Genomic DNA, 115343 nt, shown 5'->3' on the forward strand with positions numbered 1-115343 from the left:
AACCAAGACCGAAAAGACGTTTAAGAAAAGACATTCTATCCCCTAGAACATTTAACGCCCGCGACAATGCGGCAGTTAAAAGAATTTAGAGCGAGCCCAGCGGCTAATATTAAACACAACACGCTCTAACAAAATGCCGCCACCACAGGGATGACGGCATTTTTTTGTGCTTTTAGCTATCCAAGAACGAACGCAGCTTGCGTGAGCGGCTCGGATGCTTGAGCTTACGCAGTGCTTTCGCCTCGATCTGACGGATACGCTCACGGGTAACCGAGAACTGCTGACCAACTTCTTCCAGCGTGTGGTCGGTGTTCATACCGATACCAAAACGCATACGCAGAACACGTTCTTCACGCGGGGTCAACGATGCCAGAACACGGGTTGTGGTATCACGCAGGTTTGCCTGAATGGCTGCATCAATCGGCAGCAGCGCATTCTTATCTTCAATGAAGTCGCCCAGATGTGAATCTTCTTCATCACCCACCGGCGTTTCAAGGGAGATAGGCTCCTTGGCGATTTTCAGAACCTTGCGCACTTTTTCAAGAGGCATAGCCAGCTTTTCAGCCAGTTCTTCCGGTGTCGGTTCACGGCCGATTTCATGCAGCATCTGGCGCGATGTGCGAACGATCTTGTTGATCGTTTCGATCATATGCACCGGAATACGGATGGTACGTGCCTGATCCGCGATAGAACGGGTAATCGCCTGTCGGATCCACCATGTCGCATAGGTCGAGAACTTATAACCACGGCGATATTCGAACTTATCAACCGCCTTCATCAGGCCGATATTGCCTTCCTGAATAAGATCAAGGAACTGCAGACCACGGTTGGTATATTTCTTGGCGATAGAAATCACGAGACGCAGGTTTGCTTCAACCATTTCTTTCTTGGCAATGGTTGCTTCGCGCTCGCCCTTCTGCACCTGATTAACGATGCGGCGGAATTCACCAATCGAAATCGCGGTTTCAGTAGCCAGGTTCTGGATTTCCGAACGCAGATTTTCAATGCCGCGTTTTTCCTTGGCAACAAAGTCCTTCCAGCCACGGGCTGTCAGGGTTGCAAGACGGTCAGTCCAGTTCGGGTCAAGTTCATTGCCCTGATATTCTTTGAGGAACTCTTCGCGGCGCACGCCGAAAGATTCCGCCAGACGCAGGAGCTTACCTTCGTTCTGAACAAGACGCTTGTTAATGTCGTAGAGCTGCTCAACCAGCGATTCAATACGATTCTGGTTCAGCGACAGAGACTTAACAGCCTTAATCAGCTGATCTTTCAGTTCCTTGTAGCGGCGCTCCTGAGAGGTCGACAATTCACCGGCAGCGGCCAGACGGCCTTCAACCTGCTGATCCTGCAATTTACGCAGTTTCTTATAGGTATCAGCGATCAGATCGAGGGTTTCCATGACCTGAGGACGCAATTCAGCTTCCATCGCAGCAAGCGACAGATTGGCTTCATCGTCTTCATCCTCGTCATATTCTTCCTGAATTTCACCACCGACATTGGTGATATCATCGTCATCGCGTGAGCGACGGCCGCCCTTGTCATCACGTACAGGCTGCTCTTCCACACGCTCGATCACCGGCGCCTGCTTGGCTTCCGGTCCGGCATATGTGGTTTCAAGATCAATGATTTCGCGCAGCAAAATCTGCTGGTCATTCAGCGCTTCACGCCAGATGATCAAAGCCTGAAATGTCAGCGGGCTTTCGCAAAGCCCGGCGATCATGGTTTCGCGGCCAGCTTCGATACGCTTGGCAATCGCGATTTCGCCTTCACGCGACAGGAGTTCAACCGAACCCATTTCACGCAAATACATACGCACCGGATCATCGGTACGGTCTGTCGGCTCTTTTTTGGTTGTTGTTGTCGCCAGAGCGGTGCCACCGGCTTCTACCAGATCACCGCCGCTTTCTTCGCTGTCATCGTCGCGCTCTTCAGCGTCAGCATCCTGCTCGTCGTCTTCAACAACATTGATGCCCATATCGGACAGCATCGACATCGTATCTTCGATTTGCTCGGATGTTACTTCTTCCGAAGGCAGCACGGCATTCAGCTCGTCCATCGTGACATAGCCACGCTTCTTGGCGAGCTTGATCATTTTCTTGACAGCGTCGTCCGAAAGGTCGAGAAGCGGCCCATCGGTCGCGCCTTCGCGCTCGACTTCAGCTTCTTCGTTTTCCTTTGCCTTCGTTGCCATATTATTTATCTCCAGACGATCAGTTCGTTTTGTCCATCGGGCAGAATGAACAACAAAACGAGCGATTCGCGTTATGCCCCGTGACTATCGATAATACCGGCAATAGCGCTTTCACGTTAAAACCGGATTAACCGTGTTCACTGCCAGCTGCGGCAAATAAAACAGCGGTTTTCAAATTTCATGTTTACAGCGCCTGAACAGCCCCGTATTTATCTTGTACCGGCAATGAATTGCCTTGAAGTCATGTCTGTGGTCGCCTTTTCAGCGGCCGACAATCTTGCACTGATACAATTAAAGAATGCGACTCATATGATTCGCCTGAAAAAAGCGAATCATTTATGCGGATTCGCGACAGTGTGACGCCGGTTAAGCACTAAAGAGTGCAATTTCTGACATATATCGGGTTAAATCACCCTTGTTTTGAGATTTTAGCGGTCATCTGCTCAGTTTCAGAAACCGCCCGGAGGACGACCTGAAGACTGGCCGAAACCTTCAATAAGCGCTTCGGTTGCATCGGCCTTGCGAATTTCACTTTGAATATCAATCAAACGTGCAAAAACTTCGTCGGATGCCTCAGCAGAAAGAGCCTCCTCTACTGCTCTTAGTTCCTTATGTAGTGTCCGCGCGCGCAGTTGCAAGTGCATCGCCTGTTTGAGTGCAGCACGGGCATCATCTTCTGCTGCCAGCAATGTAGCAGGCCACAGACGTGCACGACGCACAACAAGCTCCAGCTCCTCAAGCAGCTCTGAAAAACCGTTTTCATTGAGCATCTTGCGCATGGTCTTGCCATCGTCTGCAAGATGACTGGCCATCACATCAAGCACAGCAGCATGAAGCGCCGTCAGCCCCGAATGGGAAAGCTCCAGCGTTGCCACCGTTTCAAAATTCTCATCAATCAGCGGCGGGTGATTAATCAGCGTCAGAACAATCGTAGCCTCGCGCAGACTTGGTGCTGATGCACCGCCCTTCACAATTGCAGAACGGGTAAGACTCTCCGAGGCTTTTGTTGAAACAGCATTACCAAACCCACCGCCCCCGAAGCCACCACCTTTACCGCGCTGCGGCTGGAAATTGCCTTTACCGCCAAAGCCGCCAGCCCGCTTATCAGCATTTTGCCGTCCCCATTTAGGACCGAAAAAGCTCTGCGATTTTTCACGCATATGCTGGCTATAATAATGTTTAACGCTCTCATCTTTGATGCGCGCCACATGTGTGCGAAGCCGCGCATCAAGCTCTGCGCGGCGTTCCGGCGTTTCAAAATTGCCACCGGCGGTCTCACGCATCCAAAGCATTTCCGCCAGCGGCTTGGCATCCTGCAACACGACACGAAACGCGGAAGCGCCCTGCTCTTTGACCAGATCGTCGGGGTCTTTACCCTCAGGCAGCAAAGCAAAAGCCAGCGATTTTCCGGGTTGCAAATTCGGCAGGCCTGTATCTACCGCACGATGTGCAGCGCGCAATCCCGCCTGATCGCCGTCAAAACACAAAACCGGCTCAGGGCTGATACGCCAGAGCAGTGCCATCTGCTCCTCGGTCAATGCCGTACCGAGTGGCGCCACAACCTCGTTGAAACCAGCCTGCGCCAGCGCAATCACGTCCATATAGCCTTCAACGGCAATGACCGGCTTGGCTTCTTCACCATGTTGTGCCTGACAGGCACGGCGCGCGCGCACCATATTGTAAAGCACGCGCCCTTTATGAAACAGCTCCGTTTCAGGCGAGTTAAGATATTTGGCAGGCGCATCGGGCGACATTGCACGACCGCCAAAGGCGATCACACGATTACGGCTGTCTGTAATCGGGAACATGATGCGGTCGCGGAAACGATCATAGGACACCGCAATACCCTCGCCATGCACCACCATACCGCAGGCTTCAATCTGATCACGGGTAGCGCCTTTGGACGCCAGATATTCTTTGAGAATATTGCGCCCTTCCGGCGCATAGCCGATACGGAATTCCGCTTGCGTCTGCGCATTCAGGCCACGGTCGCGCAAATAAGACCGTGCTTTTGCGCCGACCGACGCCTGCAACTGATCTTCAAAAAATCCGGCAGCCAGTTCCATCACATCATAGAGCGTGCCGCGCTTTTCTTCGCGCTTTTGCTGCTCGGCATCCATAACCGGCATTGGCACACCGGCCATATCGGCGATGCGCGTTACTGCCTCAGGAAAACTCAGGCCTTCCAGCTCGGTGAGAAAACGAAAATGATCACCGGTCACACCACAACCGAAACAGTGATAACGGCCTTTGCGATCCTCGCAGTGAAAGCTCGGACTTTTTTCACCATGAAAAGGGCAGCAGGCCCAGAAATCCCCCTTGGACGCATTGGTTTTTTTGCGATCAAAACTCACGCGTGTCCCGATCACAGACGATATCGGAACGCGGTCGCGGATTTCATCAAGGAAGGATGGGGGAAAACGCATACGTCTCTAAATTCTCTCTCAACTGTCTTGCTATTGCCGCTCTCCAAAATGAGAGCTGACAGATTTAGCCTGCTTACCTCATAACATGTAATTCTGAAAAGCGCGCCTGCAACCCGCATCTATCCCCGCTAACCACACAGAGTTTCATCTTTACCTATAAGCGGACAGAACTGTTGTCATAATCAGGGCTTATCATCCTATCTGATAGTACCGCAATAATATCTTACAGCACCTGAAAACGCGGAACTTTGTATTAGTCGGCTAATTGTCATAAATTTGTCATAAAAACTTTAAATACCGTCTATTAGGGGTAAAATTCCTCTTCCAAATTAAGCATAATGTGCCTAGATTGATTAGCCAGTGCATGATTTTCGCACTGCACTTTATCCGTCCCGATCATTCCATCACATCACCGCAGCAATGCGTTGCAGGCACGAGCAGGAACGGACTATCCGGAGAACAATCCGGGGAATAACCAAGGATGAATTAATCATCCGGAAATAAAAAGGAATACGCATTTGAATGGTTCAGTCGTCCTCCTGCATCTTGCAGGGGCAGTCGCGCTGCTGTTATGGGCAACACGGATGGTACGGTCAGGCGTTGAGAGCGCTTATGGTGACCGCTTACGCCGACGACTGCGCAAATATATGCAAAAACCTGTTCTCGCAGTCAGCTTTGGCATTTTACTGGCTGTATCCCTTCAAAGCTCCACCGCTGTTACCCTGCTTGTCGGCTCCTTTGTCGGCGCGGGCTTTGTCAGCGGCGTAGCAGGCCTTATGGCCGTGCGCGGCGGCGAGCTCGGCTCTGCCCTTGTCGTTAAAATCCTGAGCTATGACCTGACTTTGCTGGTGCCTTTGGCGCTCGTTGCAGGCACTTTCATTTCTATGTCCTCCGAGCGGTTGTTCTGGCGGCAAAATGGTAAAATTCTGGTCGGTATCGGCCTGCTTATTCTTTCGCTTGAACTTACAGGCGAAGCGACGACACCTTTGCGCGACAGTCAACTGCTGCCGGTGATCGTCAATTATCTGGCGAGTGATCCGGTTACCACCTATCTGCTTGCAGCGCTGATGACATGGCTATTCCATTCCTCGATTGCTGCAATCATCCTGCTCACATCTTTCGCGTCACGCGGCCTCATTCAGCCTGATCTGGCTGTGGTGATGGTGCTTGGCGTTAATCTTGGTTCATCCATCATTGCGCCGCTGCTCACACGCAATGCTCCGCCGGAAACCCGCGTTGTGCCATTGGGCAATCTGATGATGCGCGGCGCAGGCTCGCTGGTCATTCTGATCCTGTTCCTGACGTTTAAACCACCTGTAGCGTTTCTCGGATCAGACCCTGTCAGTCAGGTTGTGAATGCGCATATCCTGTTCAACACGATCATTCTGGTGGCGGGTATTCCGCTTTCAAGTCTGATCCTGCGTGCCACAGAAGCACTGGTCAACCTCAAGGCCAAACCGGAAGCCCCTGCCGAGACAGTCTTCACGCAGGAAATCAGCGCGCTGGATATAAGTGTGATCAACTCCCCGCCTCTGGCGCTCGGTAACGCAACGCGCGAAGTTGTGCGCACCTGCGAAACCGTTGATGTGATGCTGCGCCGGATTATGGATCTTTATGAAAAACCGGATCAGGTCGGCATCAACGAACTGGCAAAGCTGGATGATCGTCTGGATGCACGCCACGCCGCTATCAAGCTTTATCTGGCAAAGCTCGCAACTAAGAGCCTTACCGAAGACGAGGCTCTGCGCACGCAGGAGCTTCTCGGTGCCTGCGTGAAGCTTGAACAGGTCGGCGATATTATTGTGCGCAATATGCTCGCCCATGTGCAGAAGAAAATGGATCGCAAACTGGAGTTCACCGAAGAAGGCTGGGATGAGCTGACCGAATTCCACGCAATGGTCGTTTCCAACGCACATCTGGCCTTTAACGTGCTGGTATCGCGCGACAGCTATACGGCGCGCCAGCTTGTGCATGAAAAAGATCATCTGCGTGATATGGAAAAGCGCACAAGCGAAATGCATTTCCAGCGCCTGCGTGAAGGCACTGTGCGCAGTGTTGAAACCAGCTCGATCCATCTGGATACGATCCGCGACCTCAAGCAGATCAACTCATTGCTGGCTTCTATGGCCTATCCGGTACTGGAAGAAAAAGGCATGCTCGGCGGCACACGCCTGAAAGCAGTGACAGAAAGCTAAACCAGCGCTCAAACAAAAAAAGCCCGCGAATATCGCGGGCTTTTTCATTTCTTCAATTAAGCATATCAAACACCAAGCAGCTCTTTCAACACAGCGCTGGCTTTGGCAAAATCCATCTGGCCGGTATAGCGCTCTTTGAGTACAGCCATAACCTTACCCATATCGCGCAGACCTTCCGCACCGATTTCAGCAATCGCGGCAGCGCTGTTCGCACGGATTTCATCATCGCTGAGCTGCTGCGGCAGAAACTCTTTAATGATTTCGATTTCAGCACGCTCAGTCTCAGCCAGTTCAATACGATTGCCTTCTTCGTACATTCTCGCGGATTCTTCACGCTGCTTGATCATCTTGGCAAGGATTGCCAGCAATTCATCGTCGGTTACAGGATCTTTGCCTGCACCGCGATTAGCAATGTCACGATCCTTCAGAGCAGCCATAATCAGGCGCAGCGTTGAGGAACGCATTTTATCATGGGCTTTCATAGCCGTTGTCAGAGCTTGCGAAATTTCCTGACGCAGCATTTTTATCTCCTTGAACAGGATAGCAATATGCTTTTCGTTATCCGGTTTGTTAAATTTATAAAATCCGGCAATATATGCAACAAGGCTGGCCGGAATAAGCAAATCAAAGGCCTTATAGCGCAATTTAGCGTTCTGGCAAAAGCAGGCACACCGTTTTTTCCGCCTCAAACTGCAAGATTGCCTGAATACATATCTGAATCCGGTTAAAAACAGTACGGTCAGCAATTGACCAGCCCATAAGATTTCTTTACATTGTTAATCTTAGCAGAAGATTTTTTTCGTTCTCGCGACGGGGCTCATTGTATCCGGCGCGTTTTCGCACGACCTGTCTCAACTTATAGGACGGGCCCCTCTGCATAACAGCACAGCGCGCAATTTTGATCAGGAGTGCCTCAATGACCGAAACCACACCGAAAACCGCACCCTGGACGATTTCCAAACCTACAGCTGTCCTCGTTCTTGCAGATGGCACAGTCATTGAAGGCAAAGGCGTTGGCGCAGTCGGTGCAATTGAAGCCGAGGTTTGCTTCAACACCTCGCTCACCGGTTATCAGGAAGTTCTGACCGATCCGTCCTATGCAGGTCAGATCGTAACTTTCACATTTCCTCATATCGGCAATGCCGGCACAAATGAAGAAGACAGCGAGCGCCTTAATGCGGGCAGCCGTTCCGGTGCTGTCGGCACAATTATCAAAGCGGATATCACTGCGCCGTCGAATTATCGCTCAACGCAGGATTTCGACAAATGGCTGAAGCATCATGGCATCATCGGTCTCAGCAATATTAATACACGCGCACTGACCGCGCTGATTCGCGAAAAAGGCGCAGCCAATGCCGTGATCGCACATGATCCGAGCGGCAATTTTGATATTCCGGCGCTGAAAAAGCGGGCAGCGGCATGGGCTGGCCTCGTAGACCTCGATCTCGCGAAGAATGTAACCTCCGGCCAATCCTCCGTCTGGACAGAGAAATCATGGGTCTGGAATGAAGGCTACGGCCAGCAGGGTGAAGAACAGTTCCACGTTGTAGCCATTGACTACGGTATCAAGCGCAACATTTTGCGCCTGTTTGCTGATCTTGGCGGCAAGGTCACCATTGTACCGGCAACAGCAACAGCTGAAGATATTCTGGCGCATAATCCGGATGGTATCTTCCTCTCCAATGGTCCTGGCGATCCTGCGGCGACCGGCGAATATGCAGTACCGACCATTCAGAAACTGATTGCAACGGATATTCCGCTGTTCGGCATTTGCCTCGGCCACCAGATGCTGGCGCTGGCAACAGGCGGCAAGACAGTGAAGATGCATCAGGGTCATCACGGCGGCAACCATCCGGTCAAAGATCATACAACCGGCAAGGTTGAGATCGTTTCGATGAACCACGGCTTTGCGGTGGATGCGGACAGCCTGCCGGAAGGCGTGGAAGAAACCCATATCTCGCTGTTTGACGGCACGAATTGCGGCCTGCGGATTATCGGCAAGCCGGTATTCTCGGTACAGCACCATCCGGAAGCGTCTCCGGGTCCTGAAGACTCGTTCTACCTGTTCCGTCGCTTTATCAATCTGATCCGCACACGCAAGGGTCAGGAACCACTGCCGGAACGCGAAGCGGCCTGAAATAAATACTGATAAACAAAATAAAAAGGCCGGTGAAATTCACCGGCCTTTTTGTATTTCTTACTATCAAGCGCTACGTCATATTCGGGATGATGGCGTGGTGAAAATGGTGATTTTCGAGAACCGGAGCGCAGTGCACTTTAATGTGCATGAGCACCGGAAGTCGAGGAAAGCGCCATTTGCAAACCGTCAGCACCCGAATATATCAAATAGGGTTGTTGAAGGTATCGCAGGCTTCCACTTTCCCTGTGTCGAAGCCACGCTTGAACCATGTGGAGCGCTGAGCAGCGGTACCGTGGTTAAAGCTTTCTGGAACGACATAGCCTTGGGCGCGCTTTTGCAACGTATCGTCACCGATCTGATGGGCGGCATTCAATGCTTCTTCCAGATCACCCTGCTCGAGCAGACCTTTTTGAGCAGTGAATTTACCCCAGACACCGGCAAAGCAATCGGCCTGCAATTCCACGCGCACGGACATGGCATTCGATTGTGCTTCACTCATGCTTTGGCGCATCTGGTTAAACTTAGGCAGAATGCCGAGCAGGTTCTGAACATGGTGCCCGACTTCATGCGACAATACATAAGCATGAGCAAAGTCACCGGAAGCGCCAAAACGCTTATCCAGCTCATTGTAAAAGCTCAGATCAATATAAACCTTCTGATCTCCGGGGCAATAAAACGGCCCAGAAGCAGCAGAGGCAAAACCGCAAGCTGACTTAACCTGTCCATCAAAGAGAACAAGCGTCGGCTTTTTATAGGTCTGTCCGGCAGCCTGAAAAATACCGCTCCAGACTTCTTCTGTTTCTTTCAAAACAACACGGGAGAAGCTTGCAGCCTCATCATCCGCACGCGGCGCAGTTGCGCCCCCTCCGGCGGAGGTTCTGCTTGCCGAAGGTGCCTGCGTGGTTTGCACAGAGCCATCGCCAAACAATAGCGGCAACGGATTGATCCCGACCATCCACAATACCAGAGCGATTGCACCGAGCATTATGATGCCGGAAAGCCCGCCGCCACGCACAACACGAAAGCCCGGACCACCAAGCCCGCCGCCCCTGCCGAACCCTCCGGGCGCACCACCGCCACTGCCGCGGCGATCCTCAACATTGTCACTCTCTTCGCGACCTTGCCAGCGCATCGGCGCTCTCCTTATTTTATACAATTCCGTGATAACTATAATAAAGCGGAAAAGCGTTGCCCGCTACTCTGTCACTGCGTTATTTAGCGAAGATAAAACGAGGACTATTTGAAAAGCACCTGTCAGCCGGTCAAATTTAAATAAGATTTGTTATAAACTCCGTTTTTCTCCCAAATATCGTATTTAAGGGGTTACTTTCCGCGAACTGATTACCTATAAGACACGCTTAGCCCAGACGCATCACACAGCCTCTGAACCCGACGGTCATCCGTTCGGGCTTTTGCCGCAGAGCCATATAAGCGCTAAACACAGGATAGAGCCATGCCAAAACGCACAGACATCAAATCGATTCTGATTATCGGAGCGGGACCAATTGTTATCGGTCAGGCATGCGAATTTGACTATTCAGGCACTCAGGCCTGTAAGGCCCTGAAAGAAGAGGGCTACCGGATCATTCTGGTGAACTCCAATCCGGCAACGATCATGACTGATCCTGATCTGGCGGATGCCACTTATATCGAACCGATCACACCGGAAGTTGTTGCCAAAATCATCGCCAAAGAGCGTCCGGATGCACTGCTGCCAACAATGGGCGGCCAGACTGCGCTGAACACAGCGCTGTCGCTGAAGCGCATGGGCGTTCTCGACCGCTACAATGTGGAAATGATCGGCGCTGATGCCAAGGCAATCGACAAAGCCGAAGACCGCGCGCTTTTCCGCGAGGCAATGGCTAAAATCGGCCTCGAAACACCAAAATCCATGCTGTCCAATGCGACCGATGTAAAAGACGAAGATCGCAAAGCCCATAAGATCAAACGCGAAGAGCTAAAAGCCAAGCTTTCCGGCGATGATCTCGATAAGGCGCTCGACAAGCTGGAAACCGAATGGCAGCTCGGCGAAACCGACCGCAAGCAGCGCTATATGACCCATGCTATGGCACTGGCAGCGCAGGCGCTTGACCATGTTGGCCTGCCGGCGATCATCCGCCCGAGCTTTACTCTTGGCGGCACCGGCGGCGGCATTGCCTATAACCGCTCGGAATTCTTTGAAATCGTAGAAGGCGGCCTTGATGCATCGCCAACCACCGAAGTGCTGATTGAAGAATCCGTGCTCGGCTGGAAAGAATATGAGATGGAAGTTGTGCGCGACAAAGCGGACAACTGCATCATCATCTGCTCGATCGAAAATATCGACCCGATGGGCGTGCATACCGGCGACAGTATTACTGTTGCCCCTGCCCTGACGCTGACTGATAAAGAATATCAGATCATGCGCGATGCTTCGATTGCAGTGCTGCGTGAAATCGGTGTGGAAACCGGTGGCTCCAACGTACAGTTTGCGGTTAATCCTGAAAATGGTCGCCTGATCGTTATCGAAATGAACCCGCGCGTATCCCGCTCATCCGCTCTGGCTTCCAAAGCAACCGGTTTCCCGATTGCTAAAGTTGCTGCCAAGCTTGCTGTTGGCTACACGATGGATGAACTGGAAAACGATATTACCGGCGGCGCTACTCCGGCTTCGTTTGAACCAAGCATTGACTATGTTGTCACCAAGATCCCGCGCTTTGCCTTTGAGAAATTCCCAGGTGCAAATAATGTTCTGACCACCGCAATGAAGTCCGTTGGTGAAGTTATGGCTATCGGCCGTACTTTTCAGGAATCTTTGCAGAAAGCCCTGCGCGGCCTTGAAACCGGCCTGACCGGTCTTGATGAAATCGCCATTCCGAATATCGAAGACGGCGATGAGAAAAGCGCAATCCGCGCGGCCATCGGCACACCAACACAGGATCGCCTGCGCATGGTTGCACAGGCCATGCGTCTTGGAATGCCGCTTGATGAAATTCATGCAGCCTGCAAAATCGATCCTTGGTTCCTTGAGCAGATGGCTGAAATTGTGGCTATGGAAGAGCGTGTTCGTGAACATGGTCTGCCGCAGGATGCCGAAAATATGCGCAATCTGAAAGCGATGGGCTTCTCGGACAGCCGCCTAGCCGGTTTGATCCGCAAAGATGCCAAGGACGTTGCCAAACATCGCGCAGAACTGAAAGTGCATCCGATTTTCAAGCGCATTGATACCTGCGCTGCGGAATTCGCATCACCAACCGCCTATATGTACTCAACCTATGAGGCACCTTTTGCCAATATCGACGCCTGTGAAGCTGATGTTTCCGAGCGCAAAAAGGTTGTTATTCTCGGTGGCGGCCCTAACCGTATCGGTCAGGGTATCGAGTTCGATTATTGCTGCTGCCATGCGGCCTTCGCGCTCAGCGATGCCGGTTATGAAGCAATCATGATCAACTGTAACCCGGAAACGGTTTCGACGGACTATGACACTTCAGACCGTCTTTATTTTGAATCACTGACCGATGAAGATGTGATTGAAATCCTGCGCAAAGAGCAGGAAAAAGGCACTCTGCATGGCGTGATCGTGCAGTTCGGCGGTCAGACCCCGCTGAAACTGGCGAATGCACTGGAAAAAGCCAATATTCCGATCCTTGGCACTTCGCCGGATGCAATAGATCTGGCAGAAGACCGTGATCGCTTCCAGAAACTGCTGATCAAGCTTGGCCTTAACCAGCCAAAGAACGGCATTGCTTATTCTGTTGAACAGGCACGCCTCATTGCCAGCGACCTCGGCTTCCCGCTGGTGGTTCGCCCGTCTTATGTTCTGGGTGGCCGCGCCATGCAGATCATTCATGATGAGCGCATGCTGCAGAAATATCTGCTGGAAACTGTTCCTGAGCTGGTGACCGAAGATATTAAAGCCAAATATCCGAACGATAAAACCGGCCAGATCAACACGCTGCTGGGCAAAAACCCGCTGCTGTTCGATACCTACCTGACGGATGCAATCGAAGTGGATGTTGACTGCCTGTGCGACGGTAAAGACGCCTATGTTGCCGGTATCATGGAACATATTGAAGAAGCCGGTATTCACTCCGGTGACTCAGCCTGCTCCCTGCCGGTTCACACACTGAGCGATGAAATCGTTGCTGAACTGGAACGCCAGACCATTGCTATGGCCAAGGCGCTCAATGTCGGTGGTCTGATGAATGTGCAATATGCGATCAAAGACAATGTGATCTACGTGCTTGAGGTTAACCCACGTGCATCGCGTACCGTGCCTTTCGTGGCTAAAACCAACGGCACACCGATTGCCAAGGTTGCAGCCCGCATCATGGCCGGTGAAAGCCTTGAACAGGCACTCGCAGCCTATGGCGGCAAGCCTGATGTCAAAGCACAGCGCCACATCGCCGTGAAGGAAGCCGTGTTCCCGTTTGCGCGCTTCCCGGGCGTTGATACCCTGCTCGGCCCTGAAATGCGTTCGACCGGTGAAGTCATGGGTCTTGATTATGACTACGCACTGGCTTTCGCAAAAGCACAGCTGGGTGCAGGTGTTGACCTGCCACGCGACGGCACGCTCTTTGTGTCCGTTCGCGATCAGGACAAAGCACGTATCGTATCAGCAGTTAAACGTCTGGCCGATCTCGGCTTCAAAATTCTGGCAACCGGCGGCACACAACGCTATCTGGCGGAACAGGGCATTGAAGCTGCCAAGATCAACAAGGTGCAGGAAGGTCGTCCGCATATTGAAGACGCCATCCGCAACCGTCAGGTGCACATTGTCTTCAATACCACAGACAGCGTCAGCGCGGTTTCCGACAGCAAGTCGATCCGCCGCGCGGCTTTGATGCACAAGCTGCCATATTATACCACTATGGCCGGTGCAGAAGCGGTATCGGAAGCTATTGCAGCACTGAAAGCCGGCTCGCTCGAAGTTCGTCCGCTTCAGGACTACTTCAAGAAGGACTGAGCCCGGTTATAGACCCTGATTTAAAGGCAGCCTTCATGGCTGCCTTTTTATTTATGCTCTATAAATGTCAGATATTTATTCTTCGCGGATGTGCAAAATCCTGTTCGCCCGCCTTGTATTGGTCAATAATGTCGCATATGTTACCCTCATCGAATTTTCGGTCGAGTGATTTTGCGGCCCGCACGGCACTGCCTTGCTTCTCATGATCTTCCATCAACAACTTCGATCCACCGGGAACGCTCGAAAGGCGAACCTGAATTTACTATGAACTTGAAGGAATTTCCCATGGCTACGGGAACAGTTAAGTGGTTTAACACGACCAAGGGTTTCGGTTTTATTCAGCCTGATCAGGGCGGCACAGACGTGTTCGTTCACATCTCCGCTGTACAGCGCGCTGGCCTGGCTCAGCTCGATGAAGGCCAGAAAGTCACCTACGAAATCGTGCAGGACCGCCGCTCTGGTCGTTCATCTGCCGACAACCTCGTTGCAAATTAATTTGCAAACAGGCAGAGCCGCGTAAAAGCAGGCTCCGGGCTGAAGATACAGGGCGTTCCGGTCACACTGACTGACAATCTGGGATCGAATAAAAGGCGGGTTTTCCCGCCTTTTCTTTTTTGTGTTTTTTTAAGTAAAGCACTGTAATCACGCGCTGCTATAAAAGCTTTCCTTGCACTTTGATAATGTTTGCGACATAAAGCTGTAGCCTCAGACTGAACAGTCCGGCTCTATATCAGCGTTGCTCCCCACCGGCATTATACAGCCTTAAAAGCTGCACCTTCTCCGGATAACACATGCGACCAGATTGATCTGCGCTCGCGACGGGCTCAACAACGCCGCTATAGCGGCTGCGCAGCTGCTGGCAGCAACGCTTATACACACGCGGTTGAGGAGATTGCGCTGTGTTTTAAGTTTTCTTTTATCCTCCGGCATCCCAGCCGGATCGCCAGTTCCATTCAGGAGTAATGATCATGGCATTCCTCGCCGACGCACTGTCCCGCGTAAAACCATCTGCCACTATCGCTGTCAGCCAAAAAGCCCGTGAGCTGAAAGCCAAAGGCAAAGATGTTATCAGCCTTGGCGCAGGCGAGCCGGATTTTGATACCCCTGAAAATATTAAGCAGGCAGCGATTGATGCCATCAACCGCGGCGAAACCAAATACACCCCTGTTTCCGGCATTCCTGAACTGCGCAAAGCTATTGCTGCGAAGTTCAAGCGTGAAAACGATCTGGATTACACACCGGAACAGACCATTGTTGGTACCGGCGGCAAGCAGATTCTGTTCAACGCCCTGATGGCTACCCTCAATCCGGGCGATGAAGTTATCATCCCTGCGCCTTATTGGGTGAGCTATCCGGAAATCGTTGCCCTGTGCGGCGCAACACCGGTGACCGTTGAAACAACAATGGACAACCAGTTCAAGCTGCAGGCCGCGGATCTGGAAGCTGCGATCACACCAAAAACCAAATGGCTGATCCTCAACATGCCATCCAACCCGACCGGCGCCGCTTACACTGAAAACGAAATCAGAGCACTGACCGATGTGCTGCTGCGTCATCCGCAGGTTTGGATTCTGACCGATGATATGTATGAGCATCTGGTCTATGGTGAGTTCAAATTCATGACACCGGCGCAGGTTGAGCCAAAGCTCTATGACCGCACACTGACCATGAACGGCGTCTCCAAAGCCTATGCCATGACCGGCTGGCGCATTGGTTATGCGGCAGGCCCTCTGCAACTGATCAAAGCTATGGACATGGTGCAGGGTCAGCAGACCTCCGGCGCGTCTTCCATTTCTCAGTGGGCTGCTGTTGAAGCTCTCAACGGCCCGCAGGATTTCATTGATAAGAACAAGGCAATCTTTCAGGGGCGCCGCGATCTGGTTGTCTCCATGCTCAATCAGGCCAGTGGCATCACCTGCCCTACACCGGAAGGCGCTTTCTATGTCTATCCTTCCTGTGCAGGCCTGATCGGCAAGACCGCTCCTTCAGGCAAAGTCATTGAAACCGATGAAGACTTTGTTTCCGAATTGCTGGAAGCAGAAGGCGTGGCTGTTGTTCACGGCTCAGCCTTTGGTCTCGGACCAAACTTCCGCATTTCCTATGCAACATCTGAAGCACTGCTCGAAGAAGCCTGCATCCGCATTCAGCGTTTCTGCTCTTCCCTGCGCTAAGCTGCAAACATAAAGCGTTTAAAGCCCCGGACGATCTCACCGTCCGGGGCTTTTTTATTGTGCTCACGCCCGCGCATGGAGAATGCTGCGCCCACAGGCAGGCCAGCATAACGCGCTAAGAAACAGGATTGAGTTTTGCCCCTCAGGAATCCGGACAAAAAAAAGCCGGACAAAAGCCCGGCTTGGAATTTTGAAGGCGTCATATGGACAAGCCTTCAGAGGGGAACACTCAGCGATGCGCAATGGGAGGAGGAGACGCATCACTAAGATGACCTGTATATGCTCCTTTAAGCCTGATTTCACAACGCCCGATATTGCACAGCAGCCATGCATTTTCAGATAGCTCAGCGTCTTGAACGGGATTTCTTTGCACAGGTCGTCATTCAAAATAAAAAAAGCCGGTAAAAACCGGCTTTTCCAATGCAACTGGCTTTATTCAGTAAGACCAGTTCCTGGCCTTTGAGAAAATAAAATCGCGGAAAACATGCAGCTTCGCCGCATTTTTCAATGCTTCCGGATAGCAGAAAAATGTATCGAATGTAGGAATCTCACCCAATGCAGGCAGCAATCGCACCAGACCCGATGTTTTATCGGCCATATAATCAGGCAACACGCCGATCCCCACCCCACCGAGTACAGCACGGCGGATTGAAAGCAGATTATTGACCTGCAAGGTCGGAATACGTGCACCGCCATCTGTGCGGCCAGCCGTTTCCAGCCAGTTCAGCCCCATCAGATAAGAAGGAGCGGATTCACCAAATGTCACAATGCGATGCTCATCCAGCTCTTCTATTGCATTCAGCTTGCCATATTTGGCAATATAACCCTCAGACGCATAGACATGCATATGCACGGTAAACATGCGTCGCTGAATCAGATCAGGCTGCTGCGGCTGGCGCAAACGCAAAGCGCAATCCGCATGACGCATCGTCAGATCCAGTTCCTCGTCATCAAGGATCAGCTGAACCTGAACATCAGGATAGAGATCGGCGAATTCTTCCATCCGCTCAATCAGCCAGCCGGAACCAAGTCCTACTGTCGTTGTGACGCGAAGACGACCTGAAGGTTTTTCACGGTTTTCATTGAGTTTGGAGCGGACATTTTCCAGCTTCATCAGCACATCATGTGCCGTACGATACAGGATTTCGCCCTGCTCAGTCAGAATAAGGCCACGCGCATGACGATAGAACAGCGCCACACCGACATCCTGCTCAAGCGCACTTACCTGACGTGAAATTGCAGATTGTGACAAATGCAATGTCTGCGCCGCATGGGTAAACGAGCCGGCTTCAGCAGCGGCATGAAAAATGCGTAGCTTATCCCAGTCAAGTGGTGCCACCACACTATCCCCTTTTCATGCAATGCCCGCATGCATATCAACGGACATTGCTTTTCATCCTCCGGCGCATAGCAGAGAGTCTGCCCTGCACGTCCCACTTCAATTGCAGCCAGCAAATCAGAATCAGCTGATAATGGCTACGTGTCAAAGAACTAAATTTTGTGGCAACTTTAAAGAGCTGGCGCACGAAATATCCGGCACCAGCCATTAAAATGCACGAACTCAGCAAATTCCCTGACTAAGCAACGGGTTGAGCTGCCAGCCAGCGCTCAGCTTCAAGCGCCGCCATACATCCCATACCCGCTGCAGTAACAGCCTGCCGGAAGGTTTCATCTGTCACGTCACCGGCAGCAAAAACCCCTTCAATACTGGTAGCCGTTGAATCCGGAGCAGTCCACAAATAGCCGCTATCCTTCATCTTCAGCTGTTCTTTGAACAATGATACCGCCGGCGCATGGCCGATTGCCACAAACACACCATCCGTCTTCATATCTGAAACAGCACCGGTCACAGTGTCTTTAAGACGCGCACCGGTCACAATCGGTCCCATAGGCGGGTTGGCAGGATTTCCGGTGATTTCCTCAACCGCATGGTTCCAGATAACCTTAACATTTTCACGCTTGAGCAGACGTTCCTGCAAAATCTTTTCCGCACGAAAAGTATCGCGACGATGAACAACGGTCACAGATTTCGCAATGTGCGAAAGATACAGTGCTTCTTCAACAGCTGTATTACCACCGCCGACAACAATCACATCCTTGCCGCGATAGAAGAAACCATCACAGGTGGCACAGGCCGAAACGCCGCCACCCATAAAATGCTGTTCGCTTTCAATACCAAGCCATTTGGCCTGCGCACCGGTCGCAATAATCACAACATCACTGGTAAACACTGTGCCGCTGTCGGTCTTTGCCGTAAACGGGCGCTTGGAGAGATCAACTTCCGACACCAAATCATAGACGATTTCAGCGCCGACATTTTCAGCCTGCTTGGCCATCTGCTCCATCATCCACGGCCCCTGCACGGTTTCCGCATAGCCAGGATAGTTTTCAACATCGGTGGTAATCATCAACTGACCACCCTGCTCCAATCCAGTAACAATCACCGGCTTCAACATAGCGCGGGCAGCATAAATGGCGGCCGTATAACCGGCAGGACCCGAACCGATGATGAGGACTGGAACATGGCGCTGTGTCATTGAATATTCTCTTTTCCGCGTGATTTCATTGCTGCGCTATGTATTGCTGAAACACATTTGCGCAGTGGTAACCTGAAACTAGGTTTCACGGTCTCTGATTACAAGCTGAAGCAGGACTTAAGACACGCTTAATCACAAGCAAGTTTGTACCCGCAGCTGAAAACTACCCAAGTGTTTCTGAGAAGTCACAAACCTGCTTTTGTGTTGGCGCCCCATAGGAAATACATAAATATTTTGCTAGATTCCTATAGTTTTCCTATAAAGCCACTCAACCCGTGCTGCTGTTATATAGGCTGAGAAAGTCCTGCTTACGGGAAAGCATTGTTTAAGCCGAAAGGGCAGGATCATATTTCGCTTTGTAAGTAATATCTGTGCGCGTTTAGGGATGATGATGGCTGTAGCCATGTTGTTTCCTGCCATGTTTGATTTGCGCGACGGCACACCGGACTGGTTGATTTTCATCCGCTCATCCCTGTTTACCGCCGGTGTTTCTTCTCTGGTGTTTCTTTCAACCCAAAACAGTCATGTCCGCTTTTCCCCGCGCCTTGGTTTCTTACTAACCGTTTCGCTCTGGGTTACGGCCGCATTGCTCGGCTCCATACCGTTTTATTTCTCGCATCTGCCAATCAGTTTTGCCACGGCACTGTTTGAATCCACCTCCGGTATTACAGCCACCGGCTCCACCGCTCTTACCGGCCTTGACCAGATGCCCCGCGGTATTCTGATCTGGCGCTCGCTGTTGTGCTGGATCGGCGGTATCGGGTTTATCGGTTTGGCGCTGTTGCTGCTGCCATCCTTGCGCATCGGCGGTGTACAGCTGTTCCATATGGAATCCTCTGATAAGTCAGAGAAAATTCTGCCGCGCGTCAACCAACTGGCGATCGGCATTATTATCGCCTATTGCGGTTTGACCATCCTGTGCATCATTTCCTTCTTTGCAGCAGGAATGGGCATGTTCGATGCCATCAATCACGGGCTGACAACGATTTCCACGGCTGGTTATTCAACCCACGACAGCTCTTTCGGCTTTTTCAACGGCAATAATGCTATTCTGATTGTTGCAATGGTATTCATGACACTCGGCTCACTGCCGTTTATTCTCTACATCAAAGCCGTCATACCGCAGCAAATGCCCAATCTGCTCGACCCGCAGGTTAAGCTGTTTCTGACATTGATTGTGCTATTTACTTTCGCCTTGGCTGTTTTGCTGCGGGTCAGTTCAGACATGCCTTTCGGTAAAGCTCTGATTACCGCAGGTTTTCATTTCATATCTGTACTCACAACGACAGGCTTTGCCACAGAGGACTACACGCTCTGGGGGCCTGCGGCTGTCGGCGTGTTCTTTCTGGCATCATTTGTCGGCGGTTGTGCGGGTTCCACATCGGGCGGCATGAAAATCAACCGCATCATCATTCTCTGGCGCACAACACAGGCCAGCCTGACACGTCTGGTTATGCCCCATGCGGTTGTGAAAGCGCGTTACGGCTCAACGGAAATTACCTCCGATATTGCGCAAAGCGCGCTGCTTTATCTGTTCTTATATTTCTCATCGCTGGTGCTCGGCACAATGGCGCTTGCAGTCTTCGGGCTGGATTTCATCTCAGCCTTTACCGGCGCGCTCACCGCCCTCTCCAATGTCGGCCCCGGCCTTGGTGAAACCATCGGCCCTGCAGGCAACTTCTCCACCATCAATGATAATGCACTATGGGTGCTGAGCTATCTGATGCTGGCCGGTCGTCTGGAACTGATCACCGTGGTTATTCTGTTCACCCGTGCCTTTTGGGTACGCTGATCAGAGCAGTTCACGAAAAACTGATCCGCTGACATAAAAGAAAATGATGCAGAATGGTTGATAATTTCAATTAACCATTCTCATTGTTTCATTCATGCTATAATGCAGTGACTCTAAAGCAATTCTTGGAAAAGCTGCAAACGGCAATCAGCCTTGCATTGTTGTTATATAATTGCTTTATGCATTCACACGATATCCATACTGCCGTCCGGCAGTTAACCGCTTTCTATTGCACCCTCTTACGGAGTTCCTATGCCGATTAAGGTTGATCTTGACGATATTGACTGGAAAATTCTGCGGGAACTGCAAAATGACGGGCGGATGACAAATGTCGAACTGGCAGAGCGGGTTGGCATTTCAGCGCCGCCATGCCTGCGACGCGTTCGCAAGCTCGAAGAGAGCGGCATTATTCAGGGCTATCAGGCGATCATCAAAGGTGAAGCCGTTGGTCAGGATCTCGTAGCCTTCTGTTCCATCGGCCTGAAACATCAGTCCGACAGCGAATTGAAAGCCTTTGCCGAAAAAACCAAGTCCTGGTCGCTGGTGCGCCGCGCATGGATGGTTTCAGGTGAATCCGATTTTCTGCTGCATTGCGTAGCGCCAAATCTCAATGCATTCCAAACATTTGTCATTGAAGAGCTGACAGCCACACCAAATGTGGATTCCGTGCGTACAGCGCTGACGATCCGACCGGTCAAAGATGAAGTGCTGATTGCGATTTAAATTCGCTCAACCCAATAATGAACATTAAAAAAGCCGGTTAAAACCGGCTTTTTTTATTTCTGTGCGAAAATATGGTCGTAAAACTCGCCAATCGTTTTCGCTTCGCGTTCAAGCGGGAAAAACTCTCTCACCCGCTGCAAACCTTTTTCCGCATGCTGCGCAGCCAGCGCAGGGTCGCGCAGATAATTCTCAATCGCAGGCGCCATTGTTGCACCGGAAGGCACCACATATCCGGTCTCGCCTTCAATCACGATTTCAGGATAGGCACCGGCATCACTGGTAACAACAGCCGTTTTGGAAGCCATAGCCTCAAGCGGCGTCAGGCCAAAACCTTCGGTACGGGACGGCGCCACATAAACATCAAGGCGACGATACCATGCACTGATACTGTCGCCCGCAGGATCAGCACTGACAAACGGGACTTCGCCTAAAAAGATAATCCGCTCTGCAAGACCCGCTTTTGCAACTTTATCCTGCAGCTCTTTCTCAAAGCCCTGATGCTCAGCTGTTGCACGCCCTGCCACCACTGCAGTCCATTCAGGATAGCGCGGCAACAGTTCAATCATCGCATCAACAAAAAGGTCGGTGCCTTTTTGGTGGCGTACACGTCCGAAACAGCCGATGGCATATTTGCCGGGCAAACCGGTTGCAGAAAAATGATCCTGCGGCACGCGTGGCGGATGAAACTGCTCCAGATCAATGCCATGCATACTAACAATATGCGGCACTTCCAGATAGCTGGCAGTGCGCCCGCTTGTTGCCAGAACACCGTCCATACGGCGGATCAGCCATTTGGTGAATTTCTTATGGTGGCGCTGTGAAGCTGAGGTGAAAATCACCTTCAGCTTCATTCGCAGCACATCGCGCATCAAAATCCCTGCCAGCATTTCGACATTTCGTCGGGCATGCCAGATACGGAATTTTTTGCCGGAAGCAGGCTTGCGCCACAGTCCTCTAAGATCCCGCAAGTTCACATGCGGCAGGTCATCCGGCAGTCCCCGTCCGACGGCAGCAATTCTTATTCCCATTTTACGCTGCACCGGCACCAGCTGGACAATCGTCGAGGTGACGCCGGAGAGACGTTTTTTAAAATTCGGAGCAAGAACATCCGTGTCGATAAGGGGAACACGCACTGGTCAAATATATCTCATACCAAGAATTTCATAGGAACGGGCACCGCCCGGCGCATTGAATTCCACAGTATCGCCTGCGCTTTTGCCGATCAAGGCACGCGCAATCGGTGAAGAGATAGAAATGCGGCCTTTTTTAACATCCGCTTCCTGATCGCCCACGATCTGATAAATGCGCTCTTCTTCGCTGTCTTCATCAATCAGCGTAACAGTCGCACCGAATTTAATGGTCGTGCCAGTGAGCTTAGAAATATCAATCACTTCAGCGCGGGCGATATAATCTTCCACTTCGCCAATGCGGCCTTCATTCAGGCTCTGCGCTTCTTTCGCTGCATGATATTCGGCATTTTCAGAAAGATCGCCATGTGCGCGCGCTTCCGAAATCGCTTCGATAATGCGCGGACGCTCTTCCTGCTGACGCCAGCGCAGTTCCTCTTTAAGCTGATCAAAGCCAGCCTGTGTCATAGGGAACTTTTCCATGCCCTGTCCTTTCTCATGCCTGTGCGCGGTCTTCAATCGCGCTAAAACACTTCGCAGCCTGCGGTTACGAAAATGTATAAACAAAAAAATGAGAGTATTCTGCCTCCCGTTCCGGACACAAAACACTCCGAGACTCAAAAATAAAACGGCCACCGAAGCAGTGCCTCGGAACCGTTCATCATTCATCATCTGTTTCAGTTATCGTGCCAGCTTTGCAAACAAAAAGAAAGAGCAAAAAGCATCGGCAAAAAACTTGTGAAAAACTTCGGCTCCGTCAATCATACGCCAAGTTTTTCTGAAACAAAATTTTAAAAAAACTGTTCTTTTTTACTAAAAACAGTCAAGATTTTTTACATGAGTTAAGCGAAATAAAAACGCTCAGGCAATACATAAGACTTCAGTATAAAGTATTATATGCCTGATGATTTCAGAAAATCTCAATTTAATGCGCTCAGAATCATTTCAGCTATACGTTGCGGTGACATAGCACCGATGAAATCCGGCTTGCTTTCCTGCAATAATACAGCATAGTGGCCGCTGTTTTGCACTCTGTCCTGCCCTGCTCCTGTCCGGATCAGCTTTTAAATCTGTCCTGTTTGAAACAGATAACAGCCGCCCGGGAAACATGGAAAGCAGCGCCCTGCAAAAGACCGCAGGGATTGGTGCTGAATAACTATCAGCGACTTCTTATATTCCGCAGGCTTCCAATGACCCAGTCACGCGCTAACTTACTGCTTCTTTTCGCCGGCCTGATCTGGGGGCTTGGATTCGTCGCCCAGTCGACAGCGATGGAAAACATCGGGCCGCTCACTTTTATCGGCCTGCGATTTATCGTGGCGACTGCAACAGTTGCGCCTTTCGCATTTATGGAAACCAAACGCGCTTCCAAACCGCTCACACTGTCAGATTTTAAAGCCTTTATCATCCTTGGCAGCATGTTGTTCTCTGGCATGGTTTTGCAGCAAACCGGCCTGCTCACGACATCCGTTACCAATGCGGGCTTTCTGACCGGACTTTACGTGGTTCTGGTGCCTATTCTGGGTGTGATTTTATTTTCGCAATGGCCGCATCCGGTTGTCTGGATCTGCGCAGTACTCAGCCTTACCGGCATATTCATGTTGTCCGGCGGTTCTCTTGACGGTTTCAGTCAGGGCGACTGGCTGATGATGGCGGGTGCTTTCTTCTGGGCTCTTCAGGGGCTGTTCATTGCCCGCTATGCTCTGCGTATCGGCAAACCTGTCACTATGGCCTGCATTCAGTTTGCCGTTGTGGCCGTTGCCGGCCTTATTTGCGCAGTCATTTTTGAAAAAATTGAGTGGCAGACAATTCAGGCTGCGGCACCGGAAGTGCTGTTTACCGGTATCTTCTCGTCCGGCGTGGCCTTTACGTTGCAGGCTATCGGCACGCGTTATACCAGTGCTCCGCAAGCCGCAATCTTCCTTTCATCCGAGGCTTTATTTGCCGCACTGTTCGGCGCGATACTCCTGAGCGAGCGCCTGCCAGCCATTGGCCTTGCCGGTTGCGCCCTGATTTTCCTCTCCATGCTGATGGTGGAAATTATTCCCCGTCTCCGCTTTAGAAAAACAAGACGACCACAACCTGTTCTTGCAGAAAGCACCGAGTGATACACATCTGCATTCAAAACAGCACGAATATGATTTAAAAGTCACGCAGGCACTTCAAACCATATGAATTGCCTGCGTCTTGTATTTTAACAGATTGCCAGAGCAGCCAATTACTGCTTTTAAAAATACACAGAACATCATCCTGCTTTCGCAGGAAGTGTTCAAATTGATTATGGTCGTGATTTCAGGTCTCAGCTACCGGCAAGGATAAGACAGCGAATGACTCGTATTCTGTTTCTGGCATTCGTTTCCATTATACTCAGCGGCTGCACCGGATCGCGCGCTGTGCTCTGGCATGGCCCCAATTCCAGCCCTGCTGCTGTTGCAGCCGGAAATGCCGCGTTTGTCAAACCGGCCAAACCGGCAGCAGTTGTTCCGGTTTATATTGCGACAAGCCGCCAGCGCAGCGATGACTTTTCTATGCCATATAATGCCAAGCGCTCAGACCAGCTCAACTTCTCGCGCGTTGATGTCGGCATTCCGAAAGCCCACGTAAAGGGTGTTGTGGAAAAAACCGGTTATAAACCTGATCCGGCCAAGCATTTTGCGGCAGTCAGTTTCCAGCCGTATGATAGCGCCCAAACTTTTGTCAATCAGCTCAATCAGGCCTTGGACAAGCAAGCTCCAAAAGATCAGGAACTGCTGGTTTTTGTGCATGGCTATAATAATAACTTTGCTGACAGTACCTTCCGCGCCGCGCAATTTACACATGATTACGGGCTGAAATCCGTCACAATTCATTATGCATGGCCGTCTGCCGCTTCCCTCGGCCTCTATGTTTATGATCGTGACAGCGCCAATTTCGCCCGCGACGGTCTGGCAGACCTGCTGAAACTGGCAGCAAAAACTAAGGCAAAGCGTATCCTGCTCGTCGGGCACTCTATGGGCAGCTTTGTGACAATGGAAGCATTGCGCACCCTCTCGCTCAATGAAGAGCAGGCCACACTGAAGCGTCTGACCAATGTGCTTCTTGCAGCACCTGACATTGATCTGGATGTGTTTGAAAAGCAGATCAAAGACGTAGCACCGTTACCACCGATGGCTGTTCTTGTTTCACGTAACGACAGCGCGCTGAATATCTCTGGCCGGATTACCGGCGGCCATTCCCGCGTAGGCGACGGCAGCAGCATTGAAACGCTGCAAAAATACGGCATTGCCGTGCTGGATGCCAGCAGTGTTGATGGCGGAGCGCACAGTGTGTTTGCCTCATCCCCGACGCTTATGGCACTGGTGAGTGACGGCAGCCTGTCTCTCAATACGCTGAAAGGCGAAGGGCAGACCTCCGGTCAGGCAATTCTGGCAGACGGGTCCAATGTGATTACCGGTGCAGCCTCTATGGTCATTTATCTGCCCGGTCGCATTCTGACTGCCGCAGCCACAGGTTTCCAGCAATAGACAACATAGTTACACAGCCCCGCAGGTGTTTTCTCTGCGGGGCTGTGATTTTTCATAATAACCACGTTTAACAATATTCATATCAATTGCGAAAATAAGATATTATATTGCAACAATATGCATTCAGGTTGCATTCACATACCCCCGTATAAGTTCAGGAAAATATCGCAAGACGTGCTTTGAAGCATGTTGCGGAAGCCCGGAGGCCAACATCTTTAAGGATGACGGCATCTGTTCGGAACATGCGCTTGTGGTGAAAAGACGGAACCGCCATGCAGGGTCATTCGTTTAGAATATATAAGCGCCCTTTTGACGCTCCGATCACGAACAAGCCGCGATAAAGAGCAGAGACGGCTCTCTGCATCAAAATCAAAACCGGATAATTCATCACGGGGAGAACGACAATGAAACGGGTTATAAAATCAGCACTGATTGCTTTTGCCCTGCTTTCTGCAACCGCAGCACAGGCGGCAAATGCGATTGTAACAACCAATCTTAACCTGCGTACCGGACCAGGCACCAATTACCGCACACTCGGCTCCATCCCGAACGGAGCGCGCGTGGATGTGCGCGGCTGCACAAGCGGCTATGGCTGGTGTCAGGTGAGCTATGCAGGGCGCTCCGGCTGGGCCTCCTCCCGCTATCTCGCAGTACGGGAAGGCTCGTCCGGCGGCTACAGCAACAATAATTTCGGCAATACAGCCGCTGCTATCGGTATTCCGCTGATTGCCGGTGTGGTTATCGGCTCCGCACTTAACAATGACCGATACGATCGGTATGACCGCTGGGATCGTCCGTATTATCGTCCGCACCGCCCGCATTATCGTCCGGGCTGGAACGGTCACCGCCCGAACCGTCCGGGTTGGGAAAACGGCCACCGTCCGAACCGCCCGAACTGGAACCGTCCGCGCCGTATGGGCGAAGGTCCGCACGGCCAGTAAGCCGGTATAATCTCTACAGGCATAATCTGAACGCCGCAGTATCGTCTGCGGCGTTTTTATTTCAGAACAAATAGCAGCCGAAATCAAAAACGTACTCTTTTCGTTCTATACTTACTTGCCTATATTCGGTATAGCTATTTGAAGTCCATATCCGTCCGCTGAGAGAGTTCTGGCATGTCGAAAAAAGATAAATCTCCGGATTACACTGAAGCCACCGGCTTCGGCGAACAGCCACAATCTGCCGGCTTCGGCGAACAGCCTCAGGCAGAATTCTCCGGCGCTCCGCTCTCATCATCGGTCGGAGACTGGTCACGCATGATCAGTGATATGGCAGAACAGCCGGAAGCTATAGCGCCGAAAAATCCGGCGGCCAAACCGGTCACTCCTAAAAAACCGGCAGCAAAAAAAACAGAATCTTCCAAAGCACCAACGTCCAGAAACAAAGCAGCCACGCTGAAAGAACGCGTTGCTGCGGGTCTCAATCCGGTGTCCGGTATGGACATCACAATGGAAGATGCTGCCAATATGCCTTCAAGCGGAGCAACAGCAACCGTTGAAGCCTTATCCGCACTGATTGAATCCGGTAATCCGCTGTTCAAAAACGGCAAGCTCTGGGCTCCGCACCGTCCTGAACGCCCTGCCAAGTCCGAAGGCGGCATCCAGATCAAAATGGAAACCGAATATACCCCTTCCGGTGACCAGCCGACGGCGATTGCCGAACTGGTGGAAGGACTCGAGAATAACGATCAGACACAGGTTCTGCTTGGTGTAACCGGCTCGGGCAAGACCTTTACCGTCGCGAATATCATTGAGCGTACACAACGCCCTGCTCTGATTTTGGCTCCAAATAAGACGCTCGCTGCACAGCTTTACGGTGAGTTCAAAAGCTTTTTCCCGAACAATGCGGTTGAATATTTTGTCTCCTATTATGACTATTATCAGCCTGAAGCCTATGTGGCGCGCTCCGATACATTCATTGAGAAAGAATCCTCTATCAATGAAGAGATCGACCGGATGCGCCACTCGGCCACCCGCTCACTGCTGGAACGTGATGATGTGATTATCGTCGCCTCCGTCTCCTGTATTTACGGTATCGGTTCGGTTGAAACCTATACTGCAATGACTTTCGAGATGAAGATCGGCGACCGCCTCGACCAGCGTCAACTGCTGGCAGATCTCGTTGCGCAGCAATATAAACGGCAAGACATCAATTTCGTGCGTGGTTCCTTCCGCGTTCGCGGTGATACGATTGAGCTCTTCCCTGCCCACTTGGAAGATCGTGCATGGCGCATCTCGCTATTTGGCGATGAGATTGAAACCATTACAGAATTTGATCCGCTGACCGGTCAGAAGACCGGTGATCTCAAATCTGTTAAAATCTATGCGAATTCGCACTATGTAACCCCGCGCCCGACACTCAATCAGGCAATCAAATCCATCAAAGAAGAGCTGAAACACCGGCTGGTGGAACTCAACAATGCCGGACGTCTGCTCGAAGCGCAGCGCCTTGAACAGCGCACCACATTTGATATTGAAATGCTGGAAGCAACCGGCTCCTGTGCCGGCATTGAAAACTATTCGCGCTATCTCACCGGTCGCCAGCCGGGGGAGCCGCCACCGACATTGTTTGAATATATTCCTGATAATGCTCTGGTTTTCATTGATGAAAGCCATGTTACCGTGCCGCAGATCGGCGGTATGTATCGGGGCGACTTTAAGCGCAAAGCAACGCTGGCGGAATATGGCTTCCGCCTGCCATCCTGTATGGATAACCGTCCGCTACGCTTTGAAGAGTGGGATGCTATGCGTCCGCAAACCGTTGCCGTTTCCGCAACGCCGGGCAAATGGGAAATGGAGCAAGCCGATGGTGTGTTTGCCGAGCAGCTGATCCGCCCGACCGGACTGATTGATCCGCCGGTGGAAGTGCGCCCTGCCCGCTCGCAGGTCGATGATGTGCTGGGAGAAATCCGCGAAACAGCGAAAAACGGCTATCGTTCACTGGTCACAGTGCTGACCAAGCGCATGGCCGAAGACCTGACCGAATATCTGCATGAACAGGGTGTACGCGTCCGCTATATGCACTCGGATATCGACACGCTGGAGCGTATCGAAATTATCCGTGACTTACGGCTTGGGACATTTGATGTTCTCATCGGCATCAACTTGCTACGCGAAGGCTTGGATATTCCGGAATGCGGCTTTGTTGCCATTCTCGATGCTGACAAAGAAGGGTTTCTGCGTTCAGAAACCTCGCTGGTGCAGACAATCGGCCGTGCAGCGCGAAATGTTGACGGTCGCGTCATCCTTTATGCCGACACGATTACCGGCTCGATGAGCCGCGCTATGGAAGAAACCAGCCGCCGTCGCGAAAAGCAGGTGGCCTACAATACCGAACACGGCATTACACCAGCCTCTATTCGCAAAAACATCTCGGATATTCTGAATTCCGTCTATGAGCGCGACCATGTGCGGGCAGATATCAGCGGCTTTGCAGAGCAAGGTGGCATGGTCGGCAACAATCTCGGCGCCCATCTCGAGCATCTTGAGAAGAAAATGCGTGATGCTGCTGCTGATCTCGACTTCGAAACAGCTGCAAGATTGCGCGACGAGATCAAACGTCTGCGGGAAAAAGAACTCGCTATTGCGGATGATCCCTTGGCTCGCGAGGCAGAAATGTCGCTCGAACAACCATCCAGAGGTGGCCGCAGAACATCGCCGTCACCATCACTGTTCAAAAAGCCGTCCCTTGATAATATGGGGCCTGGCACAGACATGGCAAAACCGCTTGGCATACAGAACGATGACAGTGCAGCGCCGGTCAGAAGACATCGCACCGGTGCTGGTTCCTATGAAGATCCTGTCGATGTAAAGCGCAAAACCCGCCGTTCAGGCAAAACCGGTCGGCCGGGCAAATAATCCGGCTGGCAGTATCAACTGACCTGTTTATTGTCTGTATTGACACCGCAAAACAGAGCACGCATGAAAGATAAGTGCGTTCTCTGTTATTTGCTTTAATGGACACTCTGAAAAGCATTAGCTTTTTTGGGATATGTCCTGACAGGATTAGCCTATGCGCCTTCCGGCCGGTTTTCTAGCTGCAATCATGCTGACTTTTCCGGCGTTTGATCCGCCTGTGGCCTTTGCTCAGCTTGCGGAAAAGAACAATCCTGCAGAGCCTGAGAAAAATCTGGTAGCCAAGCCTCAGCCTGATAAAACCATAGCACTCGATACTGCGCGGATTTGTCAGCTCATTGCCAGCTTGGCTGAAAAACACGGCATTCCGGAAAACTTCTTTGCACGGCTGATCTGGAAAGAGAGCCGTTTTGATCACCTCGCCGTCAGTCCGGTCGGCGCGCAAGGTATTGCTCAGTTCATGCCTTACACAGCCAAAGAGCGCGGCCTTACCGATGCTTTCAATATTGATCTCGCATTACCCGCTTCGGCAGCTTTCCTGAAAGATTTGCACGGCAGTTTTGGCAATTGGGGACTGGCAGCGGCCGCATATAATGCAGGGCCGACACGCTTATCGAACTGGTTGAAAAACGGCGGTTTTCTGCCTTTGGAAACAGAAAACTACGTGTTGTCGATTACCGGAAAGACCGTAGATCACTTCTCTGCGGGACAAGAGCTGACAGATATCCCTCTGGAAGAAAAACTATCATTTCAGCAGGCATGCCAGCGATTACCCATTATCAAATCCCGATCCATATCTATGGCACAGATAAACCCGTTTCCTTGGGCGGTTCAGGTCGCGGGCAATTTCAGACAAAGTGCTGTCAGTGCACAATGGAATCGCCTGCGCAAACAAAACCCGCAACTCTTTGCAGGGCGTGAAATTTATATATCAAGAGTACGCAGCCCTATTGGCAGGCGAGGCATTTATGTTGCCCGCCTCGGTGCAGGCAACCGGCAATCCGCCGATATGCTCTGTGCAAAAATCAGAATCGGTGGCGGCTCCTGCATTATCCGGCGAAACCGCTGACGCAATAAATACAAAGGCTTATTTCCGCTCAGGAACTGCTAACCATTTCGGATTGCGCATCACTTTCCCTAATACCTGCCCTGATTTTCCTGACGGTTCTCAATCAACAAATTGTCGTTTACAGCAGTGAAAACGATCAAAACTACAGTTAGCATCGGGCTTTTTGTGTGTTTTATTTCAAAAAAACGCCAATTCTCAAGTGACCGTACTCTTAATTAGTGCTTTAAACTACATACATCTGCTGTTTTCACAAACCATTTAAAGCTAAACAACACTTAAATCATCTTAACTTGTTATTTCGTGAAGTATCTTTGTCTTTATGACTATTACTTTTTTATTAGAACCGAACTTGGCAAAGAAAAAACAGCGTCATGACAAAAATTTGCTTGCCAAATATCTTTCTATAGATCAGTCTTCGAATGTTCGGGCATTTGGCGAACAATGGAAGACTGGAAGAACGGCGCGCCGGAACCGCTACAAGCTCCGGGTCGGGGTAACCTGACAATGATCGGCTCCTTTCCTGATTTCGATAACTGCCTGCATACCCCTACCGCTGGGCGTGTGGTGCGCATAGCGGTTCGAAAAATTCCGTTTTGGTTTAAAAGCCAGAACGGCGCCAAGGAAAAGGAACGTATCCCATGGCACAGACCGGCATAGTCAAATTCTTTAATGGTGAAAAAGGCTTTGGCTTTATTAAACCGGATAATGGCGGACCAGATATTTTTGTACATATCTCTGCTGTTCAGGCTTCGGGCCTGACAAATCTCGCCGACAACCAGAAAGTTTCTTTTGAAACTGAACCGGATCGTCGCGGTAAAGGCCCTAAGGCAGTCGACATCAGCATTGCTGAATAAAGAATGCACTGAACAATTCTTAAAGCGCTATCATCGACAATGTCTTTGAAAGTGACTTTATGAAATGATGTTTATGCTCAGGAACCCCGGTTTTTACCGGGGTTTTTGTTATTCAGGGGATCGCTATTTTTCCTGCCCCTACCCCTCATTGCACTGCAGAGCACATTGATGCCTGTGAGCACACAAAGCACTAAAGAACTCTAAGTGAGCGCACTGAAGCATATCACGCGCTGCCTCTCCTCTGACGGCAGCGACAGCATTGCTATGCCTGACCAGAGAACAATCTCTCCGCGCTTTGCCACAACCCCATCCCTGCTTCATTTTCGAGTGTCATTATTTGTGAAATATCCCCTCTTTGAAAAGCTGAATATTCTCCCTATTTTGTGTTCAGCAAGCATTCATGTGCCCTGCTTTATTGATAGGTCATCATCTTATCGCAGACCATAAAACTGCCGATCAGATAAGACCTAAAACCGGCATAGCCGAATGCATCAGCTTCGTAAGGAGGCACAGACTATGATGAATATGTTGACCAAAACCGCTCTGATCGCAGGTCTCTCACTTGCTACAGTTGCAGGCAATCTTTCAGCTGCTTCCGCCGATGATTGGGGTCGCCGTCATGGTGGTTGGAACAATGGCGGCTGGAATCAGGATAATGGCTGGCGCAACCGTGACAGAGACTGGGATCGTCGTGATCGCCGTCGCAACCGTAACGACGCGATAGCCGCTGGTGTACTCGGCCTTGCAGCCGGTGCAATCATTGCAGGAGCCATGTCGCAGCCGCAGGCACAGCCGGTTTATCGTGAACCGATTTACAATGCACCACCGCCGCCACAGGTCTTTTATCCTGCCCAGCAGACACGCGGAAATTACGGCCGCAATTACAGTGGCTCTTACCAGCCCTGGACACGCGAATGGTACAACTGGTGCTCTCAGAAATACCGCTCCTTCAATGCACAATCCGGTACATTCCGTGGCTATGACGGTCAGGATCACTTCTGCGTCGCCAACTAAAACGCGACAACAAATAAAAAAAGCCGCCGGTCATCCGGCGGCTTTTTTATTCGCTCAATTCTTGTACTTACCAAACTCTACACCAAGAACGGATTACTGCGACGTTCATCGCCAAAACGGCTGCCGGCACCATGTCCGCAGATGAAAGTAAATTCATCGCCCAAAGGCAGCAGCTTTTCTTTAATTGAACGGATCAGCGTATCATGATCGCCACCCGGTAAATCTGTACGACCGACAGAACCGTTAAACAGCACATCCCCGACTATGGCAAAATGCATGGCTTTATTGATAAAAACCACATGCCCCGGCGAATGTCCCGGACAATGCAAAACTTCAAAATCCTCACCGGCAACCTGCAAAACATCGCCTTCGTTCAGCCAGCGATCCGGTGTAAAATTACGATAGCCGCTGCCCAGTCCAAATTTTGCAGCAGAGCTCTCCACATTATCATAGAGAAATGCATCTTCTTCCTGCGAGCCAATAATCGGCACCTGCAAAGCATCCCGCAAATCCGCAGCCGCACCAATATGATCCACATGCCCATGCGTGATCCAGATGGCCTCGATCTTCAGCTGGTTGTTCTCGATAACCTCTTTGATGGCATCAACATCGCCACCCGGATCCACGACAACGCCAACTTTCGTATCCTTGTCAAAAAGAAGAGTACAATTCTGCCGGAAAGGCGTTACCGCAATTATAATTGCCTGAAGCTGGCTCATTTATCACCCGATGATCTTTTATACGAGGCAGCACTCTTTACCTTGCCAAAACAAAAAAAAGGATAGCCGCAGCTATCCTTTATATAAACTGTAAAAATAAAATTACAGCCTCAGGCAGGCGAATACATCATGTCAGTCATCAGCTTTCAGCACGATGAAATGCTCAGGCTTTCGACATGTTGTTTTTGATCAAGCCAATCACAGCAGTCAAAATCGCACCACCGGCACCACCGCCGATTAACTGTCCGACAATGCCGCTCATGGCAGAATCAACACCGCCACCTGTCAGCATCGGCAAGATTTGGCTCAGGATCAGACCGCCAATACCACCGGCAACGGTGTTACCTGTTGTTCCAAGGCTGAGATTTTTAACTGCGCCGGCAAGATTACCACCGACAGCACCGGCGACTAACTGCACAAGAATAGGAATAATTGCGTCCATGACTGTCACCCCGAATATTGTTTCACGTCAAAGTAGAACGCCTTGACATAGTGATGATGACAAGAAAAAGGCGACTGTCAATTCTTATAATAACTTCCTGATAAATTATGCATGTTTTTCTCCGGTGAAAAACCGCACTCCCTCTGCAAAACAATAAAATGCTGTAAGTTTTGGCTCAGGATGTTGCCACAGATGATTTGAAAGCAGATAATTGAGGGTAAGATGCAGATATCCTATCCGCAGGGCACTCAGGCTGATAGAGAGTAATATAAACTGCAATACTGAATGAACCGGAGTCCGACCGTGCGTTTTAATCACGATGATAGTACTATTCGTTCAGCCTTATCAGAAGATGAGGTCAACGATCTGGGTATCATTGAGCTTTTGTTCTTCTCATATCGTGACTTTACAGCCGATCCGGACAAGCAGCTGGAAACGATGGGCTTCGGGCGCGCGCATCACCGCGTTTTGTATTTCGTGAACCGCAAACCCGGCATGAGTGTTGCCGAGCTTCTGGATGTTTTGAAAATCACCAAGCAAAGCCTTTCACGCGTCTTGAAACAGCTGGTGGATAATGGCCATATTATTCAATTAACAGGTGAAACTGACCGTCGTCAGAGAGAACTTTACCCGACACCATCCGGCCGTGAACTCATTCTTTCTCTGACAAAACCGCAATCCAACCGCATTGCTGCAGCCCTTGCAGAGAGCAATGTTACGGAAAAGCAGATTATTCAGAATTTCTTGAAAGCAATGGTCAACAGCGATCAGCGTACTCAGATCGACAGCCTGCCTCTGAACCGGTAAATATAAACACGCTTCGTTCATATAGTGTGTATATCCGCAGGCCACACACACAGGTAAACAGCTGCCAGAGCAGCGCCAGAAAAGCAGGAGCCGCCTAAGGAAAATCAATTGCCGGATTGGCTCTGCTCTTACTTCGGTTCGCCGCAAACTGCATAAAGCAAAAACATAAGCGCTCTCAAAGCGTAACCCGATAAACAGACTAAAGCATTCCCTGTACTGTCAGGATGAAGAAAGCTCCGGAATGAAAGGTTGGAAACAATGACCAGCGAAGACACAATTCTGTCCGATGATGCACCGCACCTGCTGGTGGTTGATGATGATACCCGCATCCGCAGCCTTCTTTCACAATATCTGAGCACGACCGGCTATCGTGTAACAATGGCTGCCAATGCGCAGGAAGCCCGTCGCAAGTTGGAAGGCATTGATTTCGATCTGATCATTCTTGATGTGATGATGCCGGGTGAAAGCGGCGTAGAGCTTACCCGCTCGCTGCGCGAACAAAAAAATGTACCGATTCTGATGCTGACCGCACTGTCTGAGACAGACAGTCGTATTAACGGGCTTGAAGCCGGTGCCGATGACTATCTCTCCAAGCCGTTTGATCCGCGCGAACTGACGCTGCGGATCAATAATATTTTGCGCCGCGGTGCCCAGCCAACGCAGCACATTATTGAGCAGATTGTTTTTGGCCCCTACACATTTTCCATCCCTCGTAAGGAACTCAAACAGGGTGGTGAAGTTATTAAGCTGACGGATCGTGAACAGGACATCATGACGATCTTCGCAGAACGCGCCGGTGAAACCGTGCCGCGCCACGAACTGACAGGTCAGGATGGTGAAGTCGGCGAGAGAACGATTGACGTGCAGATCAACCGTCTGCGCCGCAAGATTGAAGTGGATCCTGCCAATCCGATCTGGCTGCAAACAGTGCGCGGTATCGGCTACAAGCTGAGCATAGAGCAATAAGAGCTGTAACCGCAAACACCACAATCCTGACGACAGGCCTGACGAACAGGAGAGAATAGCAGTTGCTCTGGAAAAGGTTTTCCGACTGGCTGGCATTGCGAATGCCCAAGCGGCTTTATGCGCGCTCGCTCATCATCATCATCGCTCCGATGGTGCTGTTGCAGTCGGTTATTGCTTTTGTATTCATGGAGCGCCATTGGCAGATGGTCACCGAGCGACTATCCACTGCTGTGGTGCGGGATATTTCAGCAATTATTGATATTCTGGAGACCTATCCGCAGGAGCCGGACTACGCCAATATTATCCGTATTGCCCAGCAGCGGCTGGATCTCAATGTTTCTGTACTGCCCTCCGCCCCACTGCCGCCACCGGGCCCGAAACCGTTTTTCTCTATTCTCGATTACTTTCTGAATGAAGAAATTACCCGTCAGATTAACCGCCCGTTCTGGATCGATACCGTCGGCGATTCCGATCTGGTGGAAATCCGTATTCAGCTGGAAGACAAGGTTTTGCGTGTTTTTGCCAAGCGCAGTCAGGCCTATGCCTCCAACACATTGATCTTCCTTACATGGATGATCGGCACAGCTCTGGTACTCCTGATTATCGCCATTGCGTTCCTGCGCAATCAGATCAAGCCGATCCAGCAATTGGCGGAAGCAGCAGAAAGCTTTGGTAAAGGGCAGCCTATGCCTGCCGGCTTCCACCCTCATGGTGCGGAGGAAGTGCGCAAGGCAGGTTTCGCTTTTATGCAGATGCGTGAGCGTATTGAGCGACAGATTGAACAGCGTACAGCCATGCTCAGCGGCGTGAGCCACGATCTGCGCACAATTCTCACCCGCTTTAAACTGCAACTGGCGATTGCAGGCAACAAAATTGATACGGTACCGCTTAATCAGGATATCACCGACATGCAGAATATGCTGGAAGGGTATCTGGCTTTTGCCCGCGGTGAAGGCAGCGAAGAACAAGGAACCCTTGACCTGCACATTCTCTTCCGTAAGCTGGAAGAAGAAGCACGCCTGCGTGATCGCGGTTTTTCAACGGAAATACATGGCAGCAGCCATATTCACGTTCGCCCGAATGCCTTTACGCGACTGGTCAGCAATCTCGTCGGCAATGCCTTCCGCTATGCACAATCGGTACATTTAACCGCAATGCATAAAGACAACTGGCTCACCATTACTGTGGACGATAACGGCGCAGGCATACCGGAAGATAAACGCGAAGAAGTCTTCAAACCCTTTGTCCGGCTGGATGAGGCACGCAATCAGGATGCAGGTGGTACCGGACTGGGCTTAGCGATTGCCCGCGATATTGCCCGCAATCATGGCGGCGATATCACGCTCGACAGCAGCCCTGATGGTGGTTTGCGGGCAATTGTCAGCATTCCGGCCTGACATATTCACGACCTCTGCCAACACTTCAAAAGTACAGCTGTATAAATTTAAACGCCGGACACAGATGCATCCGGCGCCTGAATACAGATTATCTGATGCGTACAGCAGACATTATTTACAAACCGGCAAAAATTTCACGGCCTGCGCGCTGTAAACGCTGTCATCAGGCGATGAGAAGCTGACAAAACCTTTCAGATTTTCGCCGTTTTTTAACGTGCCTCTCATCAGAACTTTCTCAATCGTATCAACCGGAAGTTCGGTCTTGTCAGGCATCACAGCCTTGAAGCATCCGGCCTTAAGATTAAGCGGTGTCTCACCACCATTCATAACAGTGACATCAAATGTCTTGGAAAACTGAAGCTTGTCGCCGATAGCCATAACCGACTGATGACGCAGTTTGGAATTCACAATAACTGCATCGGCTTCGTTGAATGGCTTGGAAGCCGCATAAGCTCCGCCTGCAGCAGAAATAAACAAAACTGAAAACAAAACTAATTTCTTATCAATCATAAAATAACTCCATAAATAAACACCGGAGTTATCTTAAAGATTCATGTCATATTTTAGATTTCTGATTAAAAGCGGTAGTTTCAAAAATATATAATTACAAACAACACTTATATTCTTTGAAAAAGAAAAATCACATCAGTTTCTGACCATTTGGCACATTGCGCTCCGTTGCGGCCAACACAATATCACCATTTTCATCAGCAAATCCGAGTGTCAGAACTTCCGACATAAACGGACCGATCTGGCGTGGCGGAAAATTGACCACCGCCAAAACCTGCCGTCCGACCAGTGTTTCCGGTGTATAATGCACTGTAATCTGCGCTGATGATTTTTTGATGCCGATCACTTCACCAAAATCAATTTTCAGCTTGTAGGCAGGCTTGCGGGCTTTTGCGAAAACTTCCGCTTCAATAATCGTACCAGTACGGATGTCTAATTTTTCAAAATCCGCAAAACTGATTTCCTGATGCTCTGACACTTCGTCCCCCGCAGCCTGCACACAGATACATGCAGGCAATTCCTAAAGCATAGCGACCGGCATTATTCTGTTATCTTAAGCACGGCCAACGGTTTCAAAAAGCACGCCCTGCAAGGCTTCTTTTGCCGGAACCCCAGACCAGACAACAAACTGAAACGCCTGATAATAGCATTCGCAGGCTTCAAGTGCGCTGGCCAGCAGCACCTCAACCTGACGGCTGGTCGGCTTCGCACCGCCTGCCAGCAACAGAGACTGACGATACATGATCGCCCCTTCCTGCCGCCACAGATCAAAATGCCCCATGAGCAGCTGCTCATTAATCAGCGAGAGAAGACGCATGACTTCATTCACGCGCGGCTCACTCACTTTCACGTCAAAAGCGCAGGCCAGATGCAGCGCTTCAAACTCTTCCATCCAGGAAAAAGAAAGATGATAATCTGTCCAGTTACCAACAACAGAGACTGCAATCTCATCATCACCGGTACGGTCAAAGGCCCAGTCATTGGCGTGCGCAACCTGTTCAATGACATCCACCGGATGTGCATCGCGAGCGATATCGAGCTCAAGAAGGTTCATGTTCGTTCCCTGTTTTTGGATTTGCCAGTTAAAGCAAAATCCGGATTCCGGCTGTCACAACACGCAGCCGGAGTGCAGCCTGCGCGGCAAATGCCACACAAAAGACACACTGGTTAATAGGCCGAGACAAACGTTGCGTACCCCTGCAACCCTGCCTCCAACACACGCGCAAACACATGACTGTTACACTCACGCATCAACCGGATCACTGAGACTGAACCTTTCGTTCCGCCACTCCCCGCTTCTGCCATGCCTCACGATTCAATTACGAATCATGCAGTGTTTTCAGTCTATTGATGCTGAGTCAGAGTGCCAGCCCTTTTTGTGAAAAGCTTAAGAAACCATGTGGAAAGAACAAACGGCGCCCGAGAGGGCGCCGCTGTAACCGATTCTGGAATAAGGGCTTTTAGGCATTCGCCCCTGTGAATAAAAAGTTAAAAAATCTTTTAGATTTTAGATCTTAAGCGCCTTTTTTCGCTGGTTTTTCTGCCAGTGCCGCTTCGATTTTAGCAATGCGCTCTTCGAGCTCGGCAATTTTAACAGTCAGGGCACTGTTTTCCGTGCGGGTTTTCACGGCCATTTCACGCATGGCTTCAAAATCTTCACGCTGAACAACATCCAGAGTGTTGAGCAGTTTTTCACCCTGAGAGCGCATTGCCGTTTCTACTTCACGGCGCACACCCTGCGCGGCACCCGCAGCATCAGTGACGAGTTTTGCGAGTTCATCGAGAACTTTACCGGTTGCATTACTCATTGGATCACCTCTTTTTAGCCGCCACAGGCGGAAATAAATCTCTCATCCTGAGATAAGCCCGCAATATAAATGATGCAAGACTGCGAAGCTTTAAAAACAACCTTACATTACCGGCGATTTAAGACCGGCTTAAGGCTAAAACCGGAATAAAGCCATAAAAGCAACGGACTTTTATCCTGAACAAAAATTCGCTATGCCTCATTAAGATAGCACGAACTGATGCTGATCTTAATGCGCATAACCTGTACCGGCTCTCAAGCGCAGCCATAACGGAGAGAAGAATGACCGAACCGCAGATCATCATGGCTGCACTGCCCTTCCCGAATATTGACCCCGTGTTATTTTCAATCGGACCGCTCTCCGTTCATTGGTATGGCATCGGCTATGTCATCGGTATCCTTTTCGCCTGGTGGTACGGCAAAAAACTGGTCAACAATGCACGGCTTTGGCCGAACAATAATGCGCCGATGGATCCGCTGGCGCTGGATGATTTTGTGCTCTGGGCAGCGCTCGGTGTCGTAATCGGCGGTCGTCTTGGTTATGTACTGTTTTATAATTTCGGATTTTACATCAGCAACCCGCTGGAAATACCAGCCGTCTGGGACGGCGGCATGTCCTTCCACGGCGGCATTCTCGGCACCACCGTTGCGATGATCCTGTTTGCCCGCAAGCGCGGCATACCTGTCTGGAGCATGTTCGATACTATCGCCGCCGGTGTACCTATTGGTCTTGGTGTCGTGCGTATTGCTAATTTCATCAATTCCGAGCTCTGGGGTCGCGTCAGCGACGTTTCATGGGCGGTTTACTTTCCAAATGGCGGCCCGCTGCCACGCCACCCGAGCCAGCTTTATGAAGCAGCGCTAGAAGGGTTCGTGCTATTCTTCGTGCTGGCTCTCCTGATCTGGAAGGGCAATAAGCTGAAAGCGCCGGGCTTCATCGCCGGTGCCTTTGTCGCCGGTTACGGCTTGTCGCGCATTCTGGTGGAGTTCTTCCGCGAGCCGGATGCACAGCTCGGCTATCTCGTCGGCGGCTGGATGACGATGGGCATGGTTCTCTCCGTTCCTATGGTACTGCTCGGCGTTTGGGCGATGTGGCGCGCAAACCGCGCTGCGGCTAAGGCATAAACAATGGCAGAAACAACAATCCCCGCCGCAGACAAGCTGAAACAGCGTCTGATCCGCCTGATTACCAATGGCGGGCCGATCAGCGTGGCAGATTATATGGCGTTCTGCCTCGCCGATCACGACGGCGGTTACTACATGACCCGCGAACCTTTCGGCACCAAAGGTGACTTCATCACAGCACCGGAAGTCAGCCAGATGTTTGGCGAGCTGATTGGCGTCTGGGTGGTCAGCCAGTGGCAGGCTCTGGGCAAACCGCAAAACTGCACCATCTGCGAAATCGGCGGCGGTCGCGGCACATTGATGAGCGACCTGTTACGTGCAGCCGGCAAACTCGCACCGGAGATGCTGCGTACAGCCCGCATTGCACTGGTGGAAACCAGCGCCCGCCTGACAGCTGTGCAGCAAAAGAAACTCACCAATGCTGCCCCCAATATGGCTTGGTATAAGACCCTTGAGGACGTGCCAGAAAGCACAATGATCCTTGTCGCCAATGAATTGTTCGACGCGTTGCCAGACCATCAATATATCAAGCATCAAGGACGTTTTGTTGAGCGCATGGTTGCCACATGCAATGAGGTCGAGCCGCAGCTCTGCTTCAGTATTGGCACCGGCGGGATTGACCCCGCACTGCTGCCAAAAGCCCATGAAACCGCACCGGAAGGCACAATTTTTGAAGCAGCACCGGCGCGCTCGGCACTGATGCAGCAAATCTGTGAGCGTATCGGCAAACATCACGGCGCAGCGCTGCTGATCGATTACGGCTCGCATAAAGCAGGATTTGGCGACACGCTGCAGGCGCTCTATCAGCATGCCTATCAGGATGTGTTTACTGCCCCCGGCCAGGCCGATATCACCACCCATGTGGATTTCGCCTCTCTTGCTCAAATTGCCACCAGCCTTGGTTGCTCAACACGTGCGGAGGAACAGGGCGACTTTCTGCTGCGAATGGGACTACTCAGCCGCGCCGGTCAGTTGGGTGCAGGCAAATCCGCAGCTGTGCAGGAGCAAATCCGCGATGATGTGGAGCGGCTGGCGGCGCCAGACCAAATGGGCAGCCTTTTTAAAACCCTCAGCGTCACCTACCCTGACCTGAAAACAATCTGACATTTTATTCCCTCAGAGAGACAATCATGACCAATATGCCTGATCCGATCCGCTCTCCTTTGCTTGAAAACAATGACCGCATTGCGCACGGCTTTTTCACCCGTGCAGGCGGTGTTTCCTCCGGTATTTATGAAGGCCTCAATGTCGGCAGCGGCTCAAAGGATGATCCGAAGGCTGTGGAAGAAAACCGCCGCCGTGTTGCCGCCTATTTTGATCTGCCGCTGACAAGCCTGCAAACCCTCTATCAGGTGCATTCACCAACAGTTCTCACCATTACCGAACCACTGCCCTCACCGCGCCCTCAGGCCGACGCTATGGTCACCAATGTACCGGGGCTGATTCTAGGCGCTTTGAGCGCTGATTGCGGACCAATACTGTTTTGTGAGCCGGATGCGGGCATTATCGGCTCCGCTCATGCGGGCTGGCGCGGTGCCCTTTCTGGCGTGCTGGAAAACACCGTGGAAGCTATGGTGAAACTGGGCGGCGAAAGATCAAAAATCCGCGCAGTTCTGGGACCGTGCATCGGTCCGGACAATTATGAAGTCGGTGGTGAATTCGTTGCGGAATTCACTGCACGCGACCAGACTTATGAACAATATTTCCGCCCTTCGACCGATCCTGCGCGTAAAATGTTTGATCTTTGGAGCTTTATCGTTGATCGTCTGTCGGCCAGCGGCGTGCAGACCGCGTCCCTTAATCTGTGTACCTATGCCGATGAAGCGCGGTTCTTCTCTTATCGCCGCACAACGCATCGCAAGGAACCGGACTACGGACGTCTGATCGCCGCTATTGCCATCCGGAAGTAAGCGCTTCCGGTTCTGAAAACATGCATGATCCTGCCGGCTGCCCACAGAATGGCAACCGGTGTGGTCGTTTGTTCAATGCGGAGACGATCATGGCGCTTCATTTTGCACCCGAGGAATTTGCGGCTCGTCGCGACCGGCTTATGCTCTGCATGGCTGAAAACAAACTGGATGCAATGCTGCTGTTCTCGCAGGAGAGCATGTATTGGCTGACTGGCTATGACACTTTCGGCTTCTGCTTTTTCCAGTGTCTCGTGGTCAAAAAAGACGGCAGCATGGTGCTGATGACGCGTTCAGCGGACTTGCGTCAGGCACGCCACACCTCCACTATTGAACATATCGTGCAATGGACAGACCGCGAAAATGCCAATCCTGCAGTTGATTTGCGCAATCTGCTCAATGACATGGATTTGCTTGGTGCACGCATCGGTGTTGAATATCAGACTCATGGTCTGACTGCCGCCAATGGTCGTAAACTCGACGAACAGCTCAACAGCTTTGCCAAAGTGATTGATGCCTCAGGCATGGTTGACCGCCTGCGTTTGCTGAAAAGCCCTGCCGAAGTGGAATATGCCCGTAAAGCGGCCGCTTTGAGTGATGCCATTTATGATGCAGCGCTGGAGCAGGTACGCAGCAATGCCAATGAGGCGAATATTCTCGCTGCGATGATGGAAGCCAATTTTCTCGGCGACGGCGATTTTCCGGCCAATGAATTTATTATCGGCTCCGGCCCTGATGCCCTGCTCTGCCGTTATAAATCCGGTCGCAGGCAGATGCATAAAAACGACCAGTTAACGCTGGAATGGTCGGGCGTCTATCGTCACTACCACGCGCCGATGATGCGCACAGTGCTGACAGGCAAGGCCACCAAACGCCATGAAGAGCTGTATCTGGCAGCCAATGAGGCATTGATGGCCGTTGAAGCCGCGATGACACCGGCATCCACCTTCGGCGATGTTTTTGAAGCCCATGCCAAAGTGCTGGAAGCCCATTCCCTGACACGGCATCGTCTCAATGCCTGCGGTTATTCTGTCGGTGCACGCTTTACACCCTCATGGATGGATCCGCAGATGTTCTATGCAGGCAATGCCGAGCGCATCGAACCGGATATGACCCTTTTTGCCCATATGATTATCATGGATTCTGAAACCAATACCGCAATGACTTTAGGGCAAACCTATCTGACCACAAACGGCCCCGCAGAGTGCCTGTCAAAAAGCAGTCTTGATCTGATTATCGTATAAAACGGGACACACCAATGTCGGTCAAATTATCAGCCGCTGTTCATGGCCGTTACAAACCGGTCTTAAAAGGATCGGTTTTGATTCTCGCCATAATCCTCGCCGGTTGCACGTCGCAATCCTCCGGCGGAAACAGTGCTGCACTGGCACCGCTGACGGCAGATTTTGGCCAGCCCGCATCGCAGGCCAAAGAAGCACCCGTCAACATGGATAAGGTACGTAAGTACCAGCTTTACATTGCTCCCATTATCGGCGCCCCGCTGGAAGTTGTGACCCCGCTTTCCTTTCGCTTTGATACAATCATCCAAACGCAATCGATCCCGCTGGTAAAAAGCGCTGACACTGTGGCGGACTACACCCTCAAAGGCTATTTCTCCAACATCGTGGAAAGCAATCAGACGACTGTGCTTTATGTCTGGGATGTTATGGATAAACAGGGCAACCGTGTGCATCGCCTGCAAGGGCAGCAAAAGGCAGCAGGCAAAAGCGGCTGGGCATCCATAACCGCACCAATCATGAACAAGATTGCAGATGACACAATGGCGGAATATTTCCGCTGGGTTTCAGCCAATGCGCAATAGTCTTTAAAGCACCAGAACATAGATATGAGCTCTGAGACTCAGCCCGGCTGATCTCACCTGACCTCGTTAAGCCTGATGTTAAAAAATTCACACAGGCGTGTCTTTTTGGCCTATAGAGAGCAGGAAAGTGCAGGTTTTAAGAAATATCGGGGCATTAATACCGCCCTGCGGCTTTTGTACCCTTGCAATACTGGCCAAGCTTTGTAAAAGGCCGCTCAATCAGCCAGCATCGTAAATTTAAAATATGCGTAGCTGCTGAAATTAAAATGATGTGAGATTGACGGATCTCAGGAACCGGAAATCTCAATAACAAACCCGGATACAGGGAATCCGCGCATGACCGGTGCAATTTGCATTAAAGGGCCATGCGCTAGGCAAACCAGCGCCAGAGGCAAAAAAGCATGAAACTTTTCGCGGGCAACTCCAATCGTGTCCTAGCAGAATCCGTCGCAAAACATCTGAATATTCCGCTCGGCAAAGCCGTAGTGAAGCGTTTTGCCGATCAGGAAATTTTCGTAGAAATTCAGGAAAATGTACGTGGTGAGGACGTTTTCGTTCTGCAGTCCACCTCATATCCGACCAATGATCACCTGATGGAACTGCTGATCATGATTGATGCATTCCGCCGCTCTTCAGCGCGCCGCATCACAGCAGTGATCCCTTATTACGGCTATGCCCGCCAGGATCGCAAACCTGGCCCGCGCACACCGATCTCCGCCAAGCTGGTTGCCAATCTCATTACTGAAGCCGGTGCAAACCGCGTTCTGACCCTTGACCTTCATGCTGGTCAAATTCAGGGCTTCTTCGATATCCCGACTGACAATCTCTATGCGGTTCCGGTTATCGCCCGTGACGTTAAAGCCAATTACGCAACCGCTAACTGCATGGTTGTCTCGCCAGACGTTGGCGGTGTGGTACGCGCCCGCTCACTGGCCAAACGCATTGATGCGCAGCTGGCGATCGTTGACAAGCGCCGCGACCGTCCGGGTGAATCGGAAGTTATGAACGTGATCGGTGATGTTACCGGCAAAGATTGCCTGCTGTTCGATGATATCGTTGATTCCGGCGGCACACTCTGCAACGCGGCTGAAGCCTTGCTGGCAAAAGGCGCAACCAGCGTCACTGCTTATATCACCCACGGCGTTCTCTCCGGCGGTGCGATTGCCCGCATTACCAGCTCCAAGCTGAAAGAACTGGTTATCACAGATTCCATCCAGCCAACGGCTGCTATCGATCAGGCGCACAATATCCGTGTTCTGTCGATCTCCAGCCTGATCGGTGAAGCAATTGCCCGCACCGCCTCGGAAGAATCCGTATCCAGCCTGTTCGACTAATAAGCCGAGCATCAGACTGAATTGAAAAAGCCGGATTTCGATCCGGCTTTTTTGTTTTCTTCTTCACAAAGACAGTGCATTCTTTTCCCCTAACACCGGAAAAGGAGTTCAGCATGGCCGACCTTATCCTCTATACAAATCCGATGTCGCGCGGACGCATTGCCCGCTGGATGCTGGAAGAAACCGGCGTTGCCTACACAACGCAGATCATCCCCTTTGGTCAGGCTATGAAAGGCGCGGATTACACGTCGGTCAATCCGATGGGCAAAGTTCCGGCACTTCAGCATAATGGTCATATCATCACTGAAACGGCCGCCATCTGCGCCTATCTCGCTGATGTTTTTCCGGAGGCAAAACTCGCACCAACTGCCGATGAGCGGGCAAAATATTACCGTTGGTTGTTTTTCGGTGCAGGCCCTGTCGAAGCCGCAGTCAGCAATCATGCCAGCGGGTTTAATCCGACAGAAGAGCAAGGCCGGTTTATCGGCTATGGCTCCTATGAAACTGTTATGGATGTGCTGGATCAGACATTGTCAGCAACGCCCTATATCGCCGGTGACCGTTTTACCGCAGCCGATGTGTATGTCGGCGCGCAAGTCAATTTCGGACTGGGTTTCAATACGATAGAAAAACGCCCGAGCTTTATCGCTTACAGCCAGAGACTGACGGAGCGTCCGGCTTTGCAACGCGCAACAGCGCTCGATGATGCAGACATGGCGAAAATGAAAGCCTGATTATTCCGCGGCCTCGGCACTGTCTGCACTTTCATCCGGCCCGTTCGGATCACCGGCGGCGGTTTCGCAGCCCATATCAGGGAAGGCAACAACGCGCATGCCTTTAAAGTCATTGCGCACAACCAGCAGACCGCGCTCTTCGAAATAGGTCAGCAAGCGACGGGCGCGGCTGGTCGAGTGACTGCCATAGGCGCGCGCCAGCGTGGCATCAGACGGGCACGGCGCGCCTTTAACCGCGGCCTGTGCCACGATCAGGAATACGCCCTGCACATCATCCGTCAGGCTCTCTGACAGCTGCAAGGCAGTCTGCCATTTTTCATCGTCAATCAGCTCATCTCCGCCGCTGGCCTGCGCCACAGCAAGACGGCGACGGAAGGCAGGCAGAGCCAATGGCTCACCCGGCACACGGTGAATACGGCAACGCACCAGAAAATCCTGATACAGCACAGCAACTGTGCGATAAGCCGCCTCCGGATCTTCAATGATCTCGGTCATCACCTTATCCAGCATTTCTTCACGCTCGGCTTCCACCAGCCCCGGAAACAATGGCTCATCCGGCACTTCCGCTTCCGGCTTAGCTCTCACCACCTGTTCCAGAATTTCAGCAATCGGGCGTGGCGGCGGTGGCGGTGGTGGTGGGCGACGCACAATCATCTTTGCTTCTTGCGCACTCGGCGTAAAAATCAGATCGGCTGCATCAACAGGTGAATCCGGCAATGGCATTAGTTTCGGGCTGGATGAACGGGCAGAGGTTTCCACCTTGCCGATTTTCACAGACAAAGGGCGGCGCGACAATGCCGGCCCCAGAGCAACAAAATGGCCGCGCTGCAAATCACGGAATTGCTCGGCCTGACGACGATCCATACCAAGCAGATCAGCGGCACGCGCCATATCAATATCAAGAAATGTGCGCCCCATCAGGAAGTTGGAAGCCTCAGCCGCGACATTTTTGGCAAGCTTTGCCAGACGCTGCGTGGCAATCACACCGGCCAGTCCGCGCTTACGGCCACGGCACATCAGGTTGGTCATGGCGCTGAGCGAGATTTTACGCGCTTCATCAGAAACTTCACCACCGACTGAAGGTGCAAAAAGCTGTGCTTCATCGACAACCACCAGCATCGGATACCAGTAATCACGATCAGCATCGAACATACCATTGAGGAAAGCCGCTGCGGCTTTCATCTGCTGGTCGATATCCAGACCTTCGAGATTAACCACCACAGACACGCGGTGCTGACGGATACGCTGGGCAATACGGGTCAGTTCGGCCTCTGTACGCGCAGCATCAACCACCACATGGCCGTAAACATCGGCAAGCGTAACGAAATCACCTTCAGGATCGATGATACATTGCTGCACCCAAGGTGCGCTCTGCTCCAGCAGGCGGCGCAACAGATAGGATTTTCCGGAACCGGAATTGCCCTGCACAAGCAGACGTGTTGCCAGAAGCTCTTCAAGGTCGAGCATAGCAGCGGTGCCGTTTGTCGTGGCTCCCATGTCGATGCCGACCTTCATATTGCCTCCTGAAATAAACGTGAAAAAACGCCCGTTTGATTAGGGGCGCATAAAATAAGATTCGGAATGTGGTTCTGTTTAACAGGTATGGACTATATCACCAAGTGCGGGAAAGCTACGGCTTGTATTATACAACCACCCCTGAACACAAAAACTTGCATCAGCGGCATTAATCGCTTATGAGAGCGCATCCGCGTAGACACCCTTGGAGGCAACGCGGAATGATGTGTCTGTATCATCGCTGTTTTGACTGCGTATTTCACGGACATATCATGTTCCGGAATTTCATCTGATATTGCGGAACACTCCAAATACACTCGAAAGGAAAAGCCATGAGTGAAGTTAAAGTACTCAAGGCCGTAAAACGCGAACGGGCTGGTAAGGGGTCCTCCCGTGCACTTCGCGACAACGGTCAGATTCCAGCAGTCATCTATGGTGACAAACAGCCTGCTATTTCAGTCGCAGTAGACTATAAAACAGTCTATTACCTGATCTATGGCGGCGGCTTCAAGTCTACCGTTTTCAACATTGAAGTTGACGGCCAGACCATCAAAGTTCAGCCTAAAGACTACCAGATGGATCGCGTTAAAGACACGCCGATCCACGTGGATTTCATCCGCGTTGCATAATATCGTGGATTTCATCCGCGTAGCATAAGTTTTCAAGCCTTTTGGCTTATGACTTGTCAAACATCTCCGGTGAAAACCGGAGATGTTTTTGTTTGTGATACAGATATTGCCTGTTAAAAGCGGAATAGTATTTATTCTCGGAGACGACCATGCTGCTCATAGCCGGCCTCGGCAATCCCGGTGCGCAATATGCGCGAAACCGTCATAATATCGGTTTTATGACCGTGGATGAAATTCATGCCCGTCATCGTTTTTCCCCGTGGACAAAGAAGTTTCAGGCATTGATTTCCGAAGGCATGATCGACGGTGAAAAAGTGCTGCTGTTGAAACCGCAGACTTTTATGAACCTGTCCGGCCAGTCCGTGGGCGAAGCCATGCGCTTCTACAAACTGGCGATCAGCGATCTCGTTGTCGTTTATGACGAACTTGATTTACCGCCTGCAAAACTGCGGATCAAAGCCGGTGGCAGTGCCAATGGTCACAATGGCATCAAATCCATCGACTCGCATATGCACGGCCTGCTGAATTCAAAAGACTATCGTCGTCTGCGCCTCGGCATCGGCCATCCGGGTGCAAAAGAACTGGTACATAATTATGTACTGGGGGATTTTGCCAAAGTCGACAGCGAATGGCTGGATCTGCTGTTTGCTGCTATTTCTGACAATCTGTCCTATCTCGTCAAAAAAGACGATAATGGCTTCATGAATAAAATCACGCTGGCAATGGGTGGCAAGCAGACTGAAACCAAAACGGAAGCACCAGTAAAAGCTGTACCAAAAGCCCAAAGCCATATCCGGCAGGCACGTCAGACGAATGCAATTGCACCCAAAGTCCCGACGACCGGTCCTATGGCCGACATGCTGGCCAAACTCTTTGGCAAAAAGGGTGACTAAACACAAAACGCGCCGTAAGCTGCAATTTTCAGCGGCTTTTATACGCAATATGTCCCGTTCCTCTTGACCTGTGCTTGCCCCATAGCGCATAGGCAATGGCAATATTCATTACGTTTCATGCTTAACTCTGAGTGCAAGGCCATATTCTCTGGCGGCAGATTTTCAGGATAAGCTCCAGACCGGATAAGGTTCTATTATGGGTTTTAAATGCGGTATCGTAGGTCTGCCAAATGTCGGCAAGTCCACTCTCTTCAACGCACTGACCAAAACAGCGGCTGCACAGGCTGCAAACTACCCTTTCTGCACCATCGAGCCGAACACCGGTGAAGTCGCCGTGCCGGACAGCCGTATGCGCCAGATCGCAGATATTGCCGGTTCCAAAGAGCTGATCCCGACCCGTATCAACTTTGTTGATATTGCCGGTCTGGTACGTGGCGCTTCCAAGGGTGAAGGTCTGGGCAACCAGTTCCTCGCTAATATCCGCGAAGTCGATGCGATTGTGCATGTTCTGCGCTGCTTCGAAGATGACGACATCACCCATGTCGAAGGCCGTATTGATCCGGTATCTGATGCACAGACTGTTGAAACAGAACTGATGCTTTCTGACCTTGAAAGCCTTGAGCGCCGTATTGTGCAGATCCGCAAACGCGCGACAGGCAAAGACAAGGAAGCGACAACCGTTCTGCCAATGATGGAAGAATCCCTGAAGCTGCTTCAGAATGGTGAACCTGTCCGCATGCTGCTGAAAGGCATTGCGCCGGATGATCTGCTGATCCTCAAAGGCCTGAACCTTTTGACCTCCAAGCCTGTTCTCTATGTCTGCAATGTCGCTGAAAGCGATGCGGCCAAAGGCAATGAGCACACGGAAGCTGTCGCGAAAATGGCACAGGAACAGGGTGCGCAGTCCGTGATTATTTCTGCGGCGATTGAAGCAGAAGTTTCGCAGCTGCCTGATGAAGATGCGCAGCTCTTCCTCGGCGAAATGGGTCTTGAAGAGCCGGGTCTGGATCGTCTGATCCGCGCTGGCTACAGCCTGCTCGACCTGATCACTTATTTCACCGCCGGACCAAAAGAAACCCGTGCATGGACTGTGCATCGCGGCGCGAAAGCTCCGCAGGCTGCCGGTGTGATCCACACGGATTTTGAACGCGGCTTCATTCGCGCACAGACCATCGCTTTCAACGACTACATTACCTACAAAGGTGAAGTTGCGGCGAAAGAAGCAGGCAAAGCCCGCGATGAAGGTAAAGAATATGTGGTGCAAGACGGCGATGTAATGCTGTTCAAATTCAACACCTGATTTTTATATATCGCCGAATTAAAAGCCCTGCTCTGCAGGGCTTTTTTGTATCTGTGCAATTTAACAAAACACTATTTGACGTTTACGTAAAAGATCATAGGATACAGCACCGAAATAAAGCAGCCGCCTATTTTAGTGTATGGCAGCTTGTCACCGAAACGGAGGAGACCGCCGTTGAACCAATCCCGTCAGCATTTCAGCTATAATGATTTTATCGTCGGTGACAGCATGTCGCTTGGCTCTAAAAATATGACAGCTGAAGAAGTCATCGCTTTTGCCAGCGAGTTTGATCCACAGCCGTTTCACCTCAGTGAAGAAGCAGGCAAAGCCACTGTTCTCGGTGGTCTCGCGGCCTCTGGCTGGCACACTTGCGCTATGCTGATGCGTATGATGGCAGACACATTCATTCGCAACTCCGACAGTCAGGGCTCTCCCGGTCTTGAATATGTCAAATGGCTGAAGCCCATTTTGGCCGGAGATACGATTTCCGCGACCACAACCATTTTAGAGAAGCGTGTCTCCCGTTCTCATCCGACCCTTGGCATCATCCGCATGAATCACAAGATCATCAATCAAAGTGGTGTTTTGGTTTGCGAAGCACAGGGCTCAATTTTCATGCGCGTGGATGCTCAGGAGGCATGATGATGGAAAAGACCAGCAAACCATCGATCCTTGAAGAGAATATCGGCAAAACCGTCACGATTGGCTCCTACGAGTTTACAGAGGCCAAGATCATCCGCTTTGCCGAAAAATACGATCCGCAACCTTTTCACCTTGATCCGGTTGCCGCCAAGTCCAGCCTGTTCGGTGGTCTGTGCGCCTCTGGCTGGCACACGACCGCTGTCTGGATGAGACTGAACGTGCAGTCTATGGGCGGGATCATCAAAGCCTGTATGGAGCGCGGAGAAACACCGCCGGTCTTTGGCCCCTCTCCCGGTTTTGAAAATCTGCGCTGGGAACATCCGGTCTATGCAGGTGACGTGATTGCCTATACGGCACAGATTACCGGCATACGCCCGCTGGCTTCCAAACCGGGCTGGTCAATGCTCAGTCACCACTCAACAGCCAGCAATCAGCATGGCGAACGTGTGATGGAGTTTGATGGCGCCGCTCTGGTTATGCTGCCGCAAAAATAAATATGCTGCAAAAACTAAAAAGCCTGCCTGATCACTCAGGCAGGCTTTTTATAAATCCCGCTGAACTGGCAAGAGGTGAGTTTAGTCGCCTTCAAATTCCAGCAGCGTGCGAACCTGCACGCCCATTTCTTCCAGCTTTTTACGTCCACCCAGATCAGGCAGGTCGATAATGAAACAGGCAGCAACAATTTCAGCCTTCATCTGGCGCAGCAGGTTTACAGCCGCAACAGCCGTGCCGCCGGTCGCAATCAAATCATCAACAAGGATGACGCGCTCACCAGGATGAATTGCATCACTGTGCATCTCCATCTCATCAAGGCCGTATTCCAGACTATAGGCAATCCGCACAGTCTCATAAGGCAGCTTGCCCTTTTTGCGAATCGGCACAAAACCCGCCGACAGCTGATGCGCCATTGCGCCGCCAAGAATGAAACCGCGTGCTTCCACACCCGCAATCTTATCCGCCTTGCCACCGGCAAAAGGAAAAACCAGCTCATCAATAGCACGACGAAATGCCTGAGGATTGCCCATCAGTGTGGTCACATCGCGAAACATTACACCCGGACGCGGATAGTCCGGAATTGTACGCAACGAAGCCTTCAGAAATTCTTGGGTCTCGTTATTCATAGCAAATCCTCATCTGCAAGTATCTGGCCTGCGATTATCCGCTCAATTTTTTATTGAAGCACAGAATAGCCGTCCGGCGTTACATTGTTCTGTCCGCTGGCAATAGCACAGCAACACAGAATAACTTCTCAAATTTCACATAAAAAAGGGCGCCTAAAGCGCCCTTTGTTTATTTATATGATCACGCAATCCGTGTGAAGTGCCGATTAGTGTTTAACTCCGGCAAAAACACGGCGCTTCGCTGCGTAAACCAGTGCACCCAGCAAAAGCAGGAACACAATAACGCGGAAACCGGTTTTCTTACGGTCTTCCATATGCGGTTCTGCAGCCCACATCAGGAATGCAGAAATATCGCGTGAATACTGCTCAACCGTTTCCGGTGAACCGTCATCATAAGTTACCTGACCATCGCTGAGCGGTTTGGCCATAGCCAAAGACTTACCAGCGATAAAGGCAGGGTTATAATGTGTGCCTTCAGGAATTTGCATTCCTGCCGGAGCGGTCTCATCATAGCTGGTCAGCAAAGCGTGAATATAGTCAGGACCGGCTTCCGCATATTGTGTGAAAATATCAAACACAAAAGTCGGGAAACCGCGTTCCACACCACGCGCCTTGGCGATCAGAGAGAAGTCCGGCGGAACTGCATTATTATTCGCTGCCGCCGCTGCTTCCGCATTTGCGAAAGGTGACGGGAAATAATCGCCCGGACGTGCTGCACGGGTGAACATTTCACCATCAGCATTCGGACCATCCTGCACTTCATATTCCGCAGCAAAAGCTTTGATCTGGTCATCATTATAACCAAGATCACTCAGCGTGCGAAACGGTACCAGTTTCATGGAATGGCAGGCAGAACAAACTTCTTTATAGATCTTCAGACCACGCTGAAGCTGCGCCTTGTCATAGGTACCGAAAGGTCCTGCAAACGACCACTTTTCCTGTGTCGGATGCTTGATCGGGAAATGTGCCGGTTCTGCCTCACTGGCTGCGGTCTCGGCCTGAACAGCGCCCAATGTGAGCGCTGTGGCCAGACCGAAAGCAGCAAGACCGGTAAAGAACATTTTCATAACTGTACTCTTCCTATCTGGTGCTGCAATCAGGCTTTGGCATCTGCTTTTGCAACTTCATCATCCGAACCGAGAACCGCTTCAGTGATGGAGTTTGGTATACGCTTCGGCTTTTCAACCAAACCGAGTACCGGCAGAATAATGATAAAGAATGCGAAATAATACAGCGTGCCGATCTGCGCCATCAAAGTATAGGTGCCTTCGGCAGGACGTGAACCAAGCCAGCCCAGGAAAATCGCATTGATCACAAATACCCAGAAGAACATTTTGAACCAAGGACGATAGACCGCTGAACGCACTTTCGAAGTATCAAGCCACGGCAGCACAAACAGAATTGCAATCGAACCAAACATCACCAGAACGCCGCCGAGCTTGGAGTCGATCGGGCCGATATTGAAGGTAATCGCACGCAGCATCGCGTAGAAAGGCAAGAAATACCATTCAGGAACAATGTGCGCAGGCGTAACCATTGCGTTTGCTTCAATATAGTTATCCGGATGGCCGAGATAGTTTGGCATATAGAAGACGAAATAGGCAAAGAAGATAAAGAACACGACCGAGCCGAATGCATCTTTAATCGTCGCATAAGGTGTAAACGGCAGCGTATCTGTCTTCGACTTCACTTCAATACCGGTCGGATTGGTCTGGCCGGTCACATGCAGTGCCCATACGTGCAGAACAACTACACCGGCAATCATGAATGGCAGCAGATAATGCAACGAGAAGAAGCGGTTCAGCGTCGGATTATCAACCGCGAAGCCACCCAACAGCAATTGCTGGATCGGTTCGCCGATAATCGGGAACGCTGTGAAGAAACCGGTAATAACAGTCGCACCCCAGAAGGACATCTGTCCCCACGGCAGTACATAACCCATAAACGCGGTTGCCATCATCAAAAGGAAGATCACAACGCCGAGGATCCACAACAACTCGCGCGGCGCCTTGTAGGAGCCGTAATACATGCCGCGTGCAATATGCAGATAAACCGCGATGAAGAAGAAGGATGCACCATTGGAGTGCATATAACGCAGCAACCAGCCGGAATTAACATCGCGCATGATCTTTTCAACCGAGCCGAATGCCAGCTGGGTTGATGCTGCGTAATGCATAGCCAGCACAATACCGGTCAACAGCTGAGCGATCAGCATGAAGGCCAGAATGCCGCCGAATGTATACATATAGTTCAGGTTACGCGGAACCGGATAAGCGATAAATGAATCATAGACGAGGCGCGGCAAAGGCAGCCGTGCGTCGACCCATTTTTCGATACCGGTCTTTGGCGTATATGAAGAGTGTCCGCCGCTCATAAAATTTCTCCTCAGACCACTCAACCGACTTTAATGACGGTATCGGAAATGAATGCAAATTCCGGAATGTGCATGTTTTCCGGTGCCGGACCGCTGCGGATACGGCCAGCCGTATCATAAGTCGAGCCGTGGCACGGGCAGAACCATCCGCCGAATTCACCGGACTCACCAAGCGGTACGCAACCCAGATGGGTGCAGACGCCGATCATAACGATCCAGTTTTCTTTGCCTTCACCCGCGGTACGTTCCAGATCCGAAGCCGGTGCGTCTGCTGCCAGATTGGCATTACGCGCCAGAGGATCCTTCAACGCCGCCATTGGCGTGTTTTTGGCATCTTCAATTTCTTTAGCCGTACGGTTACGGATAAATACCGGCTTACCGCGCCATTTTACTGTCAGCGATGCACCTTCTGTGAGGGACGAAACGTCCACCTCAATGGATGCCGCCGCTAGGGTCGAAGCATCCGGCCGCATCTGGTCGATAAATGGCCATGCCAAGCCGGCAGCACCAACAACGCCGGCCATTCCCGTCGCTATGTACAGAAAATCACGCCGTGTCGGCTCAGCTGTGTCGTGTGCGCTCACGTACCACTTCCTTTTTGACTTGCATGTTGAACTGTCCTCTGTTGTCCGTGAGCACATTCGCCTGTTGTTTTATGACGTTCTGTGCCGAGAGCCGTAAGACCTGCAATGCAGATACAAACCGGACGTAACTCCCCCCACCTAGTTCAAGGTTTAGGCAGGATAAAAAAGCTTGTCCAGTCATCAGAAGCACTTACGGCACCATGTCGCAGGCAATGAAACCGGCAAAACAAGCGCCTGCAGCTCTTGGAAATTTCATTCTGCTACAGCCTGACAGCCATTTGTCCGGTCATGTTTTCGGGCAAAACATTCACACGGCAACACCGCTTCACCAGCATCCTTAAAACATGCAAGAGCGCTAACAAACAGAGGAAGTCCGCATTCCCCTTTCACAGAGATTGAAACAGGCGCCAAATGTCTGCGCCTGTTCTTATATTTCAGGCGGAGCCAAAGAACACCTGATCTACGCCTGCATAAATCTTTAAAAAACCTTCATAAAACAGTGTTTTCCGGCCTTAAGCACATATCATCTCAACAATTTTGCGATGAAAACATAAAGATGCGTACCGGCATAATGACTGCGCCAAAGTGTAAATATACACGATGACTTACCCCTCAATATCGGCCTCACCGAGAAATCCGCCGGATTGCCGCGCCCATAAACCGGCATAAATACCACCCAAAGCAATCAGCTCATTATGCGTACCGCTTTCAGCAATCCGGCCATGATCCAGCACGACCAGACGATCCAGCTGCGCGATAGTTGAAAGCCTGTGCGCAATGGCAATCACGGTTTTACCTGCCATCAGCCGTGTCAGATTGTCCTGAATGGCGGCTTCGACTTCTGAATCGAGCGCTGAAGTCGCTTCATCAAGAATAAGAATCGGCGCATTTTTCAAAACAGCACGGGCAATACTGATTCTCTGCCGCTGCCCGCCGGAAAGTTTAACACCCCGCTCACCAACATAAGCATCATAGGCTTTGCGCCCTTTATAGTCTTCCAAAGCCCCGATAAACTCTTCAGCCTCGGCCTGACTTGCCGCAAAGCGCAATTCCTCCTCAGAGGCATCGGCCTTAGCCAGCATAATATTATCGCGCAAAGAGCGATGCAGCAGCGCTGTCTCCTGACTGACAACAGCAAAAGCTGCACGCAGCGAGCTTTGCGTCACGTCGCGCACATCCTGCCCGTCAATGCGCACCGCACCTTCGTCAACATCGTAGAGCCGCAGCATCAGATTAATCAGCGTAGTTTTTCCGGCACCGGAATGACCGATCAGCCCAACACGCTCTCCGCCGCGAATGGCAAGACTGATATCACTCAGCACACCGGCCTTCACCTTGTTTTCATTCTCAGATCCGTAGCGGAAAGTGACGTGATCAACCTCAATCGCACCGGCTGTCACTTGCAGCGGCTTGGCATCACGCTTGTCTTCCATGCCAAGCGGCGCGGAAATCAGCCGCATGGAATTTTCAATCACTCCATAAGAACGCAGCATGCCGTTCATCTGCATCATCAGGCGGCCAAGCAGCATGTTCAAACGCAGCACCAGACCGAGCGTAAAAGCCACCTCACCCACTGTGGCCTGCCCTTTGGTCCACAGATCAATCGAAAATGCTGCTACCAGCACAATCATCAGGCTGGAAAGCGCAGTCATGGAAACACGCATACCGGTCAGCGTGCGCATGAAAGGCAGCATAGTCTTGATATAGCTGGCAAAGCCTGAACGTAAATAAGCCTGATCCATATCCGGCGTATTCAGCTTGATCGTCTGGATATTGGTATAGCTGTCGACAATGCGACCGTTGATCAGCGATCCGGCCTCAGCACTGGCCTCGGCCTGTTTACGCATAGTCGGCAGATAGAGACGTGCAATCCATGCAAACAGCGCCATCCACACCACAACCAGCACGGCAAGACGCCAGTCGAGCTGCCCGAACAGCAAGAGCGTGGTGATACTATAGATGATCATAAACCAGACCACCTGAATGAAACTGGTAATCAGATCGCCTGCCGCCTGCCCTGCCTGCCAGACTTTAGTGGCGATGCGGCCTGAAAAATCATTCTGGAAAAAAGCATAGGACTGGCGCAACACATAGGAGTTGGCCTGCCAGCGGATCATATTATAGAATCCGGGGGTGATTGTCTGATCATCCAGCAATGAGCTGAGCGCCGTCATCAGCACCCGCACCACCAGCACGATGAAACCCATCGCCAGCAATTCAACACCGGCACTGACATAAAGACCATGCCAGCTGCGTTCAATTGCACTCTGATCAAGAATATCAACAATGCGTCCGGTAAAATAAAAAAGACCTGCTTCCAGCAGCGGCAGAATACCGCCGACAATCAGCGCCAGCAGCAAAGGCCAGCGTGCCTGATAAATATAATGCCAGAGAAAACGCACCGTTGTTTGCGGCGGGCGTTTACCGTCGAAATCCTGTAACGGATCAATCCAGTTTTCAAACAGGCGGTAAATCATATTCATCGGGAAGGCCTTTCCGCAACATCCCGCAATAATTACAGGCAGGAAGGCGCATGCAAAACAGAATCGGCAAGCAAGTTGCTGATGAGATTAATATATAAAGTAAAAAATTATCCGTCCGCGATTTACATCGGACGTTATATTGAAATGAAGAATGTTGTGGCAGCCGCTGCACGAAAGCAGCGGCTGATATTTTGTCTTTGCTGAACAGAGATTATTCAGCAGGCTCGGACAATGCCGGTTTTTGCTCATCATCAAAGCCGAGGAACCCGCCGGACTGGCGCGCCCAAAGCGAAGCATAAATGCCGCCCCGTGCAATCAGTTCCTCATGCGTGCCATCTTCAATGACGCGCCCCTGATCCATCACGATCAAACGGTCAAGCGCAGCAATGGTCGACAGACGGTGAGCAATCGCAATCACAGTCTTACCTTCCATCAAGCGGTAGAGGCTGTCCTGAATTGCCGCTTCCACTTCTGAATCGAGCGCAGAGGTTGCTTCGTCCAGAATAAGGATCGGTGCATCTTTCAGGATCACACGGGCAATCGCCACACGCTGACGCTGTCCACCAGACAGTTTCACACCACGTTCGCCAACATGAGCGTCAAAGCCCTGACGGCCTTTGAGGTCAGAAAGATGCGGCAGGAACTGGTCGGCCTGTGCCTGTGCAACCGCTTCCATCATCATCTCATCAGTCGCATCAGGACGGCCATAGCCGACATTATCCCTGACAGAACGATGAAGCAGCGATGTATCCTGTGTCACCATACCGATATTGGCACGCAGACTGTCCTGTGTGACCTTGGCAATATCCTGACCATCGATCAGGATTTTACCCTGTTCCAGATCGTAGAAGCGCAGCAACAGATTGACCAGCGTTGACTTGCCCGCACCGGAACGGCCGACAAGACCGATCTTTTCACCCGGACGGATATTCAGCGACAGATCATTGATGATGCCTTTGCCTTTGCCATAGTGGAAGCCGATGCGATCAAATGTGATCTCGCCGGAACGCACATGCAGCGGTTTTGCCCCTTCATGATCAACCACTTTACGCGGCTGAGCAATTGAACGCATGCCGTCCTGCACCGTACCGATATTCTCGAACAGCGCAGACATTTCCCACATGATCCACTGCGACATACCATTCAGACGCAGACACAGGGCAATACCGATGGCCACCGCACCAACGGATGCAATATTTTCCATCCACAGCTTGATACCCAGTGCACCCACCGAAAACAGCAACAGCGAGTTCATGAAATACAGCGAGCCGAAAAACTGCGTTACCATACGCATCTGACGGTTTACCGTTCCCTGAAACTGCTCCAGACTGTCCCGCACATAGCCCTCTTCACGCTGTGTGTGTGAGAATAGTTTGACCGTAGCAATATTCGTATAGCTGTCGACAATACGGCCGGTCATCTCGGAACGCGCATCGGCCTGTGCCTCCGAAATCACCTGCAAGCGCGGAATGAAATAACGAAGCAGGCCGACATAGGCCAGCAGCCAGACAATGAACGGGATCATCAGACGCCAGTCCGCCGTGGCTGCGATGAAAATTGTACCGGTAAAATAAACCGCTACATAGACCATCACATCCGCAAGCTTGATCACCGTTTCACGCACAGCCAGTGCAGTTTGCATCAGCTTGGTGGAGATACGTCCGGCAAATTCATCCTGAAAGAATGTCATCGACTGACGGATCAGATAACGATGCATCAACCAGCGTACCCGCATCGGGAAATTCCCGATCAGGGTCTGGTGCAATACCAGAGATTGCAACAGAACAATCACTGGCAAAACCACCAGAACAATACCGCCGATCAGCGCCAGCTTCCAGCCTTCCTGCTGCAGGAAGGTTTCACGGTTATGCTCACTCAGCCAGTCCACCACATTGCCGAGAAAGGCAAAGAGCGACACTTCGAAAATAGCGATCAGCGCAGTCAGCAGTGCCATAACAACAATCCAGCCCCAGGCACCGCGGCTGTAATACATACAGAATTTGAACAAGCCTTTTGGCGGTTGTTCAAGCGGAACATCCGGATAGGCGTTCAGCTTCTTTTCGAACCAACGAAACATTTTCGACCTCAGATACGGGGAATCCCGTGCGAAAACCAATCCCCGCATCATTTCCGTAAAACGGATAAGGCAAGGATCGGTTTTGATTCATTTGCGGTTCTGCCATTCATCTCAAAAACTGAGTATGAAGCAGAATTTTAGCATTTTTAAAGCATCAAAACATCAGCAGGCACACAGCCCGAAAGTCTCAGATGCGGTTTGAGGATTAAATGCGTGAGCACACTTAATCGGAAGATTGATTGAAGAACCGTATTTGACCAGTAAATCCGACGGCACAACTCAACGTCGCTTTCAGGCTATCAGGTGGTTTGCTAGAGCAATCTGATATATACGCTCATTTTAACAGTCCCGTTCAGCGCAACGCCCGCAAGAACAATTCGGGAAAAGATACCGCAGCATCGATTGGTGCGGCACCCACCATGCAGGTAACCGGAGCGGGGTTAATCACGCCGGATACAGGAGCGGCTGCAACTGGGGAAAGATTCAAAGAAATCTTAATGCTCATCACAGCCTCCTTCATGGTCAATCTGATAAAATGGAAGACCCGTATACCACCATGTTTTTTGAGCGGCTAGTCTCAGACTATTATTTTTTCTTCACTTTACCGAGAACACATTAAACTGTGACAGATTGCACACAATTCTTATTGTTTGAAATTATATGCTATAGGCCGCTTATCTGATGTCACCCGAAACAGAAGCAACAGCCTGATGACAATACATATTGCTCTTTTCCAACCTGATATTCCCGGCAATACCGGCACCATCCTGCGCATGGCGGCCTGTCTGGGGCTGGCAGTTCATGTGATTGAACCAGCCGGTTTCGACCTCTCCGATCGCGGGCTGAAACGTGCGGGCATGGATTATCTGGAACAGGCGGCGCTCACCCGCCACCTCGACTGGGAGCACTTCAACAACTGGCGCTTGTCGGAAAATCGCAGGCTGGTACTGCTCTCAACCAAGGCAGCACAACCCTATACAGATTTCAGCTACCAGCCGGATGACATTCTATTGTTTGGCCGTGAATCTGCGGGTGTACCGGACTATGTGCATGAGACCTGTGAGGAGCGGATTATCATCCCGATGGTTGAAGGTGCACGCTCACTCAATCTCGCGCTTTCGGTAGCAATGGCTACTGGAGAATTTATTCGACAAGGTAAAAACTAGAAGCCATTCGACAATGTAAAAGCTAGAAAACACTCAACAAATAAATCTTTAAATATCAGTCAATTAAAAAGAAAAACGGAATCATATTCTGATCTTCTTGAATCAGAACATCAGAAAACAGCGGTAACTTGCTTAGTCCGAGCTTGGCAGCCGTCTGATCGTGAATTCAATCACGTCATTCGGCCGCACATACCAGCTTTCAATCTCTGTCCAGTAAGCGGCCTTCGGATAGGCGTCAAACCACTCCCGCGCCTTCACTCTGGCAATGCTGCGTGGTAGTGAAAATGTCTCACGGATATAGCCGTCACTGATATTTGGCCTCACGCCGGATGCAGCTTTGCGCATCTGTCTGCGCAGACCTTCCAGTGGTGGCTTAGGCGGTATCGATGTCATAAGCGATTTCCTTTACAGCGCCGCAACGGGGCAAAAGACAAAGCAGAATAAGCATCACGCTCAACACTCAAATATGTTCACACATATTACAAGCAGAAGCTGCACAGGGACTTACAACTCTATAGTGCATTTTACAGCAGAATCTCATCCGAAACGAGTCATTTCCACGTCTCTTATCGCTGCAAAGCGTGAACAAAATCTGTTTCTTTCCAAAAAACAGAAAGCTTTCATAAACATAATCCGGTTTATGAAGACTATATAACCTGTTGACAGCTGCTGATATGCTGGCGCTGCGGCTTTATCCGTGGCACCCAAAACATAACAAGGAACCAAGCATGCAACGTCCGGATCTTCCAGCTCATCTTCCTGATAATCTCGACGAGAAAAAACAACTGGCGCAAAACTGGTTCGAAGAACTGCGTGACCGTATCTGCTCCCTGTTTGAAACCCTTGAAGATGAAGTAGCGGGCCCGCTCAGCGACCGTGAAGCGGGACGCTTTGTGCGCACCCCTTGGGCGAAAGACGAAGGCCGTGGCGGCGGCGGTGTTATGTCGATGATGCATGGCCGCGTTTTTGAAAAAGTCGGCGTGCATGTCTCTACAGTCTATGGCGAGTTTTCGCCGGAGTTTCGCGCCCAGATTCCGGGTGCCGATGAAGATCCGCGCTATTGGGCAAGCGGCATTTCTCTGATTGCGCATCCGCAAAATCCGAATGTACCGGCAGTGCATATGAATACGCGTATGGTTGTGACAACGCGCCAGTGGTTTGGCGGCGGTGCCGACCTGACCCCTGTGCTTGACCGTCGTCGCACACAGGAAGATGCCGACAGTCAGGCCTTCCATAAAGCGCTGAATTTCGTCTGCAACAAACATGCAGGCATTGCCGATTACGACCGCATGAAACAATGGTGCGATGAATATTTCTATCTGCCGCATCGTCAGGAACCACGCGGTATTGGCGGCATTTTCTATGACTGGCTGCACTCAAGGGATGAACAGGGCGGCTGGGATGCCGATTTTGCATTCACCCGCGATGTCGGCCGCTGCTTTGCCGTGGTCTATCCGCATATTGTGCGCCAGAACTTTAATCAGCCCTGGACAGAGGCTGACCGCGAGGAGCAGCTGATCCGTCGCGGGCGGTATGTGGAGTTCAACCTGCTGCATGACCGCGGCACCATCTTCGGCCTCAAGACCGGTGGCAATATTGCCTCGATCCTGTCTTCCATGCCGCCAGTGGTAAAATGGCCTTAAATACAAGATCAGAACGGGGGCATTAGCCCCCGTTTTTTATTGGTCGAAGCTTTGCAGAAATTGCCCGCGGATCAATAGTCCCGGACTGGTCTTCAATGCTTTGTCGAAAACCTGCATATTGGCAAACACCAGTTTACGGCCATCCTTTTCCGCCCAGCCGACAAACCAGCCTAAGCGCTGATTGCCCGCAAAATTACCTTTTGCATCGCGCAACCGCGCAGCGCCGGTTTTGCCGGTAACCTTCCAGCCTTTCTCAGATGTAAAAACTGTCATGGCCGCTTTGGTTTTCTGCTGCGCCTGTTTGGAAACCGGCAATGTCTCATTCACCAGTTTGCTCAGAAACTGCACCTGCTCATCAGGTGAGATCTCCAGCGAAGAGCCGATCCATGAGCCTGTCAGCCCGTCCTGTTTTCCGGCTCTGCCCGAAACATCCTTATTGCCGTAATCAAGTGCTGCGACAGCTTCTGAAAATTGCTTCTGTCCCAACTGCTTTGTAATCACACGCGAATACCAGACAACCGATTGCTCCAGCCACCGCGCCGGATCAACAGCAATCCTGTCGCGCTCCGGTGCTTCCATTTCAGGCTTCCACTGCCAGACCGGATCATGTTCCGAGTGGAGGATATTCTTGTCATACCCGATCACGGCAAGCGGCACTTTAAACGTCGATGCCGGTGTAAAGCGTTTGTCGCAAACGCCTTTACGGGAAAGGATTTTCTGCGTTGCGGCATCCATAACCACCGCGCACTCGGCCACAATCCCCTTCTCACTAGCCTGAGCCTGAGCTTGTGCCTGAAAAGTTATTCCGGCGGTCAGCCCAACAGCGAGCAATGCCGCTGATCGCAATTTTTTATCCATAATACGCAACTCCGGAATTCTGAAAACATTGAAATCATCTCAGATGAATCACGACATGCAAAAATCGTACTAATCACCTGAACCGGCAGCTAAAAACAAAAACGGGGCGGAATTTCCGCCCCGATATGTCAGGATAATGTTGCTAACAAATTTTCTTTACTCAGCTCAAATCCGGAAGCCAGCCATGCCGCCTCCAGCGCTTTGAGCTGCTTGCCAAGCTCAGGGCCTTTTTCAAAGCCCAGCTTCATCAGATCAGCACCACTTATAGGAAACACCGGTATTTCAGCCCGTTCCGCAACACCCAGCAAACGGTTGTAATTGCCTGCCCGCATCATCGCCTGATTGTCATTTTCGGCCTCTGCGCGCGCAGACACCAGCGCCAGTTTAATCCGGTCAATCAAGGCCAGCCGTGAGCCGCCATAGATCAACTTAATCAATCCTGCATCCGACAATTCAGGCTTTGGCAAATCGGCCAGCGCCCAATTTTCCAAGCGTGCCTTATCGACATTGGACAGGCGCAGTCTTTTGCCAAGCACAGTCATACGCGCCGCATCCGGTGGCACAATTGCCTGCAACCGCAACAATGCATCCGGCTTCCAGCCCAGATCGCGTTCACTGCGCACCAGTGCATGAATAGCGTCAATGCCCCATTTTTCACTCTCCGGCAAAATCTGTGTCAGCACACCAGACTGGCGCATCCATAGCAATGCCCGTGACGGATCAGGCGCAGAGAGCAGCTTTTTCAGTTCCGACCATACCCGCTCGGCCGACAAGGTTTGTAAATGACTTTTCAGCTTGGCACAGGCTTTCAGCCCTGCCGCATCCGGCCGCCCCGATCCGTACCATGCGAAAAAGCGGAAGAACCGCAGAATGCGAAGATAGTCTTCCGTAATACGCTGCTCGGCATCGCCGATAAAACGCAACTCGCGCTTTTCAATATCTGCAAGCCCGCCGACATGATCCACCACATCGCCATTGGCACGCACATAAAGCGCGTTGACGGTAAAATCCCGCCGCTCGGCATCAACCTGCCAGTCGCGACCAAAGGCAACTGTGGCCTGTCGTCCATGCGTTTCCACATCTGCACGCAGCGTTGTAACCTCGTAAGGAACACCCTTGGCGACAACGGTCACAGTGCCATGCTCAATCCCCGTGGGTACCACTTTGAAGCCACAGCTTTCCGCCCGCGCTTTTGTTTCTGCCGGCAGGGTTGTTGAGGCAATATCAATATCGCCCACAGGCTCATTCAACAGCGTATTGCGCACGGCACCGCCGACAACGCGTGCCTCTTCGCCGCCCTCAGAAAGAGCTGCCAGCAATTGCTGCAAGGATGGCACAGCAAGCCAGTCTGCGCGGTCTGCAATATTCAAGGCACTCATTACTTTCTCACTCACGCATAAAGCCTTTCATAGAGGCTGCGGATAATACCCGCTGTTGCGCCCCAGATATTCCGATTCTGATAATGGATGGCATAGAAAAACCGCTCATGCCCCGCAAACATCCGGCTCTCACGCTGATGCTGATGCGGATCCATCAGAAAATGCAGCGGCACTTCAAAAATATCTGCAACCTCATCGGGATTGGCATGGAGTTCAAACGGAGTTCGCACCACGGCCAGCACGGGCGTAATCGTATAGCCGCTGCCGGTCATATATTGCGGCAGACGTCCCAGTGTCTGAGCCTGCCGTGCATCCAATCCGATTTCTTCATGCGCCTCGCGCAGTGCTGCATGTTCAGGACTTAAATCCTCCGCATCAATCTTGCCACCGGGAAAAGCCACCTGACCGGAGTGGCTGCGCATCTGCGCATTGCGCGTGGTCAAAAGCACACTGGCATAATCACCATGATCCACCACGGGGATCAGCACGGCCGCCGGTTTGAGCTTAATTTTCAACCGCGGATCAGCGCCTGTCATCACATGAGAGGCCCTCCATTGCGGATTGAGCGCGTGATCGCCGGACAAAGGCAGCCCGCCTGAATCAAATTCAGCAGAACTTTCCGCAAAACCTTGTTTTTGCTCAATTCTCCGCATCAGATCCTGTGCGGTAAAACCTGTATCAGCCATCAAGTTTTTCATTGTATCACTGCAATTGTTCAACCGGCATCACCGGAAATATCTGACCGTTGGAGCGCAGGGCAAACATCAGTTGCCCGTCGATCATCAACTCCTCACCGAGCGCTGCCAGATCATACATGACTGCACGGCTGACCAGCGCCTCCAGCCGCCCTCTCACCATTATATAGGGCTTGAACCCGCCGGTTTCACTATCACTCACAAAGCGCAGCGGATGCTGTTCTCCGGCCTCGACCACATCACCAACATTGGTGCGGAAGGTAAGAACCTGCGCTTCCCCCTCGCCGGAAACATGCATCTCCACAGCATTGAAATGTGCATCTTCCACACGGATTGCGATTTTCTCAACCGGTGTCACCAGATAGTTTTTGCCGTCAGCATCTTTGCGCAGCACTGTTGAAAACAGGCGTACCAATGCAGGGCGACCGATCGGCGTGCCCATATAGAACCATGTGCCGTCGGCCTTGATTTCCATATCCAGCTCGCCGCAGAAATCCGGCTCCCAGCGTTCCACCGGCGGCAGGCCTTTGCCTTCTTTACCCTCACCGAGCTGGCTTGCAGCACGGCGCATCAGCGCATCAAGTCCACTGCCAGAACCGGTATCAGAACCAATATCAACATCGGCATTTTCGTTGTTTTTCGCTATATTGCCGCTGTTCATTTCAGTTTCCTGTTAAGACCTGTGCCTGATCGTCCGGTGCATTCCGGTTAATGCGAACTGCACCATTTACGCACCCATCAGCATGACATAGTCTTGCCCGATGATTCAAGTAAGCTGGATAAAGCATCAGATCAGGAATTAAGAGGACACTATGAATTTTAACACTGCGCCGAAGCTTGATCCCGATACCCTGATTCAGACAGCCGATCAGGCAGCCTCAGATATTGCCAAAATCCGTCAGCAGATCGGACAGGTTATTTACGGTCAGGAGCAGGCTGTTGAAAACACGCTGGTTGCCCTGCTTGCCGGTGGCCATGCCCTGCTCGTCGGTGTGCCGGGTCTTGCCAAAACCCGTTTGGTAGAAACGCTGGGCACTGTCCTCGGCCTTGATGAAAAACGTATCCAGTTTACGCCTGATCTGATGCCGTCCGATATTATCGGCTCGGAAGTCATGGATCAGGACAGCGATGGTCGCCGTTCTTTCCGCTATATTAAAGGACCGGTTTTCGCCCAGCTGCTGATGGCAGATGAAATCAACCGTGCCTCCCCGCGCACGCAGTCTGCGCTGTTGCAGGCGATGCAGGAATATCATGTCAGCGTTGCCGGTCAGCGCCATGATCTGCCAAGCCCGTTCCATGTGCTCGCGACCCAGAACCCGCTGGAACAGGAAGGCACCTATCCGCTGCCGGAAGCCCAGCTCGACCGTTTTCTGATGCAGATTGATCTCGATTATCCGGACATCGATGCAGAACGTGCGGTGTTGCTCAACACCACCGGCACAATGCAGGCGCGTGCAACCAAGGTTCTTGATGCCACACGCCTGCAGGAAATCCAGCAGCTGATCCGCCAGATGCCGGTACCGGAAACCGTGCTGGAGGCCATTCTGAAACTGGTGCGTTCTGCTCGGCCTGATGCCGATAATGACCATGCAAAGAACCATATCAGCTGGGGTCCGGGGCCTCGCGCCGGACAGGCGCTGATGCTCTGCACCCGCGCCCGTGCCCTTTATGAAGGGCGTCTCGCACCATCGGTTGATGATGTGAAAGCACTGGCAGAACCGGTTCTCCAGCACCGTATGGCGCTCAATTTTGCTGCGCGTGCCGATGGCGTGAGCGTGCGCAATGTGATTGCCAAACTAACACAGGCACTCGGTTAAGGGTTGGGCTGATGGTTGCAACCGGCGCCATAACCACAACAGAACAGGCAGTTGATCTGCTGGCACCCTCACGCCGGCAGGCAGCATTAATGCCTGACCTGATTACGCAGGCGCGCCATATTGCAGGCTCTGTGATTAATGGCTGGCATGGCAGACGCAAACGCGGCACTGGCGATAATTTCTGGCAGTTCCGCCCTTACACGCAGGGCGATATGCTCTCGCGCATTGACTGGCGGCGTTCTGCCCGTGACGACCATACCTATATGCGTGACCGTGAATGGGAAACTGCGCATACGATCTGGCTGTGGTGTGATCCGTCACCGTCTATGCTGTATCAATCCCGTTTCAGCCCTATTTCCAAACAGCATCGCGCACTGGTGCTGACACTGGCACTGGCCGAACTGTTCAGCCGCTCCGGCGAGCGCATTGCCTATCCTGATGTACTGCCACCGCTGCTGGCACGCAACGGCGTTGAGCGTCTGGCAACGGCACTCACGCAAAGCGGCACTTTGGCGGCGCAGCCGGAGTTACAGTCCTTGCAGCGGTTTAATGAGTTAGTTCTTATCAGTGACTTTCTGCAACCTGCCGATGTGCTTAATGCTCAGCTCGATCAGATTGCCCGACGCGGTCTCCGCGCGCATCTGATTGTGGTGGCCGACCCTGCTGAAGCCGACTTTCCGTTTCAGGGGCATACGGAATTCAAAGATCCGGTGAGCGGTCAAATTCTGGTCGCCGGTCGTGCACAAAATTATGCGGAAGATTATCGCAGACTCTATCAGGCGCAGCGCGACTTTCTGCGCGAGACCTGCACACGCTTTGGCTGGAGCTTCATCATCAGCCAAACAGACAAACCGGCAGCACAGGCTCTGACCACATTACATGGCTTTCTCGGACATAATGTTTCTGTCGGCGGAGGCGCCGTATAAATGCCGCTGATTTTTACCGCCCCCTGGCTGCTTGCCGGTCTTGCTACTCTGCCCGTTATCTGGTGGCTGCTGCGTGCAACGCCGCCTAAACCGGCTCAGGAACCATTTCCGCCGCTGGCCATTCTGGCAAAGATTGCCCGCCACGATCAGGAAGCCAGTAAAAGCCCGTGGTGGCTGACACTGCTGCGGCTGATCCTTGCAGCGCTGGTGATCTTCGCCGTGGCAGGGCCGGTATGGAAACCACAACCAATCACTTTCACCGGTGCGCAGCCGGTTGTCATCATGATCGACAATGGCTGGGCTTCTGCCCCACAATGGGCAGCCATTGAAAATCAGGCACAATGGCTGATCGGCAATGCCGAGAAAAATGATGCGCCGGTCTTTCTGATTGCCACCGCCGATCCGCAAAACAGTGAGAGCGGGCCTTTCAATGCCGCGCAAGCAAAAGAACGTTTGCAGGCACTGGAGCCACGCCCCGTGCCTGTTGACCGGCTTGCTGCGGCACAAAGACTGAATACAGCGCTCGTCAATCATCCTGAAAGCCGTATTTTTTATCTCAATGACGGGCTGGAAAGTGCACAGGACAAGCAGGCCTTTGCCGCCCTCGACAAAGTTAATGCCACTTCCGTTCAGCTTATTCTGCCGGAGGCACAGGAGCTTTATGTGCTTCAGGGCGCAGCCAACCGGCAGAATGCGCTGGTGGTCAATCTGCTACGCCCTTCAAGCGATGTGCAACCGGCAACGGTGCAGCTCAGCGCTTATGACAATCAGGGGCGCGTATTAGCACAAACTCAGGCTGACTTTGCGCAAGGCGCATCGCAGACAACCGCAGAAATCGCGGTGCCGGTTGAGCTGCGCAATGACACAGCAATCGTGCGTGTGGATGTGATGCGCCATGCGGCCGCCACATGGTTGCTGGATGAGAACAACCGCCGCCGCCGTGTTGGTCTGCTGGATGCAAGCAATGCCGACAAGGCACATTCGCTCTTGTCCCCGTTGCATTATATTTCCTCGGCGATGGCACCTTTTGCAGATCTCATCAACGTCAATGACCGTGATCTGAGCCTGTCTGTTGATCGTCTTCTGGAACAAAAGCCATCCATCATTGTGTTGTCCGATATCGGAAACTTGCCGGAAAGCGTAGCAGCGAAACTGACACAATGGGTTGAAAACGGCGGCACATTGCTGCGCTTTGCAGGCCCTCGTCTGGCCGCAGCGCAAGGTGATGCAGGTAACAAACGTGATCCGCTTCTGCCCGTGCAATTGCGCAGCGGTCAGCGCAGTTTTGGCGGCACTCTGTCATGGTCAACACCGCAATCCATCGCACCGGCACCGGAAAACAGCCCGTTCCGCAATATTCAACTGCCGGATGATGTAACCGTATTGCGCCAAGTTCTGGCAGAACCGTCACCCGACCTGATGCAGAAAAGCTGGCTCAATCTTGCGGACGGCACCCCCTTGATCACTGGTGAAAACCGTGGTGCAGGCCGTTTGATCCTGTTTCATATCGCACCGGATATCGGCTGGTCTAATCTGCCATTATCGGGCGGTTTCGTCGATTTGTTGCGCCGCATTACCGAAAGCGCCGGTGCGCAGGCTGCAGACAGCGCAGGGGATCAGACTGTGACCCTACCGGCCTACCGCCTGCTGGATGCTGCCGGAAATCTGACCGGTCAACCCAAAACCGCGCAACCGCTGGTGATTGAAAAAGGCAAAGTACCGGAAGCTTCAATTCTCAATCCACCGGGACTTTACGGTACAGAACAAGCCCACAAAGCTCTCAACCTGATGAATGGTGAAACCAGACTGACCCCGCTCGCCAAACCGGAAATGACCACCAATATCGCAATGGTGCCTGCCACCAAAGCGCAGACCATCGACCTTCAAGGCGCGCTCTTTGCTCTGGCCGCGCTGCTTCTGGCGCTTGATGGTTTATTGATGTTGTGGATCGGCGGTGTGTTTTCACGCAGTGCTCTGCGCAATTTTGGCAGGCAAAGTTCAGGCACAGTGAAATCATTGCTCGTGCTGTTCGTCTTGTCCGCAAGTCTAACAGCCATGCCGTTCACGTCTCAGCCGGTTCTGGCACAGGAACAGGCGAGCGCCCCGAAAGATGACAGCAGACCCGACGATCAGTCGAAAATTGATGTGCTTGATGTCACGCATCTGGCCTATGTCATTACCGGCAACAAGGCGGTTGATGATGTGAGCCGCATTGGTCTCTCCGGTCTTAATCAGTTTGTTGCCGATAAAACTTCGCTGGAACCGGGAACGCCGGTTGGTGTTGATCCGGAAAAAGACGAACTGGCTTTTTATCCGATGCTCTACTGGCCGGTTGATGAGACCGCGCCCTTCCCCAGCGAAAAAGCATTACAGCGCATTGATGCCTATATGCAGCAGGGCGGCACGGTGATTTTTGACACCCGCGATCAGCTTTCCGGCGGTGCTGCCGGTCTGAACAGCACCAGCCCCGCCACACAGCGTCTGCGCAATATGCTGGATAGTATGAATATCCCGCCACTTGCCCCTATTGCCGACAATCATGTGTTGAGCAAAACCTTCTATCTGATGCCGGATTTTCCGGGGCGCTATCGCGGCAGCCCGCTTTGGGGCGAAGCACCGGCTGATACGCAAAATACTGATGATCAGCCTGCCGACAGGCCTGTGCGCAATGGCGATGGTGTGAGTCCTATCCTGATTACCGCCAATGATCTGGCGGGCGCTTGGGCGATGGATGAAAACTGGCAGCCGCTTTATCCCACAGTGCCGAATGATCCGATGCAGCGCATCTATGCCCTTCGCGGTGGCGTTAACATGGTCATGTATGTGCTGACCGGCAACTACAAGGCCGATCAGGTGCATGTCCCTGCCCTGTTAGAACGGTTGGGGAACTGATGATGAGCCTGTTCTCCTTACATTTTTCACCACTGCTCAGCCCTCTCTGGCTCAGCCTTTGTCTTGTGCCGCTGGCATTGGTTGTCCTTGCCGGCCTTGCCCTGCGCAAGCGTGGCAGCCTGCTGCGCTTAGGCGGTTTTGCAGCACTTGCTTTGGCACTGTTCAATCCTGAGATTACGCGTGAACAGCGGGAGCCTCTAAAAACCATTGTCGGCGTTGTGGTTGACCGCAGCGCCAGTCAGTCTCAGGGCAACCGCACGCAAGACACAGATGCCGCCCTTGACGCGCTGAAAAAGAAACTCAGTTCCCAGCCGGATATTGAAACACGCATTATTGAAAGCGCCACAGGTGCTGATGACCGCGACAATACGCGGCTGTTTACAGCCCTGAATGAAGGTCTGCGCGATGTGCCACCATCGCGTATCGGCGGCGCGGTTATGATTACTGATGGTCAGGTGCATGATGCTCCGGCCAGCGCAGATGAGCTGAATTTCAAAGCCCCGCTCCATGCACTGATTACCGGCACGGGCGATGAGTTCGACCGCAGTATCCGCTTCGTCCGCGTGCCGCGTTTCGGCCTCAGCGGCAAGCCGCAGGAACTGGTCTTCCGCGTGGAAGATGCCGGAAAAGTACCGGCCGATGCACCGCAGGCCAATGTTACCATCCGCATCAATGGTGAGCCGGTTGCCACGCTTCCGGCAACAAGCGGTCAGGATATCAAAACCGAAATCACCCTGCCCCATGCCGGTCGCAACATTGTAGAGATTGTGACCGAGCCACTGGATGATGAGGTTACTGCCGCCAATAATCAGGCCGTTGCGCTGATTGATGCCATTCGTGAAAACCTGCGGGTATTGCTGGTGTCCGGTGAGCCGAATAATGGCGAGCGCACATGGCGCAACCTGCTGAAATCCGACACCTCTGTCGATCTCGTACATTTCACCATTCTGCGCCCGCCGGAGAAGCAGGACGATACACCGATCAATGAATTATCGCTGATCGTGTTTCCGACGCGCGAACTGTTCGTCGATAAGGTCGAAGATTTTGATCTTATTATTTTTGACCGCTACCAGCACCGGAATGTGCTGCCGCTGCTCTATTATGATTATATCGCACAATATGTGCAAAATGGCGGTGCGCTGCTGATCGCCGCAGGCCCTGAATATGCAGGCAGCATGTCCATTGCCCGTACACCGCTGCTCGGCGTATTGCCTGCATTGCCGACCGGTAGCATGACAGAAAAAGGGTTTTATCCACGCCTGACTGATGCCGGAAAGCGCCATCCGGTCACACGCGGACTGGAAGGCAGTGCACAGGAGCCACCGCAATGGGGGCGCTGGTTCCGCTCTATTGATATTGCCACACCGCAGGGCGAAACCGTGATGCAAGGCCCCGATAATAAGCCATTGATGGTGCTTGGCCATCAGGGCAAAGGCCGCGTCGGTATGTTGCTGTCTGATCAGGGCTGGCTCTGGGCGCGTGATTTTGAGGGCGGTGGGCCTTATGCATCGCTCTATCGCCGTATGGCGCATTGGCTAATGCAGGAACCGGAACTGGAAGAAGAAGCCCTGACCGCCAAAGGCACTGCAGACCGATTGCAGATTACCCGTCAGACCATGAGTGATAAGGTCAATCCGGCCAAAGTCACCACCCCGTCCGGCAAGGTCATCGAAGTACCGCTGGCGCAATCTCTTGCAGGGCAATTCACCGCTGAACTACCGGTGAGCGAACAAGGGCTTTATAAGGTTGAGAACGGTGATTATTCCGTGCTTACACATGTCGGCAATGTGGAGACGCCGGAACTGCGCGACAGTATTTCCACCACGCAAAAATTACTACCGATGGCGCAGGCCAGTGGTGGCAATGTTCTGCGCCTGAAAGAAACCAAAGCTGAAAACAATGTGACTGTGCCGGATATTGCTCTGCTGAGCGCATCACAAAAGCAAAGCCCTGCGAATGTTTTGGGGCTACGGCCAACACAGGATACCAGTCTGGTTGCAGTGCATCGCATTCCGCTTTTCACCAGTCTGCTGGCTTTGGCGGCACTGCTGCTTATTCTCGGCGGCACATGGTATCGCGAAGGGCGTTAAACAAAAAACAAGCGGTTTCAGATCACTGAAACCGCTTTTTATATCAAAGCTGATTGAGATGTTTGACCCGTCCTGCCAGCTGATTGAGCGCAGGCCCTGACAGGCCTTCAGCCCCCGGCAGAATACAGGCTAACAGCCGTTCAGGATTGACTGGCGCAGGCATAATCACCTGACTGGCATCCACCTTCACAAAGCCGAACGCATTATAATATGGCGCATCGCCGACCAGCAGGCTCAGCCTGTGCCCTGCTTTTGCTGAAGCTTCTATGGATTGGTTCATCAAAATCCGGCCAATGCCGCGGCTTTTCCAGCCATCCCGCACAACCAGCGGCCCCAACAGCAGAGCCGGTGTGGTACCGATTGCAATCGGTGTCATTCTGATAGAGCCGATCACCCGCCCGCCATGCAGCGAGACAAAGGACAAATCACGATCATGCGCGCCGCCCTCACGGATACGCGCCGCCGCACGGACAAATCTGCCGGGACCAAAAGCAAGTGCATTAATTTCTTCGATTTCCGCATCGTGGTCGCAGGTTTCCTGCGTGTAGTTCAGCTCAGACTGCAACATGGCACATCACTATTTCAGAGATTTAGACTTCAGAATTTTCGCGTGATTGTCGCCGCTATCAGGCATAAAAACGCAAACAGGTGTCCACCGGTGCCGCGCACCGTTTACAATCTCATCGTCGGATGAACTGCAGACCTGTCAATTCCGTTCTCCTGAAAGGTGAATAGCCGCAAACTGATGCGGTATGTTTGCTTAGCATCATTCTTTTTAGTCGTAAAGTGCTGTCATGAAAAACACGTTTCTCCAGAGCCTTTCCAGTATATTTTGAATCACAGAAAATGCTCTATCTATTTGTTTTTACGCGTATCTTATCCGAAAATCGGTTCCCACTTTTCGCGATACGCTCCAGGTAACGTCCTGTTTTCAGGACAGCGTGTTTCGTAAAAACAGTCAGATCACACGAGACTTTCCGGCATTATGTATTACATTAAGGATCAGAATTCTCTGCCGCTGCCGTTGAGTTATCCGGATTTACGCGGCCAATATAAGGAATACTTCATGGGCCTTTTAGTTGACGGAAAATGGCAAGACCAGTGGTATGATACCAAAGCCACCGATGGTCGTTTTGTGCGCTCTGCCTCGCAGTTTCGCAACTGGATCACCGCAGATGGCAGCGCAGGCCCGAGCGGCACCGGCGGTTTTAAAGCCGAAGCCGGACGTTATCATCTCTATGTATCATTGGCCTGTCCGTGGGCGCATCGCACATTGATCTTCCGTGCACTGAAAAAGCTTGAAGGCATTATCAGTGTTTCTGTTGTCGACTATCTGATGGCGGAAGAAGGCTGGACATTAACCGGCAAAGACGGTGCCACTGAGGATCACCTTTATGGCGCAAAGCGTCTCTATGAAATCTATACCCGCGCCGATCCGAACTATTCCGGCCGCGTGACTGTGCCGGTTCTCTGGGATAAGCAACAGCAGACAATCGTCTCCAATGAATCTGCTGAAATTATCCGCATGCTCAATACCGCTTTTAATGAATTCGGCGATGCATCACTGGATTTCTACCCTGAAAGTCTGCGCAGTGAAATTGATGCGCTGAATGATTTCATCTATCCGAATATCAATAACGGCGTTTATCGTGCAGGCTTCGCCACCTCTCAGGCAGCCTATGAAGAAGCCTATAAGAGTGTGTTTGACGCGCTGGATAAAGTTGAGGCCATCCTCGCAAAACAGCGCTATCTCACCGGCGCCCGCCTGACTGAAGCAGACTGGCGTCTGTTCACTACGCTGATCCGTTTTGATCCGGTCTATGTCGGGCACTTCAAATGTAACAAAGCACGCATTGCCGACTATCCGAACATTTCCAACTATGTCCGCGAGCTTTATCAGGTACCGGGCGTATCAGGCACAGTGAATTTCGCTCATATCAAGAACCACTATTATATGAGTCACAAAACCATCAACCCGACCGGCGTCGTGCCGCTTGGCCCGCAGCTTGATTACAACGCACCGCATGATCGTGCGCGTTTCAGATAAGACGCCCTGTTAAGTGACAGTTTTATCACACTGCATTACGAACCTCCCGTGATGCAGTGTTTTATTAACCGAGATTGATTTCGATCAATGGAAAGCCCCCTGCCCGCTGTCAGTTTGTCTGCATTCTCAGACTTTAAGGAAAACAGACATGGCTATCCTCCCGGCAAATCGTCATACATGTGCTCTTCTGGCTGCAACAGCTTTCACCGCTCTCGCTGCACAGCCTGTACTGGCCGCAGATGCGGTCATCGCACCGGTTGAACCGCAGATCACAGAAGCATTTCCGGTTGCTCTCAGCCCGTGGCAGGTTCGTGTTCGTGCGCTCGGCGTCATCACAGAAAACAAAGGCCATGTGAATGAAGTTCCGGGCTCCGGCCTGAAATATTCCAACACAGTGGTGCCGGAACTCGATATTTCCTACTACTTCACCAATAATATTGCTGCGGAGCTGATCCTTGGCACAACCTACGCCAATGTCGACGGCAAAGGCGCGATTGATGGTCTGGATGTTGGTAAAGTCTGGCTGCTGCCTCCAACACTGACCATGCAGTATCATTTCACCAATTTCGGTGCTTTCAAGCCATATGTCGGTGCCGGTGTAAACTACAGCATCTTCTACAACCAGAAATCCCATGACGCCAATTATCTGAAAGTGAAAAATACTTTCGGCGGCGCGCTGCAGGTTGGTTTCGACTACATGATCGACGACCATTGGGGTTTCAACTTCGACGTGAAGAAACTCTATCTGCGTCCTGATTTTGATGTCAATGTTGGCGGCACTCAGATGAGTGGCAAGGCCAAGCTTGATCCTTGGCTGATCGGTACCGGTATCACTTACCGCTTCTGATCTTCCTGTGAACAAAAAAGCCCCGCGCAGAAAACTGCCGCGGGGCTTTTTTATTGCCAGCAATTACTCTGCGATGAGCAGATCTCCCCAGTCGACACGACGCGCCTGCGCAAACAAGGCTTTGTCACGCTTGGTAATCAGATGCTCCACAACGCTCCCGTCAGTACTGCATAATTTTGCAAGCACTTTACCACCACCGCTTTTCGGCTGCATCAGCACCCGTTGCCCTGAAAGAGCAACCGGCTGACGCGACACGGCCAGATAGCTGAATTTTTCATCTTCCCAAGGTACATCAGCCTCTTTGGTCAGACGGTGGATTTTGGAACGCGTCACGCGGCGGGAGAAATGACACCAATCCGGTGCCTGCACGCCGCAAGCCTGACTATGGGTGCAAGGTGCCGCAATATGCGCACCCAGAGCCTGCAATTGCGCTCTGGCATCGAGAATGCGCTGCCAGCCGGCCGGTGTTCCCGGTTCCACAATCACAAACATGCCCTCGGTCAGGTTCCATAATTGTGCAATCAGCTTTTGCCGCGCTGTTTCACTCAACTCGTCCAGCACATAGGCCAGCGTCACCAGCTCAGATGCTTGCGCATCTTTTAAGCCGCTTGTCACGTCGGCCGCTCGCCACTCGACATCCGTAACCGGCGCATGGGCTGAAAGCTTTTCACCCACGGTGCGGATGGCATTGCTCCCCTCCAGCAACAGGGCTTTTTCAAGGTCTGTCCACACAGTTGAAGCCGCCCAAAGAGCAGTACCGGGTCCTGCACCAACATCCAGCTGGCTGCGTGGTGAAAAATCAGGGCATATATTTGCAGTTTCCTGCAAGGCCGAAGTCACAGCGGCAAAAGTCGCAGGAAGGCGCGCAGCAAGATAGGCCTGTGCCGCCAGTTCATCAGACAAATGCCATTTACCATCGCGTGTTTCCGCGCGGTATCGTCGGCTGAGAATACCGGAAGCCCGCTGCAAATCCGCCAGTGCGACGCCCTGCAACTGCGCATCCACAGCCTGTCTCAATGCCGCAGGTAATTCCATAATTCTATCTCACATAAAAAAACTCTGCCGCGCTTTAACACGCGGCAGAGTGATTTAAAACATAGCTGCTCTGATAATCAGCGTTCCAGAACCTGACGGATATCCACCAGATTGGAGCGCACACGCAGAATATGGAAACCCATTGTGGTCAGATGAGACGGTGTGAACCACGCATCCTGACGGCCATTGGAAACGATAGTTGGCTGCATATCCAGTGCCGAGCGCAATTGCTGCTCCATCGTATCCCACAATCCATCGAGGTGCTTTTCCGCCAATACAGCTTTAAAGTCGGAATGGGTTGCGCGGATCAGACCGTAATAAGCATAGAGCTGACCATAGGCAAACCAGAACCGGTCATCTGCACGGGTATCAAACCAGCCAGCATGATAATTATCAGCACGGTCTTTCAGAATGGCAGAGGTCGAGCCGAGATCACTGGCAATGCGATCCACATATTGAATGAGGTTATCAGCGCGCGCATCGAATGTTGCTTCACATTTTTCAAGACGCGTGTTGAAAGCCCGCAATTCTTGAATTGCAGAACGATAGTAGCTTGGTGTCGGGGTTTTCGGGCCAAACGGGCTCAGACCGAAATACCATGTGTCTTCACGGAACTGCATATTACCACGGGCTTTTTGCAGATCATTGTCGATCTGTGATGTACCACGCAGACGCCCGAGAGAATCCACCAGTTCAATCGTTGTACGGCGCACAGCTGAATGCACACCACGCTGGAACGAGGCCTTATTATCCAGAAACGGTGTGCGATCCCAATCCAGACCAAAGAAGCCGGTCTTATAAAACAGCATGGAGGAAATCCATGCGTTCTGATTAACATTGAAGTCTGTCAAATCTGCCGTAACCTCTGCAAGGGCAGATGGCGCACACACACGCGGCGATGTGGATTGAGACATTGCCATTTGCGGCGCAGGTTGCGGTGCTGCCGGCTCGGAAGGGGCAACACTGTTTTCCGTAGCGTTTTCGGAAGGTGCTGTGGTCGTATCAGCCGGTGTTGTGTTCTCAACCGGTGCGGCAGGTTGCGGCGCAGCCTTGGCAGGGTCGACCGCCTCGCCCGGAGTAACTGCCGTCTGATAGGCATATTTTGAAGGGTAGTCCGGATCAAAGTTTGTCCAGACCTGCGTCTGCACGACAAAATAACAGTAAAGGCCTGCCCAGCCGAGAATAACAACAGCGATCAGAGTTTTCCACAAGACACTCTGCCCCTGATAAACACGCCACAAAGCTCTGAACGGCACTGCAATCAGCCGGAGCAGCGCTACAATCATGCGTCCGGCAAAAGCAAAAATGTTTCCGATGATCGTCACGGTATTGTCCTTCGTTTCTGCACTTGTCCGGCTTCCTTAAAAGGAGCTGCCGGAAAACAGCATTTTTCCCGTAAACCCTTGCATAGTTTCATGGAAATACGCAACAGCAGCGATTTTTTAAACTTCACAACAGGCATTCAGGCAACAACGGGATCCGGTCAGAGAAAAAGCCCCCTTGAGGGTCTTAGAATGGCGGCACCGAATGCTCTGTTACAAAACAAACTTCATGCAATTATTGACTGATATAAAATGTAATGCGCGGAGTTCAACGGGGCAGGCAGAATTTAATTTTCAGCTTTAGCCTTGAAATTACTGAATAATATTTTTAGCCTGCCTCATTCCGACTTTAATTGTCGTGTTTGCGGATTCCCCTATTACAAAACCGCTTGATGACTGCAGATTTTGATGCTTGTTTAGATTTTGAGGGCCGGAGCATGACGCACAATCAACGTGCAGCACTTTTTGCCCGAAACTGCGTCAAAATATGCAGACAGAGCAGTTTTTGGGAAAACGCTCTTACAGAAGTAAATATAATCCGGTCAATGGAGATACTTATGCGCTTTCTGCCCTCGAAACATCTGTCCTCACTCTCTCCGGCAAAACGCCGGAAATCAGTTCTGGCAATTGCCTGCACAGCACTACTAGCCAGCAGTGCCGGTGCCTTTGCTGCTGAGCCCGAAGCCTGCTCCACAATCCGGTTTTCTGATGTAGGCTGGACCGATATTACCTCGACCACGGCAGTAGCCACTGAGATTCTGAAAAGCCTCGGTTATAAAACAGACATTAAAATCCTGTCTGTTCCGGTGACCTATGCATCTTTAAGCAAAAAAGATATCGATGTGTTCCTCGGCTTCTGGAACCCGTCTATGGCCGCGGATCTGCAACCTTATCTTGATGATAAAACTGTGATCACACTGCGCACCAATCTGACCGGCGCTAAATACACGCTGGCTGTGCCTGCTTCTGCCTATGACGAAGGGCTGAAAAGCTTTGCCGATATCACCAAATTCAAAGACAAGCTTGGCAATAAAATCTATGGCATTGAGCCAGGCAATGACGGTAACCGCTTGATCCTCGACATGATTTCCAAAGGTGCCTTTGATCTCAAAGGCTTCGAACTGGCTGAATCTTCGGAACAGGGCATGCTGGCGCAGGTTGCCAAGGACATTAAAGCCAAAAAACCGGTCGTTTTCCTTGGCTGGGAGCCGCATCCGATGAATTCCCGCTTTGATATGCGCTATCTTGACGGTGGCGATGACTTCTTCGGCCCTAATCTTGGCGGCGCGAAAGTCGAAACCAATGTCTGGAACGGCTATACAGAGCAATGCCCGAATGTCGGCAAGTTCCTGACCAATCTTGAATTCACCCTTGAAATGGAAAACCAGATCATGGGCAAAATTCTTGATGACGGCGAAGAACCGGCCAAAGCTGCAACAGCATGGATCAAGGCCAATCCGGATGCGATCACCCTGTGGCTGAAAGACGTGACCACTGTTGACGGCAAAGACGGCCTTGCCACAGTTAAACAGTCTTTTGGTCTGTAACAGACCTGAAATATTCTAAGGCTTAACCTGCTGTAATATTTATACTATTACAGCAGGAGCAAGCTCATATTTATACAATGCAGGAAAACGGGGACCTGACTTTTGGACTGGCTGACATCACAAAAAATTCCCGTCGGGCGGACAGCTAAAAATACTGTCACCTGGTTAACTGAAAATCTGAGCTGGCTGTTTGATGGCATCGCTGCCGTTATGCAAACCCTGATTGACGGCCTGCTTGCCGCGCTTCAATTTCCGCATCCTTTTGTGCTGATCGCTATTTTTGCAGCGATTGCATGGGGGCTGCAAAGAAAAATCTCGACCGTCGTTCTGACTGTCGCCGGCTTTCTGTTCATTCTCAATCAAGGGTATTGGGATCAAACACTCGAAACGCTCACGCTGGTGCTTTCAGCCTGTTTCATCTGTATGGCACTTGGCGTGCCGATTGGTATTGCCACAGCGCACCGGCCAAGGCTCTATGCCATAGTGCGCCCTATCCTTGATCTTATGCAGACATTGCCGACCTTTGTTTATCTCATTCCGGCGATTGTGTTTTTCGGCATTGGTATGGTTCCGGGACTACTGGCTACAGCCATCTTCGTGCTGCCTGCCCCTGTTCGCCTGACCCATCTCGGTATTTCCTCAACACCGGAACATCTGATTGAAGCCGGTGAGGCTTTCGGTGCGTCCCGTCGCCAGTTGCTCTGGAAAATTGAACTGCCTTATGCCATGCCGCAAATTCTGGCAGGCCTCACACAAACCATCATGCTGTCCCTGTCTATGGTTGTGATTGCGGCACTTGTCGGTGCCAACGGCCTTGGTGTGCCGGTTGTGCGGGCACTCAACTCAGTGAATACCGCACTCGGCTTTGAAGCAGGACTTGTGATTGTTGTTGTCGCCATCATCCTCGACCGCATCTTCCGTCCGGGCAAGGAAAAATAATCATGGCTTCAATCAGTCTTCAAAATATCAGCATCATTTTCGGCAATAAAACTGAAAACGCGCTCGACCTTGCCGATCAGGGCTTCAGCCGTTCAGAAATTCAGACGGAAACCGGACATATCCTCGGCGTTCACAATTGTTCGCTGGATATCCGTGACGGCGAGCTGCTAGTTCTTATGGGGCTGTCCGGCTCGGGGAAATCCACGCTTTTGCGCGCGATCAACCGCCTTAACCCGATCAGCCGCGGCTGTGTCACCGTTTATAATCAGGGTGAAGAAATCAACGTGACGGGAGCAGGCACTGCCCAATTGCGGCATCTGCGTACGCATCTGATTTCTATGGTATTTCAGCAATTCGGCCTGCTACCCTGGCGCACGGTTGAGGACAATGTTGGCTTCGGACTGGAAATTGCAGGCCTGAGCAAGCAGGCGCGCATAGAGGCTGTGCAAAATCAGCTGGAGCTGGTCGGCTTGCAGGATTGGGCGAAGCGCAAAGTCGGCGAATTGTCCGGCGGCATGCAGCAGCGTGTCGGCCTCGCCCGTGCCTTTGCCACCGGTGCACCGATCCTGCTGATGGATGAACCCTTCTCAGCGCTCGATCCGCTGATCCGTGCACGTTTACAGGACGAACTGCTGCATTTGCAGGATCACCTGAAGAAGACCATCGTCTTTGTCAGCCATGATCTTGATGAAGCGATGAAGTTGGGCAATCGTATTGCGATTATGGAAGGCGGCCGCATCATTCAATGTGGCAGCGGGCAGGATATTCTGCTCAATCCGGCCGATGATTATGTGGCGGATTTTGTGGCCAATATGAACCCGCTCGGTGTTCTGCTTGCGGCTGACATTATGTCCGCGCTTGATCGCAGTGCCCCGCCCCGCCCGTTCGCAGCAACGGCTAAACCCGATACATCCATACAGGATATTATGCAGGCAATGGTGCGCAATAACGGCGATGTCGGCGTGGTACATAACGGGGCGATTGTTGGTAAAATCTCCGCTGATGATGTGGTACGCAGCCTCACCCGTCACAGACGATAATCCGTTTCAACAGACAAAAAAATACCGCGCTGAATGATCAGCGCGGTATTTTTTTTATTTCCTACCCTGCATTAAGCAGCAGAGCGTTTTTTCGCACGCTCAGCAACGCGCTGACGAATGCTATCAACATCCGAGCGTGGTGTGGCAGCAAACAGCTTCTTGGTATAGTCGTGGCGCGGATGATTAAACACCTCATCGCGCGTACCATATTCCACCACTTCGCCGTAATACATCACCATCACTTCATCAGCGATATAGCGAACCACCGACAAATCGTGACTGATGAAAACATAGGTCAGCTCAAACTCTTCCTGCAAATCGGCGAGAAGATTGAGCACCTGTGCCTGCACAGACAGATCAAGCGCTGATACCGGCTCGTCCAGCACCAGCAGGCGCGGGCTGAGCATCAGTGCGCGGGCAATAGCAATACGCTGACGCTGACCACCGGAGAACATATGCGGATAGCGGTTGAAGTGCTCGCGGCCAAGACCGACCTTGAGCAGCATCTGCATTGCTTTTTCCTGACGCTCTTTTGCTGACATATTGGTATTCAGCAGCAGAGGTTCCGCCAGAACATCACCGATTTTCTGGCGCGGATTGAGCGAACCATACGGGTTCTGAAACACGATTTGCACACGCTGGCGCATTTCGCGGGTCAGGCCATCGGTCTCGATATTGACCGGATGACCGTCAATCAGCAGTTCGCCGGATGTCTGCGGGTCAATCAGGGTCAGAATGCGGGCAAGTGTAGACTTACCGCAACCACTCTCGCCAACGATAGCAAGTGTCTTACCCTTCTCGACCGAGAAGCTGACATTCTTCACCGCATGGACTGTTTTCGCCTTAGAGAACAAGCCGCCGCCGCTGTGATAATCCCGTACGATATTGCGGGCTTCAAGAACGATTTCACTCATATCGCTGCTCCTGACGATGCGGCATTCTGCAATGCAAAGTCCGAAACAGTCGGCAAACGGTCACCGGTTGCATTTTCCGGCAAAGCCGAAAGCAAAGCCTTTGTATAAGGATTTTGCGGGCTCTCAAACAATGAGAGCACATCCGCATCTTCCATCTTGTGCCCTTTATACTGCACAATCACACGGTCTGCGGTTTCTGCCACAACACCCATATCGTGGGTAATCATGATCAGCCCCATACCGTGCTCTTCCTGCAAGCGCATCAAGAGATCAAGGATCTGCTTCTGAATGGTCACATCAAGCGCTGTTGTCGGCTCATCGGCAATCAGCAGCTTCGGATTGCAAGCAATCGCGATAGCAATCATCACACGCTGGCACTGACCGCCGGACATCTGATGCGGATAGCTGCCGAGACGATCAGCAGCATCGCGGATACCAACCAGTTCAAGCAGTTCAATGGCCCGTTTATGGCGTTCCGTTTTGCCCAGCCCAAGATGAAAGCGCAACACTTCCTCAAGCTGAAAACCGACCGTAAAACACGGATTAAGGCTGGCAACAGGCTCCTGAAAAATCATGGAGATTTCACGACCGATAATCGTGCGGCGATCCTTCTCGCTCATTGTGAGCAGATCACGACCGTCGAACAACATCTTGTCAGCCGTCACTGTTGCGGTTTTAGGCAGAAGCCCCATAACCGCCAGCATACCGACTGATTTACCGGAACCGGATTCACCAACGATCGCCAACACTTCACCGGCATCGACTGAAATGTCGATACCATCAACCGCTTTGAAAGCACCCGTAGATGTATCAAAGGCAACTGTCAGATTTTTAATTTCCAAAAGAGCCATCATCAGCTCCTTTTCAGTTTTGGATCAAGCGCATCGCGCAGGCCGTCACCGACCAGATTGATGGCCAGAACAGTGATCAGAATGGCAAGCCCCGGGAAAGTTACAACCCACCAGGCACGTGTAATAAATTCACGCGCTTCGGCCAGCATTGTACCCCATTCCGGTGTCGGTGGCTGTGCACCCATGCCAAGGAAGCCCAGAGCCGCAGCATCAAGGATCGCATTGGAGAAGGACAAAGTGCCCTGCACGATCAGTGGCGCCATGCAATTCGGCAGAATGGTCTTGAACATCAGACGCAGACGGCTGGCACCGGCAAGTCTTGCTGCAATCACATATTCACGGTTTTTCTCAGCCATCACTGCCGCACGGGTCAGACGTGCAAAATGCGGCTGCAAAACCAGAGCAATAGCAATCATCGCATTCATCAGACCAGGTCCGAGAATGGCAACCAGAACCAGCGCCAGAATAAGCGACGGGAAGGACAGGATAATATCCATCACGCGCATGATGATTGTATCAACCGCACCGCCGAAGAAACCGGCGATCAGACCAACGGTCACACCGGAAATCAGGGACAGAACAACCACTACAAGACCGATAAACAGCGAATATTGCGAGCCGTAAATCAGACGGGACAGAACATCGCGGCCAACCGCATCCGTACCGAGCAGAAATGCAGCTTTGCCGCCTTCCTGCCAGACCGGCGGGGTCAGCAATGCATCACGATATTGCTGTGTTGCATCATGGGGAGCCAGCAAAGGTGCAAAAACAGCCACCAGAACCAGCGTTACAAAGACGATCAGGCCGAGAACCGCACCGCGGTTAACGCTGAAATAAAACCAGAAATCTGCAAGCTGGCGTCGGAACGACACATCAACCGGCTTTTCCATTGGTACTGTAGAATTACTCATTGGAAACCTCACTTATGCCGGATGCGCGGGTTGATTAAGCCGTAAAGCAAATCAACTGCCAGATTAACAACCATCACAAGGATGGCGATCAGGAGCAAACCGCCCTGAACTGACGGATAGTCACGACGGAAAATACTGTCGATCATCCATTTACCGATCCCCGGCCAGGAGAAAATAGTTTCGGTCAAAATAGCACCGCCGAGCAATACACCGACCTGCAAACCGATTGTGGTAACAACCGGAATGAGCGCGTTGCGCAAAGCATGTAAACCTATAACACGGCGCTGTCCGAGGCCCTTGGCACGCGCTGTGCGGACATAATCCTCACCCAGCACTTCCAGCATAGCGGAACGGGTTTGACGGGCAATCACAGCCATCGGGATTGTTGCCAAGACCACCGTTGGCAGGATCAGATGCGAAAGCGCAGAGGCAAAAGCCCCCTTCTGTCCTGACAGCAAGCTGTCAATCAGCATAAAACCTGTAACCGGCGGGAAGAAATACATCAGCGAAATACGGCCTGATACCGGCGTCCACTGTAAAATACCAGAGAACAGGATGATAAGCAGCAAGCCCCACCAGAAAATCGGCATGGAGTAGCCGACCAGTGCTACGCCCATCGATGTCTGATCGAACCAGGAGCCGCGCTTAACCGCTGCGAAAACGCCAGCAGGAATACCGATCAGAACCGCGAGCACAATAGCGCAAAGCGCCAGCTCGACTGTCGCCGGAAAAAGCGTGAAAAACTCGGTAATAACCGGTTTTTTAGTGACCATAGACATGCCGAAATCGCCATGAAGCAAATTCCAGATATAATCCAGATATTGCTGCCACATTGGCTGATCAAAACCGAATTGTTTCATCAGTTCCGCATGTCGCTCAGGCGAAACGCCGCGTTCCCCTGCCATAAGCAGTACCGGATCACCCGGCAAAACGCGCACGAAGCCGAAAGCAAGAATAGTGATACCCAGAAATGTCGGTACCAGATAGGCAATTTTGCTTAAAATGAATCGTATCATGGATACAGTAAGACCGGGCGCCGAATAAATCTTATTCAGCGCCCGGTCATTCTCCTTTAAAAATTACTCGGAAACATCAACACCGTCGAAACGGTAGTCACCGAGTGGGCTCATCTTAAAGCCCGTTACCTTCGCAGACATCGGCACATAAACTGTGGAATGTGCCAGTGTGTTCCAAGGAGCCTGCTCCTTGAAAATTACCTGTGCCTGCTCATAAAGTTTAACGCGCTCAGCCTGATCGGAAGTGATTTTTGCCTTCTGGATCAGATCTTCAAACGGCTGGTAGCACCATTGTGCACGGTTGTTGCTGCCAACACCCGAACAGCCGAGCAACACGCCAAGGAAGTTATCCGGATCACCATTATCACCGGTCCAACCGAGGATAACCGCGCCGTCACGATCTTTTTCGCCCGACTTCTTGAGGTATTCACCCCATTCCATCGATACGATTTCAGCTGTTACGCCGACTTTAGCCAGATCAGCCTGCATCAGTTCAGCTGTACGACGTGCATTCGGCATATAAGGACGGCTTACAGGCATAGCCCAAAGCTTCATCTTCAGGTCTTTTACGCCTGCAGCTTCCAGAGCCTTTTTCGAGGCTTCAGGATCATATTTATCATCTTCGATCGCGTTGTTATAGCCCCACATTGTCGGCGGGATTGGATTCTTGGCAACCTGACCTGACCCCTGGAACACGGCATCAATGATAGCCTGCTTGTTCACAGCCTGATTAAGCGCCTTACGGACTTCCGGCTTATCAAACGGTGCTACAAGAGTGTTGTAAGCAAAATAGGCAATGTTCAGACCAGCCTGCTCATCAACCTTAAGATTGGTGTCAGCCTGCAAGCCTTTAATATCTGCCGGAGCCGGATAAGACATCAGATGGCATTCGCCGGCTTTCAGCTTCTGCGCGCGCACGGCAGCATCAGTTGTGATTGCGAAAACCAGATCGTCGATTTTCTGCTTTTCACCCCAATAATCCGGGTTCGCCTTAAAGCGGATAACCGCATCTTTCTGATAGGCTACAAAAGTAAACGCACCGGTTCCGACTGGGAACTGATTAAGGTTTTCTCTTTTACCTTCTGCGTCCAGCTTATCCGCATATTCTTTCGACATAATGGATACGAAAGGCATCGCAATATTGGCGAGGAACGGTGCCTCAGGACGGGTCAGCACGAACTTGACGGTATTATCGTCAACCTTGACGATATCCTTGATCAGCGTGCCCATTTCCATACTGTCAAAATATTCATAGGAAATACCGGCAGTGTATTCATGCCAAGGATTGTCTTTGTTACGCTGACGATCAAACGAGAACAGAACGTCATCAGCATTAAAATCACGGGTTGGCGTGAAGAAATCTGTTGTCTGGAATTTTACGCCCTTACGCAGATGGAATGTATATTCCAGGCCGTCTGCGGATACTTCCCATTTCTCTGCGAGACCTGGTTCAACAACTGTTGTGCCGTTTTCGAACTCAACCAGACGGTTATAAACCGGATGCGCAGACGCATCAAAAGTATCACCACCGGTATAAGGAGCCGGATCAAAACCCTCTGGCGAAGCCGGCGAACAATATACCAGCGTTTTTGCAGATGCAGCGCCGGAGAAGCCGGCCATCATGGCGGCTGTCAAAGCGGTCGCAGCAAGAAGTTTAGTATGAAATTTCATTATAGGCCTCCACCCGATAACAAGCTGCAACGCCCCACGTTGCAGTCTGAGGCGTACAGAAGCATTTTGCACGGCAAAAAGGCAAGTCGAATTTACGTCTTGGTCAAAGGCGTGGAAAAAATATTCTGGCGGATCAATTAGGAGGAAAGAATATATCTTTGATTTTAAATCAAAATTTCATATTTTCAACCGTTTCAGTTCATTGAAGAATGCAGGATTTTTTTGTGGTTAGCTGATAATAATCAGCCTGTTTGCGTCATTCAAATGAAGAATCGCGCACCGTACCAGACGTTACGCAAGCTATTGATACACCACAACAAGATAGAAAAATTGAGGCCGGATTATGAGTGAGAAAAAAGACGTTATCCAGCAAACGACAGATGAAGCGCGTGCGCTTGCCTTACAATTGATCACAAGTGCCACTTATGGCTCGCTGGCTGTACTGGATCCTGCCACCGGTCGTCCGAGTGTGACACGCGTGGCGATCACCACAGATAATGACAACACGCCGCTCCTTCTTGCCTCTGGTCTTGCCACTCACACCCCTGCCCTCGATGCAAACCCTGTCTGCTCCCTGCTGCTTGGTGAACCGGCAGACAAAGGCGACCCGCTTGTGCACCCACGCATTACGCTTGCCTGCTCGGCTGAAAAATTTACACGCGGCGAAGAGGGATACCAGCGGCTACGGGATCTGTTCCTGGAAAAGCGCCCAAAGGTCAAACTCTATATTGATCTCGGAGATTTTGTAATTTTCCGCCTGAATATAGAAAGTGCCGGTCTGAACGGCGGTTTTGGCAAAGCTTTTCATTTAAAGCCGGAAGATATTCTGGTGTAGCAACAGGCAGACCAAATCAGTCTGCAATAATGGTCTCTGCGCGACACTCTAACTGTCCACCAAAGCCGGAAATATCTCAGGCAGAGCTTCTATCCTTAGCTCTGCTTCAGATACATTACGAAATTTTAGAAAATGTGATCAAAAATTTACAAGAACCCGATGATCACGAAAATGCGCTCTTGTCCTCAAACCTACGTATTTTTGACCTTATCAACTAATATATATATCAGTTTGATAATGCAAAATGTTTGAAACATATTCCTTATATGCCTTTATGTTTAAAACTATAATTTAGTTATTTTAGATTTCGCTAATAATAAAAAATACGGAAGCGTTTTAAAACAGTTTATCCAGTTCTAAACAGGTAATTGTTCTCACCATTTTAAAATAATTCTTGCAAATATCAATTCTATTGGTAGTTGTAATAGTGCGCTGATATTTTCCTTATAAGCGCATTATCAAAATTGCTGTCATACGGGGGTAGGACCGCACATGAAACATGATAACATCTACGCTAATCTTGTCGATAACGCGGATCAGGCTGCTGACTTTCTGTCAGCATTGGCAAACAATAAAAGGCTGCTGATCCTTTGCAAGCTGCTTCATAATGAAATGTCTGTTGGAAGTCTTGCGAAAGCAATTGACTTAAGCCAGTCTGCATTATCGCAACACCTCGCAAAACTGCGCGCACTTAATCTTGTTTTCACAAGACGTGATGCCCAGACAATCTACTATGTTGTTTCATCTCCTCATATCGAGTTGGTGCTTTCAACATTAGGTAGTCTTTATCTGGCACGCAGCGAGAAAAGACGGGAAGCATTCGCTTAAACTGAAACTGATGAACCATCAGATTAATAATAATTCAGTCATATTTATCAATGATATAGCAGATAAGCGCCTTGGCGCTTATCTCAATATCAAGGAAAGAGATCTGACGGGTCGTCAATCTCGCTTTATAGCAGAAGGCAAAGTTGTCTTGCGCGTTCTGCTTAATTCCTCCATTTTTGAAGCAGAGTCACTGCTAATAACCGGTAACAAACTGGCGGGTATGCAGGATATTCTATCCCTCTGCCCTTCCCATGTGCCCGTTTATTCCGTCTCATCTTCGGATATGGATCAGATAGCTGGCTTTAATGTCCACCGTGGCGTTCTTGCAGTCGGCAAAAGAAAAAATCAAAACAATATCAATGATATAATTCAAAACCTGCCTGAGAATGGATTAATCGTTATTCTCTGCGGGATATCGAACCATGACAATATCGGTTCCGTTTTCCGCAATGCAGCAGCGTTTGAGGCCTCGTGCATATTGCTGGATGATACCTGCTGTGACCCGCTATATCGGAAAGCAATCCGGGTTTCCGTCGGCGCAACATTGCAAATTCCCTATGTGCAGAACGGTAACATTGACGATATTGTCAAAACCGTTGCTGAAGCGGGCATCAACCTGATTGCACTGTCACCGCAGGGCACACACTCACTCTATGAACTGCCTGTGAGCGGTCGCACAGCCCTCTTATTGGGCACCGAGGGAGAAGGCCTGCCGAAACATCTTCTGTCATCTCTGCAAACGGCGCGCATTCCAATGTCCGGCAATTTTGATAGCCTAAATGTTGCGACAGCTTCCGGCATTGCATTGTCTTGCCTGACACGTTCAAACTTCACTTAAACCAAGCTTACCCTACTGTATTTACAAGGTTTTCATACACAACATTGTGCGATCAACCTCGCATGCATATCTTTGTAATATAAATGAGCGATACCACCCTAGCCTGACAGGCACAGCCCTGTTTCAAGCATAGAGACAAAGACGCGCAACCAGTAAAAGACCACCCCCAAGTCTGGGGCTTCATCTTTTTATAGATGAATGGTGGTGAACTGATGCCTGATCAGCACATATAAACGGGGGGGAACCGGAGTCATTTGTGCTCACATCGCAGTAACGCGATTACCTTCAGCACTGTATTTCTCGATTTATTAAACCAGTTATTTTGAACCGGCCGAGCAGCGGAATACCTACTCCGATTGCGCCTAACAAAAAACTTCTGCTGCAAACGTCGCTTTAAAGCAGCACAACCTGAAATAGAATTATAACGACCTAAATTAATGATTTAATAATTCATTAAACGCATGAATTTCAACACTCTTTTCAGAATAAAAACGACACCTCAATTATATTGATGAAGTGCATCAATCCTGAAGATATGTGCTTCAGCCCTGAGTGTTAAAATTTACATAGCAACACTTTCAGACGCAATTTTTGCAAACTTTATTTCGGGAATATCAACTACAAGAATGCAGCGCTCAAACACAGACCATCTTGCCGGTTCAGCCTTCATGAAGATGCATTAAAAATGCCAATACAGACGCTGTATTGCTACACAGATAAAAGCAGCAACTACCCTGTACATCAATCATAAAAACGGAGCAGACAGGCAATATATTCAGCCTGTCTGCTCCGGTAATAATTCAGGCTTTAGCCTGAGCATTATTGCGATCCAAACGGATCCCAAACTGCTTTAGTCAATCAGGCAGCCGAAACTGAACTTGATGTCGTGCCTGCAGTATTACCTGTCAGCTCACGCAGCATCTTCTCTGCTTCCGGCGCCCGTTCTGAACGGGCAATAAAGCCACCGCCAAACACGCGTGCCGTATTGCTGTCGTCAGAATACAGAACACAAGCCTGCCCCGGCGCAATACCGCTCTCGCCGTCAATCAGCTCTACCCAGGTCTGTCCGACAGCATGATGCAGAACAGCCGGCTTTGGCGGACGTGTTGAACGCACCTTGGCAAAAACTTCCATACCTTCCGCAGGCAAGTCAGTCAGTGCACCATCGCCGAGCCAGTTAACATCACGCAGAAACACTTTATGCGTTTCAAGCGCTTCGCGAGGGCCAACGATAACACGCGCATGAACGGCATCCAGATGCACCACATAAAGCGGCTCACCGGTGGCAATGCCAATACCGCGGCGCTGCCCTACTGTGTAATGCACAATACCATCATGGTCACCCAATACACGGCCATCAATATGCACAATGTGCCCGCGTGTGGCAGCCTCAGGCTTCAGACGTGCGATGATGTCTGAATATTTACCCTGCGGTACGAAACAGATGTCCTGACTGTCCTGCTTCTTAGCAACAGTCAGCCCCATTTCCTCAGCCATCTCACGAACCTGCGCCTTTGGCAGATTACCAAGCGGGAAGCGCAGATAATCAATCTGCTCCTGCGTGGTGGCAAAAAGGAAGTAGCTCTGGTCACGATCAGCATCCACAGGGCGGAATAGAGCTCTGTGATCGCCGTTCTCACCACTGCGGATATAGTGACCGGTCGCAAGCGCTGCTGCGCCCAGATCGCGCGCTGTGGCCAGCAGATCAGCAAATTTCACTGTCTGGTTACAGGCAACACACGGAATCGGTGTTTCACCGCTCACATAGCTGTTGGCAAAAGGGTTAATCACGGCTTCGCGGAAGCGTGCTTCATAATCCAGCACATAGTGAGGAATACCGAGGCTTTCGGAAACGCGGCGCGCATCTTCAATGTCCTGTCCTGCGCAGCAGGAACCGGCACGGTGCACGGCAGCGCCATGATCATAGAGCTGAAGGGTTACACCAACAACATCATAGCCTTCACGCTTGAGAATACCGGCAACAACAGAAGAATCAACGCCCCCTGACATTGCAACAACAATGCGCGTATCTTCCGGTTTTCCCGGCAAATCGAGGCTGTTCAGTTTCATAATTTCAGTCCATATCCGGGTGAAAACCCGATATCTTGCTTTAAATTCTCCCCTTATATAGGCCATTGTGCCCTGCCTTGCCAAGATGCCGCAGGGAAAAGGAGTTTTTTTAATAAATTATTTTGCGGCTAAAATGCCGAAAACAGCCTCAAAACGGCTAAAATACGGCGTTTTTAAGCGAATTGCGCATATTCTTTAACGAAAATTATTATTTATTACCAGAGCCTTACCAAGTGTTTAGCTCTTTTTTAAAGCTGTGACGCTATCGTGAGGCGTGATTAGGTCCTTGAGTGTTGTGTAGAGAGTACAATGACCGATCTGGTAAGACCACGAGTAAAGTACGTCATCGGTCCGGATGGAAGTCCGCTCACCGTTGCAGACCTCCCGCCGTCTAATACACGGCGCTGGGTTATCCGCCGCAAGGCTGAAGTTGTTGCCGCTGTTCGCGGTGGCCTCCTCAGTCTTGAGGAAGCCTGCCAGCGTTATACGCTGACAGTCGAAGAGTTTCTGTCTTGGCAGTTGTCCATCGACGAGCATGGTCTCGCCGGTTTGCGGACAACACGCATTCAACAATACAGACACTAAATTCATCTCCCCTCTGCAAAGAGGTCTGCGATGAACACGAGATAAGGATATGCCGCATAGCGGCGCATTCTACAGATCAAGCCGGAGAGTTCTGCTCTCCGGCTTTCTTTGTTTTTAGAGGCTTAGTTCGCTCCGCCTCACCCTCACCAATACAGGCCCAAAAACAAAAAAATGCATAATTCCTTAGACCGTGTGGTTTAAGGAATTATGCATTTGTAAAGCTGTAGCAGGTGCTCTGAATGTCAGAGCAACTCAACGAAGCAGAACTGGTTAGATTTTGGTTATGATGAGACGAAAATGGTGAATTTTGAGAACCGGAGCGGAATGTACTATTGGTACATGAGCACCGGAAGCGTAAAAAGTCGCCATTTGCAGGCCATCAGAGCCGAAATCTTTAGCCGATCATGACGCGACGATCATAGATTGGCGCCTCTTCAATCTCTTTGACTTTACCGTCGCGGGTTTCCAGCGCTTCGGCGCGGGAGAGATCGGCTTCGGCTTCTTTCAGATCGGTTTCGGCCGCATCTTTCTGATACATCAGATCGCGGATCGAATCAAACAGATTATCACGACGCTGTCGCGCTGCTTTGGCGAAGGTCGGATAGGCAAAGTGTGCCGTATCGGTAATCCCTGCTTTACGCTCTTCTGATTGGATCTGCGCATCAAGCTCACCGGCCATCCGCTCAAACTCGCCCATCATCAAATCGAGCTGACCAATTTGCCGGCGCTTCTCTTTAACCTGAAACAGCTTCAGCCGGACAAGACTTTCACGTGGCTTCATACGCATTACTCCTTGAACACCAACGACACAGGCTCATATTTTAACCGCACACAGCCTGTGAGCACCCTCGACGCAAAGAAATCACTGAATTTCGAAACAAAAAATTAAGATTTCGGGCTTTTGGTAACCATTCCTTTACGTACAGCGTTAATCATAGCCGTTAGGACTTAAGGCTAGGTAAATTAACTGTGTTTTTTCAGCAACATTAAAACTTTGAATCCATTGAGTCACTTATAACGATTTCTTAAACTAATTTATTAAGAAATTTTCTGAGTGTTTATTCAGTATATTCAAATAGTTAGATGAAAATTCTATCGGAACCATATTTACTATTGCCAATAAGAATCATATTTTGTTAACCATTCGGTGGCAGACTTGGTTCAAAGCGAGTGCTGTTAGGCAATTAACTGCTGGATCAGGTTAAGCGGCGGAAAAAAGGGATTCTGAAGATGCGCGTTCTTTTGATTGAAGACGATAGTGCGATCGCACAAAGCATCGAGTTGATGCTCAAGTCTGAGAGCTTCAATGTTTATACGACAGATCTGGGCGAAGAAGGCATCGATCTGGGCAAGCTCTATGACTATGACATTATCCTGCTCGATCTTAACTTGCCGGATATGTCAGGCTACGAAGTGCTGCGCACATTGCGCCTTTCCAAGGTAAAAACCCCTATCCTCATCCTGTCCGGTATGGCTGGTATTGAAGATAAGGTTCGCGGCCTGGGCTTCGGCGCCGACGACTATATGACTAAACCTTTCCATAAAGATGAGCTGATTGCCCGTATTCATGCAATCGTTCGTCGTTCGAAAGGTCATGCACAGTCCGTTATTACAACCGGCGATCTGATCGTTAATCTGGATGCCAAGACTGTTGAAGTCGGCGGCCAGCGCGTTCACCTCACCGGCAAAGAATATCAGATGCTGGAGTTGCTTTCTCTGCGTAAGGGCACAACCCTCACCAAAGAAATGTTCCTCAACCATCTCTATGGCGGCATGGACGAACCGGAACTGAAAATCATCGACGTTTTCATCTGCAAATTGCGCAAGAAGCTCGATGCTGTTTCCGGCAGCCAGAACTATATTGAAACTGTCTGGGGTCGTGGCTATGTGCTGCGCGATCAAGACAGCGTGGACCATCGCGAAATCGCATAAGATTTTATGCCATTCCGCCCATACAAAAGCCCCGCTCTTGCGGGGTTTTTTATTGCCTTCAATTCAGGAGACTAGAGCGGTTTTCGTCCAGATTGGATCATAGCGCTCGCTCTAGATCCTTAATTTGGTCGCATTATCACGGGCGTCAAGTTGATCCAACTTGACTGTGAAATGCTCTTGAGCGGTTTACATCCAGATTGGATCACAGTACTCGCTCTAGATTCTTTAATTTGCCGCATTATCACGGGCGTCAAGTTGATCCAACTTGACTGTGAAATGCTCTAGAGCGGTTTGCGTCCAGATTGGATCATAGCGCTCGCTCTAAATCCTTTATTTGGTCGCATTATCCTTCGCAAAACCGGTGCCCACTTTTGCTGGAAATGCTTTAAAAAAAAGCCGCGCAAGTCATGAACCGGCGCGGCTTTTTGAATTTACAAATCAGTAAAGCGGATTAATCGTCAGCCAGTGTACCGGCATCCGCTGCGATTGTTCCGTCATCATTTTCAGGCACATCACCTTCAAAGGCAGGTTCAACTTCAAGCTTCTGTGCACGGAAGACGATTTCTTCTTCACTCACATCAATGATGATTTCCATGCCAGCTTCCTGCGCCAGCAACAGCGTGTAGTAAGGCTGTACGGAATGCGCATCAATCGCCTCTTCCGGTATATTGCCTTCATGCAGTTCTTTGAATTTCGGTGGCACGCGCAGCATGCGACCGCGTGTTTTGATACTGATTTTCGGATCTGTTTCCACATCTTCCATAACAACATCGAGATTGCCGCCGCGAGGAATAGAGGAAATACCGATGAGGATCATGTTCAGCAGCAGCTTCACCTGATTTTTCGGCAGGAAAGCGCGATTACCGGTCCAGGTAAATTCCGGCTTTTCATTCGCCATGTAGGATGTCGCTACATTCTGCGCATCACCGGTATCAATTTGCACACCAGCAGAACCGGCAGCACCAAAAGCAATACGGGCAAATTGCAGACGGGCAGATGCATTGCGCGCGCTGGCAGCAATCAGCGCCATTGCATCTTCATCCGCACCGCCCTCTTCCAGCAGTTCCAGACCATTATTGATCGCACCGACAGGCGAAATAATGTCGTGGCAAATGCGGCTACACAGCAGCGCACCCAGATCAACCGCAGAAAGAACAACAGGCAAAGACATTGATCGCATCTCCAAATTTCATATCTGCCCGCTGGCAGGCTTAAATCATCAATCTCCGGTGTGCCTGCGCAGGCAATAGCTTGCCGCAACAAAAACGAATCACCGGAACATAAACTGCTAACAGAGCATCAGGGCATCCGTGTGCCGCAATTATGCGCCAAGAGGCTTAATGATTACCGAATAAGCTAACAAAAACCGCTTTAATGCCGTTTCATTAAGCCATTGAAAGGACAATTTTTCATATAAACACTTCAACAAGGTTTTTGACGCACAATAGGCATCAGATTTCTACATGCAGAATAGCATGGGCGGTTTTCAGCATTGAGATGCATGTTCCCGCGTAAAACAGAATACACACCGGACAAAGCAATCATCAGAATTGCGCGTCCGAACAGGGTTTAAAGCAGATGCGATTATAAATTTGCATCACGCTTCAAAGAATATGGACTGTCATTTCCGTTCGGGAAGTTGAGTGTCCGCGTCAGACAGAGTGAGCCAAGCAGCCAGAAGGATATTTTTATGGCTACCCTAAACCTGTCCTCTTTCCGTATGCAGATTGCATCGGTCATAATAGGATTATTGGCTCTGATCAGCGTATTACCGCAGCAGGCCAAGGCCAATGAAGGCTTCAGCATGGAGGAAATTGTTGCCTCCGGACATCGCTTTTTTGGTTCAACATCAGGCGGCGTTGCTTCTGCAATTGAAAAAGTGTTCCAGAGCTATGGCCTGCCAAACGGCTATATTCTGGGCGAAGAAGGTTCCGGTGCATTTGTCGGCGGCCTGACCTATGGCGAAGGCACGCTCTATACAAAGAATGCCGGCGACCACAAAACCTACTGGCAGGGACCGTCCCTTGGCTGGGATTTTGGTGGTCAGGGTTCGCGCGTTATGATGCTGGTTTACAATCTTGATGATGTAAACATGCTCTATGGCCGTTATGCCGGTGTTTCCGGCTCTGCTTATGTGATTGCCGGTGCCGGTTTCAACGTGTTGAAACGCTCAAACATTCTGCTGGTGCCGGTTCGCACCGGTGTTGGTGCCCGTCTTGGTGTGAATATCGGCTATCTCAAGCTGACACCCAGCGCCACATGGAACCCGTTCTGATATCAGAGCGGGTATGGCAATCGCCTCCGAAGAGAGAATTATATAATTCTCTCTTTTCCATCATTTAAGTTTTGTGCATTCATGTCATAATCTGACAGCACCGGAGATCGGCAGATCGTGATACAATCCGCACTGGTTTTTCTGCTGGGCTTTTTATGCGCAGCATTTCTGGTATTGCTGGCAGCACCGTTATTCTGGCGGCGCGCAAATTATTTGTGGCAAAAGCAAATGGCCGCACAACTTCCCTTGTCTTTGACTGCGATTGAGGCTGACCGTGATTTGCTTCGTGCATCCCATGCCGTTGAATTGCGAAAAGCTGAAATGCAAACTGTGACGATGCGTGAAAAGCATACACAGGCTCTGCTGAAAATCAGCACAGACCATAGCGAACTGGAAAAAATCCCTGCATTGCAGCAAGAGCTGGACATTTCCAAAATTCAGCAGAAACATGACCGGCAGCAATTAAACGCTCTGCAGGATGATCTGAATAAATTACGGCAGAAACAACAGGCTGCAGTAGAGGAACATGGCCGGTTACAACGGCAGAATGAAGCGCTGAGCAAGCTCAGCGACACTTTGCGTCTCGAAGTAACTGGACGTGAAACTGAGGCAGACCGTCTGCGCCGCGAGGCAAGCGATCTGCGTCAGGAAAAAAAGCAACTCAATAGTTTAAAGTCAGAACTGGCTTCTCAGGTGGCAGCATTGAAAACATCTCTTGAAAGTGAGAAGCAGCGTAATCAGGCACTTGAGGAAAAACTGCATCGTCTGATCACAGAGCTTTCTGACGCTCAGGAAAAACTTGAACGACAGGGCAATCATATCAAAACCACGCAAAGCACGTCTGAGAACAAGAGCCGGACGCTGAGCGATCAGGATTATAAACTGCGCGAAACCATCAGCGATCTTGCCGCCGAAATGGTTGCCAGAACCGCTGAGCAGGAAGGAGAAAACTCTCCTGTGCGCTCGATCCTGAAAGACACACCGGAAACCCCTGAGGCTGCGCTGTCTTCAAAGAAAAACAAACCGAAAAGTCTGGCCGGCCGCATCAAAAACATTACGGCCTGACCCTGTATATTTCTCAGCATCACTTCAATGTGGTGCCGAGAAATCCTCAATCTTCTTCAGCAACGCCACGCCGCCAATAGGCAACGGCCATATGCTCTTCACGCTTTAATCCACACTCTTTACGCCAAAAACTGCGAATAGCTTTAAACGCATCGAATTCGCATCCGGCCCAGGCAAAAATGCGCTGGCCTTCAACCTGCACCGGCGCCGCATCTTTAACAGCATCAATCAACAGCGTCGTCGTTCCGGCATCGGCACCATTGCGATGCAGCCATTTCAGATCAAGCTGCGCTTGTGTTTGCAGAGCCTGCTCTTCTGCCTCATCCGCCACTTCAATGCGCACGATCACTGTGGCCGTGGCTGGCAGACGCTCCAGAATACGGGATATTGCCGGCAAAGCCGTCTCATCACCAATCAGCGTATAAATATCAGCCTCACCTGCATCCCCGCCACCGGGGCCGGTCATGCCAACAATATCACCGGGTTGCGCTTGTATCGCCCATTCTGTGCCCGGCGCGGCAATGGTGCTGGGATGGACAACCATATCAATATCGACCCAGCCCTGCGCTACATGAATATCCCTGATCGTATAAACACGGTTCATCAGCCGATATTCACCATCCGGCCAGACAGGACGCCCATCTGCCCCCAGATGCGGCCACTTCACCTCCAGCGGAGGTTTGGGCGGCAGCAGCAGGCGTATGTGCAGCCCACCTGTTGTAAAGCGTGCCAGATCATTGCCGCGTAACCGGATGCGGCGCATATGCGGCGTAATATTTTGCACCGCAATCACTGTCATCTCACGGAAAAACGGCGGCAGATACCCCTCGCCCGCACCATCGCCCTCCCAGAAAAAATTCAGTTCCTGCGCACCGGCATGGTGGACAATACCTTCAGCAATCGCGAATTTGAGATAGGACAAATCAGCTTCATTCGCAGCCTCAGCTGTCACCAGAAAACTCTCATCCTCAAGCTTCAGTGTCGCCGTTCCCATCAAAAACGGAATTGTGCCTGCACCGTCAGTCCGTTCAACCGGATAGTGCTCGCCATAAGCAGTAAGCAAGGTTTCAAACAGTTTTTCCGGTTCAGCGGATGCAACTTGTGTCTGCGCGATGAAAACAGCTTTGTTCATAAGATCTCCTGCAATTTGGGCATGCCAGAGTATTTCGTCTGCCTGAATTGCCCGATACCTAACACCTTATAATATGAATATTCAATTCAAGTTTAAATCTTCAGCTTCAATCAGCCCAAAACATTGCCCGCCTGCAAAAGCAAAAGGCCGGATGTTTCCATCCGGCCTCAAGTCAAATTACATCAAGCTATATGCTTTGATTATTTACCGTGAAACTCACGAATCGCTGCAATGATGCGTTCCTGATCTTCACCCGAGAGATAGGCATGCATTGGCAGGCTGAGAATACGCGAAGGCAAAGCTTCGGATACAGGCAGACCACCCGGCGCAACCATATAATGCTTATACGCAGTCTGCAGATGCAGCGGCTTCACATAATAGATAACCGACGGAATACCCTGAGCCTGCAGATGGGCTTTCAGCTCATCACGGCGTTCGGTTTCAATCGAATATTGCGCCCATGCGGAGCGAATACCGCTGGCAGGACGGGTTACTTTGACAATATCGCCCAGACCTTCTGCATAACGATTGGCAACCTTTTGACGGGTTTCCATTTCGTCTTCGAGAATAGCCATCTTTTCCAGCAGGATTGCAGCCTGAATGGTATCCAGACGGGAGTTCAGACCAATACGAACATTGTCATACTGGGTTTCGCCCTTACCGTGAAAATGGATGGAGCGTAGAACATCGTTCAGTTCATCATCATTGGTAAAGATTGCGCCGCCGTCGCCATAGCAGCCGAGCGGCTTGGCAGGGTAAAAGCTGGTCGCACCAACATGGCCGAACGAACCGCACATGGCGTTGTCGCGCTTGCCGCCGATAGACTGGGCAGCATCAGAGATAACTTTGAGGCCTTCTTTATCAGCGATTGCCATAATCGCACGATAATCAGCAGGCAAACCGAACAGATCAACCGGAATGATCGCTTTTGGCGTCAGACGGCCTTCTTTGCGCACCGCATCAATAGCGGCCTGCAGCTGTTCGGTGTTCATGTTGTAGGTGTCTTCTTCGACATCGACGAAAACAGCTTCCGCGCCAACCAGCGCCACCACTTCAGCGGTTGCGGCAAAGGTAAAGCTCGGGCAGAAAACTGCATCGCCAGGGCCAACGCCCATAGCCATCAGCGGCATTTGCAGCGCATCTGTGCCATTGGCACAGGCCAGAACATGCTTGACACCAACATAGTCAGCAAGCTGCTTCTCAAACTCAGCAACTTCCGGTCCGAGAATATACTTGCCTTCCGCTACAACCTTGAGAACAGCAGCGTTAAGACGGTCTTCAATGCGAGCGCGCTGGCTCACAAGATCGATGAATTGCATGTCGGCTCCAATATCAATTGATCCGCACCATGCACGCGCGCACCAGCGAATCGAGTAGTATTTAGTCTCTCGAGAGAGACTTCGCCATGTCTGATCATTCACGGTTTAGCAAATAATGTAACACAGCTTGAAGCAATTACGGAATGTCGCGTCTCCCGGTATTCCGCGTAGCAGTCGCGATGAGCGGCTTGTCCGTTTCTTACACCAGAAAAGCCGCTCTATCTCTTTGTTTTATTGTACTCCCGCAGTCTGTCCACATAGATTGAACCTGATCGGCTCCCTCTGTCAGCCACACTATGGGGCAATTTAGCAGCACCGTCAGCATGACACAGAGCCGGATATCTCAAATATTTGTGATTCCGCTCAGCCTGCCGGATGGTTCACAGTGCCTTTGGTCAGAATACGCAACACGCTTACAGCCTCATCCCCATTGGTACGGGGTGTTTCGCGCGTCTCAATGCTATGAATAAAATGTTCCAATTCGCGGGTCAGCGGCATGCCTTCCTGTACCGGCACATATTCAGGATCAGCCTTTGTAAATGCGACCTGACCGTTTTGCTGCCAGACTTTGTGGCGATAGAGAGTAAGTTTGCGTTCCCAAGGCTCAGCATCATCAAAAACAGCCATAGCCTTATCACCGACAACGGCAAGGCGACGATCCATGATCGGGTTCAGGCGCGATGCGAACAAATGGCTGCGGATACCGTTCGGGAATTCCATATGCAGATGTGCAAAATCGCTCAAATGATCGACCATTGCCGCACCTTCGCCGCGCACGGCGGAAGGCTCACAGCCGGTCAGCGCCAGAATCATTGAAAGATCATGCGGGGCAAGATCCCACAAAGCATCATTCTGGCCGTGGAATTTGCCAAGACCAATGCGGTGCGCCTGAATATAGCCGATTTTGCCCAGCTCACCGGCCTGCACCAGTTCCAGAAGCTTTTCAAAAGCCGGATGGAAACGCAGAATATGGCCAACCATAAAAATACGGCCATGCTTCTGAGCCGCCTGCACCGCTGCCTCGCCATCGGCAACAGTCAGAGCGATCGGCTTTTCAACCAGAACATCTTTACCGCTTTCCGCAGCACGAATTGCATATTGCGCATGAAACTGCGCCGGAAGCGCCATAACAATGGCGTCAATCTCTTTGGAATCAAAAAGATCATCGACGCTGATTTGCGCAACATCATAGTCTGCTGCGAATTTTGCGGAGCGAGCCGGATCAATATCACTGACCGCAGCCAGAACGCCCAGACCTTTAAGAGTACGGATATGATTGTTGCCCCAATAGCCACAACCGAGAACTGCTATACGCGGTGCCATAATTTTCTGCCTTTGCTTGTTGAAAACTCAATAACTTTGCAAAAGATGGATTACAATACCGATTAATGCATAACAGCGCTTGACAGCTATGCGCATACCGACTTATACGACCCCCGTTCCCAACGAGAACATTGCTTCGCGAAGCAGCTGAAAAGCTTCGAAGCATCGTGGGGCGGAGTAGCTCAGTAGGTTAGAGCAGAGGAATCATAATCCTTGTGTCGGCGGTTCGAATCCGTCCTCCGCTACCATTTTATTTTTCATGAAAAATCAAGCATTTATCGTACCGCAGGGGTTCCGGTAATTGTGATACATCTCACGCTCATGTACGCGGAGATGTCATGGCTCGCTCTTCTTATCTGACCCGGCGCGATGGCCGATATCATATTCAGATTCGCTTTTCATCTACGCTTATGCCACTGATTGGCCGACCACTTTATCGAGCGTCTTTACAAACCAGCGATTACAGATTGGCGTTGCTAAGACTTGCAGAATGTTTGCGATGGTTCCACCGAATGAATGATAGTGCCGATTACGTAGCCTTGTTTCAAAAGAATACAAAAGAGCTTCAAATATATCTGCGTGACTCATGGCCCATTACAGATGAGCGACTGTTTGCTCGTGCCTGCTTTGAGGACCTTCTTAAAAGCCTTAACCGGAAAGCTAGAGCAATCAATTGCGATCCGGATATGATTGAGCCGGAATTTTCCAAACTGCTTAAGCTATTCATCCAGCAAAATGTCGAAGCAGAAGCATATCAGCGCAAAGCAGAGCGCGTCATAGAATATGAACGTGGCCGATCAGATATGAGAGCTGCAATTGAATTTGGTGCAGTACCGACCAGTTTTCAGCCGCCTGTAAGCCTAGCAGCTCCCTCCGTTATACCTTACACATCATCCCCTGCCCCTTCTGATAATCTCATCCCCACAAGTACCAGCCCCTGCTTTTCAGTGGCATTGGCAGAATATCTGGAAACCGCAGACGGCAGCAAAGACAGTCGTCGCGACGTCGAGCTCATTGTGCAGTTTTTGATTGACCAAATGGGTGATAATCCCGTTCACCAATTCAGTGCAGAGGATGCAATACAGCTTGATAAAATGCTACCAGACATTCCAGATCGTGTGAAAATCCCTCGTGACCAGTGCACATCGCTATCAAAGCGATACGCATATGCACAGCAGCATGGATGGGAAAATCTTAAGCGTCTGACCGAAGCACGTCTGCGCAATGGCTACCATAATTCACTATCAAAGTTCTTTGGCTGGCTCATTCAGAAGGGTTATTACGCGCAGCCGAAACCGATCTTCAATACTGTTAGCGGTAAAAATCTGACGTCGCTCACACGTGATGCTTTTGAATATGACGAAATCGTCAAAATTTTCTCTCAACCCTTATTTCAAGGCTGCAAGACAGAAAAACAAATATGGCAACCTGGAAAGGTTTTCGTCCAGTCACACCTGTATTGGGGCTACATTATCCTGATTTTACACGGCATGCGCATTGGTGAATTTGGTCAGCTAGATGCCAGCCATATCAAAGAAGTGGATGAGGTTTTCTATTTCGATTTGCGCTCATTCGACCCAGAGAAAGGGCGAGTACCACTAGAAGAAGTAGTTAAGCTTAAAACTAGCGGCTCTGAACGCGTCATTCCCATTCATCCTCTCGTTCTTGAACTCGGTCTAATGGATCGTGTGAAAGACCTGAAGCAACGTGGCTGCACCGCATTATTTCCAGAATGGGAACCATATCCAAAGCCCAATGGCGAAATACGCTGGGGGCAGCCGATCACTAAAAGCTGGCAATATCTCAAACAAAAGATAGGTATCAAACGCGCCAATGTCACAGCTTACTCGGCACGTCACTCATATGCGCAATTTTTGGATTCTACCGGCATCAGCAACAGGGGCCGTAACATGCTTATGGGGCATTCTATACGAAACGACATTCCTGCACATTATGGCTCGAAAAAACGACTGTCACCGCGCGACCTTAAAGAACTTACCGAAACCTCATCGCGTGAGATTCAGTTCATGACCGAGACGCTTCTTGCCACTAAAGAAAAAGCAGATGCGGGAGAATTGTCTATTGCAAAGCCATGGCTACAACGCACGAACTGGTCAGAGTTTTATCGTCAAAAATTTGGTTGATACGTTGAGAAAAGTTGATTTCATAAATATCAATGAACGATGCAGGAGCTTTCTATAGCAGAAACTATCAACTCTTATATCCAAATTGATAACGACACGCCTCTTCATGAGCCTACGTTACTCCTCTTGCGTTCAACCGCCCGGACAATATTAAGGTCCCACCCAGACTGCCTACTCATCATTAATGGATGCATGAAAGCATCTGATCGCCTATGACCAACGAAATATCATTTCTGTGTCTTTCAGGAGAGGAGTAGATTTCAGCGCGAATATTAAATCGTATCAGACGGCTTCTCTGAAATGTCACGAGTTATAGCAATCACTTTCTTACCGTCATTGCGTACTTGATTTATTGCCGTACATTTCTCTTGTACACATTTTACGAGCTCCTCGAAGTTAACAGCCTTACCATCGACAGTTTTCCGGAAAGCGCTTCTTTTTACCTTCTTAGTCTTCTTGTCTTTCTCAACCTTTCTAGGATGAGAAGCATTGACTAGTACATAGATACCGGTGTGAGATGACGTCTCGAAAAGATATTGATTTGAAAGTTGTTCACTAGGAGTACTCACCAGTTGGTTCCCAGTCCAATGTTTCATTTCAGCAAGTTTAATCTCGACCGACACTTTCCCCAAAAATTCAAATCTTGAATGCAACCTTAGATCAGGCCGCTTCTCGCCTGCAACTTCTTGCTCCCGTATAACGGTATAATAGCGTTCCCCAACATCTCTAAGGCGGCCTGCCAACCAGTTCCTTAGGTCGCCTTCCTTCGCGTGTCCACGTCTAAAGAATGCGCTTTCATCATCGTCAGAGGTATGAAGTTTTTCTAATAATGCCTCTAAATGTATTTGGCAGAGTTTTCTGAACTCCTCCACGCTTGCAGGCGGCTTGGATTGATCGTTCAGAAACTGAATCGCCTCATCGCGCGAAAGTTCTGCGCGTCTACCCGACTTACGTCTCATCAATTCGATCTGATACAGAAACGTATCTCGGTAACTGGAAAGCTGCTTTGATCGTGACAGCCGAGCAAGTGCATCTATCGCATCAGGCGTTTGCAACGCCACCAACATATTGATGTAATTTCGTCGGCTACTCTCTGCATGGTCATTTTTTCCCGGTGAATAAACACTCTCGTGCCTTACATCCTTCTCAGGCGGCCATGCTAAATATGATGCCCGAACCAACCACTCCAGCAGATTTGAATCCCGGCCATACTCCCTTCGCACATGGCCCGCACCTTCCACGAGAGCAGGCTTGTTCTCTTCGCGCGCCAAAAATTCGAAGTAGAGCGCTTTCTGCGCTACGCTGTCCAATTCAGTAAACGTTAAGGCCAAAACGTTTATCGCGGCACCGGAGTTCGCATTCATTATCCCATCAAGCCACTCCCACGCCTCGCGGAAATCGAAACGGGTAGTTGCAGCCCGATAGCCCGAGACAAGAAACCTAGATAGGCGGTTTAGCTCGACAGTTGGGGCCCGAGCCACGATATCAAGGCAGAGCATTCTATCGCGACGGTTTCTTGGAAGAGCAATCATCAGCATCCGCAGAAGCATCGGAGCCACAAGGTTCCTGATTCCGCTGCCAGAGTAGGCGATTTTACTTATGCAATCTGATACTTGGTCGCCGCCGTCACAGTGCTCAGAGTTAAAGTCCGCCAACAATGCACCTTTGACTTCGGAGCAAAATTGAGTTGGGAAGTTAGTCGCCAATTCCTCAACCCACTCGGGAAAGCCGTTTAATTCGTGGAAAGCGTAACGAAAGGCCTTTCGCGCAAGATCGGCGTCACTAGGCAACTCACCATATGAATAATCCAGGTTGACGCCGGCTAGGCCTATGTGGCCTAGGTATGTTCGTCTTTCAGCGTAACTGGTGTCATGGGTCTTCCAATATTGCCGCAAGCCATCGCTGAATAGATTGGCAATCTCAGCACCATATTCTTCATTGACAGCACGGATAGTTCCAGTCCCAAGCTCATTTGGTGCTTTTTCAAAAAGCCAAATGGCGTTGCTGTTGTCGAAGTCACCTGCAGAAATCTCTCTGCGGTTTTTCATTATGAACTTTCGATTCTTGCGAGCTGATCTCCAAGACTGCAAAGCTTCCTTCTTGTCCTTAAGCCACCTGTCGACGTCATAGCGATATTGATGCTGGCAGCGCGATATCGTTCGAAGAAGCCAACCATGGATACCGAATTGGCGCGTTTGCTCCTTGTCTCCATATTTCTTGAGGCACTGCCTAAGCTGACCTAACGCATACTCGTGATCATCTCCTCGGAGGTTGCCTAAAATTGTTTTCGCCAAATCGAGATATAATGCCCGCTTGGATAGATCCGTTGCTTCCGATGCAAGTTCACAATAGTGAAATACATCAGAGTGATGGAAAAGGTATCCGTTTTCTTCTTTGTCACGAATTTCCAAGGGGTAGATCGCTCCAAACGGAACGCGGCCTCTCTGAACGCGCTCAGGGAACAAAGCTACTCGTCGTTGAATGAGAGCGTGTTTCACTTCGGATCTTGCCCGGAGGCCATCCGCTAATCTCTTCATTGGTGTCTTGAGACTGAATACGTCGATCCTATCATCTTTGACCAACGCCATCTCGACGGCGTCGAGCAAGTCACTGTCGTCAGGACGAACATCTTCATCAACAACTAGTTCGGACGCTAGGTAAACGATTGCTGGCACAAACCTTTTGTATCGAGCCGAAGCATTGGGCATTCGGTACCGGTTCTCGTCACGGCCAGAAAACGCAAAGCGCAACAAAATGGATAACCAAATCTGCTTCTCCGATTTCAACAGACCATCAACTATTTCGATTAAATACTTAGACGTTGCGGATGAATAGTTCGCGCGCTCCCTCTGAATTCTTGAAAGAATACTAATAGTGTCGAGCAGTGTGGCTTCGCCAAGGACGTATTTTAGGGCCTTAAGCTGGAACATATTCCAGTTCGGTGCGGTGTCAGTATCCTCTACGTTTGGTGGTGTGGCCATCAGAGCTTCTGACAAGATATCTGCTCGGAAGGTTTGGTCCTCAAATTCATCAAGTGCTGCGCATGCTTCCGCTTTGCTCCGATAGCCAATGTCTGGATTTCTAACATAGCCCGCCAGTTTTGGGGCAAGCGACTTCATTTGACCAAAACGTGCAATCTCAATTAAAAAATCCGTCAATTCAGGAGAACTAGATTTATCTAGGAGTTCATCAACTACAGGCCACAACTCAGGATGAGTGAAACGCTTTACATCATCATGCGAGAACCACTCACCTCTATATCGGATATCGTCATAGAGACGTGCTTGATTACGTAGAGCGACCTCCTTGTCGCCTATAGATAATGATTGTGGGTCTCCGGTTTCGATGAGAAGGGCAGGCCTTATTTTTGCTACAACTGCCTTTGTCGAACCATTCAAGGCCGCTAGCCAACCCATGACGTGCTCAGTCGATTGTGGGATCGAACGAAGCCCCAACCCCTCTGCAAGGAGCGGCGCGATTGTGCGTTCGGAATGCGCTCTGGCTCGCAAACTCTCATCGAAATGCTCAGCTGCAAGAAAGTCCTGAATCTCTCGATGCGCGAACCTGATGCGTCCCCCGACTGATGGCTGGAAAAGCCCGCAGGCTAGCAGCTCGCGGACTTCCGGACCAGTCCATGAATCCACGTCCGTAGACAGGATCTGAGCTGCATTGATGGCATCACCTGCAGTCAATGGGAGTACCGTAAAATCCCGCTCGCCTGACAAGACCACGAAAGCGGCGAGCTTAGCCGCGGCCTTCCTTGCTCGGTTAATATCAATGTTTAACCGATCTTTACTTTCTGATCTGCCGAATAGCCGCCACGCAACCAAATAGCGCATGACTTGAAGTCGAGACTTGAAAACCAACTCGGGTGCTCGGCCTTCATCAACGGCCTTTTTCCAAACATCCAAGAATAGATGCGCATCCAACGGTTGCTGAATGAGACCAATGGCAAGATTAGCGCTTACGGCGCTAATGAAGCCCGAGGAGTTCACGCCGCGAGCCACAGCAAGTTTCTCGATGTCTCCGGTAGTAAGCGGTGCAAGGCGAAAAGTTCTGCAACTTAGATCGATTGCATCCAACTCTTGTTTGGAATTTCGTGTCTGTCTAATGAACCGAGTCAGACGTCTTACATCGCCATCCCCAAGCCACTCACTTGGACGACTTGTGATCACAACATGTATAGGTGCCAGTCGTCGTCCAATTTCTCGAGAAACAGTGTCGAGGGCTTTTTCAAGCGCACTTTCATTGCGTGACGAAGGTAGACGAGCCTCATCCAAAGCATCAAAAAACAGAAATCCACCTTTTTTTGATCGCTTCCAAATGTCGAAACGCTCTCCCTGGTCATCTAATCCGAAGTCGAATGAACCCGCCAAGGACCCGTCTTGTAGTGCCTCCAGTCGCAGTAGGAATGCGTCTTGTCCTGCCTCAACGAGGCGCTGCACTTGCTGTCGAACTTCAGTTGTCTTGCCAGAGCCAGCTGTACCAAGGAGAATAGATACATCATTCGAGAGAATTTCTTCCCACGTTTTTCCAGTTTTGCGCATTGCAAGCGAAGCCCAAATACTGTCCGGTTCATTCTCAAAATCTATCGATTGAATTTCGACAAATCGTCGTGACAATGAAATATACTGACTGCTATCCACGAATACCCCCTGATACTTCTGAGTTTACAATATCAAGAGCCAGGCGCAGGTGCCACATAAGATTGATAGGTATTCTGTGCTTACAAGATGAAGGAGAGTGGAGGTCAAGACGAATCTTCCTTCTTCCCGATTCTGTCATTCCGTTTACTTCGACCATCGTCCAACAGACTCCCTCGGACTCTGGCAGAAAAACGATATCCTCCAGTCCACTCGCAAAGGTTTAGCACTACCTAAATTTGGGGGCTTGGCACGTTAGTTAAGGCCTCATTTATAGCTTTATTGGCAGTAGTTTTTTCAGCATCAAATTCAGCCTGCCATGATGTGATTACTTTGGCATCATGCATGCCATGACGAACATGTACTGCAAGGCGATTAATTCTCTCCTGGTGGATTTGGTCAATGATCCAACCTCGTAATCCGACGTCATCGATACGCGCCAACAGAAACTGCTTTGCATCCTCCCGTGCGGCAGGGCGGCGAAGATCACGCATCAAGCGTTTTAGTGTCGGCTGTTCATTGTAGCGTTCACGCGGTTGTTTTGGTGTCGTAGAAAACCCACGCTCATAATCAGATATTGACCAGCCATTATCGCTGTCGAATTGTTGCGGCGTAGCTGGCTGCATGAAAGGTGTGCGGATTGATAGCAGCGCTGCAATGAATGCCCAGCCAATCAGAATGGGATGCTTTTTCTGACATCGCGCCAGGCGCGCCCGTGCCAGAGCAATTTCCCAGCAGCTCTTTTGACGTCGTTTTTTCTTTTCCATAATAATTTCCGATTTTCTGCGTTGAGAAAACTATGAATGAAAAAGCCACCGGCGGTACGTTTTTGGGCTGTTTTTATGAGCTGTCAACATTCTAACGCGCAGAAACGGGGCATTGAGCGCGAAGATTGATGTCGCATGATGTTTAGGTCATCGAATTTTTGGGCCATTTGCCTCGAAACGCTCGTCATTAGCATGAAGCAGCCGATCCCTTTGACGTCGCAATTGATCACGATCACTGATGATGGCTTGCATTGACTGGGCACTATTGGAAAGTCTGGTTTCGACAGACGTCCGACGTCTAATTTCATTCTGTAGACGATTTTCGGCATCAGTTGCACGCTTACGTTCACCCTCAATGATTGGCTGCGCCTCTTTCCAAAGAGATTTACGGATTGAGGATATGCGCAAACCATCCCAAAAATTTCGCACCCAATTCGCAACAGAACGGGCTTTACGCATCTCAGCGTCGGCACGAGCAACAAGCTTATCTGAACAATGCAACGCATCCTGCACAATGGACTTCGCTTCCAATTTAGCATCAGCAACGGTCTTTTGTGCTGTTGTTTCGTGCTGCTTGCGATTAACATCGGCTGTTCTCGCAGCCTTCATTGCTGTGGCTGCCATCGTTTGCGCTTGCTGGACGCTTTTGGCCACAGCTTTTTCCACCATCCACTCTGCACGTGTCAGGCGACGTCGCGCCGGACCAAGGCGGGTCAGCCCATGTGGCAAGCCAACATCGGTTGAATATGAATCCTGCCATGTTCGCATGGCTTCCACATAGGCTTTGTCGCCCATAGCGTTCGCAGTTTTCTTTTCCTGCCCGTCCGCAATGGCAGCTTCCACGGCTTGTTTCTTGAACACTTTGCCAGGGTGCAACCGATCAGCATGGCCGGAAGAATGGAGACCGTAAGCATGAAGGTGCACATGTGTTTCATCTAGATGCATGATGACGGTCTCCAATGTACCGCCACGCGCTTCCAGATCATGGCGCAACCATTTCACTGAATCCCTCGCCCAAGCTTCAACGGCAGTTTTGACGTCGGTATCGTTGCGACATTCATCGGGCGTCACGGGATGCGACAAAACACATGTAAAAAGCGAGCCTGTATCTTTTCTAACTGCCCGCTTTTTGCCATTTGCCAGTACCTCCTGTGCCTGTTCGATCATTATATCGTGACGACGCAAAAGCTCATCAAAATCACAGCCAAACACAGGAACAGGATTCTTTGGGTTTTCAACATGCAACGAGGCTTCCGGTGACCGCCGTGCCTCGGCAATAATTTCCGCTATAGTCAGCTTTCCGCTCCGACCACCGGAACGAGAATAAGTTTCAATATGAGCGAATTGAAACCCCATTTTTATTGCTGCTTCATCGCGATGCCAGCGGCAAGCTGGCGCTCTGTTTCTTGTATCAGACCGCATACAGCATTGAGATCAGCATAAATTTTCATAAGACGGGAATCCAAGTTCAGTCTCCTATGATAGAGGTTAGACTAAAATGATCACCGGTCGGCGTGAATGAAACAAGAACGGAAAGATGTAGTGACCGACTACGTCTATTCGCTCCACGTCTTCGACTGCTCATAGACATCGGCTCTCCGAGGGTCTAGTGGGAGCCTTTTGTGTAACAGACATGTCTATTACACTGCCGTCGTACAAGACGTACGCATATCCTACAAAGCATAGCGAGAGAGACACATCAAAAAGCCCCCTGTCATCCGGTCTACTCGTGATCAACAGGCTGCCACCAGATTCATGCCCATAACTACAGCTGTCGGATATGTCTCAGACAGAGGTTAAGTGATTTCACCGTTATCGTGAGATACGTGGTTGGAACTGTGCGCAGCCTTGAAATTGGAAAAAGGATTTTTCAGCTACGCCGTATGGCTTCATGCTTTTTATCAATACACCGTTTTTTACATCCTGAGATTAATCGGATTTTCTTAGCGGCATGTCATTTCAGATTTTATCGAGACCGAATTTTAATGTCAGCTCCGACCAATATTTATTAATCGTGGGACGGCTAATCCCACTTTCCCGCGCAAGATTGGCTTTAGTGACTCCAATGCCTTTATCGGAAAGACTGTTAATCGCATTTTCAATGCTGTTTAATGTGCGTTCCGCGTTTTTCTGAGCAGAATATTGTGCAGCAGTTACTTGGCGCTCTTTTAGGGTTTTCTGCCCTTCCACAACATGCATCAAAACACCACGGTTCTTTTTTGACTGTTGTAAGATGTTAGGGTTCCAATGCGAAACCGCATATTCCGCAACCTTCGCAATGATCAGAGACGCATGTGCTGCATCATTGCGCTTAGATCGTGCCGCACCATTTACTAAAGCGCCTTCAAGTTCAGTGTGAAGCCGATCAACGATCAAACCAAAGGTTTTGTTTTGATAGTCAAACTTGAATTGGGCGTCGGCAGAATAATGCCAGCCGTTCAAAATCTCATACGCCTTTTTCTGGCAGAAATTAAAAATCTCATTGCTGCCGACAATCCCCATACCGGTCTGCACACCTGCTGCTCTCCGAAGCAGCACTTCACGATTGTGGTTCAGTTCAAGATATTCGGCATGTTCGGACAAGTCAGGAAAACGAACGTCTTGCGGGCAAACAGTGTGCCATTCTGGAGAGAGCGGACACTTTACCTGCTGCGATGCAGCTGGTGCACCAGCATCGGCACCCGCTTCAAGAAGCGCGTGACAAAGACCGAAATAGACAGAATGGAACAGATCAACAGGGCCACGTCTCCAGCCTTCCTTACCCGGTTCATTCCAGATAGCTGCTCCCTTCGGTAGCATCCAGATTGCGTGAGGTCGGATAAAGCGCCCATCATCCAATTTCAAACCGACAAGGAAATGTGGCTCGCAAGCTATTTGTCCGTCATGAGCAAGCAGCCGATAAAACAGACAACACTCCTCAACTGACGCCCAAATGCGATCCGTGTCTATGCGTAGGAAGCCAAGAAATTTACGGTTTCCTTCAACATAAGGCTCGTCCAACGAAAAGAGCTTTTGATGAAGCCGTTCCAACGAGCCCTTTCCCCAATTGCTTCGCAAATCTTGTTTTCGTGGCACAGCAGCCACGAACAGTTCACCAGCTTTGGATTTTAGTGTTTCAGAACGCAACCCCTCTTCGCGAACTGGTCCTACTTGATGGCCGGAAAGTTCTTTGTAGCCGCGCCGACGGTAACCAAGCTCAAGCCGTTCTTTAACCAGTGCTTGTTGATCTTTGTAGCGCTGATGAAAGAATTCTTTGTCTTCTGCACGACGCGTCATAAACGCTGGCGGCAAAATTTTTATCTGCTGCAATCCTGCTGGATTAGAAAAATCCAGACCAGTGCAGTGTTTGTCAATATTTTTGGTTTGTGGGGTAGAGTGCTCTTGATTGCTGAATACGGGAGTATTCAGCACCACGCTCAACGCAGCATCACAGGGTGCTTTACTTTTCTTCCGCCGTTAAGCATCATAAGAGACCTCAAAAACAAACTCCGTGCAGGGTTCCAGCCCTTTGACCACGGAGTTTTATTTTGCTCGGAACTTTTGGACACTGTCAAACAGGCCAATCCGCCGACAGAAATGTTACTGTCTGCTCAAGCCCGTATTCCTCAGATATCAATATGGGATTGCGCCGGCGAATATTCTGGCGAAAACTATGAATACAGCATCCTCCCCCTCCCATTAAAAATGCTGTAAAGCGGCCTCAGAACAAAAAAGAGGCCGCTTTTATATTCTCATGCTAATCACCGTAAGCGCCATACTCACCGCTCATATCATAACGCCCGCCGCACGGTGCATCTTCAATGTAGAAGTGAATAGTACCGTTATCGAAAGCTAATAACCAAACGAGTGGGTCATTTTTATATTCACCCATCAAAGCATCCGCATATTGTTCCCGAACTGTGAAATTTAAGCTGTCCCGCTTCATTGGGATTTCAGCTTTGCAAAGGATTTTCTGTGCGTCCATGGGTTCTGCTGCTGTGAAGCGCAGATGATAGTTTTTACCCTTTTTCTTCGTGATCGAAATGAAACATTGAGCCTTTTCACAATTGCCCACATAATCACCAACATAGGGATCACTGGCAGCATTCGCAGAAAAAACGGACGTCGAGAGCGATACCACAGCACTCAATGGGATAAGGAGGTGCCGCATATTATGCTCCGAGCTGGGATTTCAAAGTAACAACGTTCTTGTCCACTAACCGCCAAGCGCGGTTTGCAGCACCAAACGAACGTGCAGCAAGATAACAAAAGCCTGATGCGAGAACGACTAAAGTAATGATTGGCCCTGGATTGCCCATTGGGACACCACTAAAGGCACATGACAGTGGTGATGTCAGGAGTAGAAAAACGGGTAATACCTTGACCCAGCTCTTTCGATCCAGATGGCCGAGCGAATTGGCATACTTCATCCCGTCATCCGTTTGTATTGCCGTAACAATATGTACACCACTACTTTTCGTTATGAAGGTTTTTTGATTTCGATTACCAAAAAGATAATTCTGCAAAGGATGTGGAACGATAGTTTTCTGAAGAAGCTGATCTCCAACATAGAGATACTTATATACATCACCAATATTCGCGTTGTTTTCACAACCGCTGCTATTCGTCACTTTCCCTGAAACGGTGAAGATATTTTTCCCACTCGCAAGCTTATTCATCTCTGCCCCAATGAAACTAAGGGCTATCCAAATGCCCCTCAATACAAGCGCTTGTAAAGGGAAGCCTTTATCAAAAGAATTCATCCAAATATTGTCGGTGATTAATAAATTCAGAAAAGCCTTATAAAATGGCCGACAGAAATAAAACTGAAGAAAATTTCACATCAATTTTGTTGACGACACTTGAATTTATAAAGGCTTCCCTTTTCGTCAACAAATTTGAGGCTGGAAAGTCATGAAATCCAATCAGATACTAAGAGAAAGGCGCAGGAATGCTGCATTGAAAAACAAGAACAATTCAAAGAAAAATAAATATAATCACCGTAATTATCCTTTAAAAATCGGATATGCTCGCGTTTCTACTGATGTGCAACGCATGGATTTGCAAATGGACGCACTGAAGCAGGCAGGATGCGATCAAATTTTTACAGACCAAGGGATATCAGGTGCCTCGTCTGAGCGACCAGGACTACAACTGGCAGTAGGCGCACTTCAAAAAGGCGACACCTTGATAGTTTGGCGTCTTGACCGTCTCGGGCGTTCTTTGGTCAATCTGGTTGAGCTTGTAAGTAATCTGGGAAAACAAGGTGTTGAGTTTCGGTCATTGAGCGAAAGCATCGACACCAGTTCATCGGGTGGAAAACTACTATTCCACATGATTGCAGCATTAGCAGAATTCGAACGTTCACTCATAAGCGAACGGACGAAAGCAGGCATGGCAGCAGCAAAACTGCGCGGCAAACATGTCGGACGGCCACCGCGGATGAAACCAACCCAGGCATCAAAAACCACTCCGAAGAGGCATGGGTGAAAGTTCCTAAAAAGTCCATCCTTGCTATTTTGTTCTCACTATTGTACGTGGGTACATATCTTAAAATTGTGAGACAATCATGATTTTTCTAGAAAAATATCAAGGACTTATAGTCCGTCGGAGGACATCATCCGTCCTCCGCTACCAACAAACTTCCAAATAAAATCAAATACCTGCTTAAAATCGCTACACACAGCGACTGCTGATTTATGCAGCTCCGTTTCTGATAATCTGGCGCAAAAATAATCCGTCATCTTCAATTGTGCTGCCGATACATCAACGACCTTATGCCCTACGCCTACAAGCGGCATGATCGCTGTTTCAGTACATTTCAAATTTTTTCCAAATATTTTGCCACGAGCATATCGCAGATAAAGAGCCTCGGGCGGGCACATTCGCTTAGAATAAGATCTGAGCGCCTCTGCGGGAAACACATACAAAGCAGACAGGAGCCCGACCTCTCCCCCTTTGCGGCCATTACAATCTATGAGATACCGGCGAACATCAACCACAGGAGAGTGTTCGTGGAAATTTCAGTTACTCTGGCCTCGCTTGATATGAAGCAGCAACTGCACGCTCTCATGCAACCTTATTTGACTGAACTAAGCCAGTACGACGAGGTTGACGCAGACTACCCCTACTTTGATGCCTATTGGCGGGATGATGATCGCTGGCCGTATCTTATCAAAGCAGATGACCAGATTGCAGGCTTTGCTCTCGTGAACAAATGGTCGCCCTCCCAACTGGGGACAGACTTTGCAATTGCAGAGTTCTACATTCTCC

The 115343-nt window shown here is 50.7% G+C and carries 98 protein-coding genes, 1 tRNA gene and 2 pseudogenes (2 of these 101 cut by a window edge); 51 read left to right on the top strand and 50 right to left on the bottom strand.

Annotated elements, in window-relative coordinates; genetic code table 11:
* The 3 genes from P8H26_RS08790 to dnaG form a co-directional block, all read right to left on the bottom strand.
* Positions 1–34 carry the beginning of an HlyU family transcriptional regulator gene (locus P8H26_RS08790; RefSeq protein WP_289632561.1) on the bottom strand. It extends 260 nt beyond the left edge of the window, so the window shows 34 of its 294 coding nt (coding positions 1–34); its start codon is at positions 32–34; the stop codon falls past the left edge of the window.
* A 138-nt stretch (positions 35–172) separates the two neighbouring features.
* Complete coding sequence (rpoD, locus tag P8H26_RS08795; protein WP_289632562.1) at positions 173–2191, bottom strand: RNA polymerase sigma factor RpoD; 2019 nt, start codon at positions 2189–2191, stop codon at positions 173–175.
* 449 nt (positions 2192–2640) lie between these two features.
* The gene (dnaG, locus tag P8H26_RS08800; RefSeq protein WP_289632563.1) at positions 2641–4617 is read right to left on the bottom strand and encodes a DNA primase; all 1977 of its coding nucleotides are present in this window, start codon (positions 4615–4617) and stop codon (positions 2641–2643) included.
* 518 nt (positions 4618–5135) lie between these two features.
* Between dnaG and P8H26_RS08805 the strand changes: the two genes are divergently transcribed.
* Positions 5136–6812, top strand: a complete 1677-nt coding sequence (locus P8H26_RS08805; RefSeq protein WP_289632564.1) for a Na/Pi cotransporter family protein — start codon at positions 5136–5138, stop codon at positions 6810–6812.
* Between the two features lie 65 nt (positions 6813–6877).
* Here the strand turns inward: P8H26_RS08805 and P8H26_RS08810 are convergent, their stop codons facing one another.
* The gene (locus P8H26_RS08810) at positions 6878–7333 is read right to left on the bottom strand and encodes a GatB/YqeY domain-containing protein (protein ID WP_289632565.1); all 456 of its coding nucleotides are present in this window, start codon (positions 7331–7333) and stop codon (positions 6878–6880) included.
* 395 nt (positions 7334–7728) lie between these two features.
* Here P8H26_RS08810 and carA point away from each other — a divergent pair, with 395 nt between their 5' ends.
* A complete protein-coding gene (carA, locus tag P8H26_RS08815) occupies positions 7729–8949 on the top strand; it encodes a glutamine-hydrolyzing carbamoyl-phosphate synthase small subunit (RefSeq protein ID WP_289632566.1) in 1221 nt (406 codons plus the stop codon).
* A gap of 205 nt (positions 8950–9154) precedes the next feature.
* Here carA and P8H26_RS08820 read toward each other — a convergent pair whose 3' ends face one another.
* A complete protein-coding gene (locus P8H26_RS08820) occupies positions 9155–10084 on the bottom strand; it encodes a neutral zinc metallopeptidase (RefSeq protein WP_289632568.1) in 930 nt (309 codons plus the stop codon).
* Positions 10085–10405: 321 nt separating this feature from the next.
* Between P8H26_RS08820 and carB the strand changes: the two genes are divergently transcribed.
* From carB to P8H26_RS08835, 3 genes are all read left to right on the top strand, one after another.
* A complete protein-coding gene (gene carB / locus P8H26_RS08825) occupies positions 10406–13897 on the top strand; it encodes a carbamoyl-phosphate synthase large subunit (protein WP_289632569.1) in 3492 nt (1163 codons plus the stop codon).
* Positions 13898–14182: 285 nt separating this feature from the next.
* A complete protein-coding gene (locus P8H26_RS08830) occupies positions 14183–14392 on the top strand; it encodes a cold-shock protein (protein ID WP_289632570.1) in 210 nt (69 codons plus the stop codon).
* 473 nt (positions 14393–14865) lie between these two features.
* Positions 14866–16068 carry a pyridoxal phosphate-dependent aminotransferase gene (locus P8H26_RS08835; RefSeq protein ID WP_289632571.1) on the top strand — a complete coding sequence of 401 codons (1203 nt, stop codon included), beginning with the start codon at positions 14866–14868 and terminating at the stop codon, positions 16066–16068.
* On the opposite strand, the gene P8H26_RS08840 is transcribed toward P8H26_RS08835, so the two are convergent.
* The 3 genes from P8H26_RS08840 to trxB all read right to left on the bottom strand — a co-directional run bounded on the left by P8H26_RS08840 (position 16065) and on the right by trxB (position 18605).
* On the bottom strand, positions 16065–16271 hold the full coding sequence (locus P8H26_RS08840; RefSeq protein WP_289632572.1) for a hypothetical protein: 207 nt from the start codon (positions 16269–16271) through the stop codon (positions 16065–16067). The two genes, P8H26_RS08835 and P8H26_RS08840, sit on opposite strands and share 4 nt — an antisense overlap.
* 233 nt (positions 16272–16504) lie before the next feature.
* On the bottom strand, positions 16505–17410 hold the full coding sequence (locus tag P8H26_RS08845; RefSeq protein ID WP_289632573.1) for a LysR family transcriptional regulator: 906 nt from the start codon (positions 17408–17410) through the stop codon (positions 16505–16507).
* A gap of 235 nt (positions 17411–17645) precedes the next feature.
* Positions 17646–18605: a thioredoxin-disulfide reductase gene (gene trxB / locus P8H26_RS08850; protein ID WP_289632574.1), complete on the bottom strand. Its 960-nt coding sequence runs from the start codon at positions 18603–18605 to the stop codon at positions 17646–17648.
* A 391-nt stretch (positions 18606–18996) separates the two neighbouring features.
* On the opposite strand from trxB, the gene P8H26_RS08855 reads away from it, so the two are divergent.
* A complete protein-coding gene (locus tag P8H26_RS08855; RefSeq protein WP_289632691.1) occupies positions 18997–20397 on the top strand; it encodes a TrkH family potassium uptake protein in 1401 nt (466 codons plus the stop codon).
* A gap of 252 nt (positions 20398–20649) precedes the next feature.
* Positions 20650–21120: an Lrp/AsnC family transcriptional regulator gene (locus tag P8H26_RS08860; protein ID WP_289632575.1), complete on the top strand. Its 471-nt coding sequence runs from the start codon at positions 20650–20652 to the stop codon at positions 21118–21120.
* 53 nt (positions 21121–21173) lie between these two features.
* Here P8H26_RS08860 and P8H26_RS08865 read toward each other — a convergent pair whose 3' ends face one another.
* Positions 21174–22253 (bottom strand): glycosyltransferase family 4 protein, encoded by a 1080-nt coding sequence (locus P8H26_RS08865; protein WP_289632576.1) that lies wholly within the window; start codon positions 22251–22253, stop codon positions 21174–21176.
* A gap of 3 nt (positions 22254–22256) precedes the next feature.
* A complete protein-coding gene (gene greA / locus P8H26_RS08870; protein WP_289632577.1) occupies positions 22257–22730 on the bottom strand; it encodes a transcription elongation factor GreA in 474 nt (157 codons plus the stop codon).
* A 707-nt stretch (positions 22731–23437) separates the two neighbouring features.
* On the opposite strand from greA, the gene P8H26_RS08875 reads away from it, so the two are divergent.
* The 7 genes from P8H26_RS08875 to P8H26_RS08905 all read left to right on the top strand — a co-directional run bounded on the left by P8H26_RS08875 (position 23438) and on the right by P8H26_RS08905 (position 32541).
* Entirely contained in the window at positions 23438–24355 is a 918-nt protein-coding gene (locus tag P8H26_RS08875) for a DMT family transporter (RefSeq protein WP_289632578.1), read from the top strand.
* A 219-nt stretch (positions 24356–24574) separates the two neighbouring features.
* Positions 24575–25750, top strand: a complete 1176-nt coding sequence (locus P8H26_RS08880) for an alpha/beta hydrolase (RefSeq protein WP_289632579.1) — start codon at positions 24575–24577, stop codon at positions 25748–25750.
* Between the two features lie 404 nt (positions 25751–26154).
* A complete protein-coding gene (locus P8H26_RS08885) occupies positions 26155–26691 on the top strand; it encodes an SH3 domain-containing protein (protein ID WP_289632580.1) in 537 nt (178 codons plus the stop codon).
* A 174-nt stretch (positions 26692–26865) separates the two neighbouring features.
* Positions 26866–29607 (top strand): excinuclease ABC subunit UvrB, encoded by a 2742-nt coding sequence (uvrB, locus tag P8H26_RS08890; protein WP_289632581.1) that lies wholly within the window; start codon positions 26866–26868, stop codon positions 29605–29607.
* Positions 29608–29761: 154 nt separating this feature from the next.
* Positions 29762–30673 (top strand): lytic transglycosylase domain-containing protein, encoded by a 912-nt coding sequence (locus tag P8H26_RS08895; RefSeq protein WP_289632582.1) that lies wholly within the window; start codon positions 29762–29764, stop codon positions 30671–30673.
* Positions 30674–31311: 638 nt separating this feature from the next.
* Positions 31312–31527 (top strand): cold-shock protein, encoded by a 216-nt coding sequence (locus tag P8H26_RS08900; protein ID WP_289632583.1) that lies wholly within the window; start codon positions 31312–31314, stop codon positions 31525–31527.
* Positions 31528–32046: 519 nt separating this feature from the next.
* Positions 32047–32541 (top strand): BA14K family protein, encoded by a 495-nt coding sequence (locus P8H26_RS08905; protein WP_289632692.1) that lies wholly within the window; start codon positions 32047–32049, stop codon positions 32539–32541.
* Between the two features lie 77 nt (positions 32542–32618).
* Here P8H26_RS08905 and P8H26_RS08910 read toward each other — a convergent pair whose 3' ends face one another.
* Both P8H26_RS08910 and P8H26_RS08915 read right to left on the bottom strand, forming a co-directional pair.
* A complete protein-coding gene (locus tag P8H26_RS08910; RefSeq protein WP_289632584.1) occupies positions 32619–33260 on the bottom strand; it encodes an MBL fold metallo-hydrolase in 642 nt (213 codons plus the stop codon).
* A gap of 163 nt (positions 33261–33423) precedes the next feature.
* Positions 33424–33702 carry a hypothetical protein gene (locus P8H26_RS08915; RefSeq protein ID WP_289632585.1) on the bottom strand — a complete coding sequence of 93 codons (279 nt, stop codon included), beginning with the start codon at positions 33700–33702 and terminating at the stop codon, positions 33424–33426.
* 303 nt (positions 33703–34005) lie between these two features.
* On the opposite strand from P8H26_RS08915, the gene P8H26_RS08920 reads away from it, so the two are divergent.
* From P8H26_RS08920 to P8H26_RS08930, 3 genes are all read left to right on the top strand, one after another.
* Positions 34006–34509, top strand: a complete 504-nt coding sequence (locus P8H26_RS08920; RefSeq protein ID WP_289632586.1) for a MarR family winged helix-turn-helix transcriptional regulator — start codon at positions 34006–34008, stop codon at positions 34507–34509.
* Between the two features lie 258 nt (positions 34510–34767).
* The gene (locus P8H26_RS08925) at positions 34768–35475 is read left to right on the top strand and encodes a response regulator (protein ID WP_289632587.1); all 708 of its coding nucleotides are present in this window, start codon (positions 34768–34770) and stop codon (positions 35473–35475) included.
* Between the two features lie 101 nt (positions 35476–35576).
* Positions 35577–36872, top strand: coding sequence for an ATP-binding protein (locus P8H26_RS08930; RefSeq protein WP_289632693.1), 1296 nt, complete (start codon positions 35577–35579; stop codon positions 36870–36872).
* A 111-nt stretch (positions 36873–36983) separates the two neighbouring features.
* On the opposite strand, the gene P8H26_RS08935 is transcribed toward P8H26_RS08930, so the two are convergent.
* The 4 genes from P8H26_RS08935 to P8H26_RS08950 all read right to left on the bottom strand — a co-directional run bounded on the left by P8H26_RS08935 (position 36984) and on the right by P8H26_RS08950 (position 39190).
* Positions 36984–37382, bottom strand: coding sequence for a DUF4354 family protein (locus P8H26_RS08935; protein ID WP_289632588.1), 399 nt, complete (start codon positions 37380–37382; stop codon positions 36984–36986).
* 130 nt (positions 37383–37512) lie between these two features.
* Entirely contained in the window at positions 37513–37860 is a 348-nt protein-coding gene (locus tag P8H26_RS08940) for a tRNA-binding protein (RefSeq protein WP_289632589.1), read from the bottom strand.
* 75 nt (positions 37861–37935) lie between these two features.
* Positions 37936–38436, bottom strand: a complete 501-nt coding sequence (locus P8H26_RS08945) for a YbjN domain-containing protein (protein ID WP_022710142.1) — start codon at positions 38434–38436, stop codon at positions 37936–37938.
* 460 nt (positions 38437–38896) lie between these two features.
* The gene (locus P8H26_RS08950) at positions 38897–39190 is read right to left on the bottom strand and encodes an accessory factor UbiK family protein (RefSeq protein ID WP_022710141.1); all 294 of its coding nucleotides are present in this window, start codon (positions 39188–39190) and stop codon (positions 38897–38899) included.
* A gap of 281 nt (positions 39191–39471) precedes the next feature.
* Here P8H26_RS08950 and lgt point away from each other — a divergent pair, with 281 nt between their 5' ends.
* From lgt to P8H26_RS08985, 7 genes are all read left to right on the top strand, one after another.
* On the top strand, positions 39472–40314 hold the full coding sequence (gene lgt / locus P8H26_RS08955) for a prolipoprotein diacylglyceryl transferase (RefSeq protein WP_289632590.1): 843 nt from the start codon (positions 39472–39474) through the stop codon (positions 40312–40314).
* Positions 40315–40317: 3 nt separating this feature from the next.
* A complete protein-coding gene (locus P8H26_RS08960; RefSeq protein WP_289632591.1) occupies positions 40318–41418 on the top strand; it encodes a class I SAM-dependent methyltransferase in 1101 nt (366 codons plus the stop codon).
* A gap of 26 nt (positions 41419–41444) precedes the next feature.
* Positions 41445–42224 carry a peptidoglycan editing factor PgeF gene (pgeF, locus tag P8H26_RS08965; RefSeq protein ID WP_289632592.1) on the top strand — a complete coding sequence of 260 codons (780 nt, stop codon included), beginning with the start codon at positions 41445–41447 and terminating at the stop codon, positions 42222–42224.
* Between the two features lie 89 nt (positions 42225–42313).
* The gene (locus tag P8H26_RS08970) at positions 42314–43465 is read left to right on the top strand and encodes a Xaa-Pro peptidase family protein (RefSeq protein WP_289632593.1); all 1152 of its coding nucleotides are present in this window, start codon (positions 42314–42316) and stop codon (positions 43463–43465) included.
* Between the two features lie 14 nt (positions 43466–43479).
* The gene (locus P8H26_RS08975) at positions 43480–44043 is read left to right on the top strand and encodes a hypothetical protein (RefSeq protein WP_289632594.1); all 564 of its coding nucleotides are present in this window, start codon (positions 43480–43482) and stop codon (positions 44041–44043) included.
* A gap of 401 nt (positions 44044–44444) precedes the next feature.
* Positions 44445–45377: a ribose-phosphate pyrophosphokinase gene (locus P8H26_RS08980; RefSeq protein ID WP_289632595.1), complete on the top strand. Its 933-nt coding sequence runs from the start codon at positions 44445–44447 to the stop codon at positions 45375–45377.
* A 113-nt stretch (positions 45378–45490) separates the two neighbouring features.
* Positions 45491–46111, top strand: a complete 621-nt coding sequence (locus tag P8H26_RS08985; RefSeq protein ID WP_289632596.1) for a glutathione S-transferase family protein — start codon at positions 45491–45493, stop codon at positions 46109–46111.
* Here P8H26_RS08985 and P8H26_RS08990 read toward each other — a convergent pair whose 3' ends face one another.
* Positions 46112–47626: an ATP-binding protein gene (locus tag P8H26_RS08990; RefSeq protein ID WP_289632597.1), complete on the bottom strand. Its 1515-nt coding sequence runs from the start codon at positions 47624–47626 to the stop codon at positions 46112–46114.
* Between the two features lie 332 nt (positions 47627–47958).
* Here P8H26_RS08990 and rplY point away from each other — a divergent pair.
* From rplY to P8H26_RS09015, 5 genes and pseudogenes are all read left to right on the top strand, one after another.
* A pseudogene (gene rplY, locus P8H26_RS08995) lies at positions 47959–48252 on the top strand (50S ribosomal protein L25); the annotation flags it as partial.
* 152 nt (positions 48253–48404) lie between these two features.
* Entirely contained in the window at positions 48405–49148 is a 744-nt protein-coding gene (gene pth, locus P8H26_RS09000; RefSeq protein ID WP_289632598.1) for an aminoacyl-tRNA hydrolase, read from the top strand.
* A 196-nt stretch (positions 49149–49344) separates the two neighbouring features.
* Entirely contained in the window at positions 49345–50448 is a 1104-nt protein-coding gene (ychF, locus tag P8H26_RS09005; RefSeq protein WP_289632599.1) for a redox-regulated ATPase YchF, read from the top strand.
* 174 nt (positions 50449–50622) lie between these two features.
* Positions 50623–51090 (top strand): MaoC family dehydratase, encoded by a 468-nt coding sequence (locus tag P8H26_RS09010; protein ID WP_374708265.1) that lies wholly within the window; start codon positions 50623–50625, stop codon positions 51088–51090.
* A gap of 2 nt (positions 51091–51092) precedes the next feature.
* Entirely contained in the window at positions 51093–51584 is a 492-nt protein-coding gene (locus P8H26_RS09015; protein ID WP_289632695.1) for a MaoC family dehydratase, read from the top strand.
* An 81-nt stretch (positions 51585–51665) separates the two neighbouring features.
* On the opposite strand, the gene P8H26_RS09020 is transcribed toward P8H26_RS09015, so the two are convergent.
* The 7 genes from P8H26_RS09020 to P8H26_RS09050 all read right to left on the bottom strand — a co-directional run bounded on the left by P8H26_RS09020 (position 51666) and on the right by P8H26_RS09050 (position 60234).
* Positions 51666–52211, bottom strand: coding sequence for an adenine phosphoribosyltransferase (locus P8H26_RS09020; RefSeq protein WP_289632600.1), 546 nt, complete (start codon positions 52209–52211; stop codon positions 51666–51668).
* A 206-nt stretch (positions 52212–52417) separates the two neighbouring features.
* Positions 52418–53278 carry a cytochrome c1 gene (locus tag P8H26_RS09025; protein ID WP_289632601.1) on the bottom strand — a complete coding sequence of 287 codons (861 nt, stop codon included), beginning with the start codon at positions 53276–53278 and terminating at the stop codon, positions 52418–52420.
* 29 nt (positions 53279–53307) lie between these two features.
* Positions 53308–54585, bottom strand: coding sequence for a cytochrome b N-terminal domain-containing protein (locus tag P8H26_RS09030; RefSeq protein ID WP_289632602.1), 1278 nt, complete (start codon positions 54583–54585; stop codon positions 53308–53310).
* Positions 54586–54605: 20 nt separating this feature from the next.
* On the bottom strand, positions 54606–55169 hold the full coding sequence (gene petA, locus P8H26_RS09035) for a ubiquinol-cytochrome c reductase iron-sulfur subunit (protein ID WP_289632603.1): 564 nt from the start codon (positions 55167–55169) through the stop codon (positions 54606–54608).
* 605 nt (positions 55170–55774) lie between these two features.
* Positions 55775–57652: an ABC transporter ATP-binding protein gene (locus P8H26_RS09040; protein ID WP_289632604.1), complete on the bottom strand. Its 1878-nt coding sequence runs from the start codon at positions 57650–57652 to the stop codon at positions 55775–55777.
* 211 nt (positions 57653–57863) lie between these two features.
* Positions 57864–59729 carry an ABC transporter ATP-binding protein gene (locus P8H26_RS09045; RefSeq protein WP_289632605.1) on the bottom strand — a complete coding sequence of 622 codons (1866 nt, stop codon included), beginning with the start codon at positions 59727–59729 and terminating at the stop codon, positions 57864–57866.
* A gap of 352 nt (positions 59730–60081) precedes the next feature.
* A complete protein-coding gene (locus P8H26_RS09050; RefSeq protein WP_289632606.1) occupies positions 60082–60234 on the bottom strand; it encodes a hypothetical protein in 153 nt (50 codons plus the stop codon).
* Between the two features lie 205 nt (positions 60235–60439).
* Here P8H26_RS09050 and P8H26_RS09055 point away from each other — a divergent pair, with 205 nt between their 5' ends.
* The gene (locus P8H26_RS09055; RefSeq protein WP_289632607.1) at positions 60440–60895 is read left to right on the top strand and encodes a tRNA (cytidine(34)-2'-O)-methyltransferase; all 456 of its coding nucleotides are present in this window, start codon (positions 60440–60442) and stop codon (positions 60893–60895) included.
* 132 nt (positions 60896–61027) lie between these two features.
* Here P8H26_RS09055 and P8H26_RS09060 read toward each other — a convergent pair whose 3' ends face one another.
* The gene (locus P8H26_RS09060) at positions 61028–61288 is read right to left on the bottom strand and encodes a hypothetical protein (RefSeq protein WP_289386563.1); all 261 of its coding nucleotides are present in this window, start codon (positions 61286–61288) and stop codon (positions 61028–61030) included.
* Positions 61289–61623: 335 nt separating this feature from the next.
* Here P8H26_RS09060 and hemF point away from each other — a divergent pair, with 335 nt between their 5' ends.
* Positions 61624–62538, top strand: coding sequence for an oxygen-dependent coproporphyrinogen oxidase (gene hemF, locus P8H26_RS09065; RefSeq protein WP_289632608.1), 915 nt, complete (start codon positions 61624–61626; stop codon positions 62536–62538).
* Positions 62539–62574: 36 nt separating this feature from the next.
* Here hemF and blaOXA read toward each other — a convergent pair whose 3' ends face one another.
* From blaOXA to P8H26_RS09085, 4 genes are all read right to left on the bottom strand, one after another.
* Positions 62575–63396, bottom strand: coding sequence for a class D beta-lactamase (gene blaOXA, locus P8H26_RS09070; protein ID WP_289632609.1), 822 nt, complete (start codon positions 63394–63396; stop codon positions 62575–62577).
* Positions 63397–63524: 128 nt separating this feature from the next.
* Entirely contained in the window at positions 63525–64775 is a 1251-nt protein-coding gene (locus P8H26_RS09075) for a CCA tRNA nucleotidyltransferase (protein ID WP_289632696.1), read from the bottom strand.
* Between the two features lie 11 nt (positions 64776–64786).
* Complete coding sequence (locus tag P8H26_RS09080) at positions 64787–65461, bottom strand: CoA pyrophosphatase (RefSeq protein ID WP_289632610.1); 675 nt, start codon at positions 65459–65461, stop codon at positions 64787–64789.
* A gap of 16 nt (positions 65462–65477) precedes the next feature.
* Positions 65478–66041: a DUF1285 domain-containing protein gene (locus P8H26_RS09085; RefSeq protein WP_289632698.1), complete on the bottom strand. Its 564-nt coding sequence runs from the start codon at positions 66039–66041 to the stop codon at positions 65478–65480.
* A 241-nt stretch (positions 66042–66282) separates the two neighbouring features.
* On the opposite strand from P8H26_RS09085, the gene P8H26_RS09090 reads away from it, so the two are divergent.
* From P8H26_RS09090 to P8H26_RS09105, 4 genes are read left to right on the top strand one after another with little or no spacing between them, the layout of a single operon-like run.
* Positions 66283–67287 carry a MoxR family ATPase gene (locus P8H26_RS09090; protein ID WP_289632611.1) on the top strand — a complete coding sequence of 335 codons (1005 nt, stop codon included), beginning with the start codon at positions 66283–66285 and terminating at the stop codon, positions 67285–67287.
* A gap of 11 nt (positions 67288–67298) precedes the next feature.
* Entirely contained in the window at positions 67299–68213 is a 915-nt protein-coding gene (locus P8H26_RS09095; RefSeq protein ID WP_289632612.1) for a DUF58 domain-containing protein, read from the top strand.
* Entirely contained in the window at positions 68214–71105 is a 2892-nt protein-coding gene (locus P8H26_RS09100; RefSeq protein ID WP_289632613.1) for a DUF4159 domain-containing protein, read from the top strand.
* A 2-nt stretch (positions 71106–71107) separates the two neighbouring features.
* Positions 71108–73195, top strand: a complete 2088-nt coding sequence (locus tag P8H26_RS09105) for a hypothetical protein (RefSeq protein ID WP_289632614.1) — start codon at positions 71108–71110, stop codon at positions 73193–73195.
* Positions 73196–73238: 43 nt separating this feature from the next.
* On the opposite strand, the gene P8H26_RS09110 is transcribed toward P8H26_RS09105, so the two are convergent.
* Positions 73239–73763: a GNAT family N-acetyltransferase gene (locus P8H26_RS09110; RefSeq protein ID WP_289632615.1), complete on the bottom strand. Its 525-nt coding sequence runs from the start codon at positions 73761–73763 to the stop codon at positions 73239–73241.
* A 498-nt stretch (positions 73764–74261) separates the two neighbouring features.
* Between P8H26_RS09110 and P8H26_RS09115 the strand changes: the two genes are divergently transcribed.
* Positions 74262–75242 carry a glutathione S-transferase family protein gene (locus tag P8H26_RS09115; protein ID WP_289632616.1) on the top strand — a complete coding sequence of 327 codons (981 nt, stop codon included), beginning with the start codon at positions 74262–74264 and terminating at the stop codon, positions 75240–75242.
* 148 nt (positions 75243–75390) lie between these two features.
* Positions 75391–76089 (top strand): OmpW family protein, encoded by a 699-nt coding sequence (locus P8H26_RS09120; protein ID WP_289632617.1) that lies wholly within the window; start codon positions 75391–75393, stop codon positions 76087–76089.
* Between the two features lie 63 nt (positions 76090–76152).
* Here the strand turns inward: P8H26_RS09120 and P8H26_RS09125 are convergent, their stop codons facing one another.
* Both P8H26_RS09125 and P8H26_RS09130 read right to left on the bottom strand, forming a co-directional pair.
* Positions 76153–77124: a small ribosomal subunit Rsm22 family protein gene (locus P8H26_RS09125; RefSeq protein WP_289632618.1), complete on the bottom strand. Its 972-nt coding sequence runs from the start codon at positions 77122–77124 to the stop codon at positions 76153–76155.
* A gap of 77 nt (positions 77125–77201) precedes the next feature.
* Positions 77202–78410 carry a DUF2333 family protein gene (locus P8H26_RS09130; RefSeq protein ID WP_289632699.1) on the bottom strand — a complete coding sequence of 403 codons (1209 nt, stop codon included), beginning with the start codon at positions 78408–78410 and terminating at the stop codon, positions 77202–77204.
* 593 nt (positions 78411–79003) lie between these two features.
* On the opposite strand from P8H26_RS09130, the gene P8H26_RS09135 reads away from it, so the two are divergent.
* From P8H26_RS09135 to choV, 3 genes are all read left to right on the top strand, one after another.
* Complete coding sequence (locus P8H26_RS09135) at positions 79004–79993, top strand: choline ABC transporter substrate-binding protein (RefSeq protein WP_289632619.1); 990 nt, start codon at positions 79004–79006, stop codon at positions 79991–79993.
* 102 nt (positions 79994–80095) lie between these two features.
* The gene (gene choW / locus P8H26_RS09140) at positions 80096–80932 is read left to right on the top strand and encodes a choline ABC transporter permease subunit (protein WP_289632620.1); all 837 of its coding nucleotides are present in this window, start codon (positions 80096–80098) and stop codon (positions 80930–80932) included.
* Positions 80933–80934: 2 nt separating this feature from the next.
* Positions 80935–81972 (top strand): choline ABC transporter ATP-binding protein, encoded by a 1038-nt coding sequence (choV, locus tag P8H26_RS09145; protein WP_289632621.1) that lies wholly within the window; start codon positions 80935–80937, stop codon positions 81970–81972.
* A gap of 71 nt (positions 81973–82043) precedes the next feature.
* Here the strand turns inward: choV and P8H26_RS09150 are convergent, their stop codons facing one another.
* From P8H26_RS09150 to P8H26_RS09170, 5 genes are all read right to left on the bottom strand, one after another.
* Positions 82044–82886 carry a dipeptide ABC transporter ATP-binding protein gene (locus P8H26_RS09150; protein ID WP_289632622.1) on the bottom strand — a complete coding sequence of 281 codons (843 nt, stop codon included), beginning with the start codon at positions 82884–82886 and terminating at the stop codon, positions 82044–82046.
* Entirely contained in the window at positions 82883–83737 is an 855-nt protein-coding gene (locus tag P8H26_RS09155) for an ABC transporter ATP-binding protein (protein WP_289632623.1), read from the bottom strand. The genes P8H26_RS09150 and P8H26_RS09155 overlap by 4 nt, the downstream gene beginning before the upstream one ends.
* A gap of 2 nt (positions 83738–83739) precedes the next feature.
* Positions 83740–84648 carry an ABC transporter permease subunit gene (locus P8H26_RS09160; RefSeq protein ID WP_289632624.1) on the bottom strand — a complete coding sequence of 303 codons (909 nt, stop codon included), beginning with the start codon at positions 84646–84648 and terminating at the stop codon, positions 83740–83742.
* An 8-nt stretch (positions 84649–84656) separates the two neighbouring features.
* The gene (locus tag P8H26_RS09165; protein ID WP_289632625.1) at positions 84657–85664 is read right to left on the bottom strand and encodes an ABC transporter permease subunit; all 1008 of its coding nucleotides are present in this window, start codon (positions 85662–85664) and stop codon (positions 84657–84659) included.
* A gap of 63 nt (positions 85665–85727) precedes the next feature.
* A complete protein-coding gene (locus tag P8H26_RS09170) occupies positions 85728–87335 on the bottom strand; it encodes an ABC transporter substrate-binding protein (RefSeq protein WP_289632626.1) in 1608 nt (535 codons plus the stop codon).
* A 343-nt stretch (positions 87336–87678) separates the two neighbouring features.
* On the opposite strand from P8H26_RS09170, the gene P8H26_RS09175 reads away from it, so the two are divergent.
* The 3 genes from P8H26_RS09175 to P8H26_RS09185 all read left to right on the top strand — a co-directional run bounded on the left by P8H26_RS09175 (position 87679) and on the right by P8H26_RS09185 (position 89836).
* Positions 87679–88170, top strand: a complete 492-nt coding sequence (locus tag P8H26_RS09175; RefSeq protein ID WP_289632627.1) for a HugZ family protein — start codon at positions 87679–87681, stop codon at positions 88168–88170.
* Positions 88171–88662: 492 nt separating this feature from the next.
* Complete coding sequence (locus P8H26_RS09180; protein ID WP_289632628.1) at positions 88663–88998, top strand: helix-turn-helix transcriptional regulator; 336 nt, start codon at positions 88663–88665, stop codon at positions 88996–88998.
* Between the two features lie 10 nt (positions 88999–89008).
* Positions 89009–89836, top strand: coding sequence for an RNA methyltransferase (locus P8H26_RS09185; protein WP_289632629.1), 828 nt, complete (start codon positions 89009–89011; stop codon positions 89834–89836).
* 858 nt (positions 89837–90694) lie between these two features.
* Here the strand turns inward: P8H26_RS09185 and mnmA are convergent.
* Positions 90695–91906 carry a tRNA 2-thiouridine(34) synthase MnmA gene (mnmA, locus tag P8H26_RS09190; protein WP_289632630.1) on the bottom strand — a complete coding sequence of 404 codons (1212 nt, stop codon included), beginning with the start codon at positions 91904–91906 and terminating at the stop codon, positions 90695–90697.
* Between the two features lie 309 nt (positions 91907–92215).
* Between mnmA and P8H26_RS09195 the strand changes: the two genes are divergently transcribed.
* Positions 92216–92491: a DUF1153 domain-containing protein gene (locus P8H26_RS09195; RefSeq protein WP_075655983.1), complete on the top strand. Its 276-nt coding sequence runs from the start codon at positions 92216–92218 to the stop codon at positions 92489–92491.
* Between the two features lie 394 nt (positions 92492–92885).
* Here P8H26_RS09195 and P8H26_RS09200 read toward each other — a convergent pair whose 3' ends face one another.
* Entirely contained in the window at positions 92886–93272 is a 387-nt protein-coding gene (locus P8H26_RS09200) for a flagellar export protein FliJ (protein ID WP_289632631.1), read from the bottom strand.
* 449 nt (positions 93273–93721) lie between these two features.
* On the opposite strand from P8H26_RS09200, the gene ctrA reads away from it, so the two are divergent.
* A complete protein-coding gene (gene ctrA, locus P8H26_RS09205) occupies positions 93722–94423 on the top strand; it encodes a response regulator transcription factor CtrA (RefSeq protein WP_289632632.1) in 702 nt (233 codons plus the stop codon).
* A gap of 544 nt (positions 94424–94967) precedes the next feature.
* Here the strand turns inward: ctrA and chpT are convergent.
* A pseudogene (gene chpT / locus P8H26_RS09210) lies at positions 94968–95594 on the bottom strand (histidine phosphotransferase ChpT); the annotation flags it as partial.
* 519 nt (positions 95595–96113) lie between these two features.
* Here chpT and P8H26_RS09215 point away from each other — a divergent pair.
* Both P8H26_RS09215 and P8H26_RS09220 read left to right on the top strand, forming a co-directional pair.
* Complete coding sequence (locus P8H26_RS09215; RefSeq protein WP_289632633.1) at positions 96114–96698, top strand: DUF1134 domain-containing protein; 585 nt, start codon at positions 96114–96116, stop codon at positions 96696–96698.
* A 117-nt stretch (positions 96699–96815) separates the two neighbouring features.
* Complete coding sequence (locus P8H26_RS09220) at positions 96816–97763, top strand: hypothetical protein (RefSeq protein ID WP_289632634.1); 948 nt, start codon at positions 96816–96818, stop codon at positions 97761–97763.
* Positions 97764–97809: 46 nt separating this feature from the next.
* Here the strand turns inward: P8H26_RS09220 and P8H26_RS09225 are convergent, their stop codons facing one another.
* The 3 genes from P8H26_RS09225 to P8H26_RS09235 form a co-directional block, all read right to left on the bottom strand.
* Positions 97810–98895, bottom strand: coding sequence for a siderophore-interacting protein (locus P8H26_RS09225; RefSeq protein ID WP_289632635.1), 1086 nt, complete (start codon positions 98893–98895; stop codon positions 97810–97812).
* A 200-nt stretch (positions 98896–99095) separates the two neighbouring features.
* Entirely contained in the window at positions 99096–100214 is a 1119-nt protein-coding gene (locus tag P8H26_RS09230; RefSeq protein WP_289632636.1) for a DegT/DnrJ/EryC1/StrS aminotransferase family protein, read from the bottom strand.
* Between the two features lie 363 nt (positions 100215–100577).
* Complete coding sequence (locus P8H26_RS09235; protein ID WP_289632637.1) at positions 100578–101537, bottom strand: Gfo/Idh/MocA family protein; 960 nt, start codon at positions 101535–101537, stop codon at positions 100578–100580.
* Between the two features lie 171 nt (positions 101538–101708).
* Between P8H26_RS09235 and P8H26_RS09240 the strand changes: the two genes are divergently transcribed.
* Together P8H26_RS09240 and P8H26_RS09245 are read left to right on the top strand one after the other, a co-directional pair.
* A tRNA-Met gene (locus P8H26_RS09240) sits at positions 101709–101785 on the top strand.
* A gap of 90 nt (positions 101786–101875) precedes the next feature.
* Positions 101876–103681, top strand: coding sequence for a site-specific integrase (locus P8H26_RS09245; protein ID WP_289632638.1), 1806 nt, complete (start codon positions 101876–101878; stop codon positions 103679–103681).
* Between the two features lie 272 nt (positions 103682–103953).
* Here the strand turns inward: P8H26_RS09245 and P8H26_RS09250 are convergent, their stop codons facing one another.
* The 6 genes from P8H26_RS09250 to P8H26_RS09275 all read right to left on the bottom strand — a co-directional run bounded on the left by P8H26_RS09250 (position 103954) and on the right by P8H26_RS09275 (position 113833).
* On the bottom strand, positions 103954–108327 hold the full coding sequence (locus P8H26_RS09250; RefSeq protein WP_289632639.1) for an NACHT domain-containing NTPase: 4374 nt from the start codon (positions 108325–108327) through the stop codon (positions 103954–103956).
* 230 nt (positions 108328–108557) lie between these two features.
* Entirely contained in the window at positions 108558–109091 is a 534-nt protein-coding gene (locus tag P8H26_RS09255; RefSeq protein WP_289632640.1) for a hypothetical protein, read from the bottom strand.
* Positions 109092–109238: 147 nt separating this feature from the next.
* Positions 109239–110447, bottom strand: coding sequence for a hypothetical protein (locus tag P8H26_RS09260; protein WP_289632641.1), 1209 nt, complete (start codon positions 110445–110447; stop codon positions 109239–109241).
* Positions 110448–111050: 603 nt separating this feature from the next.
* On the bottom strand, positions 111051–112505 hold the full coding sequence (locus P8H26_RS09265; protein WP_289632642.1) for a hypothetical protein: 1455 nt from the start codon (positions 112503–112505) through the stop codon (positions 111051–111053).
* A 322-nt stretch (positions 112506–112827) separates the two neighbouring features.
* Positions 112828–113241 carry a hypothetical protein gene (locus tag P8H26_RS09270; protein WP_289632643.1) on the bottom strand — a complete coding sequence of 138 codons (414 nt, stop codon included), beginning with the start codon at positions 113239–113241 and terminating at the stop codon, positions 112828–112830.
* Position 113242: 1 nt separating this feature from the next.
* Positions 113243–113833 (bottom strand): hypothetical protein, encoded by a 591-nt coding sequence (locus P8H26_RS09275; protein WP_289632644.1) that lies wholly within the window; start codon positions 113831–113833, stop codon positions 113243–113245.
* A gap of 151 nt (positions 113834–113984) precedes the next feature.
* On the opposite strand from P8H26_RS09275, the gene P8H26_RS09280 reads away from it, so the two are divergent.
* Complete coding sequence (locus P8H26_RS09280; protein WP_308446662.1) at positions 113985–114560, top strand: recombinase family protein; 576 nt, start codon at positions 113985–113987, stop codon at positions 114558–114560.
* 107 nt (positions 114561–114667) lie between these two features.
* On the opposite strand, the gene P8H26_RS09285 is transcribed toward P8H26_RS09280, so the two are convergent.
* Complete coding sequence (locus P8H26_RS09285; RefSeq protein WP_289632645.1) at positions 114668–115072, bottom strand: hypothetical protein; 405 nt, start codon at positions 115070–115072, stop codon at positions 114668–114670.
* 12 nt (positions 115073–115084) lie between these two features.
* Here P8H26_RS09285 and P8H26_RS09290 point away from each other — a divergent pair, with 12 nt between their 5' ends.
* Positions 115085–115343, top strand: the 5' portion of a protein-coding gene (locus tag P8H26_RS09290; protein WP_289632646.1) for a GNAT family N-acetyltransferase. Its footprint extends 206 nt past the window's final position; 259 of the gene's 465 nt are visible here — the first part of the coding sequence; the start codon lies at positions 115085–115087; the stop codon falls past the right edge of the window.

The sequence above is a fragment of the Pseudochrobactrum sp. sp1633 genome, from assembly GCF_030376605.1.
Classification (GTDB): domain Bacteria; phylum Pseudomonadota; class Alphaproteobacteria; order Rhizobiales; family Rhizobiaceae; genus Pseudochrobactrum.

Bases quoted from the DNA above. Each gene is read 5' to 3' on its own strand.
- rpoD (WP_289632562.1), bottom strand. From the start codon at position 2,191: ATGGCAACGAAGGCAAAGGAAAACGAAGAAGCTGAAGTCGAGCGCGAA.
- dnaG (WP_289632563.1), bottom strand. From the start codon at position 4,617: ATGCGTTTTCCCCCATCCTTCCTTGATGAAATCCGCGACCGCGTTCCG.
- P8H26_RS08810 (WP_289632565.1), bottom strand. From the start codon at position 7,333: ATGCTGCGTCAGGAAATTTCGCAAGCTCTGACAACGGCTATGAAAGCC.
- carA (WP_289632566.1), top strand. From the start codon at position 7,729: ATGACCGAAACCACACCGAAAACCGCACCCTGGACGATTTCCAAACCT.
- P8H26_RS08820 (WP_289632568.1), bottom strand. From the start codon at position 10,084: ATGCGCTGGCAAGGTCGCGAAGAGAGTGACAATGTTGAGGATCGCCGC.
- carB (WP_289632569.1), top strand. From the start codon at position 10,406: ATGCCAAAACGCACAGACATCAAATCGATTCTGATTATCGGAGCGGGA.
- P8H26_RS08830 (WP_289632570.1), top strand. From the start codon at position 14,183: ATGGCTACGGGAACAGTTAAGTGGTTTAACACGACCAAGGGTTTCGGT.
- P8H26_RS08835 (WP_289632571.1), top strand. From the start codon at position 14,866: ATGGCATTCCTCGCCGACGCACTGTCCCGCGTAAAACCATCTGCCACT.
- P8H26_RS08840 (WP_289632572.1), bottom strand. From the start codon at position 16,271: ATGACGCCTTCAAAATTCCAAGCCGGGCTTTTGTCCGGCTTTTTTTTG.
- trxB (WP_289632574.1), bottom strand. From the start codon at position 18,605: ATGACACAGCGCCATGTTCCAGTCCTCATCATCGGTTCGGGTCCTGCC.
- P8H26_RS08855 (WP_289632691.1), top strand. From the start codon at position 18,997: ATGGCTGTAGCCATGTTGTTTCCTGCCATGTTTGATTTGCGCGACGGC.
- P8H26_RS08860 (WP_289632575.1), top strand. From the start codon at position 20,650: ATGCCGATTAAGGTTGATCTTGACGATATTGACTGGAAAATTCTGCGG.
- greA (WP_289632577.1), bottom strand. From the start codon at position 22,730: ATGGAAAAGTTCCCTATGACACAGGCTGGCTTTGATCAGCTTAAAGAG.
- P8H26_RS08875 (WP_289632578.1), top strand. From the start codon at position 23,438: ATGACCCAGTCACGCGCTAACTTACTGCTTCTTTTCGCCGGCCTGATC.
- P8H26_RS08880 (WP_289632579.1), top strand. From the start codon at position 24,575: ATGACTCGTATTCTGTTTCTGGCATTCGTTTCCATTATACTCAGCGGC.
- P8H26_RS08885 (WP_289632580.1), top strand. From the start codon at position 26,155: ATGAAACGGGTTATAAAATCAGCACTGATTGCTTTTGCCCTGCTTTCT.
- uvrB (WP_289632581.1), top strand. From the start codon at position 26,866: ATGTCGAAAAAAGATAAATCTCCGGATTACACTGAAGCCACCGGCTTC.
- P8H26_RS08895 (WP_289632582.1), top strand. From the start codon at position 29,762: ATGCGCCTTCCGGCCGGTTTTCTAGCTGCAATCATGCTGACTTTTCCG.
- P8H26_RS08900 (WP_289632583.1), top strand. From the start codon at position 31,312: ATGGCACAGACCGGCATAGTCAAATTCTTTAATGGTGAAAAAGGCTTT.
- P8H26_RS08905 (WP_289632692.1), top strand. From the start codon at position 32,047: ATGAATATGTTGACCAAAACCGCTCTGATCGCAGGTCTCTCACTTGCT.
- P8H26_RS08910 (WP_289632584.1), bottom strand. From the start codon at position 33,260: ATGAGCCAGCTTCAGGCAATTATAATTGCGGTAACGCCTTTCCGGCAG.
- P8H26_RS08915 (WP_289632585.1), bottom strand. From the start codon at position 33,702: ATGGACGCAATTATTCCTATTCTTGTGCAGTTAGTCGCCGGTGCTGTC.
- P8H26_RS08925 (WP_289632587.1), top strand. From the start codon at position 34,768: ATGACCAGCGAAGACACAATTCTGTCCGATGATGCACCGCACCTGCTG.
- P8H26_RS08930 (WP_289632693.1), top strand. From the start codon at position 35,577: ATGCCCAAGCGGCTTTATGCGCGCTCGCTCATCATCATCATCGCTCCG.
- P8H26_RS08935 (WP_289632588.1), bottom strand. From the start codon at position 37,382: ATGATTGATAAGAAATTAGTTTTGTTTTCAGTTTTGTTTATTTCTGCT.
- P8H26_RS08945 (WP_022710142.1), bottom strand. From the start codon at position 38,436: ATGAACCTTCTTGAGCTCGATATCGCTCGCGATGCACATCCGGTGGAT.
- P8H26_RS08950 (WP_022710141.1), bottom strand. From the start codon at position 39,190: ATGAGTAATGCAACCGGTAAAGTTCTCGATGAACTCGCAAAACTCGTC.
- lgt (WP_289632590.1), top strand. From the start codon at position 39,472: ATGACCGAACCGCAGATCATCATGGCTGCACTGCCCTTCCCGAATATT.
- P8H26_RS08960 (WP_289632591.1), top strand. From the start codon at position 40,318: ATGGCAGAAACAACAATCCCCGCCGCAGACAAGCTGAAACAGCGTCTG.
- pgeF (WP_289632592.1), top strand. From the start codon at position 41,445: ATGACCAATATGCCTGATCCGATCCGCTCTCCTTTGCTTGAAAACAAT.
- P8H26_RS08970 (WP_289632593.1), top strand. From the start codon at position 42,314: ATGGCGCTTCATTTTGCACCCGAGGAATTTGCGGCTCGTCGCGACCGG.
- P8H26_RS08975 (WP_289632594.1), top strand. From the start codon at position 43,480: ATGTCGGTCAAATTATCAGCCGCTGTTCATGGCCGTTACAAACCGGTC.
- P8H26_RS08980 (WP_289632595.1), top strand. From the start codon at position 44,445: ATGAAACTTTTCGCGGGCAACTCCAATCGTGTCCTAGCAGAATCCGTC.
- P8H26_RS08985 (WP_289632596.1), top strand. From the start codon at position 45,491: ATGGCCGACCTTATCCTCTATACAAATCCGATGTCGCGCGGACGCATT.
- P8H26_RS08990 (WP_289632597.1), bottom strand. From the start codon at position 47,626: ATGAAGGTCGGCATCGACATGGGAGCCACGACAAACGGCACCGCTGCT.
- pth (WP_289632598.1), top strand. From the start codon at position 48,405: ATGCTGCTCATAGCCGGCCTCGGCAATCCCGGTGCGCAATATGCGCGA.
- ychF (WP_289632599.1), top strand. From the start codon at position 49,345: ATGGGTTTTAAATGCGGTATCGTAGGTCTGCCAAATGTCGGCAAGTCC.
- P8H26_RS09015 (WP_289632695.1), top strand. From the start codon at position 51,093: ATGGAAAAGACCAGCAAACCATCGATCCTTGAAGAGAATATCGGCAAA.
- P8H26_RS09020 (WP_289632600.1), bottom strand. From the start codon at position 52,211: ATGAATAACGAGACCCAAGAATTTCTGAAGGCTTCGTTGCGTACAATT.
- P8H26_RS09025 (WP_289632601.1), bottom strand. From the start codon at position 53,278: ATGAAAATGTTCTTTACCGGTCTTGCTGCTTTCGGTCTGGCCACAGCG.
- P8H26_RS09030 (WP_289632602.1), bottom strand. From the start codon at position 54,585: ATGAGCGGCGGACACTCTTCATATACGCCAAAGACCGGTATCGAAAAA.
- P8H26_RS09040 (WP_289632604.1), bottom strand. From the start codon at position 57,652: ATGAATATGATTTACCGCCTGTTTGAAAACTGGATTGATCCGTTACAG.
- P8H26_RS09045 (WP_289632605.1), bottom strand. From the start codon at position 59,729: ATGTTTCGTTGGTTCGAAAAGAAGCTGAACGCCTATCCGGATGTTCCG.
- P8H26_RS09050 (WP_289632606.1), bottom strand. From the start codon at position 60,234: ATGAGCATTAAGATTTCTTTGAATCTTTCCCCAGTTGCAGCCGCTCCT.
- P8H26_RS09055 (WP_289632607.1), top strand. From the start codon at position 60,440: ATGACAATACATATTGCTCTTTTCCAACCTGATATTCCCGGCAATACC.
- P8H26_RS09060 (WP_289386563.1), bottom strand. From the start codon at position 61,288: ATGACATCGATACCGCCTAAGCCACCACTGGAAGGTCTGCGCAGACAG.
- hemF (WP_289632608.1), top strand. From the start codon at position 61,624: ATGCAACGTCCGGATCTTCCAGCTCATCTTCCTGATAATCTCGACGAG.
- blaOXA (WP_289632609.1), bottom strand. From the start codon at position 63,396: ATGGATAAAAAATTGCGATCAGCGGCATTGCTCGCTGTTGGGCTGACC.
- P8H26_RS09075 (WP_289632696.1), bottom strand. From the start codon at position 64,775: ATGAGTGCCTTGAATATTGCAGACCGCGCAGACTGGCTTGCTGTGCCA.
- P8H26_RS09080 (WP_289632610.1), bottom strand. From the start codon at position 65,461: ATGGCTGATACAGGTTTTACCGCACAGGATCTGATGCGGAGAATTGAG.
- P8H26_RS09085 (WP_289632698.1), bottom strand. From the start codon at position 66,041: ATGCGCCGTGCTGCAAGCCAGCTCGGTGAGGGTAAAGAAGGCAAAGGC.
- P8H26_RS09090 (WP_289632611.1), top strand. From the start codon at position 66,283: ATGAATTTTAACACTGCGCCGAAGCTTGATCCCGATACCCTGATTCAG.
- P8H26_RS09095 (WP_289632612.1), top strand. From the start codon at position 67,299: ATGGTTGCAACCGGCGCCATAACCACAACAGAACAGGCAGTTGATCTG.
- P8H26_RS09100 (WP_289632613.1), top strand. From the start codon at position 68,214: ATGCCGCTGATTTTTACCGCCCCCTGGCTGCTTGCCGGTCTTGCTACT.
- P8H26_RS09105 (WP_289632614.1), top strand. From the start codon at position 71,108: ATGAGCCTGTTCTCCTTACATTTTTCACCACTGCTCAGCCCTCTCTGG.
- P8H26_RS09110 (WP_289632615.1), bottom strand. From the start codon at position 73,763: ATGTTGCAGTCTGAGCTGAACTACACGCAGGAAACCTGCGACCACGAT.
- P8H26_RS09115 (WP_289632616.1), top strand. From the start codon at position 74,262: ATGGGCCTTTTAGTTGACGGAAAATGGCAAGACCAGTGGTATGATACC.
- P8H26_RS09120 (WP_289632617.1), top strand. From the start codon at position 75,391: ATGGCTATCCTCCCGGCAAATCGTCATACATGTGCTCTTCTGGCTGCA.
- P8H26_RS09125 (WP_289632618.1), bottom strand. From the start codon at position 77,124: ATGGAATTACCTGCGGCATTGAGACAGGCTGTGGATGCGCAGTTGCAG.
- P8H26_RS09130 (WP_289632699.1), bottom strand. From the start codon at position 78,410: ATGATTGTAGCGCTGCTCCGGCTGATTGCAGTGCCGTTCAGAGCTTTG.
- P8H26_RS09135 (WP_289632619.1), top strand. From the start codon at position 79,004: ATGCGCTTTCTGCCCTCGAAACATCTGTCCTCACTCTCTCCGGCAAAA.
- choV (WP_289632621.1), top strand. From the start codon at position 80,935: ATGGCTTCAATCAGTCTTCAAAATATCAGCATCATTTTCGGCAATAAA.
- P8H26_RS09150 (WP_289632622.1), bottom strand. From the start codon at position 82,886: ATGAGTGAAATCGTTCTTGAAGCCCGCAATATCGTACGGGATTATCAC.
- P8H26_RS09155 (WP_289632623.1), bottom strand. From the start codon at position 83,737: ATGGCTCTTTTGGAAATTAAAAATCTGACAGTTGCCTTTGATACATCT.
- P8H26_RS09160 (WP_289632624.1), bottom strand. From the start codon at position 84,648: ATGAGTAATTCTACAGTACCAATGGAAAAGCCGGTTGATGTGTCGTTC.
- P8H26_RS09165 (WP_289632625.1), bottom strand. From the start codon at position 85,664: ATGATACGATTCATTTTAAGCAAAATTGCCTATCTGGTACCGACATTT.
- P8H26_RS09170 (WP_289632626.1), bottom strand. From the start codon at position 87,335: ATGAAATTTCATACTAAACTTCTTGCTGCGACCGCTTTGACAGCCGCC.
- P8H26_RS09175 (WP_289632627.1), top strand. From the start codon at position 87,679: ATGAGTGAGAAAAAAGACGTTATCCAGCAAACGACAGATGAAGCGCGT.
- P8H26_RS09180 (WP_289632628.1), top strand. From the start codon at position 88,663: ATGAAACATGATAACATCTACGCTAATCTTGTCGATAACGCGGATCAG.
- P8H26_RS09185 (WP_289632629.1), top strand. From the start codon at position 89,009: ATGAACCATCAGATTAATAATAATTCAGTCATATTTATCAATGATATA.
- mnmA (WP_289632630.1), bottom strand. From the start codon at position 91,906: ATGAAACTGAACAGCCTCGATTTGCCGGGAAAACCGGAAGATACGCGC.
- P8H26_RS09195 (WP_075655983.1), top strand. From the start codon at position 92,216: ATGACCGATCTGGTAAGACCACGAGTAAAGTACGTCATCGGTCCGGAT.
- P8H26_RS09200 (WP_289632631.1), bottom strand. From the start codon at position 93,272: ATGAAGCCACGTGAAAGTCTTGTCCGGCTGAAGCTGTTTCAGGTTAAA.
- ctrA (WP_289632632.1), top strand. From the start codon at position 93,722: ATGCGCGTTCTTTTGATTGAAGACGATAGTGCGATCGCACAAAGCATC.
- P8H26_RS09215 (WP_289632633.1), top strand. From the start codon at position 96,114: ATGGCTACCCTAAACCTGTCCTCTTTCCGTATGCAGATTGCATCGGTC.
- P8H26_RS09225 (WP_289632635.1), bottom strand. From the start codon at position 98,895: ATGAACAAAGCTGTTTTCATCGCGCAGACACAAGTTGCATCCGCTGAA.
- P8H26_RS09230 (WP_289632636.1), bottom strand. From the start codon at position 100,214: ATGCAATTCATCGATCTTGTGAGCCAGCGCGCTCGCATTGAAGACCGT.
- P8H26_RS09235 (WP_289632637.1), bottom strand. From the start codon at position 101,537: ATGGCACCGCGTATAGCAGTTCTCGGTTGTGGCTATTGGGGCAACAAT.
- P8H26_RS09245 (WP_289632638.1), top strand. From the start codon at position 101,876: ATGGCTCGCTCTTCTTATCTGACCCGGCGCGATGGCCGATATCATATT.
- P8H26_RS09255 (WP_289632640.1), bottom strand. From the start codon at position 109,091: ATGGAAAAGAAAAAACGACGTCAAAAGAGCTGCTGGGAAATTGCTCTG.
- P8H26_RS09260 (WP_289632641.1), bottom strand. From the start codon at position 110,447: ATGGGGTTTCAATTCGCTCATATTGAAACTTATTCTCGTTCCGGTGGT.
- P8H26_RS09270 (WP_289632643.1), bottom strand. From the start codon at position 113,241: ATGCGGCACCTCCTTATCCCATTGAGTGCTGTGGTATCGCTCTCGACG.
- P8H26_RS09275 (WP_289632644.1), bottom strand. From the start codon at position 113,833: ATGAATTCTTTTGATAAAGGCTTCCCTTTACAAGCGCTTGTATTGAGG.
- P8H26_RS09280 (WP_308446662.1), top strand. From the start codon at position 113,985: ATGAAATCCAATCAGATACTAAGAGAAAGGCGCAGGAATGCTGCATTG.